The sequence below is a fragment of the Pseudomonas sp. GW821-FHT09E04 genome, from assembly GCF_059416185.1.
In genome coordinates this window covers 221,977-337,319 of the sequence record NZ_JBWKOR010000001.1, presented here as the reverse complement: position 1 = coordinate 337,319, position 115,343 = coordinate 221,977, and the positions used below count along the sequence as shown (strand labels likewise).

At 61.3% G+C, this 115,343-nt stretch carries 91 protein-coding genes (2 of these 91 only partly in view); 57 read left to right on the top strand and 34 right to left on the bottom strand.

Features of this window, described 5'->3' with window-relative positions:
* Nucleotides 1–68, top strand: the 3' portion of a protein-coding gene (fapF, locus tag AC07N4_RS01620) for a fibril amyloid transporter FapF (protein ID WP_096820317.1). Its footprint begins 1,240 nt before the window's first position; 68 of the gene's 1,308 nt are visible here — the last part of the coding sequence; its start codon lies off the left edge, out of view; its stop codon occupies nucleotides 66–68.
* 81 nt (nucleotides 69–149) lie between these two features.
* Here the strand turns inward: fapF and AC07N4_RS01615 are convergent, their stop codons facing one another.
* Complete coding sequence (locus tag AC07N4_RS01615; RefSeq protein ID WP_096820316.1) at nucleotides 150–1,475, bottom strand: sigma-54 dependent transcriptional regulator; 1,326 nt, start codon at nucleotides 1,473–1,475, stop codon at nucleotides 150–152.
* 344 nt (nucleotides 1,476–1,819) lie between these two features.
* Here AC07N4_RS01615 and AC07N4_RS01610 point away from each other — a divergent pair, with 344 nt between their 5' ends.
* From AC07N4_RS01610 to nhaB, 3 genes are all read left to right on the top strand, one after another.
* Complete coding sequence (locus AC07N4_RS01610; RefSeq protein WP_096820315.1) at nucleotides 1,820–2,086, top strand: hypothetical protein; 267 nt, start codon at nucleotides 1,820–1,822, stop codon at nucleotides 2,084–2,086.
* A gap of 282 nt (nucleotides 2,087–2,368) precedes the next feature.
* Nucleotides 2,369–3,658: a hypothetical protein gene (locus AC07N4_RS01605; protein ID WP_493064785.1), complete on the top strand. Its 1,290-nt coding sequence runs from the start codon at nucleotides 2,369–2,371 to the stop codon at nucleotides 3,656–3,658.
* A 90-nt stretch (nucleotides 3,659–3,748) separates the two neighbouring features.
* Nucleotides 3,749–5,251, top strand: a complete 1,503-nt coding sequence (nhaB, locus tag AC07N4_RS01600; protein WP_493064784.1) for a sodium/proton antiporter NhaB — start codon at nucleotides 3,749–3,751, stop codon at nucleotides 5,249–5,251.
* Between the two features lie 46 nt (nucleotides 5,252–5,297).
* Here nhaB and AC07N4_RS01595 read toward each other — a convergent pair whose 3' ends face one another.
* Genes AC07N4_RS01595 through gnd form a run of 3 tightly spaced genes read right to left on the bottom strand, consistent with a single transcriptional unit; the run spans nucleotide 5,298 to nucleotide 8,604 of the window.
* Complete coding sequence (locus AC07N4_RS01595; protein ID WP_493064783.1) at nucleotides 5,298–6,107, bottom strand: HAD family hydrolase; 810 nt, start codon at nucleotides 6,105–6,107, stop codon at nucleotides 5,298–5,300.
* A complete protein-coding gene (zwf, locus tag AC07N4_RS01590; RefSeq protein ID WP_493064782.1) occupies nucleotides 6,104–7,627 on the bottom strand; it encodes a glucose-6-phosphate dehydrogenase in 1,524 nt (507 codons plus the stop codon). The genes AC07N4_RS01595 and zwf overlap by 4 nt, the downstream gene beginning before the upstream one ends.
* Nucleotides 7,624–8,604 (bottom strand): phosphogluconate dehydrogenase (NAD(+)-dependent, decarboxylating), encoded by a 981-nt coding sequence (gene gnd / locus AC07N4_RS01585; protein ID WP_096820310.1) that lies wholly within the window; start codon nucleotides 8,602–8,604, stop codon nucleotides 7,624–7,626. The genes zwf and gnd overlap by 4 nt, the downstream gene beginning before the upstream one ends.
* Nucleotides 8,605–8,876: 272 nt before the next feature.
* Between gnd and AC07N4_RS01580 the strand changes: the two genes are divergently transcribed.
* From AC07N4_RS01580 to AC07N4_RS01565, 4 genes are all read left to right on the top strand, one after another.
* The gene (locus AC07N4_RS01580) at nucleotides 8,877–9,059 is read left to right on the top strand and encodes a DUF6026 family protein (protein WP_096820309.1); all 183 of its coding nucleotides are present in this window, start codon (nucleotides 8,877–8,879) and stop codon (nucleotides 9,057–9,059) included.
* A gap of 213 nt (nucleotides 9,060–9,272) precedes the next feature.
* Nucleotides 9,273–11,021: a phosphoethanolamine transferase CptA gene (locus tag AC07N4_RS01575; RefSeq protein ID WP_096820308.1), complete on the top strand. Its 1,749-nt coding sequence runs from the start codon at nucleotides 9,273–9,275 to the stop codon at nucleotides 11,019–11,021.
* A 146-nt stretch (nucleotides 11,022–11,167) separates the two neighbouring features.
* On the top strand, nucleotides 11,168–13,414 hold the full coding sequence (locus tag AC07N4_RS01570; protein WP_493064781.1) for a TonB-dependent siderophore receptor: 2,247 nt from the start codon (nucleotides 11,168–11,170) through the stop codon (nucleotides 13,412–13,414).
* 183 nt (nucleotides 13,415–13,597) lie between these two features.
* Complete coding sequence (locus AC07N4_RS01565) at nucleotides 13,598–13,804, top strand: DUF2790 domain-containing protein (protein WP_096820306.1); 207 nt, start codon at nucleotides 13,598–13,600, stop codon at nucleotides 13,802–13,804.
* A gap of 85 nt (nucleotides 13,805–13,889) precedes the next feature.
* On the opposite strand, the gene AC07N4_RS01560 is transcribed toward AC07N4_RS01565, so the two are convergent.
* The 7 genes from AC07N4_RS01560 to AC07N4_RS01530 form a co-directional block, all read right to left on the bottom strand.
* A complete protein-coding gene (locus AC07N4_RS01560) occupies nucleotides 13,890–14,387 on the bottom strand; it encodes a GNAT family N-acetyltransferase (RefSeq protein WP_096820305.1) in 498 nt (165 codons plus the stop codon).
* Between the two features lie 98 nt (nucleotides 14,388–14,485).
* Entirely contained in the window at nucleotides 14,486–15,067 is a 582-nt protein-coding gene (locus AC07N4_RS01555) for a DinB family protein (protein WP_096820304.1), read from the bottom strand.
* A 17-nt stretch (nucleotides 15,068–15,084) separates the two neighbouring features.
* Nucleotides 15,085–16,203, bottom strand: a complete 1,119-nt coding sequence (gene zapE / locus AC07N4_RS01550) for a cell division protein ZapE (protein WP_493064780.1) — start codon at nucleotides 16,201–16,203, stop codon at nucleotides 15,085–15,087.
* A gap of 22 nt (nucleotides 16,204–16,225) precedes the next feature.
* Nucleotides 16,226–16,567, bottom strand: a complete 342-nt coding sequence (locus AC07N4_RS01545; RefSeq protein WP_273536359.1) for a nuclear transport factor 2 family protein — start codon at nucleotides 16,565–16,567, stop codon at nucleotides 16,226–16,228.
* A 51-nt stretch (nucleotides 16,568–16,618) separates the two neighbouring features.
* Complete coding sequence (locus tag AC07N4_RS01540) at nucleotides 16,619–17,335, bottom strand: helix-turn-helix transcriptional regulator (RefSeq protein ID WP_096820301.1); 717 nt, start codon at nucleotides 17,333–17,335, stop codon at nucleotides 16,619–16,621.
* A gap of 88 nt (nucleotides 17,336–17,423) precedes the next feature.
* A complete protein-coding gene (gene speB / locus AC07N4_RS01535; RefSeq protein WP_064381781.1) occupies nucleotides 17,424–18,383 on the bottom strand; it encodes an agmatinase in 960 nt (319 codons plus the stop codon).
* 29 nt (nucleotides 18,384–18,412) lie between these two features.
* Nucleotides 18,413–19,504, bottom strand: coding sequence for a polyamine ABC transporter substrate-binding protein (locus AC07N4_RS01530; protein ID WP_273536360.1), 1,092 nt, complete (start codon nucleotides 19,502–19,504; stop codon nucleotides 18,413–18,415).
* A gap of 100 nt (nucleotides 19,505–19,604) precedes the next feature.
* Between AC07N4_RS01530 and AC07N4_RS01525 the strand changes: the two genes are divergently transcribed.
* The 4 genes from AC07N4_RS01525 to AC07N4_RS01510 all read left to right on the top strand — a co-directional run bounded on the left by AC07N4_RS01525 (nucleotide 19,605) and on the right by AC07N4_RS01510 (nucleotide 23,224).
* Entirely contained in the window at nucleotides 19,605–20,504 is a 900-nt protein-coding gene (locus AC07N4_RS01525; protein WP_096820299.1) for a LysR family transcriptional regulator, read from the top strand.
* Between the two features lie 99 nt (nucleotides 20,505–20,603).
* Nucleotides 20,604–22,070 (top strand): nucleobase:cation symporter-2 family protein, encoded by a 1,467-nt coding sequence (locus AC07N4_RS01520; RefSeq protein ID WP_192560819.1) that lies wholly within the window; start codon nucleotides 20,604–20,606, stop codon nucleotides 22,068–22,070.
* A 70-nt stretch (nucleotides 22,071–22,140) separates the two neighbouring features.
* Nucleotides 22,141–22,614, top strand: coding sequence for an LEA/WHy family protein (locus AC07N4_RS01515; RefSeq protein WP_493064779.1), 474 nt, complete (start codon nucleotides 22,141–22,143; stop codon nucleotides 22,612–22,614).
* Nucleotides 22,615–22,666: 52 nt separating this feature from the next.
* A complete protein-coding gene (locus AC07N4_RS01510; protein ID WP_493064778.1) occupies nucleotides 22,667–23,224 on the top strand; it encodes a GNAT family N-acetyltransferase in 558 nt (185 codons plus the stop codon).
* Here the strand turns inward: AC07N4_RS01510 and AC07N4_RS01505 are convergent.
* Nucleotides 23,214–24,137, bottom strand: a complete 924-nt coding sequence (locus tag AC07N4_RS01505) for a carbon-nitrogen hydrolase family protein (protein WP_493064777.1) — start codon at nucleotides 24,135–24,137, stop codon at nucleotides 23,214–23,216. The two genes, AC07N4_RS01510 and AC07N4_RS01505, sit on opposite strands and share 11 nt — an antisense overlap.
* A gap of 84 nt (nucleotides 24,138–24,221) precedes the next feature.
* Here AC07N4_RS01505 and AC07N4_RS01500 point away from each other — a divergent pair, with 84 nt between their 5' ends.
* Nucleotides 24,222–25,136 (top strand): LysR family transcriptional regulator, encoded by a 915-nt coding sequence (locus tag AC07N4_RS01500; protein WP_493064776.1) that lies wholly within the window; start codon nucleotides 24,222–24,224, stop codon nucleotides 25,134–25,136.
* Here AC07N4_RS01500 and AC07N4_RS01495 read toward each other — a convergent pair whose 3' ends face one another.
* Nucleotides 25,137–25,391 carry a hypothetical protein gene (locus AC07N4_RS01495; RefSeq protein WP_007957535.1) on the bottom strand — a complete coding sequence of 85 codons (255 nt, stop codon included), beginning with the start codon at nucleotides 25,389–25,391 and terminating at the stop codon, nucleotides 25,137–25,139.
* A 153-nt stretch (nucleotides 25,392–25,544) separates the two neighbouring features.
* On the opposite strand from AC07N4_RS01495, the gene AC07N4_RS01490 reads away from it, so the two are divergent.
* Nucleotides 25,545–25,862: an ElaB/YgaM/YqjD family protein gene (locus tag AC07N4_RS01490; protein ID WP_096820293.1), complete on the top strand. Its 318-nt coding sequence runs from the start codon at nucleotides 25,545–25,547 to the stop codon at nucleotides 25,860–25,862.
* Between the two features lie 56 nt (nucleotides 25,863–25,918).
* Here the strand turns inward: AC07N4_RS01490 and AC07N4_RS01485 are convergent, their stop codons facing one another.
* Nucleotides 25,919–26,950 (bottom strand): Ldh family oxidoreductase, encoded by a 1,032-nt coding sequence (locus AC07N4_RS01485; protein WP_493064775.1) that lies wholly within the window; start codon nucleotides 26,948–26,950, stop codon nucleotides 25,919–25,921.
* Between the two features lie 188 nt (nucleotides 26,951–27,138).
* Between AC07N4_RS01485 and AC07N4_RS01480 the strand changes: the two genes are divergently transcribed.
* Entirely contained in the window at nucleotides 27,139–31,953 is a 4,815-nt protein-coding gene (locus AC07N4_RS01480) for a dermonecrotic toxin domain-containing protein (RefSeq protein WP_493064774.1), read from the top strand.
* A 64-nt stretch (nucleotides 31,954–32,017) separates the two neighbouring features.
* Here the strand turns inward: AC07N4_RS01480 and AC07N4_RS01475 are convergent, their stop codons facing one another.
* Complete coding sequence (locus AC07N4_RS01475) at nucleotides 32,018–32,287, bottom strand: PepSY domain-containing protein (protein ID WP_102621347.1); 270 nt, start codon at nucleotides 32,285–32,287, stop codon at nucleotides 32,018–32,020.
* A 153-nt stretch (nucleotides 32,288–32,440) separates the two neighbouring features.
* Between AC07N4_RS01475 and AC07N4_RS01470 the strand changes: the two genes are divergently transcribed.
* On the top strand, nucleotides 32,441–33,442 hold the full coding sequence (locus tag AC07N4_RS01470) for a FecR family protein (RefSeq protein ID WP_102621348.1): 1,002 nt from the start codon (nucleotides 32,441–32,443) through the stop codon (nucleotides 33,440–33,442).
* Nucleotides 33,443–33,499: 57 nt separating this feature from the next.
* Here the strand turns inward: AC07N4_RS01470 and pvdQ are convergent, their stop codons facing one another.
* Nucleotides 33,500–35,842, bottom strand: a complete 2,343-nt coding sequence (gene pvdQ, locus AC07N4_RS01465; protein WP_493064773.1) for a bifunctional acylase PvdQ — start codon at nucleotides 35,840–35,842, stop codon at nucleotides 33,500–33,502.
* Nucleotides 35,843–36,140: 298 nt separating this feature from the next.
* Between pvdQ and AC07N4_RS01460 the strand changes: the two genes are divergently transcribed.
* A complete protein-coding gene (locus AC07N4_RS01460) occupies nucleotides 36,141–36,518 on the top strand; it encodes a fe2+ zn2+ uptake regulation protein (RefSeq protein ID WP_085731113.1) in 378 nt (125 codons plus the stop codon).
* Between the two features lie 18 nt (nucleotides 36,519–36,536).
* Here AC07N4_RS01460 and AC07N4_RS01455 read toward each other — a convergent pair whose 3' ends face one another.
* Nucleotides 36,537–36,725 carry a hypothetical protein gene (locus AC07N4_RS01455; protein ID WP_096820288.1) on the bottom strand — a complete coding sequence of 63 codons (189 nt, stop codon included), beginning with the start codon at nucleotides 36,723–36,725 and terminating at the stop codon, nucleotides 36,537–36,539.
* Nucleotides 36,726–36,882: 157 nt separating this feature from the next.
* Here AC07N4_RS01455 and AC07N4_RS01450 point away from each other — a divergent pair, with 157 nt between their 5' ends.
* The 6 genes from AC07N4_RS01450 (at nucleotide 36,883) to AC07N4_RS01425 (ending at nucleotide 44,331) form a co-directional block, all read left to right on the top strand.
* The gene (locus AC07N4_RS01450; protein WP_170929569.1) at nucleotides 36,883–37,023 is read left to right on the top strand and encodes a hypothetical protein; all 141 of its coding nucleotides are present in this window, start codon (nucleotides 36,883–36,885) and stop codon (nucleotides 37,021–37,023) included.
* 263 nt (nucleotides 37,024–37,286) lie between these two features.
* Nucleotides 37,287–38,540, top strand: coding sequence for an MFS transporter (locus AC07N4_RS01445; RefSeq protein ID WP_493064772.1), 1,254 nt, complete (start codon nucleotides 37,287–37,289; stop codon nucleotides 38,538–38,540).
* A gap of 9 nt (nucleotides 38,541–38,549) precedes the next feature.
* On the top strand, nucleotides 38,550–39,680 hold the full coding sequence (locus AC07N4_RS01440; RefSeq protein WP_493064771.1) for a LuxE/PaaK family acyltransferase: 1,131 nt from the start codon (nucleotides 38,550–38,552) through the stop codon (nucleotides 39,678–39,680).
* Nucleotide 39,681: 1 nt separating this feature from the next.
* Nucleotides 39,682–42,132: an aldehyde dehydrogenase family protein gene (locus tag AC07N4_RS01435; protein WP_493064770.1), complete on the top strand. Its 2,451-nt coding sequence runs from the start codon at nucleotides 39,682–39,684 to the stop codon at nucleotides 42,130–42,132.
* The gene (locus tag AC07N4_RS01430) at nucleotides 42,116–43,405 is read left to right on the top strand and encodes a phenylacetate--CoA ligase family protein (protein WP_493064769.1); all 1,290 of its coding nucleotides are present in this window, start codon (nucleotides 42,116–42,118) and stop codon (nucleotides 43,403–43,405) included. The genes AC07N4_RS01435 and AC07N4_RS01430 overlap by 17 nt, the downstream gene beginning before the upstream one ends.
* Nucleotides 43,405–44,331 carry a GNAT family N-acetyltransferase gene (locus AC07N4_RS01425; protein WP_493064768.1) on the top strand — a complete coding sequence of 309 codons (927 nt, stop codon included), beginning with the start codon at nucleotides 43,405–43,407 and terminating at the stop codon, nucleotides 44,329–44,331. The genes AC07N4_RS01430 and AC07N4_RS01425 overlap by 1 nt, the downstream gene beginning before the upstream one ends.
* A gap of 48 nt (nucleotides 44,332–44,379) precedes the next feature.
* Here AC07N4_RS01425 and AC07N4_RS01420 read toward each other — a convergent pair whose 3' ends face one another.
* Entirely contained in the window at nucleotides 44,380–44,913 is a 534-nt protein-coding gene (locus AC07N4_RS01420) for a hypothetical protein (RefSeq protein WP_096820282.1), read from the bottom strand.
* Between the two features lie 381 nt (nucleotides 44,914–45,294).
* Here AC07N4_RS01420 and AC07N4_RS01415 point away from each other — a divergent pair, with 381 nt between their 5' ends.
* The 14 genes from AC07N4_RS01415 to AC07N4_RS01350 all read left to right on the top strand — a co-directional run bounded on the left by AC07N4_RS01415 (nucleotide 45,295) and on the right by AC07N4_RS01350 (nucleotide 65,180).
* Entirely contained in the window at nucleotides 45,295–47,286 is a 1,992-nt protein-coding gene (locus AC07N4_RS01415) for a methyl-accepting chemotaxis protein (RefSeq protein ID WP_493064767.1), read from the top strand.
* Between the two features lie 155 nt (nucleotides 47,287–47,441).
* Nucleotides 47,442–47,888: a DUF411 domain-containing protein gene (locus tag AC07N4_RS01410; protein WP_096820280.1), complete on the top strand. Its 447-nt coding sequence runs from the start codon at nucleotides 47,442–47,444 to the stop codon at nucleotides 47,886–47,888.
* On the top strand, nucleotides 47,888–48,322 hold the full coding sequence (locus AC07N4_RS01405; RefSeq protein WP_493064766.1) for a YqaA family protein: 435 nt from the start codon (nucleotides 47,888–47,890) through the stop codon (nucleotides 48,320–48,322). The genes AC07N4_RS01410 and AC07N4_RS01405 overlap by 1 nt, the downstream gene beginning before the upstream one ends.
* Nucleotides 48,323–48,407: 85 nt before the next feature.
* A complete protein-coding gene (locus tag AC07N4_RS01400; RefSeq protein ID WP_493064765.1) occupies nucleotides 48,408–49,433 on the top strand; it encodes an alpha/beta fold hydrolase in 1,026 nt (341 codons plus the stop codon).
* Nucleotides 49,434–49,446: 13 nt separating this feature from the next.
* Entirely contained in the window at nucleotides 49,447–50,400 is a 954-nt protein-coding gene (locus tag AC07N4_RS01395) for a D-2-hydroxyacid dehydrogenase family protein (RefSeq protein WP_493064764.1), read from the top strand.
* A gap of 528 nt (nucleotides 50,401–50,928) precedes the next feature.
* Nucleotides 50,929–52,515 carry a glycogen synthase GlgA gene (glgA, locus tag AC07N4_RS01390; RefSeq protein WP_096820276.1) on the top strand — a complete coding sequence of 529 codons (1,587 nt, stop codon included), beginning with the start codon at nucleotides 50,929–50,931 and terminating at the stop codon, nucleotides 52,513–52,515.
* Between the two features lie 18 nt (nucleotides 52,516–52,533).
* Nucleotides 52,534–54,336, top strand: a complete 1,803-nt coding sequence (treZ, locus tag AC07N4_RS01385; protein WP_493064763.1) for a malto-oligosyltrehalose trehalohydrolase — start codon at nucleotides 52,534–52,536, stop codon at nucleotides 54,334–54,336.
* Nucleotides 54,333–56,411, top strand: a complete 2,079-nt coding sequence (gene malQ / locus AC07N4_RS01380; RefSeq protein ID WP_493064762.1) for a 4-alpha-glucanotransferase — start codon at nucleotides 54,333–54,335, stop codon at nucleotides 56,409–56,411. Before treZ ends, malQ begins: the two co-directional genes overlap by 4 nt.
* The gene (locus tag AC07N4_RS01375) at nucleotides 56,408–59,182 is read left to right on the top strand and encodes a malto-oligosyltrehalose synthase (RefSeq protein ID WP_493064761.1); all 2,775 of its coding nucleotides are present in this window, start codon (nucleotides 56,408–56,410) and stop codon (nucleotides 59,180–59,182) included. Before malQ ends, AC07N4_RS01375 begins: the two co-directional genes overlap by 4 nt.
* 29 nt (nucleotides 59,183–59,211) lie before the next feature.
* On the top strand, nucleotides 59,212–59,517 hold the full coding sequence (locus AC07N4_RS01370; protein ID WP_493064760.1) for a DUF2934 domain-containing protein: 306 nt from the start codon (nucleotides 59,212–59,214) through the stop codon (nucleotides 59,515–59,517).
* 103 nt (nucleotides 59,518–59,620) lie between these two features.
* On the top strand, nucleotides 59,621–61,780 hold the full coding sequence (gene glgX / locus AC07N4_RS01365; RefSeq protein ID WP_096820271.1) for a glycogen debranching protein GlgX: 2,160 nt from the start codon (nucleotides 59,621–59,623) through the stop codon (nucleotides 61,778–61,780).
* Nucleotides 61,781–62,031: 251 nt separating this feature from the next.
* A complete protein-coding gene (locus AC07N4_RS01360) occupies nucleotides 62,032–62,793 on the top strand; it encodes a PIG-L deacetylase family protein (RefSeq protein WP_096820270.1) in 762 nt (253 codons plus the stop codon).
* A gap of 87 nt (nucleotides 62,794–62,880) precedes the next feature.
* Nucleotides 62,881–63,678, top strand: coding sequence for an endonuclease/exonuclease/phosphatase family protein (locus AC07N4_RS01355; RefSeq protein WP_096820269.1), 798 nt, complete (start codon nucleotides 62,881–62,883; stop codon nucleotides 63,676–63,678).
* A gap of 431 nt (nucleotides 63,679–64,109) precedes the next feature.
* Nucleotides 64,110–65,180, top strand: coding sequence for an autotransporter domain-containing protein (locus tag AC07N4_RS01350; protein WP_102621364.1), 1,071 nt, complete (start codon nucleotides 64,110–64,112; stop codon nucleotides 65,178–65,180).
* 54 nt (nucleotides 65,181–65,234) lie between these two features.
* On the opposite strand, the gene glgB is transcribed toward AC07N4_RS01350, so the two are convergent.
* The 3 genes from glgB to AC07N4_RS01335 all read right to left on the bottom strand — a co-directional run bounded on the left by glgB (nucleotide 65,235) and on the right by AC07N4_RS01335 (nucleotide 72,973).
* Nucleotides 65,235–67,466, bottom strand: a complete 2,232-nt coding sequence (gene glgB, locus AC07N4_RS01345; protein ID WP_102621365.1) for a 1,4-alpha-glucan branching protein GlgB — start codon at nucleotides 67,464–67,466, stop codon at nucleotides 65,235–65,237.
* A gap of 2 nt (nucleotides 67,467–67,468) precedes the next feature.
* On the bottom strand, nucleotides 67,469–70,810 hold the full coding sequence (gene treS / locus AC07N4_RS01340; RefSeq protein ID WP_493064759.1) for a maltose alpha-D-glucosyltransferase: 3,342 nt from the start codon (nucleotides 70,808–70,810) through the stop codon (nucleotides 67,469–67,471).
* 165 nt (nucleotides 70,811–70,975) lie between these two features.
* Nucleotides 70,976–72,973, bottom strand: a complete 1,998-nt coding sequence (locus tag AC07N4_RS01335) for an alpha-1,4-glucan--maltose-1-phosphate maltosyltransferase (RefSeq protein WP_493064758.1) — start codon at nucleotides 72,971–72,973, stop codon at nucleotides 70,976–70,978.
* 218 nt (nucleotides 72,974–73,191) lie between these two features.
* Here AC07N4_RS01335 and AC07N4_RS01330 point away from each other — a divergent pair, with 218 nt between their 5' ends.
* The 4 genes from AC07N4_RS01330 (at nucleotide 73,192) to mapR (ending at nucleotide 76,785) form a co-directional block, all read left to right on the top strand.
* Nucleotides 73,192–73,350 (top strand): hypothetical protein, encoded by a 159-nt coding sequence (locus AC07N4_RS01330; protein ID WP_173861372.1) that lies wholly within the window; start codon nucleotides 73,192–73,194, stop codon nucleotides 73,348–73,350.
* Nucleotides 73,351–73,430: 80 nt separating this feature from the next.
* Complete coding sequence (locus AC07N4_RS01325; RefSeq protein ID WP_096820264.1) at nucleotides 73,431–73,664, top strand: DUF3203 family protein; 234 nt, start codon at nucleotides 73,431–73,433, stop codon at nucleotides 73,662–73,664.
* 195 nt (nucleotides 73,665–73,859) lie between these two features.
* Nucleotides 73,860–75,290 carry a cytochrome c oxidase accessory protein CcoG gene (gene ccoG / locus AC07N4_RS01320; RefSeq protein WP_493064757.1) on the top strand — a complete coding sequence of 477 codons (1,431 nt, stop codon included), beginning with the start codon at nucleotides 73,860–73,862 and terminating at the stop codon, nucleotides 75,288–75,290.
* Nucleotides 75,291–75,375: 85 nt separating this feature from the next.
* Entirely contained in the window at nucleotides 75,376–76,785 is a 1,410-nt protein-coding gene (gene mapR, locus AC07N4_RS01315) for a GntR family transcriptional regulator MpaR (protein WP_096820262.1), read from the top strand.
* A gap of 61 nt (nucleotides 76,786–76,846) precedes the next feature.
* On the opposite strand, the gene AC07N4_RS01310 is transcribed toward mapR, so the two are convergent.
* From AC07N4_RS01310 to AC07N4_RS01275, 8 genes are all read right to left on the bottom strand, one after another.
* On the bottom strand, nucleotides 76,847–77,593 hold the full coding sequence (locus AC07N4_RS01310; RefSeq protein WP_096820260.1) for an SDR family oxidoreductase: 747 nt from the start codon (nucleotides 77,591–77,593) through the stop codon (nucleotides 76,847–76,849).
* An 84-nt stretch (nucleotides 77,594–77,677) separates the two neighbouring features.
* On the bottom strand, nucleotides 77,678–79,759 hold the full coding sequence (locus AC07N4_RS01305; protein WP_102621370.1) for a putative bifunctional diguanylate cyclase/phosphodiesterase: 2,082 nt from the start codon (nucleotides 79,757–79,759) through the stop codon (nucleotides 77,678–77,680).
* Between the two features lie 205 nt (nucleotides 79,760–79,964).
* Entirely contained in the window at nucleotides 79,965–81,434 is a 1,470-nt protein-coding gene (locus AC07N4_RS01300; RefSeq protein ID WP_096820258.1) for an efflux transporter outer membrane subunit, read from the bottom strand.
* On the bottom strand, nucleotides 81,431–84,538 hold the full coding sequence (locus tag AC07N4_RS01295) for an efflux RND transporter permease subunit (protein WP_096820257.1): 3,108 nt from the start codon (nucleotides 84,536–84,538) through the stop codon (nucleotides 81,431–81,433). Before AC07N4_RS01295 ends, AC07N4_RS01300 begins: the two co-directional genes overlap by 4 nt.
* Nucleotides 84,535–87,639 (bottom strand): MdtB/MuxB family multidrug efflux RND transporter permease subunit, encoded by a 3,105-nt coding sequence (locus AC07N4_RS01290; RefSeq protein ID WP_102621371.1) that lies wholly within the window; start codon nucleotides 87,637–87,639, stop codon nucleotides 84,535–84,537. The genes AC07N4_RS01295 and AC07N4_RS01290 overlap by 4 nt, the downstream gene beginning before the upstream one ends.
* On the bottom strand, nucleotides 87,636–88,943 hold the full coding sequence (locus tag AC07N4_RS01285; protein ID WP_493064756.1) for an MdtA/MuxA family multidrug efflux RND transporter periplasmic adaptor subunit: 1,308 nt from the start codon (nucleotides 88,941–88,943) through the stop codon (nucleotides 87,636–87,638). The genes AC07N4_RS01290 and AC07N4_RS01285 overlap by 4 nt, the downstream gene beginning before the upstream one ends.
* A 188-nt stretch (nucleotides 88,944–89,131) precedes the next feature.
* The gene (tpx, locus tag AC07N4_RS01280; protein ID WP_102621372.1) at nucleotides 89,132–89,632 is read right to left on the bottom strand and encodes a thiol peroxidase; all 501 of its coding nucleotides are present in this window, start codon (nucleotides 89,630–89,632) and stop codon (nucleotides 89,132–89,134) included.
* Nucleotides 89,633–89,764: 132 nt separating this feature from the next.
* The gene (locus tag AC07N4_RS01275; RefSeq protein ID WP_493064755.1) at nucleotides 89,765–90,208 is read right to left on the bottom strand and encodes an SRPBCC family protein; all 444 of its coding nucleotides are present in this window, start codon (nucleotides 90,206–90,208) and stop codon (nucleotides 89,765–89,767) included.
* A gap of 132 nt (nucleotides 90,209–90,340) precedes the next feature.
* Between AC07N4_RS01275 and AC07N4_RS01270 the strand changes: the two genes are divergently transcribed.
* The 13 genes from AC07N4_RS01270 (at nucleotide 90,341) to AC07N4_RS01210 (ending at nucleotide 106,034) form a co-directional block, all read left to right on the top strand.
* Nucleotides 90,341–90,766, top strand: a complete 426-nt coding sequence (locus AC07N4_RS01270; RefSeq protein ID WP_096820252.1) for a YciI family protein — start codon at nucleotides 90,341–90,343, stop codon at nucleotides 90,764–90,766.
* 306 nt (nucleotides 90,767–91,072) lie between these two features.
* Complete coding sequence (locus AC07N4_RS01265) at nucleotides 91,073–92,449, top strand: DUF1254 domain-containing protein (protein ID WP_493065194.1); 1,377 nt, start codon at nucleotides 91,073–91,075, stop codon at nucleotides 92,447–92,449.
* Between the two features lie 12 nt (nucleotides 92,450–92,461).
* Nucleotides 92,462–93,412 (top strand): SphA family protein, encoded by a 951-nt coding sequence (locus AC07N4_RS01260; RefSeq protein ID WP_096820251.1) that lies wholly within the window; start codon nucleotides 92,462–92,464, stop codon nucleotides 93,410–93,412.
* 13 nt (nucleotides 93,413–93,425) lie between these two features.
* Complete coding sequence (locus AC07N4_RS01255) at nucleotides 93,426–94,469, top strand: hypothetical protein (RefSeq protein WP_493064754.1); 1,044 nt, start codon at nucleotides 93,426–93,428, stop codon at nucleotides 94,467–94,469.
* A 15-nt stretch (nucleotides 94,470–94,484) separates the two neighbouring features.
* Complete coding sequence (locus tag AC07N4_RS01250) at nucleotides 94,485–95,465, top strand: AAA family ATPase (protein WP_096820249.1); 981 nt, start codon at nucleotides 94,485–94,487, stop codon at nucleotides 95,463–95,465.
* Nucleotides 95,466–95,473: 8 nt separating this feature from the next.
* Entirely contained in the window at nucleotides 95,474–96,412 is a 939-nt protein-coding gene (locus AC07N4_RS01245) for a DUF58 domain-containing protein (protein ID WP_493064753.1), read from the top strand.
* On the top strand, nucleotides 96,409–96,897 hold the full coding sequence (locus AC07N4_RS01240) for a DUF4381 domain-containing protein (protein WP_493064752.1): 489 nt from the start codon (nucleotides 96,409–96,411) through the stop codon (nucleotides 96,895–96,897). The genes AC07N4_RS01245 and AC07N4_RS01240 overlap by 4 nt, the downstream gene beginning before the upstream one ends.
* The gene (locus AC07N4_RS01235; RefSeq protein WP_493064751.1) at nucleotides 96,884–97,876 is read left to right on the top strand and encodes a vWA domain-containing protein; all 993 of its coding nucleotides are present in this window, start codon (nucleotides 96,884–96,886) and stop codon (nucleotides 97,874–97,876) included. Before AC07N4_RS01240 ends, AC07N4_RS01235 begins: the two co-directional genes overlap by 14 nt.
* Nucleotide 97,877: 1 nt before the next feature.
* Nucleotides 97,878–99,443, top strand: a complete 1,566-nt coding sequence (locus tag AC07N4_RS01230) for a VWA domain-containing protein (protein ID WP_493064750.1) — start codon at nucleotides 97,878–97,880, stop codon at nucleotides 99,441–99,443.
* Nucleotides 99,440–100,744 (top strand): BatD family protein, encoded by a 1,305-nt coding sequence (locus tag AC07N4_RS01225; RefSeq protein ID WP_493064749.1) that lies wholly within the window; start codon nucleotides 99,440–99,442, stop codon nucleotides 100,742–100,744. Before AC07N4_RS01230 ends, AC07N4_RS01225 begins: the two co-directional genes overlap by 4 nt.
* Entirely contained in the window at nucleotides 100,741–101,763 is a 1,023-nt protein-coding gene (locus tag AC07N4_RS01220; RefSeq protein WP_493064748.1) for an HAD family hydrolase, read from the top strand. The genes AC07N4_RS01225 and AC07N4_RS01220 overlap by 4 nt, the downstream gene beginning before the upstream one ends.
* Nucleotides 101,764–101,835: 72 nt before the next feature.
* Nucleotides 101,836–103,422 (top strand): arylsulfatase, encoded by a 1,587-nt coding sequence (locus tag AC07N4_RS01215; protein WP_493064747.1) that lies wholly within the window; start codon nucleotides 101,836–101,838, stop codon nucleotides 103,420–103,422.
* 107 nt (nucleotides 103,423–103,529) lie between these two features.
* Nucleotides 103,530–106,034, top strand: a complete 2,505-nt coding sequence (locus AC07N4_RS01210; RefSeq protein WP_493064746.1) for a spermidine synthase — start codon at nucleotides 103,530–103,532, stop codon at nucleotides 106,032–106,034.
* A 50-nt stretch (nucleotides 106,035–106,084) separates the two neighbouring features.
* Here the strand turns inward: AC07N4_RS01210 and AC07N4_RS01205 are convergent, their stop codons facing one another.
* Entirely contained in the window at nucleotides 106,085–106,756 is a 672-nt protein-coding gene (locus AC07N4_RS01205; protein ID WP_096820241.1) for a DUF3313 domain-containing protein, read from the bottom strand.
* Nucleotides 106,757–106,968: 212 nt separating this feature from the next.
* Between AC07N4_RS01205 and AC07N4_RS01200 the strand changes: the two genes are divergently transcribed.
* On the top strand, nucleotides 106,969–109,317 hold the full coding sequence (locus AC07N4_RS01200; RefSeq protein WP_493064745.1) for a tetratricopeptide repeat protein: 2,349 nt from the start codon (nucleotides 106,969–106,971) through the stop codon (nucleotides 109,315–109,317).
* A gap of 221 nt (nucleotides 109,318–109,538) precedes the next feature.
* On the opposite strand, the gene AC07N4_RS01195 is transcribed toward AC07N4_RS01200, so the two are convergent.
* The 3 genes from AC07N4_RS01195 to AC07N4_RS01185 form a co-directional block, all read right to left on the bottom strand.
* Entirely contained in the window at nucleotides 109,539–110,513 is a 975-nt protein-coding gene (locus tag AC07N4_RS01195) for a hypothetical protein (protein WP_493064744.1), read from the bottom strand.
* Nucleotides 110,514–110,652: 139 nt separating this feature from the next.
* Nucleotides 110,653–111,132 carry a DUF934 domain-containing protein gene (locus AC07N4_RS01190; protein WP_102621385.1) on the bottom strand — a complete coding sequence of 160 codons (480 nt, stop codon included), beginning with the start codon at nucleotides 111,130–111,132 and terminating at the stop codon, nucleotides 110,653–110,655.
* The gene (locus AC07N4_RS01185) at nucleotides 111,129–112,802 is read right to left on the bottom strand and encodes a nitrite/sulfite reductase (protein ID WP_493064743.1); all 1,674 of its coding nucleotides are present in this window, start codon (nucleotides 112,800–112,802) and stop codon (nucleotides 111,129–111,131) included. Before AC07N4_RS01185 ends, AC07N4_RS01190 begins: the two co-directional genes overlap by 4 nt.
* 324 nt (nucleotides 112,803–113,126) lie before the next feature.
* Between AC07N4_RS01185 and ccoN the strand changes: the two genes are divergently transcribed.
* Nucleotides 113,127–114,554, top strand: a complete 1,428-nt coding sequence (gene ccoN / locus AC07N4_RS01180) for a cytochrome-c oxidase, cbb3-type subunit I (RefSeq protein ID WP_493064742.1) — start codon at nucleotides 113,127–113,129, stop codon at nucleotides 114,552–114,554.
* 15 nt (nucleotides 114,555–114,569) lie between these two features.
* On the top strand, nucleotides 114,570–114,791 hold the full coding sequence (locus AC07N4_RS01175; protein ID WP_493064741.1) for a cbb3-type cytochrome c oxidase subunit 3: 222 nt from the start codon (nucleotides 114,570–114,572) through the stop codon (nucleotides 114,789–114,791).
* A gap of 234 nt (nucleotides 114,792–115,025) precedes the next feature.
* Here AC07N4_RS01175 and AC07N4_RS01170 read toward each other — a convergent pair whose 3' ends face one another.
* Nucleotides 115,026–115,343, bottom strand: partial view of a hypothetical protein gene (locus tag AC07N4_RS01170; protein ID WP_493064740.1) — the 3' portion only. Its footprint extends 174 nt past the window's final position; 318 of the gene's 492 nt are visible here — the last part of the coding sequence; its start codon lies off the right edge, out of view; its stop codon occupies nucleotides 115,026–115,028.

The following is a 115,343-nucleotide window of genomic DNA, read 5'->3' as shown; positions in this document are numbered from 1 at the left end:
TGTCCATCGGCATGACCGACGATGCCCCGGACTTTTCCTTCAGCCTGAAATTCCCGTACTACTTCTAAACCGCGACACTATGAAAAGGCCCACTGCGACTTGCATCGCAGCGGGCCTTTTCAGCTTCTTGCCGGAAGAAGCACCGCGCCCTAGCGGATCTGGTGTTTATGCAGCAAGCGGTAGAACGTCGGCCGTGAAACCCCCAGCACTTTGGCGGCCACGCTGAGGTTGTCGCTGTGCCGGTTCAACACATCGCACAACGCCTGGCGTTCGGCCCGGGTCTTGTAGTCTTCGAGGGTGCCCATCGGTGTGGCAATCGACTGTTGGCTGATCAGCCCCAGGTCACGGGCCTCGATCTGCCGCCCTTCGGCCAGCACCAAGCCCCGGCGTACACGGTTGGCCAGCTCACGGACATTGCCCGGCCAGTCGTGTTTACCCATGGCGATCAAGGCGTCTTCGCTGAAACTGCGCGGACGACGGCCGGTTTCATGGCTGTAGAAATGGGAAAAGTGGTTGGCCAGCATCGACAGGTCGCCATGGCGCTCACGTAATGGCGCGGTCACGACTTGCAGCACATTCAGCCGGTAGTACAAGTCCTCACGGAAGCGCTTCTTCTCGATCGCGGCTTCCAGGTCGACGTGGGTGGCCGCCAATACCCGGACATCCACCGGGATCGGCTGGCTGCCGCCGACTCGCTCGATGTGTTTTTCCTGGAGGAAGCGCAGCAGATTGGCTTGCAGTTCCAGCGGCAGATCACCGATTTCGTCCAGAAACAGGGTGCCGCCGTTGGCGGCCTCGATGCGTCCGACCTTGCGCTGATGGGCGCCGGTGAACGCGCCTTTTTCGTGGCCGAACAGCTCGGACTGGATCAGATGCTCGGGAATCGCCCCGCAGTTGATGGCCACGAACGGTTTGCTGTGCCGTTGCGATTGCCGATGCAAGGTGCGGGCGACCAGTTCCTTACCGGTGCCGCTTTCGCCACGTATCAGCACCGGCGACTCGGTAGGAGCGAGTTTGCTCAGCAGTTTGCGCAGCTCGCGAATCGGTTTGCTGTCCCCCAGCAACTCGTGTTCCGGCTGATCGACGTGAATCGTGCCCTGGCCACGCAGGCGTGCCATGCCGAACGCCCGGCCGAGGGTGACCTGCACCCGCGACACGTCGAACGGCAAGGTATGAAAGTCGAAAAACCATTCGCAGACAAAATCCCCGACATTCTGCAGGCGCAGCACTTCCTGATTCAGTACGGCGATCCATTCGGTGCCGCTGCGGCTGATCAGTTCCTTGACCGCCTCGGGACGTTCCAGGTGAAAAGGTTGCAAGCGCAACAGGCCGACATCGCAACTGCGGTCAGCGGCATTTTCCAGGCTGCAACTGTCTACGTCCCAGCCGACAGCGCGTAAACCGGGCAGTAATCGGTGACAGTCGTCACAAGGGTCGACGACCAATAAACGTCGTAATGCAGGCGCTTCGCTCATGACTGTTCCTTGGCGCCAAATTATAGGAAATGATTGTAAAAACAGTCATTTGGCAGACCTGGCTGTAACATTAGCAAGAATTTGACGGCGCCTTGTATCGATTGCTTATAGATGTACAAGGGAAGCAGTTATAAGAAGCTGCTTTATTAGTTAGCTATCGACTTGAATCTTTCACCAGGCTTTCAAAAACTGTCGGATGACTGATTGTATGTAAGAAAGTCGAAATTTCTTCAAATTCGGTGTGACCCGCCAGCGGGTTGCGTGCATCAGTACAAGTAACTCGCCGAACGGTAAGCCCAACCGACGGCACATCACTTGATTGGGCACTATAGAGAGAAGACCCCATGACCGCCCCGCTCCGTATCAACGAAGCTCTTTTGATTGCCAACCACGCATTTAAACCTTTCCAATGCGTGGCCTGGGCTCCACAAGACGGCAATGGCGAACTGAGCCTGACCGTTATCGACCGCACCAACTCGCAGATTGGTCGCACCCGCATTCCAAGCAGTGCCTATTCCGATCCAGCTCAACTTGAATACCTGTTGCAACAGGCTCGCGCTGAACTGAGCGACGAGGGTTACGCACTGCAATCCTGGTCGATGCCGCACTGATTCGAGGGCGATGCGGATGGTTTTCGAGCCATCCGCCCTTTTCTGTTAGTTGCCGAATCTTTTTAAACTTCAGCCTGCTTGTACAACTTCCCCAAATACTTTCGCACCTGAATGCTTGGCAGGCTTGCGACTGGTTCCAAAAGACACTGTTCTGGCACAGTACGACCCTCCACCTGTTAGTTCTGTCAGTTGTACTTGTGCGTCTACAGGGATTGAATGTTTCGCTCATGCAGTTGCCAACCTGGCTCCCGGGTATCGGTCAACTCGCAAGGAGAAGCATGCATGTCAACCCAGACCGCTATTGCGCTCCCGGCGCTAGCGAATAACGCCGGACAACTCGACAAGACATTTGCCAATAACGGCGTGGCTCAGGTTTATTTTGCCGGCAGCACTTCCAGCCTGACTCAACACGTAGCGCTCGACCCGCAAGGTCGCATCCTGGTCGCCGCCAAGGTCGTCACCCCTCAAGGCAGCCGTTTCGGCCTGGCGCGTCTACTGGATGATGGCTCTGCGGATCTTGGCTTCGGCTTTCAGGGCAGCGTGATCGGCCAGTTCACTTCCGGCTTCGAAGCCACGGGCAGCAAGCTCCAGGTCTTGCCTGACGGGCGAATCCTGCTGGCAGGTCTGCATTACGAATCCGAACATCGCACGTTGCCCGCCCTGGCGCTGTTCGATGCGCACGGCCGACCCGCCCTGGACTTCGGCGACAACGGCCGGAAAATCATTCGCCTGCCCGGCGATCTGTCCATGGGCACCCGCGACACCTGGCTGCCGCCTGGCGTTCCGGGGGCAGAAGCCTGCGATTTCGCCGTCCAGAATGATGGACATATTCTGTTGATTGCCAACCACCACTGCTCATTGGCCGACCACGTCGGCATGCTGATCCGCGTCACGCCCAGCGGTAATCTTGACGAAACCTTCAATGGTCGAGGTTTTGTGATGGTCCGGCACCTGCTGCTCAACACCTGGCTGGGGGGCTTGTTGCTGCAGGAAGACGGGCGAATCGTGGTGGCTGGTGCGATCGACTTCCCCCAGGAAGGCCTGCTCGCACGTTACCTGCCGGACGGGCAGCTCGACGAACGCTTTGCGCTGGACGGATTCCTGGCCTTCAAGGCCCAGGGGCACAGTGCGCTGGTCAATCAGGTCATCCAGTCCATGGACCATTTGCATTGCTTTGGCAGCAGCCGCGACCCGATCCGGTGCATGGCGCTGTCAATTCACAGCAATGGTCGCCCAGACCTGCACTGCAACAACGGTCAGCCCAACCTGCTGGACATCGGCCCCAGCGGCTGCCAGTGGAGTGCTGCGCAACGTATGTCGGACGGTCGACTCATCGCGGCAGGCGCGACGATTGGCGGGGTCGAGGCTGATTTCATCGTCGCCCGCTATCTGGCCGACGGTCGTCTCGACCAAAGTTTCGGCACCGGTCACGGCTGGCTGCGTACGCGACTGGGCCGCAGTCTCGACACCGCCACATCGCTGGCACTGCAACCGCAAGGTGGAATTCTGGTCGGCGGTTATTCACTGGATGGCAACTACCGCGCCGTGGTGGTGCGTTATCTGAACCCATAAAACGGCAAATCCGGAAATCGAAACCTCCTGCGCTTGATCTTGCTCAACGCTTACGGCAACTTGCGCGCTTCTTAAAGCAAGGAGCAACCGATGTCCGGTTCGATGGCCCAGGCGTTCGCGCACAACTTTCTCGGGCATTCGCCCCGCTGGTACAAGGCGTGCATCGTCGGGTTCCTGATTCTCAACGCCGTGGTGCTGTGGTCGGCAGGTCCTGTCGCCGCAGGCTGGCTGTTGGTGATCGAATTCATTTTCACCCTGGCCATGGCGCTCAAGTGCTATCCGCTGATGCCTGGCGGCTTGCTGCTGATCGAAGCGCTGCTGTTGAAGATGACCACGCCCCAGGCGCTGTACGAAGAGTTGCAGCACAATTTTCCGGTGATTCTGCTGCTGATGTTCATGGTCGCCGGCATCTACTTCATGAAGGATCTGCTGCTGTTTCTGTTCTCGCGCCTGCTGCTCGGCGTGCGTTCGAAGATGCTGCTGGCGCTGATGTTCTGCTTCTTGTCGGCGTTTCTTTCGGCCTTTCTCGACGCACTGACCGTGACCGCCGTGATCATCAGCGCCGCCGTCGGTTTCTATTCGGTCTACCACCGGGTCGCCTCCGGCAACGATCCGCGTCAGGACAGCGAATTCAGCGACGATCAACACCTTCCCAAGCTGCATCATGAGGATCTGGAACAGTTCCGCGCTTTCCTGCGCAGTCTGCTGATGCATGGCGCCGTCGGCACTGCGCTGGGCGGCGTCTGCACGCTGGTTGGCGAGCCGCAGAACCTGCTTATCGGCCATGAGATGGGTTGGCACTTCGCCGAGTTTTTCCTCAAGGTCGCACCGGTTTCCCTGCCAGTGCTGGCGGCCGGTCTGTTGACCTGTATGTTGCTGGAGAAGCTGCGCTGGTTCGGCTACGGCACCTTGCTGCCGGACAACGTCCGCGCCGTTCTCGCCAATTACGCCAGCGAAGACGATGCCGAACGCACCCCGCGTCAACGTGCCGCGCTGCTGGTACAGGGCGTAGCCGCATTGATCCTGATTGCCGGGCTGGCGTTCCACATCGCCGAAGTGGGCCTGATCGGTTTGATGGTCATTGTGCTGATCACCGCTTTCACCGGCATCACTGACGAGCATCGACTGGGCAGCGCGTTCAAGGACGCCATGCCGTTTACAGCCTTGCTGGTGGTTTTTTTTGCCGTGGTGGCGGTGATCCATGATCAGCAACTGTTCGCGCCGCTGATTCAGTGGGTGCTGGCCTTGCCCGCCGAGCAGCAACCGGGGATGCTGTTCATCGCCAACGGTCTGTTGTCGGCGATCAGTGACAACGTGTTCGTGGCGACGATCTACATCACCGAGGTCAAACAGGCATTCCTGTCAGGCCATATGAGCCGTGAACATTTCGAGACGCTGGCCATCGCGATCAACACCGGCACCAATCTGCCGAGCGTGGCGACGCCCAATGGTCAGGCTGCGTTTCTGTTTCTGCTGACGTCGGCGATTGCACCGCTGGTGCGGTTGTCCTACGGGCGAATGGTGTGGATGGCGTTGCCCTACACCGTGGTGATGGGGTTGCTGGGCTGGTATGCCGTGAGTTACTGGCTGTAGAAACAACAACGGGAGCCCTTGGGCTCCCGTTTTTTTTATGCGTCGATCAGAGCGGCAACATGTATTTCTCGATGGCCTGCGCCACACCGTCCTCGGTATTCGGCCCGGTCACCACGTCCGCCTGACGCTTCACGGCGTCTTCTGCCTGACCCATGGCGATCGACAGGCCGGCGACATGGAACATCGCCGGATCGTTGCCGCCATCGCCAATCGCTGCAGTCTGCGCCAGCGGAACGCCCAGATGGGCAGCAATAGTTGCCAGAGCCGCGCCCTTGTTGGCGTCGAGTGCCGTCACGTCCAGATACACCGGTTGCGAACGCGACACCTGCGCCATGCCCTCGACCTTCGCCAGCAAACGTGCCTCCAGCTCGATCAACAGTCCGGTGTTGTTGCTGGTCGCCACGATCTTGTCGATGCGCTCCAGGTACGGCTCGAAACTGTCGACCACCACCGGCGGATAACCGAGGCCATGCTGCTCACGCGGGACCATCGGTCCGTGGGGATCCTTGAGCAGCCAGTCACCACCGCTGAACACCCAGATCTCGACCGCCGGCTGATCGGCAAACAACGCCAGTGCCGTAAGTGCCGCTGTGGCTGGCAGGTAATGTGCGACCAGAATGCTGCCGTCCGGGTTGACGATCGTGCCGCCGTTGAAGGCGGCGGTCGGCAGATCGACGCCCAAGGCTTCGATCTGTTGCAACATGGCTTTGGGCGGGCGCCCGGTGGCGAGGCTGAACAACACGCCCGCCTCACGCAGCGCACGAACGGCATCAATGGTGCGCTGGCTCAGACTGTGATCGGGCAGCAACAGCGTGCCGTCCATGTCGCTCAACAGAAAACGGATCGGCTCACTCATCCGAGACCATGCCAGACGCGACCATCGCGAGTCAGCAGATCATCGGCAGCCTGAGGCCCGTCTTCGCCCGCGGCATAACTCTGCACGCTCGCGTCCTGTTGCCAGGCATCGAGGAACGGTTGCACCGCACGCCAGCCGTTCTCGATGTTGTCGGCGCGCTGAAACAGCGTCTGGTCACCGGTCAGGCAGTCGTAGATCAGCGTTTCGTAGCCGGTGGACGGCTGCATTTCGAAGAAATCCTTGTAGGCGAAGCCCAGTTCGATGTTGGCCATGTTCAGCGCCGGCCCCGGCCGTTTCGCCAGCAGGTCGAACCACATGCCTTCGTTGGGCTGGATCTGGATGCGCAGGTAGGTCGGCTGCAACTCATCGACCTCGGTGTCACGGAACTGCGCATACGGCGCCGGTTTGAAGCAGATGACGATCTCGGTGTCGCGCACGCTCATGCGCTTGCCGGTGCGCAGGTAGAACGGCACGCCAACCCAGCGCCAGTTGTCGATCATCACCTTGAGCGCCACGTAGGTTTCGGTGGTGCTTTCGGGCGAGACGTTGGCTTCTTCGCGATAACCGGCCAGTGGTTTGCCGTCGATTTCGCCAGCGCCGTACTGACCGCGCACCGAGTTGGCCCGCGCCTCTTCAGTGGTCCACGGGCGGATCGCCCCGACCACCTTGGCCTTCTCGCCCCGCACCGCATCGGCGCCGAACGCGGCCGGTGGCTCCATTGCCACCATCGCCAGCAACTGGAACAGGTGATTGGGCACCATGTCCCGCAAGGCGCCGGTGTGTTCGTAAAAACTGCCGCGGGTCTCGACGCCGACGGTTTCGGCGGCGGTGATCTGCACGTGATCGATGTAGTGATTGTTCCAGAACGCTTCGAACAGGCTGTTGGAGAACCGGCTGACCAGAATGTTCTGCACAGTTTCCTTGCCCAGATAGTGATCGATCCGGTAGATCTGCTTTTCCGACATGACCTTGAGCAGGCAGGCGTTCAACGCCTCGGCGGTCTGCAGGTCGGAGCCGAACGGTTTTTCGATCACCACCCTTCTGAATGCTTCGGGGTTTTCTTCCAGCAAACCGGCGCTGCCGAGACGGCGCACCACTTCGCTGAAGAAACGCGGCGCGGTGGCCAGATAGAACACCGCGTTGCCGGTGCCGCTGTCGGCGATTTTCGCCGCCAGCGCGGAATAAGTGCTGTCGTCCAGGAAGTCGCCCTGGACGTAGCTGATACCTTTGGCGAGCTTGGCCCACAAGGCCGGATCAAGTATCTGATCGCCCTTGCCGACCTTCGCCGCCACTTCGGTGCGGATGAAGTCTTCGAGCTTTTTGGCGAAGGCTTCATCCGTGATGGCGTTGTGGTCAACGCCGACGATCCGCAGGCCATCATCCAGCAGGCCGTCGCGACTCAGGTTGTACAGCGCCGGCATGAGCAGGCGCTTGACCAGATCACCGTGGGCGCCGAACAGAAACAGCGTGGTCGGTGGCGCGGGGTCTGCCTTGGATTTCCTGCGGATCGTATGGGTCATTTCTTAGGCGTCTCCACGTGGCCACCGAAGCCGAAACGCTGGGCCGAGAGGATCTTGTCGCCGAAGGTGCCCTGGCCGCGGGAGCGGTAGCGCGAGAACAGCGAGTTGGACAGCACCGGGACCGGCACCGCTTGTTCCATTGCAGCTTCGATGGTCCATTGGCCTTCGCCGCTGTCAGCCACGGAGCCCGAGAAACCGTCGAGTTTCGGATCGCTGGCCAGGGCGTCGGCGGTCAGGTCGAGCAACCAGGACGACACCACGCTGCCACGACGCCAGACTTCGGCGATGTCGGCTACGTTCAGGTCGAAACGCTGATCTTCCGGCAGGCGCTCGCTGGACTTGGTCTTGAGGATGTCGAAGCCTTCGGCGAAGGCCGCCATCATGCCGTACTCGATACCGTTGTGGATCATCTTCACGAAGTGACCGGCGCCGGCAGGACCGGCATGGATGTAGCCGTGCTCGGCACGCGAGTCATCGGACTTGCGGTCCTTGGTGCGCGGGATGTCGCCCATGCCCGGCGCCAGAGCGGCGAACAGCGGGTCCAGACGTTTAACGGTCTCGGCATCGCCACCGATCATCATGCAGTAGCCACGCTCCAGGCCCCAGACGCCGCCGGAGGTGCCGACGTCGATGTAGTGCAGGCCTTTCTCGGCCAGGGTCTTGGCCCGGCGGATGTCGTCCTTATAGTTGGTGTTGCCACCATCGATGATGGTGTCGCCCGCCTCGAGCAGAGTGCTCAGGGTTTCGATGGTGTCTTCGGTCGGCGCGCCGGCCGGCAGCATGACCCACACGGCACGCGGCTTGGCCAGGCCTGCGACCAGTGCAGGAAGATCGGCGACTCCGGTAGAGCCCTCGGCGGCCAGGGTGTCGACAAAGGCGGTATTGCGGTCGTAAACAACGGTGGTGTGACCGTTGAGCATCAGACGCCGTGCAATATTGCCGCCCATGCGGCCCAGTCCAATAATCCCGAGTTGCATGTGCTGATGCTCCTTACTACAAATAAAAGTGTGTCAAAGGTTATAGCCCAACGCTCTCATGGAGGTTAGTCCAGAGCGTCGGTGTGAAGTTTCCGGGCATTGTGCCCGATCCAGACTGATAACGTCGGGAAACGTGCCGAAGACACAACGACCATGAAAAATAAAAAAGTTCCATTCGCGGGCAAAAGAAACCAAAATCGGCGCCGATAGCAGGTCAAGGCTCGAAACCGGGGCTGACCTGCAGTTGAGACACGCCATTTGCGAGGTGAGCAATGGGCACAGTACACACAGCAATGCCGCCACAAACCCTGTATGTCACGATCCGTCGCGATGAACTGCGTCAGTTGAAAGACGAACGCGACCAGCTTAAACAAGAGTTGGCGCAATTGCGCCTGATGACCCAGGGCCTTGAGCCGCAGCCTCTGCCCCGCGTACAGCGCTTACCCCACGCCTGACCGCCCGCCTGATCCGGGAGCCGCTGCCCTGCTGTTCCCGACATGATCCGCTCTCTGCCATTTGCGGCAACTAACGAAGTTTTCACATTCGCTTGTTGATACTCCGGCCCATTCTGTCGTGCGTGTCTGCGCGCGGCTTCCGTTCGTCGGTTTTCATGCTCTGGTTCATGAAACGTCCCGGCGGTGGTAATGGTGATCGAGTTGGAGTGCTGAATGGCATTGTTCAAACGCAGCAAAACTGCTGCGGCAGGTTTTGACTGGGCCGGGTTCCTCTGGCTGTTTGTTTTCTTCTGGTACTTCTCCGGTATCACTCAACTGCTGATCCAGCTGACCGGCACCTCCGGATTCTCCGGCTTCCGCCAGGCGTTCGTGATGAGCGCGGTGTGGCTGGCACCGATGCTGCTGTTCCCCAAACGCACCCGTCTGCTCGCCGCCCTGATCGGCGTGGTGTTGTGGGCCTGCTCGATGGCCAGTCTGGGTTACTTCTTCATTTATCAGCAGGAATTCTCCCAGAGCGTCATCTTCATCATGTTCGAGTCGAACGTGTCGGAAGCCGGCGAGTACATGACCCAGTACTTTGCCTGGTGGATGATCCCCGCGTTCCTCGCTCACACGGCGTTCGCCTACTTCCTGTGGACCCGCCTGCGTCCGGTCTACATGCCGCGTGGCCGGGCCTTCGTGGCAGCCATGGCGATTCTGATCGCGGTGGTCGGTTATCCGCTGATCAAGCAGACCCAGCGCACCGGCAGTTTCGCCGGCGGTTTCGAGAAATTCGAAACCCGCATCGAACCGGCCGTGCCTTGGCAGATGGCCGTGGCCTATCACCGTTACCTCGAGACCCTGGGCGAAATGCAGGGCATGCTCGACAGCGCGAGCAAGATCCCGCCGCTGCACAACCTCAAGGACGCTGGCGCCAATCAGCCTGCGACCCTGGTGCTGGTGATCGGCGAGTCGACCAACCGTCAGCGCATGAGCCTCTATGGCTATCAGCGCAAGACCACACCGGAACTGGACAAGCTCAAGGATCAACTCTCGGTCTTCGATAACGTCGTCACCCCGCGCCCGTACACCATCGAGGCGTTGCAGCAGGTGTTGACCTTCGCCGACGAAGAGAACCCGGATCTGTACCTGTCTACGCCGTCGCTGGTCAGCATGATGAAACAGGCCGGCTACAAGACGTTCTGGATCACCAACCAGCAGACCATGACCAAGCGCAACACCATGCTCACGACCTTCTCCGAACAGGCCGACGAGCAGGTGTACCTGAACAACAACCGCAACCAGAACGCCGCGCAATACGATGGCGATGTGATCGAGCCGTTCAACAAGGCTCTGACCGATCCGGCACCGCGCAAGCTGATCGTTGTGCACCTGCTCGGCACGCACATGAGCTACCAGTACCGTTATCCGCCGACCTTCGACAAGTTCCAGGACCGCAACGGCGTGCCGGCCGGTGTGCGTGACGATCAGGTGCCGACCTACAACAGCTATGACAACGCAGTGCTGTACAACGACTTCGTGGTCTCGAGCCTGATCAAGGACTACGCCAAGTCCGATCCGAACGGCTTCCTGCTGTACCTCTCCGACCACGGTGAAGACGTGTTCGACTCGGCGGGCCACAACACCCTGGGCCGTAACGAAAACAAACCGACCGCACCGATGTACACCATTCCGTTCATGGCGTGGGCATCGCCGAAGTGGCGTGAAAACCACGACTGGAGTTTCGCCGCAGACTTGAGCCGGCCTTACAGCAGCGCGCACCTGATCCACACCTGGGCAGACCTGGCGGGTTTGAGCTTCGATGAACTGGACCGCAGCAAAAGCGTGGTCAGCGACAGCTTCAAACAGCGTCCGCTGCTGATCGGCAACCCTTACGAACGTGAGCAGCGAGCCTTGATCGACTTCAGCCTGATGAAGCCGAAAAAGCCCGACGAAGCGCCGAAGGAAGTCGTCAAGCAATAACCTGAAAAGGGCCGGAAACGGCCCTTTTTTCATGCTGTCGCAATACCTCGAAATGACAATATTTCTCGTTTGTTACTAAATCGCACTCCCCCTCTTCGTCTTTGAACCAAAGGAAACTTTCTCTCGAAGACAAGGAGTCGGCTGCGATGTTCGCGCCCATCACCCGTTCCATGACCCTCACCCTGGGCCTGTGCAGTGCTGCATTGAGCCCGGATCTGCTGGCTGAAACCGACGCCGAAAAACAGCCCGAGGCCGCCGCTCCGGCACTCGAGCTGGCCTCCACCAACGTCACCGCCCAAGGCTTGGGCAGTACGACTGAAGACACCGCTTCCTACACCACCGGCGCCATGAGCACGGCCACGCGGTTGAACCTGTCGATCAAGGAAACCCCGCAATCGGTGTCCGTGGTGACCCGCCAGCAGATGGATGATTTCAAGCTCGGTACATTGTCCGAAGCCATGAGCCAGACCACGGGCGTTGTGGTTCAGCATTACGACTCGGACCGGGTCAACTATTCGTCTCGCGGCTACTCGATCAACAACTTCCAGATCGACGGGATGCTCAACACCTTCAGCCGGATGAAGTCCGATTCCGACACGATCATTTACGACCGTATCGAAGTGGTACGGGGCGCCACCGGCCTGACCACCGGCGCAGGTGATCCTTCGGCCACCATCAACATGGTACGCAAGCGCCCTACCGCGCAATTGCAGGCGCTGGCCGGGGTCAGCGGCGGCAGCTACGACGATTACTACAGCTACGTGGACGTGGGCGGCCCGCTTGCTTTCGACGGCCGTTTGCGCGGACGCAGCGTGCTGGCGTATCGCGACAGCCAGTCAATTCGCGACCATTACGCGCTGCAACGGGAAGTCGGCTACGGCATTCTCGAAGGCGACCTGACGGAATCGACCGTGCTCGCGGTCGGCTATGACTATCAGAACAAGCACGTACAAGGCAGCTCATGGGGCACGGTGCCCTACTGGAATGCCGACGGCGGCAAGGCCGGTCTGGGCCGCTCGACCAACATGGCAACGTCATGGAGTTCATGGCCGATCGAGGACAAGACCGCTTTCGCCACCCTCGATCAGGCACTGGCGGGCGGCTGGCACTTAAAAGCGGCGTACACCCATCGCCAGAGCGATACCGACGGCAAGGTCTACTACGGCGGCACCGGTTTTCCCGCAGACGACCGCAGCGGGATGGCAGCCTACATATCACACATGATCGGCACGCAAAAAATGAAGACCTATGACTTCAACGTGTCGGGCCCCTATGCGCTGTTCGGTCGCGAACACGAGATGATGTTCGGTTATGGCGAGGCCGAGCGCAGCGAGCGCTCCCCTTATACGATCGACGGCACGTTTCCACCGGGTTACGGGCGGATTCGCGACTGGAAATACATGGGCGATATCGCCAAATTCCCCGACACCGTCACAGGTTTGACCGGCTCCACCTCCAGCACCCGCCAGAAAGCCGGCTATCTGGCCACTCGCCTGAGTTTCACCGATGACTTGCATGCGGTACTCGGCAGCCGCTACGGCAGCTGGAAAGCGTCAAAAGCCGACAATACGTATGACGACAATCGGCAAGTGAGCGCGGTCGACGCCAGCCGCCAGCAACACAACGATATGTGGACGCCATACGCGGGGCTGCTCTACGACTTGACGCCCGAATACACCGTGTATGCCAGCTACACCGACATCTTCAACCCTCAGGAATACCGCGACGCCAATCGCAAATTCCTTGAGCCGGTGGTCGGCAGCAACTATGAAATAGGCCTCAAGGGCAGCCTGCTGGACGAGCGCCTGAACCTGGCCACGGCCGTGTTCTGGAGCAAGCAGGACAACGTCGCCGAGCTCGACGACTCGGTACCACCGGATCCGGTCACCGGTGAGGAGTTCTACAAGAGCGGCGGCAAAGGCAACAAGGTCAACGGTTTTGAGGCCGAGCTCTCGGGCGAAATCCATGACGGCTGGAACATGACCGCCGGGTACACCTACACCCACGCGCTCAACGGCGAGAAAAACCGCACCAACACCAACCAGCCGCTGAACATGCTTCGCGTCTCCACCGCGTATCGCTTGCCGGGCGACTGGAGCGCCCTGACCGTGGGTGGCGCGGTGAACTGGCAGAGTGACGTCTACGGCAATTCCAACCGCCCGGTCGGACGCGGTGCCAATGGCCGGGTCATCACCGAACGGACACGAATCAGTCAGGGCGCCTATTCGGTGGTCAAGCTGATGTCGCGTTACGAGTTCGACAAACACCTGTCGGCATCGCTGAACGTCGACAACCTGTTTGACAAGAAGTATTACGACAACGTCGGCTTCTACAACGGCGTGTTCTGGGGCGATCCGCGCACGGTGACGCTGAGCCTCGACTGGAAACTCTGACGCCCTTCCCCGCGAGCTGCACGCATCAGCGGCGCGTGCAGCCTTCGTCCGCCACCCTTGGAAACATTCGGTAAAACCTGCACGGAACGCGCGTTAACCCTTGGTTAATGCCCTCGACGGACACTGCGCCCCGAGGTTCTGATTCATGGATGAACGGCTCCGACTTTTTTCGTAGGAGGCACCATGAAAACCACGACTGCAATCCTTGCCGGTCTACTCGCTATTGCATCCGCCGGCGCTTTCGCCGAGGGCGGTGCCGAGCGGATGCGATATCACTGGGAAAACTTCCCGGTCCACACCGAACAAAGCCAGCAGACAGACACGAAAGCCAACGAGCTTCGCGTCCCGGACGACCAGACCGCGCAGGTCACCGAACATTACCGTCCTTGATGTAGACAGGTTTACCGATGGACCTGCGATGGCTCCGCTCTGGCTTCGCAGATGACAGTTGGGCGCCCTTTTCGGGCGCCTTTTTTTATGCCTGCAATTCCTTGATCCAGAACAGCATGCGCCCGTGACTCGGGTCGAACATGCCCGGTGCAAAACCGAACTTGGCGTAAGAGCCCTGCGCCACAGCGTTGCCTTCAAGCACTTCCAGGGTGATCTTGCAGCAACCGCGCTGACGGGCGATGTCCTCGACCTTGCGCAGCATTTTCTGGCTCAGCCCCAGGCCTCGAAATTTCGTCACCACCGACACGTCATGGACGTTGACCAGCGGCTTGCAGGCAAAGGTCGAAAACCCTTCAAAGCAGTTCACCAGCCCTGCCGGTTCGCCGCCGACAAAGGCCAGGACACTGAACGCGTGAGGCCGCTTGGCCAGTTCTGCGGGCAGTTGCTGCAGCAGTTCAGGGGCAATCGGATGGCCGCCGCCCATCGGGTCTTCGGCGTAATGATTGAGCACCACACCGATGGCCTCGGCATGCACCGGATTGGTATAGCTGGCTTGAAGCACAAGAATCTCTGCGGAATCCATTTCCTTCCTCGATCGCACGGGGCCCCGGCACGTTTGATACGCACTGATAGGCTGTCCGACCTTAGCGCGAGGCGGCCCCCGGCCACAACCCAGCCGTTTCAGTGGCCCCAGATCAGTTCTTCCGTCCAGCCCAGTTCGGCGAAATCCTCGGCCCGCAAACCGGACTCGCCGACACAGAAGAACTCATCCAGTTGCGGCGGTTTCACCGGTGTGCCGCTGAGCATGGCGTGGACCTGACCACGATGGTGGATCTGGTGTTCGAACAGGTGCGAAATCATACGCAGACGGCTGTCGTGCTGCGGCGTGTCGCGGGCGATGGTGACGATGCGCCCCAGATCGGCATCGCGCAGTTGCTCGCAATAAGCGATCAAGCGGCGATCGACATGGGCCTGCTCACGGCGCAAGGCCTGCGCCTCGGTGAAGGGTTCATCCACGTTGAAAAACACGTAACAGTCGGGATGCGGCTCATCACCGCGCAACTCGCGCTCCAGCGCATCGACGTAGAACCAGTCGCAGGTGAGGATGTGATTGAGGGTCAGGCGAATGCTCGGGAAGAAACTCACTCTCGGTGCCGCCAGTTGTGCATCGTCGAGTTGCCGCCAGGCCTTGGCCAGTCGATGGTTGGCCCAGGCGTTCTGATAAGCCTGGGTCAGCAAGTGATGGGACAGTGGCTGAGTCATGTCGCACCCTCCGTGCATCAAGTGTCGGCAAAGCGTTGCAGCTGCATCTCCTGCAAGCGGCTGAGGGTCCGGCGGAACGGGAATTCCAGATAACCCTCGGTGTACAGCGCGTCCATCGGCACCTGCGCCTCGATGTACAGCGGCACCTTGCGGTCGTAGCACTCGTCGACCAGCGCGATAAAGCGCCGTACACCGTCATCGTGCACTGACAGTTGCGGCAACTCGCGATCGCCGGCCACCACCCGCTCCGCACCGTCTTCGGTGCCACGGGCGATTCGCCCTTCACGCTTTTGCGCGCTCAGGTTCGGCACCTCGCTCAACAGAATAGCCCGGTAGGTGTCGCACAGCGCGATGAAGTCCATGGCCGCGAACGGTTGCTCGCACAAATCCGCGTAACGGCACCACAACACGGACTCGCTGGCCTTCACGACATTCAAGGCGCGGTAGCCGACCGGCACCGCCTCGGAGCTGGCGCCCTGCCCGGCCGCCAACGCATCGAACACCCCGGCCAGCGCGCAATCCTGCTCCGGCGCCGCCACCCAGTAGCGCTGCTCGAGGGCGCCCGGATGCAACCGATGGTCCTCGGCGCCGTTCACCGCGACCACCTGCATATGCTGCTTGATCGCCGTGATCGCCGGCAGGAAGCGGTCACGGTTGAATCCGTCGGCATACAACTGATCCGGCGGCAGGTTGGAGGTGCAGACCACCACCACGCCTTCGTCGAACATCACCTGGAACAACCGGCCGAGGATGATCGCATCGCCAATGTCATTGACGAACAACTCATCGAAGCACAGCACCCGCACTTCGGCCGCCAGTTCCCGGGCCAATGCCCGCAGCGGATCGGCGATGCCGGTCAGTTGAAACGAGCGCTGATGGACCCAGCCCATGAAGTGATGAAAGTGCTGACGCCGGGCCGGCACCCGCAGGCTTTGATGGAACTGGTCCATCAGCCAGGTCTTGCCGCGCCCGACCGGCCCCCACAAGTAAACGCCGGTGACCGAACGGGCACCGGCGTGCAGGGCTTCATGGCATTTTTGCAACGCCCAGACCGCGTGCTCCTGGGCTTCATCCTGGATGAAGCCCTTGTGCTCGACGGCATGTTGCCAGGCGCTTAGGGGAGAGTCGAAAGTCATGCGCGGCAGTATGCCACGATGGCTACACGGAAATATCCAGCCGTGCGATTTTGCCCTGCTCGTTGAGGCGAAAGGTGTAACGCAATTCCAGCGGGCTGCCGGGAAACGTCCCCGATATCAGCCCTTGCACCAGCACTTTGCCGGTGCGCTGCTGGACGCCCAGCACTTCGACTCGTGGCTGATAGCGTCGGGCGGTGTCTTGCATCCAGTGGGCGATGGCCTGCGGACCGACCTGATGATTGCCTTCATCGAACACGTGGGCATCCTCGGCAAAAAAACTGCCGACCCGGGACGTATCGCGAGCATTGGCGGCGTTGATGTACTCAACGATGGCCGGGGCGAGTATCGAGGTGGGATGGAACATGAGTGCAGCTCCTGTTTTCGGGTTCTGTCGCCATCCTAGAACAGCCCTGCGTCAGTTTTTGTCAGGAGTGAAACGTCCGTTTTCGTCCAGTTGCATCTGCCGCTGCCAGGTGCGCAGCAGGTCGCTGCGACGTCCCGGATAACGCTCGCCCTGCAGGCTGGCCGCTGAGATCCGGTCGGTTCGGAACGTGCGATACGCGCTGCGCAACTCGCACCACGCGACAATGATCCGCACCTCGTTGAGAAACCCCAGCGCCAAGGGCCAGATCAATCGCTGGCTCGGCACCTGTTGTGCGTCGGCGTAATCGATGTGCAGCTTGGCCTGATCGCGGATCGCCTGACGAAACACATTCAACGGCACTGCGTTCTGCGGAAACCCGTAACCGGGCGGCCCGGGCATGACCGTCGGATTGCGCATCGCCTCCTGGGCCTGGGGATCCAGCACCGCCGCAATTTTTGCCAGAGCATCCGCTGCGGCTTTGCTCAGGACCTCGTCGCCACGCTGATCGACATAGCGCAGGCCCAGGACGATGGCTTCGGTTTCGTCGGCGTTGAGCATCAGCGGCGGCAGAAACAGGCCGCTGCGCAAGACATAACCAATGCCCGCCTCGCCGTGGATCGGCGCGCCGAGCGCCGTCAATTCGGCGATGTCGCGATAGAGGGTGCGCTCGGAGATTTCCAGCTCGGACGCCAGCGTCGCCGCAGTGACCGGGCGTTTCTTGCCGCGAAGCACTTGCAGCAAAGTCAGTAGACGAGTGGTTCGTGACACGGCGTGAGGCTCTGTGCGGAATTTTGCCGGAGCTTAGCAGAGCCTGGTGTCAGAAATTGTCAGGAGCTTTCACCAGGCTCAGAGCCGATCACGCGTCGACTTTGTGCCTTGCCGCGTACAGACACAGCATCTCCATGGCCAGCGTCGCCGCCGCCAGCGACGTCACGTCCGCATGGTCGTAGGCCGGGGCCACTTCCACCACGTCCATGCCCACCAGATTGATCCCACGCAGACCGCCAAGGATTTCCAGTGCCTGCACCGTGCTCAATCCGCCGCAGACCGGTGTCCCGGTGCCCGGAGCAAACGCCGGATCCAGGCAGTCGATGTCGAATGTCAGGTACACCGGGTTGTCCCCGACCCGCGCACGAATCGCCTCGACAATCGCCTCGCAGCCACGGCGATGCACCTGCCGCGCGTCCAGCACCTGGAAGCCCTGATGATCATCATTGGTGGTGCGCAAACCGATCTGCACCGAGCGCGCCGGATCCACCAGCCCTTCCCGCGCCGCGTGCCAGAACATGGTGCCGTGATCGACCCGTTTGCCGCCCTCGTCCGGCCAGGTGTCGCTGTGGGCGTCGAAGTGAATCAGCGACAGCGTGCCGTGCTTGCGCGCATGGGCCTTGAGCAGCGGGTAGCTGATGAAGTGATCGCCACCGAACGTGAGCATGGCGCTGCCGGAACTCAGGATGTGCTCGGCGTGGGCCTCGATGCTTTCCGGAATCGTGTGCGGCGAGCCGTAATCGAAGTCGCAATCGCCGTAATCGATGACCGCCAGATGATCGAACGGGTCGAACGCCCAGGGCCAGTGCCGTTCCCAGGCAATCCCGGTGGACGCGGCACGAATTCCGCGAGGCCCGAAACGTGCGCCCGGACGGTTGCTGGTGGCGGTGTCGAACGGCACGCCGCTGACGGCCACGTCCACTCCGCGCAAGTCGCGGCTGTAGCGCCGGCGCATGAAACTGGTGATCCCGGCGTAGGTGCTTTCGGCAGCGGTGCCGTAGAGGCTGTCACGGGTCAGGGCCTGATCGTTCTGCATTGGCACGTCCATCGGTGTGCTCCTTTGGTTTTTATCCAGCGTTATTGATGGCTACGGAAAGTGGTCCACAAGCGCGTGCGCTGACGCATGTCCTTGAGGCTCATGCTGCGGTCGGCGTACAGCCGTTCGCGCACTTCGGGTTTCGGGTAAATGTCCGGATCGTTGCGCACCGCTTCGTCCACCAGCGGCGTGGCGGCCTGGTTGGCGGTGGCGAAGAACAGCGTATTGGTCAGCGCCGCCACGGATTCGGGGCGCAACATGAACTCGATGAAGGCCCGAGCGGCCTCCGGGTGCGGCGCGTCTTTGGGGATGGCCAGATTGTCCTGCCACACCAGCGTGCCTTCTTTCGGAATCCGGTAAGCGACTTCAAACGGCTTGTTGGCCTTGCGCGCCTGATCGGCGGCCATGCTTGCGTCACCGTTGTAGGTCAGCGCCAGGCACACGCTGCCGTTGGCCAGATCACTGATCTGCCGGCCAGTGGCGACGTACAGCACCGAGGGCTGCAACTTCTGCAACAAGGCTTCGGCGGCGGCCAGATCGTTCTTGTCGGTGCTGTAGGGATCTTTACCGAGGTAGTGCAGCGCCAGGCCGATCACTTCCTGCGGGGAATCGAGAATGGCGATCCCGCAGTCCTTGAGCTTGCTGGCGTATTCGGGCTTGAACAGCAGATCGAGGCTGTTGAGCGGCACATCCGGCAGCCGTTGCTTGACCGCTTCAACGTTCATGCCCAGACCGAGCGTGCCCCAGGTGTACGGCACGCCATAGCGATTGCCCGGGTCGACGGCCGCGAGTTTTTCCAGCAGGTCCGGATCGAGATTGGCGTAACCCTTAAGCCCGTCGTGAGGGATTTCCTTCAACGCGCCGGCAGCGAGCCCCCGTGCCAGCACGCTGGATGACGGCACCACCACGTCGTAGCCGCTGCCGCCGGTAAGCAGCTTGGTCTCCAGTACTTCGGAGGTATCGAAGGTGTCGTAGCGCACGTGAATGCCGGTTTCCTTTTCGAAGCGCTGCAGGGTTTCCGGCGCCACGTAATCGGCCCAGCTGTAGAGGTTGAGCGTCTTGTCCTCGGCCTGGGCGGCGATGGAGACAGAGAGCAACAGCGCGGGTAAACACAGCTTGAACAAGGGAGCCATGACGAAACACCTGACCGGAGGAAGTGGTCTCAGGATGCGCCGTCGGATACATTCCAGAAATATCAAGTTTGTTAACCTGACTTTATCCAAGGCTAATGTGATGCTCGGTCAACTCCACGATGTCGATTTGCAGCTGCTGCGCCTGTTTCTCGGGGTGGTCGAGTCCAATGGTTTCAGCGCTGCCCAAGGCGAACTGGGGCTGAGCCAGTCAAGCATCAGCCAGCAAATGGCCAAGCTTGAGACCCGACTCGGCTATCGGGTGTGCAACCGTGGCAAGGGTGGTTTCAGCCTGACGCCCAAAGGCGAACAACTGCTGATTGCCGCGCGCAGCCTCTTTGATTCGATCGAAACCTTCCGTCATCAATCCAACGGCGTCGCCGGGCGCCTGATCGGTGAAGTGCGCCTGGGCCTGTCGGAAGCGGTCGATCAATCGGTGCTGCAACGGGTGGCCGAGGCGATCCGGCGCTTTCGCGAACGGGACGAGTCCGTGCGCATCGAGCTGATCAGCGCCATGCCCGGCGAAATGGAGCGCCTGCTGCTGCAACAGCGGCTGGACCTGGCCATCGGTTATTTCTCCCAGGTGCAGAGCGCCTTTGATTACCGCGAGCTGTTCAGCGAAACCCAGCATTTGTACTGCGCGCCCGGCCATCCGCTGTTCACCGACGATGCACCCGATGACGCAGCTTTGCTGGCCTGTGACCGGGTCGATCACCCGTATCGGTTCCTGCGCAGTGATGAGCCGTTTCAGGGCAAGCTGTGTTCAGCGCGCTCCGAGCAGGTCGAAGGCACCCTCGCCTTCATTCTGTCCGGCAAACACGTCGGTTATCTGCCGAACCATTACGCACGCCAATGGCAGGACAAAGGTCTGTTGCGAGCGGTGCGCGAGGGTGAGTTGAGCTTTGAAGTGGCGTTCCATCTGGCCCGCCATCGAGCGCAGGTGCCGGGGGATGCGCAGAAGGCATTTGAAGAAGATCTGCTGTCAGCCTTTGGTCGAACCTGACCTTTTGGGCAGTTTTAATGCGTTGCCCTCGCTCCCCGCTTGCGGCATCCTGCGCACCCATTTTCCGACCCGGCCCCGCATTGCGGCACGCAAACCACCATGACCGTCTCTGAAAAAGCCCCGCGCAACAACGATTTGATCTACGGTCTCAACGACCGACCGCACTTCACCGCCACGGTGTTTGCCGCGCTGCAACACGTGCTGGCCAGCTTCGTCGGCATCATCACCCCGACCCTGATCATGGGCGGCGCCCTCGGTCTGCAAAGCGAAATCCCGTACCTCATCAGCATGGCGCTGTTCGTGTCCGGCCTCGGCACGTTCGTTCAGGCCAAGCGTTTCGGCCCGGTCGGTTCGGGACTGCTGTGCCTGCAAGGCACGAGTTTTTCCTTTATCAGCGTGATTCTCAGCGCCGGCTTCATGGTCAAGGCCCGGGGCGGTGGCACCGATGAGATCCTGTCGACGATCTTCGGTGTGTGCTTCTTTGCCGCCTTCATCGAAGTGGTACTGAGCCAGTTCATCGGCAAATTGCGCATGCTGATCACCCCGGTGGTGACCGGCACCATCATCACCCTGATGGGCCTGTCGCTGATCAAGGTGGCGATGACCGACATTGCCGGCGGCTTCGGCGCAGCGGATCTGGGCGCGGCCAGCCATGTGTTCCTGGCGGCGCTGGTGCTCGGCACCATCGTGGTGCTGAACCGGGTCGACGTGCCGTTCCTGCGCTTGGGCGCGATCGTCATCGGCCTGACCCTCGGCTACGTGGTGGCGTGGCTGATGGGCACCGTGGATTTCGCCAATCTGCCGGAAGTGCCAGTGGTGAGCGTGCCGGTGCCGTTCAAGTACGGTTTCAACTTCGACTGGGTGGCGTTTGTGCCGGTGGCGGTGATTTTCCTGGTGTCGCCGCTCGAAGCTGCCGGAGACCTGACCGCCAACTCGATGATTTCCCGGCAGCCAGTCAAAGGCCCGCTGTACATCCGCCGAATCAAGTCCGGGCTGCTCGCCGACGGCCTCAACTCGGCCATGGCGGCCGTGTTCAACAGCATGCCGATGGTGACCTTCGCCCAGAACAACGGGGTGATTCAGCTCACCGGTGTGGCCAGCCGTTACGTCGCGTTTTTCATTGCCGGTCTGCTGGTGTTGCTGGGCCTGTTCCCGATGATCGGCGCGGTGCTGCAACTGATGCCGAAACCGGTGCTCGGCGGCGCGGAACTGGTGATGTTCGGCACCGTGGCCGTGGCCGGGATCAAGATCCTCGCCGAGGCCGGCCTGCATCGTCGCAACATGCTGATCGTGGCCATTTCCCTCGGTATGGGCCTGGGCATTGCCGCCGTGCCGGAAGTGCTGCGTGAGTTGCCGCAGGCGCTGCGCAATATTTTCGAGTCGCCGATCACCGTTGGCGCGCTGTGTGCGATCGTACTGAATATCTTCCTGCCGGAAGAGTTCATCGAACTGGAAGAAGATGACTTCGACCCGGAAGCCTCTATCCTTCAGGTCATGGAAAACCCGGACGTACCGGCCAAAGGTGAACCCGCATCAAAGGCCGCTGTCGCACAGTTGAACCGTTGATCCTGTCCGCTCGATGAAAAAAGGGCTGATACCGGCAACGGTTCAGCCCTTTTTCAATGAGAGAGCATCAATGCGCCGCATCCAAGCCGTCATCCTGTCCCTGCTTCTGCTCTCCCTCAGCGCCTGTGCGCTGTTTCCCAATCGTGATCCGGTGAACATCAACGTGGTCGGCGTCGAACCGCTGCCGAGCCAGGATCTGGAAGTGCGCTTCGCCATCAAGCTGCGGGTGCAGAACCCCAACGAAACCGCCATCGACTACAACGGCATTGCGCTGGACCTTGACGTGAACGGTCATTCGTTCGCTTCCGGTGTCAGCAATCAAAGCGGTTCCATTCCACGGTTCTCCGAAGCCATCGTCAGCGTCCCGGTGAGCATTTCGGCGTTCTCGGTGCTGCGCCAGACTTTGGGTCTGAGCCAGACCCAAACCCTCGACAATCTGCCTTACGTATTGCGCGGCAAACTGGCGGGCGGTGTGTTTGGCACCATGCGCTTCGTCGATTCCGGCAAGCTCAGTCTGCCCAAGGCCAGTGCCGCAACCTGGTAAAGATGCGGTAGCCTGCACGGCTCACTGACAGAAACAGGGAAGCCGCAGGTTTATGGAAGACACCCCCACGCTGTACACCGAACGGCTGATCTTGCGTCCGCTTGAACTGGCGGACGCCGAGGCCATCCAGCAGCAGTTTGCGCACTGGGAAGTGGTGCGTTATCTGAACGCCTTCGTGCCCTGGCCTTATCCGGACGACGGCGCCCTCACCTACCTGCGTGACATTGCGCTGCCGGCTGTTGCGGCGGGCAAAGAGTGGCACTGGACGATTCGCCTCAAATCGGCACCGGAGCATTTGATCGGCAACATCAGCCTGATGGTCGGGCCGGACGACAACCGTGGCTTCTGGCTTGCCCCGGCCTGGCAGGGCCAGGGCTTGATGACCGAAGCCAGCGAAGTCGTCACCCGGTACTGGTTCGAAACCCTCGATCAACCGGTGCTGCGCGCGCCGAAAGCCGCACCGAACCTTGGCTCGCGAAAGCTCTCGGAGCGCACCGGCATGCGCTTGATCCGCTCCGATGAGGACAACTTCGTCGGCGGACGTTTCCCACGGGAAGTCTGGGAAATCACCCGTGAAGAATGGCGGCGCCGACAGTCCGTCAAACCGTGAAGCGCACGCCCGGTTTCGCCCGCTCGTCGACGCCCAACTCGAACACATCGGGCCGTGCATAGTGGCCGACCACGTCGTAGTCGTAGCGGGCTCGCACCAGCTCTTCGGTGTCGATCTCGGCGGTGAGCAATCCGGCTTCGCCGCGCAGAGGCCCGGCGAGCACATCACCCATCGGCCCGACGATCACGCTGCCGCCGGCAATCAGCGGCCGGTCCGCCGGCCAGTTGGCGATCTGAACGCCCAGTTCGTTTGGTGAAGCCTGGACCTGACAGGCGCTGACCACAAAGCAGCGCCCTTCATGGGCGATATGGCGCATGCTGACCTGCCACATCTCGCGTTCATCCACGGTCGGCGCACACCAGACCTCAATCCCCTTGGCGTACATCGCCGTGCGCAGCAGCGGCATCATGTTTTCCCAGCAGATCACTGCGCCGAGTTTACCGACCTGAGTGTCGAGCACCGGCAGCGTCGAACCGTCGCCCTTGCCCCAGATCAACCGCTCGGTGCCGGTGGGCATCAGTTTGCGGTGCTTGGCCACCAGACCGGCCTGTGGGTCGAAATACAGCGCGGTGCAATGCAAGGTGCTGCCGGCCCGTTCGATCACGCCGATCACCAGGTTGGCGCCAGTGCGCGCCGACAGCCCGGCCAGCGCTTCGGTTTCTGCGCCTGGCACATCGATGGCGTTGGCAAAATAACGGGCGTAAGCCTCACGCCCCTCGGGCAGGCGATAACCCAGTTGCGTACCAAAGCCCTCGCCTTTCGGATAACCGCCGAGCAACGCTTCGGGCATCACCACCAGCGCTGCGCCGGATTCGATGATCGCGGCTTCCCAGCTCAGGATCTGTTCCAGGGTGTCAGCCTTGCCGCCGGGCAAGGCGCCGATCTGCAGGGCGGCAACGATTGATTTGGGCATGGTGGTCACTCCGTGAAGTTCAGGTGTTGCTCATTCTCCGGCGCCACGGGATCATGAATAAAGCCCGACTCACTGCTGAATGATATGAACACAATGAATATCGCCACTGTCGATCTCAACCTGCTGAAAGTCTTCGAAGCGCTGCATGAAGAGTCCAGCGCCAGCCGCGCAGCGTTGCGTCTGGGCGTGACGCAATCGGCCGTCAGCGCGGCTTTGCGTCGGTTGCGCGAGGTCTATGGCGATCAATTGTTCGTGCGCACTGGTCGAGGGTTGGCGCCCACGCTCAAGGCGAATCAGTTGAAACCGGTGGTCAGTGATGCGCTGAACAAGTGTCGGCAGAGCCTGGCGATGGTCGACCCGACCGCCGATCATTACGACGGCCGCTCGGTCACCGTGGGGCTGTCGGATGATTTCGAGATTGCTTACGGCCGACGCCTGATCGAAGAGATCGCCCGCCGAGCGCCGAAGCTGCGTCTGATCTTCCGCCAGACCCACAGCCAGATCGTCGCCCGGGCCTTGATGGAGCGCAGCATCGACCTGGCGATCACCGCCGGCGGGTTTGCCGAACGGCTGCTCAGCCGTCAGGTGTTGGGTGAAGGGGGTTACGCGTGTCTGGTGGACCCGGCGAGCCTTGCGCCCGGCCAGCAGGAGATCAGTCTGGAAGCGTTTGTCGCCCGGGAGCACATTCTGGTGTCCTCGGGTGGTTTTATCGGGATCACCGATGAAGGGCTGGCCGCGTTGGGGCTGACTCGCCGGGTCTGCGCCTCGACCACGCATTTTGCGGCGTTGCCGCACCTGCTCAAGGGCAGCGCCAGTGTGGCGACCATCCCGACCCATGCGGCACAGGCGATTGCTTCAATGAGCGGGCTGGCACTGCTGCCCTGCCCGCTGGCGCTGCCACGCTATCCGATCGAGCTGGGCTGGCGCACCAACACCCAGATCGATCCGGTGGTGCTGAAGGTTCGTGAAGCGATTGTCGCCAGTTTCAAGACCGAATGATTACTTGTTGGCCGCCATCAGCCGGTTGACTTCACTGCGCACCATGTTGGCGAACTCCGGCGGCGACATGCCGTCCAGTTCGGCGCGCACGAATTCGGCCCATTTGCCCTTGCGCTTGGAGCGCTCGCCGAACAATCGCGCGGCTTCGCCCTTGGCTTTGCCCAGATTGTTCTGCCAGAGTTCGAACAGTCGGGATTTCTCGTCTTCCAGCGCGGCGCGCTCTGCGAGGGATTTGTCGGCCAGATTGAAACTCATGGGGAATTACCTGCTGCATGAAATGGCGACATCTTACACGCTGGACGGAAATCTCCGGCGCTGGTTTTTCTTCCTGAGAGAAATTCGCTGCAACTTTTCAAGCCGCGCCACACTCCATTGTTCACTGTCCATTCACCTGCAAGGAGTCACCCAATGGCCCGCAAAAGCGCCGTTCAAGCCGCTGAAGACCAAATCAAGGATCAAGCGTTCAGCGAACTCCAGGCTCTGATCGAAGAGTCGGACAAACTGCTCAAAAGCAGTGCCTCACTGGTCGGTGAAGAAGCGGAGACCCTGCGCGGACAAATCGCCCTGAAATTGCAGCAGGCGCTGGATTCAGTATCCAGCGTACGTGATCGCACCAAACCGGCGGTGGACGCCACCGAAAACTACATTGGTGGCCACCCGTGGCAGACCGTGGCGATTTCCGCCGGTTTCGGTCTGGTGGTCGGTCTGTTGCTCGGCCGCCGCTGAACGCAGAAAAAAAAAGGCGAGCCCTGCGGCTCGCCTTTTTCATGTTTGGTAAAACGTCACTCGCCTGCCAGCTCACGCAACTGCGCCAGGGTCTGCCCATCCAGCACGATGCCTTCGGCCAGTGACCTGGCCCGCTGCAAATGCCGCCGATCACCCGGCAAACGCTTGAGCCCTACCCCATGCATCTGCCTGACCAGTTCCTGGCTGCGTTCGGCGAAGCTCTGCCCGGCGGTCTTGCTCGGGTCGATCACGATCAGCAGCTGGCCGGTCCATGGGGTCTTGGCCCCGGGATGGTTCTTCCAGTCGAATTCAAACGAGAAATTGCCACCGGTCAGCGCGGCGGCGAGCAGCTCCACCATCATCGACAGCGCCGACCCCTTGTGTCCGCCAAACGGCAGCAACGCGCCGCCTTCAAGAATCGCCTTCGGATCACAGGTCGGCTGACCGAGGCTGTCCACGCCCATGCCTGCCGGCAACTTCTCGCCTTTGCGTGCTGCAATCTGCACGTCGCCATGGGCAATGGCGCTGGTGGCCAGGTCAAATACGATCGGCGCACCGTCGGCCCTTGGAGCGGCAAAAGCGATCGGGTTGGTGCCGAACAACGGCCGGTCGGCGCCGTGGGGCACCACGCAGGTCATGCTGTTGACCACGCTCAGCGCCACCAGGCCTTCGTCGGCGAAAGGCTCCACGTCCGGCCATAGCGCGGCGAAGTGATGGGAATTGCGGATCGCCAATATCGCGATCCCGGCGCTGCGGGCCTTCTCCACCAACAGTGGACGCGCCGCCGCCAGCGCAGGTTGGGCAAAACCGTTGCCGGCATCGACACTGACAAACCCTGAGGCCACGTCCTCGACTTTCGGCACGGCCTGGCCGTTGACCCAGCCGCTGTTGAGGGTCGAGACATAACCGGGAATCCGGAAAACGCCATGGCTGTGAGCACCGTCCCGCTCGGCATTGGCGCAATTGGCGGCCAGTGTTCTGGCGACTTCGGTCGAGGTGCCGTGACGGATGAAAATCGTTTCCAGCAAGTGAGTCAGCTCATCCAGGGACACCGTGGACGAAACCGCATGATCGTGTGGCGCAGACATCTGAAGCTCCAGAGTAATTATTGGAGGGAACAACAGCGAACGAACAACCCGCCAGAGGATTAACCACGGCTGGCCGGTTGCCTGTCAACCCCGCGTTATTTATCTACCACCCGCGCGTCGATTGTCAGTTTTAGCCTTGAGCCTCGACCCACGGTGCGTGCACACGCCCACCCCTGCGAGACTCAACCATGGCGACACCGACCAAACCGTTGTTATTCCCCGAAACCTTCAACTCACCCGGACTCTGGACAGAACTGGGCAAGACCCACGGTCTGGTGGAGAAGGATTTCAATTGGCTCGCTCACGTAAAACTGTCCACCGACGCCTTGCGCAACCGGCAATCCATGCGCGCCGAACGCATTCTGCTCAACGTTACAGACCAGACCCCGCTGATTTTGCCGGGGGCTTTTGTGCTGAGCGAGACACCCGATGACAAAGACGAAAAGGGTCTTTTCCTCTACACCCCTTACGGCGGCATCAAGAAACATCTCAACCGGGCCCTTCTCAAGCAGCAGTTGGAATACCGCCTGAACAACCCCGACGACCAGGATCAATTGTTCGCGTTTCTGGCATTGGTGCAGCGCAAGCGACTGCTGGATGCAGAACGCATTTCGGTGACATTCAGCCTGATCGACGGCGATGTCTTCGACGAACAGCGTCACTCGTTTAAACAAGGTCAAGTGCTCAATGCGCACGCGATGCGTGACGAGCTCAAACAGTTGCCGACGCTCACCCCCATGCTCGACAGCGCACTGGATGAACTGCTCGAGGCGCATTTCGGATCCCTGCAGCAAAGCCGTACGCGCGTCAGTTTTTACGTGGCCGGCGACAAAACCGACGGCACGCTAAAACACTGGCTCGACTCCATGAGCCTGAGCGACGCGGTCCTGTTGCATTACCGCCACCAACGCTGGCCGGACGACGCCTTGCGCGAGTATGCAAACCCCGGCAGAGAGGTGAATACAGATGACCAGAAGCAATGGGAAGACGCCGTCACCAGTGCCTCGAGCAAATTGCCGGTGTTGCTGTTTCGGCAACTGGAAACGTACTGGGACGCGCCGTCCGCTGACGGCTCGCCGCGTCGCACGTTTTTTGCCGACGTTCTGGAGGACCAGGCCCGGGCCGAATGGATGGTCAAACGTGAAACGGGCATCATCGATGCACCGCAGTTCAATGCACTGCATCAGTTGATCAGCCCCAGCGCAGACGGCCCGCACCGTCCATTCACAGAAACCGTGCGTCTGTGGGAACACGAAGCCAACTACGTCGAACTGGCCGGCTCGCTGATGATCAGCGGCCCCGACGCATTCCTCTACACGCCAGTGCAAGGCCTGCAAGTGCTCACCGATTACAACGATCTGAAACAGACGTTGCAGAGCAAGTTCATGGCCAAAGGGCATGAAGACGAACTCTACGGTCTGCTCAGTCTGGACGAACGCAATCGTTTTCTGGGCCTCGATCAGCCGCAGGTTTCAGGCGACCGGATCGTCGGTGACGTCTTCAAAATCCTTTTCGAACGGATCATCACCAAGCTGCGACAAAACGTCGAGTATGCCTTGCAGGTGTATCGCCACAGCGATGGCGTCGTAAATCTGCATGCCCTGTTCGACAAGAGCCTGGACATCCGCTCCATGGTCCATGAGCGTTTGCAGGAACTGGACAGCGCGGGCCGCTGGAGCACGTACCCGGTGGTCTCCGGCAGCCAGCAGCCCTCCCTGGTGCTGGCAGACAAGGCGCGCGCGGCGATCAAGACGTTCACCAGCATTGAAACCCCGCTTGCCGCAATGCTCAAAACACAACCTATGGCGACCGCAGACGTCCAGCGACCGTATCTTGAAAAACACAAGGCCAGCCTTGCCCACGCCTGGTTTGCCGGAGTGACCGGCGAAGCCCGGCTCCGCACGCTGGACGGCACGTTGCCCGCTTCAGTCCAGGCGATCGTCAATACGGTGATCAATCCCGACCAGCCGACACGTGCGTCAAGACATGCGATCGAGGGTTTTCGCCCGGACGCCTATTCGCTCACCCTCGAAGTTGCCGGCACCCAGGATTTGGTGCCGCTCGCCCATTGTCTGCTGATGACTGAACGCGGCGGCCGCGATCCCCAACACTCCGGGCGGGCCGTGTTATGGACGCCCGCGCTCGGACTGGAAGTGTTCGACACCGTCGCGGTCGCGCGGCACCGACTCAGCCAACGTTTGCAACACCGCACGCAGCGGTTGTCATTGCTGGAAAACATCCTGCCTGCGCAGTCGCAAGCTCACCGGTACTACACGCTCGGCGTGTTCCAGTTCATAGAAGACAACATACTGCACAATCGCATGCAATCGACCATCGAGCACTTTCTGGGTCGTTGTGAGCAGGTGAGAACACGCGTCAAAGATACGGCCAGCCGTAACAAGGCACTGACGCAACTGAGCGATTCGGTCTTGCACACCAACCTGAAACTGGCTGGCGCGCATGCGCAGGCGATCGCTGCACGGCAGACCTACCCGGCCTGGCTGGGCATGGCGCCGGCCGCAGAGCAGAAACTGCACATCGAACTCATGGAGCAGTGGCACCAGAGTGTCGTCGATGACAAGGATTACCTGGCGGGCATTCCGACGCTGGTCAGCCATGTCGAACAGACCTTGAAATCAATGCTCGACAGCCGCTTCCCGAAAAGTTCGCTCAATCCCCGTGACATCCAGATTACCCCCAACCTGGCCCTGGCCGGCCCGGCTCGCAACCTGGTCGAGTTTGCCCTGAATCACATTAACGTTGCCCAAGGCACCGGATTCAAAGTGACTTCGAGAACCACCGGTGCATTGCCCAAGGGGCTCGATCAAAGTGCTGTCACGCAACTGCTGCAGTCGCTGGCGATTCCCACCACCTACAGCAAGACAGTCAGTGATGCACTGGCGACAACCACCGTCGCAGGTCTGGCCCGGCAGCAGATTTTCTTTCGTCAGTTGCCCTGGCAGTTACTGCAACATGCCCACGCACTGAAACTGCAGCAGCATTTGTCCGAGACCGCATTCAGCTACATCCGTCAGGTCCTGGACATGCCTGACACCCTCGCGCGCGCAGCCGTCGAAGGCGCACACGCCATCGCGTGTGCGCTGTCCCTGATCAAGACAGCCAACGCCAGCGCAGTCAAGGCCTGCGGGCTGTACGTCTTCGCACCTGGCACCGGCCACAAGGGACCGCTGGTGCTCTATGCGCCGTATGCCGAACAGGCCTTTCACGAATTCGTCGATGAAAAGGCGTTGATTGCGGCGCTGAATATCCCGGGATTTCTGCAGAATCTGCTGCTGCGCCGCTTGCCTGAGGCGCATCGCGCGACATTCCGCAGCCTGCTGGCCTCCACGGTGGGGCAAATCAGCGAAATCACCCTCGATAATGTGCCGATTGCAGACAACCTGCTCAAGCACCTGTACCAGGACAACCTTGAGTTGTTGACGCAGATGCTCGGCTCACAGAAAGACAGCGACGGCCAGCCCGACTGGGAAAACGCCAGGATCCTGTTCAGTGACGGGATCAAACAGGCCTCGGACATGCTGCAGGGCAAACTCGCCTATGTGCGCTTCCTCTGGCAAGCCTATGAGGACTTCAAGGACTCGGCCGAGGCATTGCAGAATCATCACTGGAAAAAAGCACTGAGGTCTTTCATCGATGGCGCGGAGCAGATGGTGCTTGTCGGCATGATGCCCGAGATGGCTGCCGAGCGCGCGCTGGGTGCCGACACCAGCGAGCAGACAGTCGCCACCGGTACTCAAACAGTCGAAAAGATCACGGCCCCGAGCCTGGCCGAGATTGAATCGACCTCGCCACAACGCACGCTGCTGCAGCCTTTCGAAGCAACGGATGTCGCACTCAAGGATCTCGCCTACAGCGCGACTCAAGGCGTCTACCAGAAAGTGTCGAACAACCGTAGCTATGCGGCGGTGGACGGCAAGGTTTACCAGGTTGTCAAAAGCGGTCCGCACTGGCAATTGGTAAAAGATGCAGTGCGCGGCCCGACGCTGCTCAAGACTGATTCACGAATGGTGAAGATCACAAAAGGCCAGACCGTTCACTTCGGCAAAGCCTTTTCCAAAATGATCGAACACGACAAGTACTCACGCATGCGTCGCACGATGCTCAATATCGAAGCGCACGGTATGGGAGAAATCACTCGGCGATACCCCGAAAAAGCCCGGATTCTCGGGCGTGCAGTCGCGATGGCCCGGGACTATGCGTTCAACTGCCTGCATAACCTGGCCATTCTGGACATCAATGTCGTGCCCGGAGGAAGGGTCAACCGGTTTCTCATGGAGTTTTTTGATGTACCGCGCGTCACGACACAGATCCTGTCCAGGATAAAAACGGCGATCGTGCCCATCTGCAATGCATTGGTGGATCCGACTGATGATTTGCTCAATACCGATCGTTTCATTGTCGGCTCGACCCGATGGTTCCACGACGTGATCGCGTTTGTTCTTGATGGCGATCAGAAGAACAAAGTCCATTTCACCCAGCATTTTTTTGATCAGGAACTGGACGACTACCTGCCCGTCGTGGCACAGGGATTTGATATCGACGGCCACGCACAAGCCGAAACCCTCATACACGAGATGGCCCATCAACTGAGCAATGCATGGGACATTGCAACGGTCAGGGGGCGCGAGCCGTTTACTGACCTGATTTCACCGGCCACACCTGAGGGTGCCAACCTGTTCCAGGACCTGCAAGACGAACGAAGAATGGCGCTGTCACTGGCCACGCCGCGAGCGCAATTGTTCGCGGAATGGGACGCTGGCAGCAAGGCCTGGATCGACTTCGACAGAATTGCGGAGAAGGCGACCACCACGGCGGAAATCTTCAAACAGACGCAAAGCACTACCATGAACGCAGCACGCAATGCGTTCATGGATCAGAACTCATCGGACGCCCGTGTTGGTGTCATCTTGCATAACGCCGACTCGATCGCCCTGTTGATCTGCGAAGTCGGCCGGCAACTGGATTCCGTTCCCGCGCCGTGATTCGCACAAAAAATGCGCAGGCTCGACACCTGCGCATTTTTATAATGGATCACCCTGTCCGAAATCAGTCCTTCTGGTCACGCAAGACGTTGCCCGATGCACCGTCAATGCGGAATTCATACACCACACCGTCAGCCTTGCGCCCTTCCCCTTTCCAGTAGCCGTTGTTGTCGGCTTCGATCTCGTAGACCTCGACATACCCGGCCTTGGTCTTGACGATTTCAATGGCTTTTTCAATGGTGATCCATCCGGCGCCCGGCCGGTCGGCCAGCGCCACACCGGCACTCAGAAGACTGGCTGTCGCAACGAAAGCGGCCAAGGTTCTTTTGATCATTTTTTCACTCCATTTGTGGATAGTGCTCATCGGATGTCCTGCTTTTTGGGCGCCCGAGTGAAAAATAAGTTCCACTTTGATGGGCAATTGCCATGACGGATGTTCTCGGCACCTTGCCCTCAAGGTTAGAATGCCGGAAATCAGGACGAGTCAATGACCCAGAACACCCTCTCCGAAGCCGAATACGATGCGATCACCGATGCCGCTGCGCATTGGTGCATGCGCCTGCACGCCGTCGACTGCACCGCCGAGGAACGGCTGGCGTTCGAGCAATGGCGCGATGCGCATCCGCTGCACGCGTTCGAATACGAGGCCATGCTGGAAATCTGGGATGTCGCCGAACACCTTCCGCGCCCGGAGCCAGCGGTGATCGTACCGATCAGCCCACCGGCCCGGACCTGGCGTCAATATGCGGTAGCAGCGTCCGTTTGCGCGCTGGCGTTGCCACTGGCAGCCTGGACGGGATGGAATCTGGGCTGGTTGCCCAACAGCTATCAGCATTTCGCTGCCACCGACAATGTCCGCCACGTCACCCTGGGCGATGGCAGTCAGGTCGAGCTGAACCTCAATACCGATCTGACCTTCAGCAATTACAAGGACGAGCGTCGTGTCACCCTGAAAAAGGGCGAAGCCTTTTTCGAAGTCAGCCATGACCTGAACCATCCGTTTATCGTCAGGGCTGGCGAAGGCAAGATTCGCGTCACCGGCACTCGCTTCAATGTCTGGATGTATGAGGACCAGGTGAAAGTGAACCTGGTTGAAGGTTCGGTGCTGGTCACCAGCAACACTCAGTTATCCGGCGATGGCCTGCGCCTCGGCCCTTCGATGCAGGCTCGCTACAAACACGGCGATTACATGCCGCAAATCAGCCAGACCTACGCCAACGACACCTCGCTGGCCTGGCGCAGCGGCAAGTTGATTCTCGACAACCTGGCGTTGAACGAAGCCCTGCCGCTGATCAACCGTTACCTGGACAAACCGCTGATGCTGGCCGACAGCGCCACGGGGTCGATCCGGGTCGGTGGTATCTACAACATCAAGGAGCTCAACAGCTTCGCCGGCTCGATGCCCAAAGTCCTGCCGGTGTTCATCACCCGCAACAAGGACGGCAATCCAGTGATCAACCCGATGCCGCAACAACCCCCAAAAAGCTGAAGGCCGCCCCTTTTCGGGGGCGGCCTTCAACGGCTGTCGCAACGTTCTGACGACTGATTACTGCGCCGCCACTTTCCCCGTTTTATCCAGTTCTTCACGCACACTTTGCACCTGATACTGCGGGTCAGCCTTGATCTGCTGTTCGGTGAAAGGCAGTGCACTCCACTGTTTCTTCGAGAAGGCTTCTGTCTGATCCCGCGAGTATTTCGACGCGGGATCGCTGGACAGCGAGAACGCGAGCAGGCCCTGAGCGTGCGGCCCCTTGTCGTCGAACGTCACCACTTGCAGGTAACTGGTGCCGCTGACCACTTCCAGCTTGCCGTCTTCACGCGGCACGCTCTGGATTGCGTTGTAGATGCCCAATGTCCCTGGCCCGCCATGGATCGGCGTCTGCTGACCGCCACTGCTGACCACCTGGACATCACCCCAGCGGGTTTGTGCGGTCAGGCCCATTTTGCTGGCCGATTCGGCGGACGCCAGCATCGCTTCGCGCAACGCCTTGGCCACTTCGGGCTTTTCAGTCGCCAGTCCGCGCGGCGTGTGCTGCGCGTCCTTCGGATCGAACGCCACGCGCCAGACATCCGGCGATTCCTGCAAGGCTTGCATGATGGTCTGGAAATGCACCTGGCCCATTCCCGAATCCAGGTTCGCGCGACCGTCCCAGGCCTTGAGACCGCTGCACACCGATTTCAACGCGGCATCGGCACCCGTTTGTGATGCGCAGAACTTCAGCAGATCAGGCAGCACCTGGTCGGCCAGAAACACCTGATCATCCATCACCATGTGTTGCAGGTCCTGCACCGACACCGAACCTTTTTTGCTCAGGGTCGCCAGACGATCCAGTGCAAAACGCGAGCGCAGCCCCAGTGGCTGGCCCTCCTGGCTGATCAGCGGCGAGAAACCAGTCAGCGGTTGCGCCGGGTTGGCCAGCCACGCCGAATCGTTGGAGTGCTGGACGAAATCCTTGCGCAACAATTGCGGCAATTGACTGGACGCGTAAATGCCTTTTTGCGCGGCTTGCGGATCGATGTCCCAGGCGCAGGCGCTGTTGGCGCCGTCGAGCACGATCATTTTCAGGCCGATACGCGGATCGCTGCACTTGGCCAGTTTGGCGGCACTGACGTTCGGCACCACCGACAGGTTCATGTACAGCGTCTGACCCTTGTCATCCACGGCCAGGGTGTTGACCCACGGGATACCCTGAATCTTGTGCACCGAGTCCTGCAGATCCTTGAGGTTGCCTGCACGGTTCATCGCGTACCACTGCGTCAACACCCGGTCGTTGTCGAGGTTGGCATCGCGCAGGCTGTAGGCGTACTGATGGTCCCAGTCGAGCTTGCCCGGCCACTGCACGATCGGGCCGAATTGCGAGCTGTAGATATCACGCGATACCGGCGTCACCTGCCCGTCCGCCTGTTTGACCTGCACCGTCACCGTTTGCTTGTTCAGCGGCAACGATTGCCCATCGAGCACATAGCGGGTTGGATCTTTCGGATCGAGTTGCAGGCGATACAAAGTGAAGTGCTTGGACGAGTCGACCGTGTGGGTCCAGGCCAGGTGCTGGTTGAAACCGATGTTGATCATCGGCAGGCCCGGCAGCGCCGCACCCATCACATCCAGTTTGCCGGGAATGGTCAGGTGCATCTGATAGAACCGCATGCCGCCGACCCACGGGAAATGCGGGTTCGCCAGCAGCATTCCACGGCCGTTGAAGGAACGCTCGCTGCCCACCGCCACCGCGTTGCTGCCACGGTCCAGGGCGAAGCGTTGCAGGCGTGCGGCGGCGAGGTCATAAGCGCGGGCGTGGCTGTCGTTTTGCGCAGTGGCTTGTGGCGGCGTGGCGCCTGCCAGTGCTTCGGCGAACTGACCGACGCCACCCTCGACGAGCAACCGACGCGTCAGCTTCACCAGGTCTTCGGCTGCAATATCGCGCACCCATTCGCCCTGGCACTGTTGCGGCAGCCCTTGCTGGCGGCGCTCGGCCAGATACCGGTTGTAGCCGGCGGCATAACCTTGCACCAGATCTCGGACTTCGACCGGCTGCGCCTGCCAGAAGGCATTCACCGCTTGCGGGGTATTGAGCCACTGAAAGAACACGTCACTGACGCGGTTTTCGCGCTCTTCGACGGTGAGCTGATCCGGCCCGAAGTACCTCGAGCGTTCGCCGTTGACGGTCACGATTTCGTTGGCCAGCAGGCACAGATTGTCCTGCGCATAGGCATAACCGATGCCGAATCCGAGGCCACGCTCGTTTTCCGCGCGGATATGCGGCACACCAAAACTCGTGCGACGGATATCGGCCCCGGCCTGGGTGGAAGGACTGAACGCATGCGCCGACAGACTCAGCCCGAGAAACATGCCGGCTAGGGTCAGTCCGGTTAACTGCCTGGAAATAATCACGCTCGCTCCTGATCGAAATACCCAAGAGCGCAGCCGCGCACCCTGTTCGAATACGTGCGCAGCGGCTACGCCCTGAAATCACCCACGCGTCCACGCGCAATGAGCCTTTCCAGAAAACGAAGCCGGGGGGAAAAATTTAGTCAGTCACAAGCCCGTTTCGAGCCCGGATCACGGAGAAAGGACGAATCAACGACAAATTTTCTACATTTTTCGCTTCATGATTTGTCGGGCTGATACGTCTTGTTTAGAGAGAGCACCCGTAACCCTTCCTGATCAGGCTCTGAAAAGGAGTAATCGCATGTACAACCCGCAACTACCATCGGACGGTAGCCAGGCACCACAAGGAGCTTCCATGGGTTCGCACGCCAGCGTATTCGGACAACGAGCCGAGCGCCACGGCAATGAACGTATTCGACTGCTGCTCAAGAGCTTCGGCCTGCGCACCAGCCTGATTCGCCTGAAAGTCATCGATGCCTTGCTGGTCGCCGCTCAGAGCGAGCGCAGTCTGGGTGTGCGCGGTGTCCACAGCCAATTGCTGGAACTGGGCATTCCGCTGTCTTTTCTCAGCGTGCGCGAAGTGTTGAAGCGCCTGTGCGCCGAAGGCGTGATCACCTTCAACGCCGACAAGAGCTACAGCCTGCATCCACAGGCTGCCGCCGTCCTCAATAGCGATTGAGCCCCTTCTGGAGCGCCGTCAGGGTTTGACCTTGCGGCGCATCACCCCGTTGATCACCACCACGACCACCGCCACGCCAATGGCGATGTACTGGAACACTTTTTCGCTGATCATCCCGGCGTTCTGCATCCAGGACAGGCCGAACATGATCGCCAGTACGGTGAGGGCGATCAGAATCGAGTATTTCAAACGTTGCGACTGAGTCATTGCGAATTCCTGAAACTTTGAAATGTATCGGGTTTGTATCGACTTTCATGCCATGGGCATACCGTGTCACGGGGATGCGCCGCTGCAAACGGGGTCTCATGTTACAGCCGATGAAGAGCTTTGGCTCCATGCGGCGTTAACCATGAGGACTTTTGAAATGCTGCGTCGAATCACCTGGCTGATTCCTGTATTGGCGCTGCTCACGCTGAGCGGCTGTATCATTTTCCCCCACGGCGGCTGGCATGGCGACCATCGCTATTATGGCGCGCCCGGACCAGGCTACTACCAACATCGATAAATCCGACATTCGAACAACTCTCATATCCGCTTCTTCAAATGCAACATTTGATTGAGCACCCGTAAAAAATGCCCACGATGATGTGGGCATTTTCCGTATATATCCCCTATCAAAATGTCGGACATTTCACCCGCAGCAGTAAGCAATCCGCCTTCGGCAATACCCTGCAAACCTGCGACATACCACGTCGCAGCGGCGGCGTAGGAACATCCACCTCTCGCCCCTACCCTTTGCGCTCTCCCCTTTGAAGGCCATGGAAGCGCATGCAAAGAACACTCATCGATATCCCGCCACTAAAAACGCTTGGCTTCTGTCTGGCCATCACGCTGTTCGAGTGGCTGACCTACATGGCCAGCGACATGATCATGCCGGCCATGCTCACCGTCACCGAAGACTTCGGCGCCGATCCACGGCATATCCCCACTGCGTTTAATCTGTACCTGATCGGAGGCGTCTGCCTGCAATGGCTGATCGGGCCATTGTCCGACCGGTTTGGCCGACGCCCCTTGTTGCTCATCGGTTGTGCGCTCTTTGCGATGACCTGTCTGGCTGCAATCGCCACGCCCGGCATTGAAGCCTTCAATGCATTACGGCTTCTGCAAGGCATGGGACTGGGATTCGTGGTGGCTGTCAGCTATCCCGCGCTCCAGGAAGTGTTCTGTGAGGCGGATGCCGTGCGGCTCATGGCGCTGCTGGGCAACGTTGCGCTGCTGTCGCCGCTGCTTGGCCCGTTGTTGGGCAGCCTGTTGCTGGAATGGCTGAGCTGGCGCGAACTGTTCCTGGCCCTGGGCCTGGTCGCTGCCATCGCGTGGGCCGGGCTCTACGTCTGCATGCCGGAAACCATCGGGGTCGTTCGCCGAGACGGCGGCCAGCAGGCGCCAATTCCGTTGTCCTGGCGACAGACATTTCGTCGATACCTGGCCCTGCTGCGCAACCCGAGGTTCCTCGGCGCGAGCCTCGCGCTCGGGTTGATGAGCCTGCCGTTGATAGCGTGGATCGGGCTCTCGCCCCTGCTGTTGATCCAGCGGCTTGCCTTGTCCACACGTGAATACGCCTTGTGGCAGATACCGATCTTTTCGGCGGTCATCGTCGGCAATCTGATTCTCGACCGTTTGCTGACCTCGCGCGAATTGGTGCAGTTGATTCGCCTGGCGCTCTGGCCGTTTTGCCTCGGGCTCTTGACCCTGCTGGCGGGTGCTCTGACAGACCTGCCCCTTGGTTTGTTGATTTCAGGCCTCGCGCTGTACGCCGTGGGGCTGGGCATGAGCAATGCCGCACTGTATCGACTGGCGCTGTTTTCCAGCGATGACAGCAAAGGCCTGGTCTCTGCCGCAGTGGGCATGATCTCGATTGCAGTGATGGGCACCGGCGGTTCGCTCATCGCGGTAATCGTCGGCGGTGCCCGCCTCGATTCCTTCGCCCTTTGGGCTGCACTGGGCGGGCTGCTGAGCCTGCCTCTCTTGTACCGGTTTCTGCGTGAACCTCCGGCAGAAACCGCTTCCTCGACACATCAATAAGGACGCCTGATGTTCCATTTCCCCCATAGCGACGCGCTCTGTGCGTTGACACAACCCTATTGCCCGGATTCCTTGCCGGCGGGGCTTTTCGATCAGGCCATGGCCGAAATCAGCCGCTTTCACAGTGAACACACCCCCGGGTATGAACACTGGTTGAACGCCAATGGACTGACCGTGACGGATCTGGACAGCCTCGACGACTGGTCGCGACTGCCACCGATCTTCGCCAGTTTCTTCAAACAGCAACAACTGCTCAGCCCGACCGGTGCAGACGCACTGGAACTGACATCGTCAGGCACCAGCGGCGAGAAAAGCCGCATGCGTTATGACGAACGCAGTCTGGCCGCCGCCCAATACATGGTCGAACGGATCTTCCACCACTATGGCTGGGACAGTCCGCAAACGCCGTGCAACTACTTGCTCCTGAGCTACGAGCCTGAAGCCAGCATTACCCTGGGAACGTCGTTCACCGACCAGTTCCTGTGCCGGTTTGCTCCGGTCAACCGCGTGGTGTATGCCTTGCGTCGGACCGGTGGCGGTCACGAGTTCGATGGCTTTGGCGTCATTTCGGCGTTGCAGTCCTTTGCCGAAGAAGGCCTGCCGGTGCGGATCTTCGGGTTTCCTGCATTTCTCTGGCAGACCCTGCAACGCATGCAGACCACTGGCGTGGCCGATCTGCAACTGGCAGCTGACTCCCTGGCGCTGTTTGGCGGCGGCTGGAAAACCAACGCCGCGCAGGAGATCCCCCGCCGGAAGCTTTACGAGCGTACCCACCAGCAATTGGGAATCGACATCGCCCGCTGCCGCGACGGTTACGGTGCGGTCGAGCATCCGGTGCCTTACCTCGAATGCGCTCACCATCATTTTCATGTCCCGGTCTATTCAAAGGTATTCATACGCAATCCATCCGACTTCTCAGTTCTGCCTTATGGCCGGCCCGGCTTGCTGAGTGCGGTCTCGCCCTACATTTCTTCGAGCCCCGCCCATGCGGTGGTCATGAGCGACCTCGCCACCCTGCACCCCGGCGCAAGCTGCGGCTGCGGTCTGGACAGTGACTGGTTCGAACTGCATGGCCGCGCCGCCACCACCGCCGGCAGAAGCTGCGCGATGGCGGCGTCCGAACTCTTGGGGAGGCACTGATATGTACCTGATCAATGGACAACTTCACGCGGACATCGGATTCGATACCGCTCTGGATCAGTTGCGTCAGGCCCTGCCCCAACGCCTGAACTCGCCTCTGCACAGCGAGACGGTCATCCATGCGGCGGCCACGCTCGCCCTTCGGTTGGGCGACATCAGCCTGACCCTGCCGCTCGACGCCGAACAACGCGAGTCACTGATCGAGTTCTGCCAGCCTCAAGGTCTGCGGCGCAAACTCGAACGGGAGCTTGGCGCTCAACCCGCTACACTGCGGCGCTTCGACTATCGCCAACCACGTTTCGAATGCTGGAGCCCGTTGGGCCTGGTGGTCCACATCACTCCCGGAAACGCGGCACTTCTGGCGTTCTGCGCTGTGATCGAAAGTCTGCTGGCCGGCAACGTCACCTGGCTGCGCCCCAGCAGCAGCGATCAGGGGCTGACCGCGCAATTGCTCCACGCGCTGACGCAATGCGACCCCAGCGGCCAACTCGCAGGGCATGTCGCTGTCGTTCCGGCGACCACCGCGCAAATCGGCCAGCTGTGCCAATGGGCCAACGGTGTCTCGGCCTGGGGCGGCGAATCGGCACTCCAAGCGATTCGCCAGCAAATCCCCGCCGGATGCCGCTGGATCGATTGGGGACATCGCATCAGCTTCGTTTATCTGACACCGGACGCCGCCTCGCCTCAGGCGCTCGACGCCGTGGTGGACGAAGTCTGCCGACTCGATCAGCAAGCGTGCTCGAGCCCGCAATGGTTGTTGGTGGACAGCGACGATGAGGCCGTATTGCGCGGTGTCGGTGAGGGTCTGGCCAAAGCATTCGAACGCCGCGCCGGACAATGGCCGGCATTGCTGCCAACGATTCAGGAAGCCTCGCAAATCACCACCGACACCGCCATGGCCAGGCTCGCACACAGTTTCGCCGAAGTGGCTGGCGAGGTCTGGACAGCACCGGGCTGGCGGGTGATCTGGACCCATGACCGACCATTGAAGCCTTCGCCACTGTTTCGCAGCCTGCTGCTCAAGCCACTGCCGCACACACGGGTGATCGAGACCCTGTTGCCATGGCGAAACGTGCTGCAAAGCTGCGCCCTGATCTGCCCGGAACAGCAGATTGCAGAGCTTTCACAGCTGCTGATCACCGCCGGCGTCACCCGCGTTGCTCCGACGGAAGCGATTCACGATGGCTACGACGGCGAACCTCACGACGGCGTCTATGCCCTGCAACGCCTGAGCCGGCGAGTCTCGGCCAGTCTGTCGCCGACAAAACTGCCCTCCCACGCCACGCTCAATGGCTCAGGCATTGCGCCCTGTGTGATGAACCTGCCGATCATGAGCAAGGAAGCGTTCATCGCCCGCCCGATCAACGCTTCGGCCCAACTGTATTTCCGTTCCGGCGGCAGCAGCGGCGTGCCGGCCTTGTCTGGTTTCAGTTATCGGGACTTTCGCCAACAGATGCGCGCTACAGCCGATGGTCTGTTTGCAGCGGGTCTCGATCCACGTCGGGACCGGGTGATGAACCTGTTTTTCAGTGGCGGTCTGTATGGCGGTTTTTTCAGTTTCTCCAAAGTACTGGAGCAACTGGACGTCACTCACCTGCCGATGGGTGCCCCGGCCGATGATGACTACCGGGAGATTGCGCAATTGATCGTCGATCAGCAGGTGAACACGCTGATCGGCATGCCAAGCACCCTGCACCGTTTGTTCCTCAACGAACAAACGCGTCTGCGCACCTATGGCGGGGTCGAAAAAGTATTTCTCGGCGGCGAACACCTCGGCGAGCAGAGCCGGCAGTTGCTGCAAGACTGCGGCGTCAGCCTGATCCGCTCGGCGATCTACGGCAGTGTCGACGCCGGCCCGCTCGGTCACGCCTGTTCAGCCGCCGGCGACGGTGTGTTTCATCTTTTGAGCGATATCCAGCACCTGGAAATTGTCGCGTTCGAAACCGACCAGCCAGTGCGTGACAACGAGACCGGTCGCCTGGTGTTCACCTCCCTCGCTCGAGAAGGTCAGGACGTTCAGCGTTATGACGTCGGCGACAGCGGCCGCTGGGTGCCCGGACGGTGTGGCTGTGGTCTGCAGACGCCGCGCTTCGAACTGCTTCAGCGCCACGGCAGGCTGGTGCGCATCGGCACCGATTTCATCTGCCTCTCGGAACTGGCGCAGCACCTGCAGACCGAGTTTCAGGTGATCCTCGAACATGCCCCCGACGGACTGGAATGCATGAAATTTCTAAGTGTGCTCGAACCCCAGGACGTGCATCGTCGACTGCTGGGTTACCCGACGCTGGCAACCCTTGTGCAGACCGGGCTGCTGACAGTGGACGCGCAGGTCTGCGCCATCGACCGGTTCACCCGAAACAAGCACAGCGGCAAGACGCCGCTGCTGATCGATAACCGAGGAGCCCGCGCCTCCTCCGTTCTGCAAGGAGCACACCATGATCCCAAGGATTGAATTGCAGGAGCTGGTCGCTTTTGCGCGTCAGCATTCAAGCTTTTACGCCAGCCACTTTGCCAGCGTCCCCGAGCAGGTAACGGCACTGACCGATTTACCCGTGATTGACCCCGCGCACTACTGGAAAGGCAGCCAGGACCTTGACCGCTGGCCGGTATTGACCGCAAGCCTGGGCAACGCACTGGTGTTCAAAACCGGAGGGACCACCAGCGATGGCAAACTGTCGGTCTTCGAGCGGCGGGAATGGCAAACGCTGGTGGAGGATTTCGGTCGCAACCTCACCGGGCAACTGAACAAGGGCGATCAGGTCGCCAACCTGTTTTTTGTCGGCGACCTGTATGCCAGTTTCATCTTCACTCACGATGCGCTGGCCCACGTTCAGCCGGGCGTCGTGGAGTTCCCTTTCACCGGTCATGTCGACTCGACCGTGCTGGCCGATTCGATTTCCCGGCATCGGATCAATGTACTGGCCGGTGTACCGGCGCATTTGTTGACCTTCGCCGCGTGGCTGGAACATCAGGGACGCCGGCTGGAGTGCATCGAATGCCTGCTCTACGGCGGTGAAAGCCTGTTCCCGGCACAGTTGCAACTGCTCGGCCGGGTGTTCCCCAATGTACGCGTCGCCTCCATGGGGTATGCCAGCGTCGATGCCGGCTTTATCGGCGCCAGTGATCGCGACTGCGCCCTGGGTGAACACCGGATGGCGCAGGGCCACAGCGTGCTGGAGATCCTCGACGAACAAACCGGTGAGGTAATCGAAGAATGCGATCGCACAGGCCGCCTGGTGATGACCAATCTCACCCGGCGGTTGATGCCGCTGATTCGTTACCCGGTCGGCGACCGCGCCTGTTGGCGAGAGCTCGACCGAACGCCCACGCGCAAATTCGCGCTGATGGGCCGCAGCGCCGACAGCCAGCGAGTCAGGGTGGGAATCCTGACACTGCTGCCCGATGAAATCGGCGATACGGTGCAACGCCTCACCGGCAGTGACGATTGGCAACTGGTGATCGAACAGGCCGGAACGAAAGATATCCTGCGCCTGAAATGGGCTCCGGACGCTGTGCAACCTGCTTCGGCAGACACCGACCGGAGGCTGCACCACGCGTTGATTGAACACTACCCGTTGATCGAACAACTCAATGCCGATCACTTGCTGGACGTGGAGATTCACTGCTGCACGGTTCAGGACCTGTCACGCCATCCGCGCTCCGGCAAACGCCAGCGCGTACTGGATCTGCGCGTCTACGACAGCCCGCCCATGGAACACCGCTGATGGAAACAGTTACCCTGCGCAGTTACCGCAACAGCGACGCTGTGGCCGTGAGCAACCTGTTCCGAAAAACCTACGGCGATCTTTACGCCCAGCCTCACGTCTATCTGCCCTGCATGATTGATCGCAACCATGCGCTGGGGCGCTGGCACTCTCTGGTCGCCGTCGCCGAAGATCAAATGCTGGGACACGCGACCTTGATTCGTGCCAAGGGATCGCACATCGCCGAGCTGGCATTGAGCGTGGTTGCCCCCGAAACCCGAGGTCAGAACATTGCTACTCGCCTGGGACGGCAGCTGTTGATTCATGCGCAAGCGTTGGGATACCGGGGCGTGACGATCAAACAGGTCACCGGCCATCCTTACACACAGCGCATGGCAGCCAGTCTCGGCTTTCAGAGTGTCGGATGGCTGCCCGACCATGTCCCGTCTCCGTTCAATGCCTCGGCGCGGGAATCGCTGGTCATCGGTTACACGCCTGTCGACGATAACCGACGCCCGCTCCCGACCCAGGCGTGGCCCGAAAGCTGCCGGGATTTCATGAGGCAGATGTGCAGCGTGTTCGGAACACAGGACAAGGCCGCGCCCTGGGTGGGCGAACCGGTGCAGCTGGAACAACAATTGAACCGGTATGAAGGCATTTTCAAAGAGATCGATGGCGGCTTGCTCAAGCAGTTGCAGGAACTGCCGGCGCATTGGCTCATTTCAGTCAGGCTCAGGCTGGCAAAGGAATTCGCAAGCGCTTTTCACTTGCTCACGACGGCGGGATTCGTGTTCACCGGGCTGGTGCCGGATGAGAGAGGAGCTGGCTGGCTGGCGTTGTTTCATCGTGGCGCCAGGCCACCGGCGTTGACGCTGATTTGCCCGCAGATGCAGCGGCTGCATGACGACCTGCAATCGCTCATTGCCAAGCCATCATCGTCCGTGTAACGCAAGAATGCCCAGGCCCTGCGCATCGGAGGGCCTGGTTTTACGCGATCAAGCCTTGGCGCTGACGCCTTTGTCGGTCGGAGGCGGACGTTCACCGCCCTGTCCGTAGGTTTTCAGGCTCTGCAGCACGTAAATGGCTTTCTTGTACTCCGGGATCAACGTATTGGCGTACTTGTTGCCCTTGAGGCTGTTGTTGTTGATGGTGTCCAGTTGCGTGGCGAAATATTCCAGCGCATTGAACTTGGCATCCGGGTCTTTCTGAATGCCAAAGCGATCGAACTTGTCACCGGCATTGAGCAGCGTCATCGAGGTCACTTCGGAAATGAGGCCCCGGCTGCGCAGGAAGTCAGTCAGTTTGCCCAATTGCTTGGGAGTGACGTTTTCCGGATCGAACCCCTTGATGTTCTTGTGCAAACGCTGCTTGTCCATTTCCGCCGTGTTGAGAACGGTGGGGTCGTTGCCGACCAGGGCCAGCATCTGCTTGACCTTCACGCTTTGAGAAACCGGTTTGCCCGAGCTCCCTGCATCTCGAACCAGCAAACCTGCCTTGGGCTGCCACGCGCCGGTATAACCAACGGTCATGAGCGTGCTCCTTGCGAAAAGAACATGAAAATATCCTTGTGGAACGTCTTGAGTTGCCCGGAGTATCGGCCGGCAAACTGATGTCACCAATCTGTTTTTCACTTTTTTACAAATTTTGTACATTCTCGATACAAAGCACTGCAAGCCCCGCAGATATTGAGCCAGAGCCGCTTGGCCAGTCCGGCGAAAATCGGCTTTTTACTCTAACGAACGGGCTGGTTAGTTTGCATGTGTCGGATCTGTTACTTGTCGGTCAGCGTTTCAAAACTTTTTAGCACGTGAGTACCTAAAGCTTCCTCGCGCCGCGACGATACGTAAGGGATACCCCTACTGTTTTACTCCTCGCCCCTAATAAGAAACGCTGCTCAAGGACCGGTCTCCATGCCCGCATTCCGTACCATTCAGGCTCGCTACACGCTGTTTCTGGTTCTATTTATCCTGTTGCTGTCGGTCCTGACCGTGGTAGGCATCAGCCAGTTGGTCGCGCCGAAACTGCGTCATACCGAAGAACAGGTCGTGCTCAACCGCATTGCCGAGGTCGCCGAGCAGATCCAGGGCGAACTGAACAAGGTTCAATCGCAGCAACGCAGCATCACCCAGACCATCCCGCTGCTCGACAGTGCCGCCATCGATACGGTGCTGCCGGGGCTGGTGGACCAGTACGGTGAATTGAAAGTATTTGGCGGTGGTATCTGGCCACTGCCCGGTCAGCGTGAGGCGGGACGCAACAAGTTCAGCACCTTCTGGCATCGCGACAGCTCCGGCAAACTCGGCGTGAACACCTTCTGGAACAGCGACGCAGCGCCCAACTATTACGACCAGAGCTGGTACAAGGGCGGCCTGCAGACCCCGCGCGGCCAATGCGCCTGGGCCGCCGCCTATAAAGACGATGCCAGCGCCGAGCCACGCACCAACTGCGCCATGGCCATCCAGAAGAACGGCACGACCTGGGGTGTATCGACCATCGACGTGACGCTGGGCTTCTTCAACGACCTGGTGGCGCGCAAGGAAAAAGACCTCAGTGCCGAAATGCTGATCGTCGAGGCCGACGGCAAAATCATCAGCAACAGTTCGCGCATCAATGGCCCGATCGTGCTGAAAAACATCAGCGAGCTGGCTGGCAGTTCACCTTTCGCGAGTCAGGTAAAGGCTGGCTTGCAGCACCGTGATCAGGCCCAGCGCGTCGAGTTCGACAACAACGGTGAAGCCAGCACTTTCTTCATGCGCCCGATCGAAGGCACGCCTTGGTTCCTCGCCACCGCCCTGCCGACCAAGTTGATCACCGCCCAGCGCGATGACGTGCTCAGCACCCTGAGCCTGTTGCAGATCCCGCTGGTGATCCTGCTGGTGCTGTGGCAGGTCTATGCGATCCGCCAATTGATCCAGCGCATGAAGGCCCTGAAAGCCAACATCGATCTGCTGTCCAGCGGCGATGCCGACCTGACACGCCGCATCACCATCCGCGCCGAAGACGAACTCGGCGCGATCGGTCACTCGGTCAACACCTTCATTGCCTACCTGCAAAACATGATCGGCGAAGTCACCCAGGCTACCGGCGCCATGGCTTCGAGCCTCGACAACCTGCAACGTACGTCGGCGCACACCAGTCAGATTCTGCTGCGCCACGCCTCGGAAACCGACCAGACCGTCACCGCGATCAACGAGATGAGTTCGACCGCTGAAAGCGTCGCGCAGAATGCCGCCGAAACCGCCGCCTTCACCCAGCGCGCCAACGAAAACGCCGACCGTTCGCGGGTGGTGGTCGGCGAAGCGTCGAGCAGCGTGGTCGCGCTGATCGACGAAGTGGCCAGCGCCACGCACAAGGTCGAAAGCATGCAACAGGACGCGCAGCGCATCACCGAGATTCTCGGGGTGATTGGCGCCATTGCCGGCCAGACCAACCTGCTGGCGCTGAACGCCGCCATCGAAGCCGCCCGCGCCGGTGAGCAGGGACGCGGCTTCGCGGTGGTGGCCGACGAAGTGCGCGCCCTCGCCGCCCGCACCCAGGCCAGCACTTCGGAAATCAACGAAATGTTGACCCGCCTGACCCAGGGCGTGAGTTCGTCGGTCAGCGCCATGGAAAACACCCAGGCCAGTTGCCAGTCGGCCGCCGACGCCACGGCGCGAGTAAACAGCGGCCTCGACGAGATGGCCGGCTCGGTCAGCCACATCAACAGCCTCAGCACGCAGATTGCCACCGCCGCCGAACAGCAAAGCGCCGTCACCGAAGAGATCAACCGCAGCATGGTGCAGATCCGTCACATGGTCGATGAACTGGTGCAAAGTGGTCAGGCCAGCGAGCTCAACACCCGACAGTTGCTGGAAGCCAACAGCCGGGTCGGCGCGATCATGGGCCGGTTCAAGGTGCGCTGATCCTGACAGATCTGTCATCTCTCGCTCAGCGGGCTGTCAGCCTTGATCTACGATCATGCTGACAACCCGCCTTGTATTACTTGGAAACACTCCGTTGATGCCGGGCGGGAAATTCCGGTCAAAATGCGTTTTTTTACCCGAGCCGAGAGCCCTCCATGCGAAACCACCTGCGTCTGGCCGCCCTGAGCGCGCTATTCATCTCCTCCCTGGCGCAAGCCGCCGACCTCATCCCGATCGAAGTCCACCGCGACGCCAACTGCGGCTGCTGCAAAAAGTGGATCAGCCACCTGGAAGCCAACGGTTTCAAGGTCGAGGATCACGTTGAAGCCGACATGAGCAGCTTCAAGCAACAACACGGCGTACCACCTCGTCTGGCGTCCTGCCACACCGCAATCATCAACGGCAAATTCGTCGAAGGTCACGTCCCCGCCGAACAAGTGCTGGCGCTGAGCAAGCGTGACGATCTGCTTGGCGTGGCGGCACCGGGGATGCCGATGGGCTCGCCGGGCATGGAAATGGACGGTATGAGCGATGCCTATCAAGTCATCGGCCTGAAAAAGGATGGGGCTGATGTGGTGGTGGCGGATTACCCGGCCCATTGATGACGGCGGGTTACATCGGGCTGTTCTTCGCCGCGTTTGGCGCGGCCACACTGCTGCCGCTGCAATCGGAAGCGGTGCTGGTCGGGCTGCTGGTCAGCGATCGCTATTGGCTGTGGGGGCTGCTGGTGGTGGCGACGCTGGGCAATGTCCTCGGTTCGCTGGTCAACTGGTGGCTGGGGCGAGGACTGGAGCGGTTTCAGGGTCGGCGCTGGTTTCCGGTCAGCCCGAAGCACATGGACCGCGCCCGCGTTCACTATCAACGTTATGGGCACTGGTCACTGCTACTCAGCTGGTTGCCGGTCATCGGTGATCCCCTGACGCTGATCGCCGGGGTCATGCGTGAACCGCTCGGGCGATTCCTGTTGATCGTCACCCTGGCCAAAGGCGCCCGTTATGCGGTGCTGGCGATGCTCACGCTGGGTTGGCTCGGTTGAACGATCAGGCGCGGGCATTGCCTGTGTTTAACGTCGCCCTAATCCGGCCGTTCCAGCATCGGCCGATTTCCTGTGGAGTTGTCTCATGTCTGTGTCGCTGACCCGCTGGCTGCCCGGCCTGTTGCTGACCGCTGCCCTGCCCCTGTTTGCTCACGCCGAAGGCCCGCAATACGGCCCGGAACTGCAAGGTTTCGACTATCCCTACACCCTCAAGCATTTTGCCTTTCAGTCCCAGGGCAAATCATTGCAGATGGGTTACATGGACGTCGCCGCCCACGGCAAGGCCAACGGGCGCACCGTGGTGCTGATGCACGGCAAGAATTTTTGCGGCGCCACCTGGGACAGTTCGATCAAGGCCCTGAGCGAGGCCGGTTACCGGGTGGTTGCGCCAGATCAGATCGGCTTCTGCACCTCCAGCAAACCCGATCACTACCAGTACACCTTCCAGCAACTGGCGGCCAACACCCAGCAATTGCTCAAGGCGCTGGGCATTCAGAAAGCCACCCTGCTCGGCCACTCCACCGGCGGCATGCTGGCCACCCGCTACGCCCTGCAATACCCGGATCAGGTCGAGCAATTGGCGCTGGTCAACCCGATCGGTCTCGAAGACTGGAAAGCCCTTGGCGTACCGTATCGCAGCGTTGACCAGTGGTATCAGCGCGAACTGAAAGTCACCGCCCAAGGCATCCGCGACTACGAGCGCAGCACCTATTACGGCGGTCGCTGGAAACCCGAATTCGACCGCTGGGTCGACATGCTCGCTGGCCTGAGCAATGGCCCGGGCAAGACTCAGGTCGCATGGAACTCGGCGCTGATCTACGACATGATCTTCACCCAGCCGGTGTACTACGAGTTCAAGGACCTGAAGATGCCGACCCTGTTGCTGATCGGCACCTCCGACACCACAGCCATCGGCAAGGACATTGCGCCACCCGAGGTGAAAGCGAAAATCGGCCACTACGACGTGTTGGGCAAACAGGTCGCCAAGCTGATTCCGCAGTCCACATTGGTGGAATTCCCCGGCATGGGCCATGCCCCGCAGATGGAAGAACCGGCGCAGTTCCATCAGGCACTGCTCGGCTGGCTGAACAAAACCAATCCCGTTCGTTGAGGAGTCAAGGCTGATGGCGGTGCAGATTGCGGTGATCGATGACTGGCAGGACGTCGCGCGGGGTGTAGTCGACTGGTCGGTGCTCGACAGTCTCGGCGAAGTGACCTTCGTCCATGATTACCCGGCGGACAACGCCACGCTGGCCGAACGCCTCGGGCGGTTCCAGGTGATTTGCGTGATGCGCGAACGCACGCGCTTCGATGAAGACCTGCTCAAGCGTTTGCCGAACCTCAAGCTGCTGGTCACCGGCGGCATGCGCAATGCAGCGCTGGACATGCCGGCCGCAGCCCGGCTCGGGATCAAGGTCTGCGGCACCGACAGCTATAAGCATGCTGCGCCGGAACTGACCTGGGCGCTGATCATGGCCGCCACCCGCAACCTGGTGAACGAGGCCAACGCCCTGCGTGCCGGCCAGTGGCAACAGGGTCTGGGCGGCGATCTGCACGGCAAGACCCTGGGCATTCTCGGGCTCGGCAGTATCGGCCAACGGGTGGCGCAGTTCGGTCAGGTGTTCGGCATGCGGGTGATCGCCTGGAGCGAAAACCTGACCGCCGAGCGCGCCGAACAGGCCGGTGTCACCTATGTCAGCAAGCAGCAATTGTTCGAACAGGCCGACGTTTTGTCGGTGCACCTGGTGCTCAGCGACCGCAGTCGTGGTCTGGTCGATGCTCAGGCACTGGACTGGATGAAGCCAACCGCCCTGCTGGTCAACACGGCGCGCGGGCCGATTGTCGACGAAGCCGCGCTGATCAAGGCCTTGCAGAAACAGCGCATCGCTGGCGCAGCGCTGGATGTATTCGATGAAGAACCGTTGCCGGCGCTGCATCCGTTTCGCACGCTGGACAATGTGCTGGCCACGCCTCATGTCGGATACGTCAGCCGACAGAACTATCAGCAGTTCTTTTCGCAGATGATCGAGGACATTCAGGCCTGGTCAGCGGGAGAACCGATTCGTCTGCTGAACTGACCTTCCTCCGATTCGCGGGCAACCCCTGCCCGCGAATCAGCACCCACTGACCGCACGCCAACACAACTGTCCGCACCGCAACAGTGCACACGCACTTTCCTCGCGCCCAAAAACGTGACCGACTGGTCACCGTTTTGCACCGTCCACCCCTTCAAACATGCACTTCGTCGGTGCGATCCCCCGCTCAAAGCCACGGTTTCCGTGAGCCTGCAACAGATTGTCGAACAATTCGTCCGATTGCCCTGGCCCGCTCTAGGATCTGGCCTAGACTGGTTTTCGCGGGGCGAAACCGGTCGGTCACAATGTGGAAATTTTGTCGAAACTTTTGCTGATCGCGACGGGTCATCTGAAAGACAAGGCCAAGGCGACTGGTTCATTCCTTGCAATGGCCTCTTCACCCATTCTGCTTGCGCGTGTTGGGTAGCGTTTGCTCACCGATGCGTGGCGCGTTTGCGCCCGGCCACAGGATTTGGCCATGGACATCGCTTGTTCAAGACAAGAATCAGATCAACAAAACGGGAGATTCATATGATCAGTGCGGCATTGGATATTCAGGGAGAGCGTGCTCATCAGCCGGTCGGCGAATCGAGCACCGTGAGCGTTCCCGGCAGCCGGTCGATCAACGTCCCGGGCACCAAGACGCTGACACCGGTAGCCAGTCAGAATCCCAACAAGAAGAAAGTGTTGTTCGTGACCTCGGAAATCGCCGATCTGGTGAAGACCGGCGGTCTTGGTGACGTTTCTGCCGCCCTGCCCCGCGCGATGGCGCATCTGCATGATGTCCGGGTGCTGATCCCCGGTTACCCGCAAGTGATGAACAGTGAAAATCCGATCCACATCATCGGCGAACTGGGCGGCCACGCCGCGCTGCCACCGTGCAAGATCGGGCGCATGGACATGCCTGACGGCCTGGTCATTTATGTGTTGATCTGCCCTGAGCTCTACGCACGCGACGGCGGCCCTTATGGCGCCAACAACGGCCGTGACTGGCCGGACAACCACATCCGCTTCGCCCGTCTGGGCCTGGCCGCCGCCGATATCGCCGCCAACCTCGCACAAATCCACTGGTGCCCGGATCTGGTGCACGCCCATGACTGGCCGGCCGGTCTGGCGCCTGCCTACATGCACTGGCGCGGGCAACGCACGCCGACCCTGTTCACCATTCACAACCTCGCCTATCAAGGCGTGACCAGCCTCGGCTCGTGCCCGGAACTCGGGATTCCCGCCCATGCCCTGCAGCAGGAAGGCATGGAGTTCTACGGCAAGATGTCGTTCCTCAAGGCCGGCATGGCCTATTCGAGCCACATCACCACGGTCAGCGCCACTTACGCGCAGGAAATCACCACCCCTGATTTCGGCTGCGGCCTCGACGGCTTTCTCGCCGCCAAGACCCAGCAAGGTTTGCTCAGCGGCATCCCCAACGGTATCGACGAGAGCTGGGACGCCGCCACCGACCCGCACCTGTTCGCGCCGTTTGCCATCGGCGACTGGGAAGGAAAAGCCGTCAACGCCGCCCATGTACGCGAACTGTTCGGCCTGAAAGACTCGGAAGGCCCGCTGTTTGCCGTGGTGTCGCGGCTGGTTTATCAAAAAGGCCTCGACCTGACCGAAGCGGTGTCGGAGTACATCGTGCAGAACGGTGGCCAGATCGCCATCATCGGACGCGGCGAGCCGGAAGAGGAACAGGCCATGCGCGAACTGGCCCTGCGTTTTCCCGGCCAGATCGGCGTGCGCATCGGCTTCAATGAAACCGACGCCCGGCGGATGTTCGCCGGCAGCGATTTCCTGCTGATGCCGTCGCGTTACGAACCTTGCGGCTTGAGCCAGATGTACGCCCAGCGTTTCGGCTCGCTGCCGGTGGCGCGCAACACCGGCGGGCTGGCCGACACCATTGAAAACGGCGTCACCGGGTTCCTGTTCAACGAGTCCACGGCTGACAGCTACCGCGAAGCCCTGAGCCGCGCGTTCAAGGTGTTTGCCTTCCCGGATCTGCTGCACGCCATGCGCTGCCGGGCGATGGCTGCCCCGTTCAACTGGTGCAAGGCCGTCGAACCCTACGCCGAACTTTACGAACAACTGGTGGCCAAGGCCTTGGGTAAAACGCACCACAAATAACCAGGGAGGTTTTCAACGATGCCGTTACGGTCCCTTGAAACCTGGCCCCACGGCGCGATCATGCTGGATGCCGACCACACGCAATTCGCGTTGTGGGCGCCGGATGCGTTTTACGTCAGCGTCGAGCTGGGCAACGGTCGGTCTCTGCCCATGCTGCCGCAGGCTGACGGCTGGTTCGTGATCAAGAGCCGCTGCCCCGCCGGCAGTCGCTACCGCTACAACATTGACGGCGAACTGGAGGTGCCCGATCCGGCCTCCAGGGCGCAGGACGGCGACCTCGACCGCCAAAGCGTGGTCGTCGATCCGCACGCCTATGCCTGGCGGAATACAACGTGGCAGGGTCGGCCCTGGAACGAAGCAGTGATTTACGAGCTGCATGTCGGCGCCCTCGGCGGTTTTGCCGAAGTCGAGCAGCATCTGGCGCGCCTCGCCGGGTTGGGCATCACCGCCATCGAACTGATGCCGATCGCGCAGTTTCCCGGCGAGCGCAACTGGGGCTACGACGGCGTGCTGCACTACGCGCCGCAAGCTTCCTATGGCACGCCGGAACAACTCAAACACCTGATCGACAGCGCCCACGGTTATGGCCTGGCGGTGATTCTCGACGTGGTCTACAACCACTTCGGCCCCGACGGCAATTACCTGCATCGCTACGCCAAGGGTTTCTTTCGCGAAGACAAACACACCCCGTGGGGCGCGGCCATTGATTTCCGCCACCGCGAAGTACGGGACTTCTTCGTCGAAAACGCCTTGATGTGGCTGCTCGAATACCGTTTCGACGGACTGCGCCTGGATGCAGTGCATGCCATAGAAAGCCCCGACTTCCTGCCTGAACTGGCGCAGCGCATACGGCAGCAGATCGATCCGTCGCGGCATGTCTGGCTGACCGTGGAGAACGAGCACAATCAGGCCAGCCTGCTGGAAGACGCCTACGATGCCCAGTGGAACGACGACGGCCACAATGCCCTGCACGTGCTGCTGACCGGCGAAACCGATGCCTATTACGCCGACTACGCCGAACACCCCACTGAACAATTGGCCCGCTGCCTGAGCCAGGGTTTTGTATTTCAGGGTCATCTGACCCGCCACGGCACGCCCCGTGGCGAGCCGAGCGAACATCTGCCGTCCACCGCGTTCGTGCTGTTCTTGCAGAATCATGACCAGATCGGTAACCGCGCCTTCGGCGAGCGCCTGCATCAACTGGCCGATCCGCGCGCGCTCCAGGCCGCTACGGTGCTGTTGCTGCTGTCACCGATGATTCCGCTGATGTTCATGGGCGACGAATACGCTGCCGAGCAACCGTTCCTGTTCTTCACCAGCCACCACGGTGAGCTCGCGAAGCTTGTGCGCGAAGGCCGGCGTAACGAGTTCGCCGCGTTCAGCGCCTTCGCCGATCCGCAACGCCGCGAGCAGATTCCCGATCCCAACGCCGAGCAGACGTTCCACGCCTCGCAACCGAGGCTGATTGGCAGCGGCACGCCGAAACAGCAGACAACGCTTGCGCTGTATCGACACCTGTTACAGCTGCGCCACCAACACATCACCCCGCATTTACCCGGCACCCAGGCACTCGGCGCGCAGGTGCTGGGGTTTGGCGCCGTCAGTGCACGCTGGCGTCTGGGCGATGGCAGCGAGCTGCGAATCGACCTGAACCTCAGCAACACGCCAGTGGTCAACCCACCACAGGCCGACGCGGTGTGGCTCTTGCAGCAACCGCCCGCCGCCGACCTGCCGGACGCGGGCCGACTGCCCCCGCATTGCGCGCTCGTCAGCCTCACGGCCGCAACCCCTTTGCCACCCCTGGATGGAGAGCGCCTATGAGCGATGCGCAACTGGAAATTCTCGCCAGCCGAGCCGGCCTTGCGGTCGACTGGATCGATGCCAATGGCCGCCCGCAAAAAGTCGCGCCGGCCGTGCTGCGCAATGTCCTTACCGGGCTCGGTCACCCGGCCGGTTCAGCCCAGGAAATCGACGCCAGCCTGCTGGAACTGCAACAAGCGCAACAGAACCGCCAACTGCCGCCCTTGCTGACCGCCGATGTCGGCGCGGATCTGGATCTGGCGCGCTATTTCGAACCTGAAAGTCCCTGTGAGATTCATCTGGAGGACGGCACGCGGCTGTCGCTCAAGCTGGATGCCGATGCGGTGTTGCCTGGCGAGATCCCGGTCGGCTATCAGCAAGTTCACATCGCCGGTCAACAATTCACCCTGGCCGTGGCCCCCGAGCGCTGCTACAGCGTGGGCGATGCCGTGGACAGCCCGATCCCCCGCGCCTGGGGCCTGAGCGTTCAGCTTTACAGCCTGCGCCGCCCCGGCGACGGTGGCTTCGGCGACACCCAGGCGTTGGAAGAACTGGCCCGCAGCGCCGGCGAACGCGGTGCCGACGCTTTGGCGATCAGCCCGCTGCATGCGATGTTCAGCGCCGACACCGGGCGCTACAGCCCGTATTCGCCGTCCAGCCGCCTGTTTCTCAATTCGCTGTATGCCGCGCCGAGGACGATTCTCGGCGAGCGCGCCCTGCGTGATGCCATCGACACCGCCGGCGTGGCGGATCAATTCGAGCAACTGGAAAACCTGAAACTGATCGACTGGCCCAGCGCCGCCGACGCCAAGCAAAAGCTGTTGCAAGCGTTGTACGAAGGCTTCACCCGTGGCGAGCATCCGTTGCAGGCGGACTTCTCCAGTTACCGCGATGCGGGTGGCGAAGCGCTGGAAAACCACTGCCGCTTCGAAGCCATTCAGGAAATGCGCGCCGCCCGGGGCGAAAATCTCGACTGGCGTGAATGGCCGGAGCACTGGCACGACCCGCGAGGTGCCGCCCTCGGTGCGTTTGCCGAGGAATACGCCGAGCGCATCGGCTACTTCGCGTTTTGCCAATGGTTGATCCACCGCTGCCTGGAGCGTGCACAAAACGCCGCTCGCAGCGCCGGCATGGGCATCGGCCTGATCGCTGATCTGGCGGTGGGGGCCGACGGCGCCGGCAGTCAGGCCTGGAGTTTTCAGGACGAATTGCTGGCGTCGCTGACCGTCGGTGCGCCACCGGACATCCTCAATCGCTCCGGCCAGGGCTGGGGCATCTCTGCATTCTCCCCGGAAGGCCTGATACGCAATGGTTTTCGTGCCTTCATCGACATGCTGCGCGCCAATTTTGCCCACGCCGGTGGCCTGCGCATCGACCATGTGATGGGCCTGCAACGGCTGTGGGTGATCCCGAATGGCGCGGCACCGGCGGACGGTGCTTACCTGTATTACCCGGTGGACGACTTGCTGCGTCTGCTGACCCTCGAATCACACCGCCATCAAGCCATCGTGCTGGGCGAAGACCTCGGTACCGTGCCCGATGGCCTGCGGGAAAAACTGATCACCCGCGCCATGCTCGGCATGCGCGTGCTGTTGTTCGAGCAGGACAACACCCATTTCAAACCGATCCTCGACTGGCCGGACAACGCGCTGGCCACCACCAGCACCCACGACCTCCCGACGCTCAATGGCTGGTGGCATGGCCGGGACATCGACTGGAATGCGCGACTCGGGCTGATCGACGCCAACGGTGAAATCGACTGGCGCCGTTATCGCGAACGCGAGCGCGAAGGCCTCCGGGGTGCTTTGAGCCAGGATCCACAGAACTTTCGCGAGGAATCCCACGAGGCCGATCAAGTGGTCGACGCCAGTGTCCGTTTCCTCGGCCACACCCGCGCGCCGCTGGTGCTTCTACCGCTGGAAGACGCGTTGGGCCTGGACGAACAGGCCAATCTGCCCGGCACCATCGACACCCACCCCAACTGGTCACGGCGCCTGCCGGGCACCAGCGAAACGTTGCTCGATGGGGTCGATGCCGCGCGGCGTCTGGAACTGCTCGCCTGCGCCCGCCTTCAGGCGGCCGAGCGTGACCAATGAGTGCACCGCCAGGCCAGTCGTTGCGGGCCACGGTGCGCCTGCAATTCCATAAAGGTTTCACCCTCGATCAGGCAGTGCCGCTGGTGGCGTACTTTGCCCGGCTCGGCATCAGCCATGTTTACGCCTCGCCGCTGCTCGCCGCCCGCGCCGGTTCCATGCACGGTTACGATGTGGTCGACCCGACCCGGGTCAACCCTGAACTCGGCGGCGAACCAGCCTTGCGCCGGTTGGTCGCGGCCCTGCGTGAACACGGCATGGGGCTGATCCTCGACATCGTCTCCAACCACATGGCGGTCGGTGGCGGTGACAATCCGTGGTGGCTCGATTTACTGGAATGGGGCCGGCTCAGCCCCTATGGCGAGTTCTTCGATATCCAGTGGCACTCGCCCGATCCGTTGATGGAAGGCCAGTTGCTGCTGCCCTTTCTTGGCAGCGATTACGGCGTCGCGTTGCAGGACGGCACGCTGCCGCTGGTGTTCAACGCCGAGTCCGGCACTTTCCACGTCGAGCATTACGAGCATCACTTCCCGATCTGCCCCGGCGATTACGGCGAGCTGCTCAAACCCGACGAGCCGACAAACGAAGCACTCAAGTCGCTGGCCGATCGCTTCAGCACCCTCAGCTACCAGACCGACGCCCGCTCGCTGGCCATCCCGCTCAAGGAAGAACTCCAGCAACTGGCCAGCGACCCGCACATCCTGCAAACCCTTCAGCGCAACCTCACGCGCTACGACTCAAAGACCGACGACGGTTTCCAGCGGCTGCATCAATTGCTGGAGCGGCAAAGCTACCGCCTGGCCAGTTGGCGCACGGCGGCGGACGACATCAACTGGCGACGCTTCTTCGATATCAACGAACTCGGCGGTTTGCGCGTCGAACGGCCTGCCGTGTTCGAAGCTACCCACGGCAAGATCTTCCAGTTGATCGGAGAAGGCTTGATCGACGGTCTGCGCATCGACCACATCGACGGCCTCGCCGATCCTCGGGGTTATTGCCGCAAGCTACGTCGACGCCTCGACTTTCTGGCACCGGGGCGACACTTGCCGATCTACGTCGAGAAGATTCTCGGCGACGGTGAAACCCTTCGCGCCGACTGGGCGGTGGATGGCAGCACCGGTTACGAGTTCATGAATCAGCTGTCGCTGCTGCAACACGACCCGGCCGGTGAACACGTGCTCGGCGACTTGTGGCAACGCCGTACCGAGCGCCCCGCGGCGTTTATCGAAGAAGCACGGCTGGCGCGTCAGCAGATTCTCAACGGCTCGCTGGCCAGTGATTGCGAAAGCGTTGCCCAGGCGCTGTTGCAAGTGGCGCGGGACGACCTGATGACCCGCGACCTCACGCTCGGCTCGATCCGCCGGGTGTTGCAGGCGTTGATCGTGCATTTCCCGGTGTATCGCACCTACATCAGTGCGCTGGGCCGTTCGGCGCAGGACGAAGTGTTTTTCCAGCAGGCCATGGAAGGTGCGCGCCAGACATTAAGCGAAAGCGACTGGCCGGTGCTTGAGTCCGTGGCCGCTTGGCTCGGCGGCCAGCCGTGGCGACGCAAACCCCGCGGGCGGTCGCGCAAGATCCTGCGCCACGCCTGCGTACGCTTTCAGCAACTGACCTCGCCAGCCGCCGCCAAAGCCGTGGAAGACACCGCGCTGTACCGCTCGGCGGTGCTGCTTTCGCGCAATGACGTGGGCTACAACACCGAACAGTTCAGCGCCCCGGTCAGTGATTTTCACGCAACAAACCTGCAACGTCTGGCGACATTCCCCGACAACCTGCTGGCCACCGCCACCCACGACCACAAACGCGGCGAAGACACCCGCGCGCGCCTGGCTGTGCTCAGCGAGCGCAGCCACTGGTACGCCGAACAGGTCGAGTTGTGGCGCGCCCTCGCCCGGCCGCTGCGCAATGACGATCAGATGCCGTCGGCTGCTGACGAGTTGATCCTTTATCAGGCATTGCTCGGCAGTTGGCCGCTGGAGCTGCACAACGACGATCAAGGTGGTTTCACCGACTACGCCAAACGCATCCGGCAATGGCAGCAGAAAGCCCTGCGCGAAGCCAAGTTGCAAAGCAGCTGGAGTGCGCCGAACGAAGCCTACGAAAACGCCGCGCAATCCTTCACCGAGCAGCTGTTGCTGGCACCGGAAGGTGAACTGCTGCGCGGGGCATTGGCAAAATCCATCAACAGCATCGCCGCGGCCGGCGCCCTCAACAGTCTGGCGCAAACCTTGCTGCACATGACCGTACCGGGCGTACCGGATCTGTATCAGGGCAACGAGTGCTGGGATTTCAGCCTGGTGGATCCGGACAACCGCCGGCCGGTGGACTACAGCTTGCGTGAACAATCACTGAAACCTGTTCCCGTATCGGAACTGCTGTCGAACTGGCGCAACGGGCGCATCAAGCAAGCGCTGATCGCTCAGGTACTGAACCTGCGCACCGAACACACCGAGTTGTTTCGCCGCGGCTCGTATCAGGCCCTCGAGGTGCTGGGCAGCCAGGCGCACAACGTGCTCGCGTTTGCCCGCGAGCACGGGGGCCAACGGGCAATCGTCATCGTGCCGATCCGTTGCGCAACACTGCTGGAAAACGGTGCCGTCCCGCAGGTCGATGCGCTGCGCTGGGGCGATACGCGGGTCGAATTACCGTTCGCCACCTCCAACGAAAATCTGAAGGGACTTTTTTCGAGCACCGCAGTCACAAAAAACAGGGAGCTGGAGGTCAGCGCTGCGCTGGGGGATGTCCCGGTCAATCTGTTTATCCAACACTTCTAGAAGCATGAGTTCAGTTCAGGAGCATTGCGATGAGTACCGACGATAAACGCATCCGCGAATTCGCCTATCAGATCTGGGAATCGGAAGGTAAGCCCGAAGGCCATGAAGCCCGCCACTGGGAGATGGCGCGCAAACTGGCCGAAGCCGAAGCTTTGGCACCGAAGAAATCGCCGAAGGCGGCGACTGGCAAAACGGCAGCCACCAAAGCCTCTGCGGCCAAGCCCAAGGCCACGACGGCCAAAGCCAAACCGGCGAGTGCCGCGAAAGTGATTCCGCCAGGCGAAAAAGCCACCGAGAAAAAGCCCCGCGCACCCCGCAAGCCCCCGGCAGCCTGAGGCTTTTCGAACCGTTGAACTGAATGGCCGTGTGGCGGGTTCGCTCGCCACCGAGGGTTCACTCGCCCTTTAAAAATGCCCACCCCGATTTGCAGGAGCAATCATGACCCGTCCAAAGAAAGCCGAGCCCGCCGCACACGCCGAGCCCTCGCGAATCCGTGAAGGCCTGCCCTTCCCGCTCGGCGCGACCTGGGATGGTCTGGGGGTGAACTTTGCGCTGTTTTCCGCCAACGCCACCCGCGTTGAACTGTGCATTTTCGACGATGCCGGCGAAGTCGAACTCGAACGCATCGAACTGCCGGAATATACCGACGAAATCTTCCACGGCTACCTGCCAGACGCGCACCCAGGCCTGATTTACGGCTACCGGGTCTACGGCCCCTACGACCCGGCCAACGGCCACCGCTTCAACCACAACAAATTGCTGATCGATCCCTACGCCAAGCAACTGGTCGGCCAGTTGAAATGGTCCGAAGCGCTGTTCGGCTACACCATCGGCCACCCGGATGCCGACCTCAGTTTCGACGAGCGTGACAGCGCGCCCTTCGTGCCCAAATGCAAGGTCATCGACCCGGCGCACACCTGGGGCAACGACCATCGCGTCAGCGTGCCGTGGGACAAGACCATCATTTACGAAACCCATGTGCGCGGCATCAGCATGCGCCACCCCGCCGTGCCGGATAACGTGCGCGGCACGTTTGCCGGGCTGATGGTCGACGATGTGCTGGAACACATCCGCAAACTCGGCGTGTCCACTGTCGAGCTGCTGCCGATCCACGCCTTCGTCAACGATCAGCACCTGCTGCACAAAGGCATGACCAATTACTGGGGCTACAACAGCATCGCCTTCTTCGCCCCGGACCCGCGTTATCTGGCCAGTGGCAAGATCGCCGAGTTCAAGGAGATGGTCGCGCACCTGCATGAAGCCAATCTCGAAGTGATTCTCGACGTGGTCTACAACCACACCGCCGAGGGCAACGAGCAAGGCCCCACCCTGTCGATGCGCGGGATCGACAACGCTTCGTACTATCGGCTGATGCCGGACGACAAGCGCTTCTACATCAACGATTCCGGCACCGGCAACACCCTCGACCTGAGCCACCCGTGCGTGCTGCAAATGGTCACTGATTCGCTGCGCTACTGGGCCAGTGAAATGCACGTCGATGGTTTCCGCTTTGACCTGGCAACCATTCTTGGCCGCTACCACGACGGTTTCGACGAACGTCACAGCTTCCTCGTCGCCTGCCGCCAGGACCCGGTGCTGCGCCAGGTGAAACTGATCGCCGAGCCGTGGGACTGTGGCCCCGGTGGCTATCAGGTCGGCAACTTCCCGCCGGGTTGGGTCGAATGGAACGACAAGTTCCGCGACACCGTGCGTGCATTCTGGAAAGGTGACGACGGTCAGCTCGCCGACTTCGCCAGCCGCATGACCGCTTCCGGCGAGATGTTCAATCAGCGCGGCCGACGCCCTTACTCGTCAGTGAACTTCGTCACCGCCCACGACGGTTTCACCCTCAACGATCTGGTGTCCTACAACGACAAGCACAACGAGGCCAACGACGAAAACAACCAGGACGGCAGCAACAACAACCTGTCCTGGAACCACGGCGTCGAGGGGCCCACCGACGATCCGGAAATCAATGCGCTGCGTCACCGGCAAATGCGCAACTTCTTCGCCACCCTGCTGCTGGCCCAGGGCACGCCGATGCTGGTGGCCGGCGACGAGTTCGCCCGCACCCAGGACGGCAACAACAACGCCTACTGCCAGGACAGCGAAATCGGTTGGGTCAACTGGGACCTGAGCGAGGACGGCAAGGCGCTGCTCAAATTCGTCAAACGCCTGATCAAACTGCGCCTGACCTACCCGATCCTGCGGCGCGGGCGTTTTCTGGTGGGTGAATACAACGAAGACATCGGGGTCAAGGACGTGACCTGGCTGGCCCCGGACGCCACGGAAATGACCACCGAACACTGGCACGATGCACACAACCGCTGCCTGGGCATGTTGCTCGATGGCCGCGCCCAGGAAACCGGCATCCGCCGTAAAGGCGCCGACGCGACGTTGCTGCTGGTGGTCAACGCCCATCACGACATCGTCAACTTCACGCTGCCGGAAGTGCCTGAAGGCAGTTTCTGGACCTGCATGGTCGACACCAACCAACCGTCGATCCGCGGTCAGGAGCGCTTCGATTTCGGGCATCAATATTCGGTTACAGGGCGCTCGCTGCTGTTGTTTGAACTGCAACGCGACGAAGAAGACTGAGCGCAAGACACCGACACATCGGCCTCCACCGCTGGGTCTGCGATCACGACTTGAGAGTTACGGCACAGCTTGAATAAAAAAAACCGGAGCAGATTGATCTGCAACGCGACGAACCGTGCGTCTTGAGCAATACTCAGCATCGCGGCAATCCAGGGTTCGGAGCGCTGCAGGGTTATCAACCAGCCTTCACGGGTCAGACACGCGTTGCCGTGGGTGACTGAAGGCCAGACTCAACAAGGACGTCCTTCCCCATGAAACCGTTATCTCTCAGCGAAAGCGGCCTGCCGGCGCAAATCTGGAACAGCGCCGCGCAACTCGACAACATCCCCGTCATCAACACCCATAGCCTCGTGCCGCCCGGCGCGCGTGCGGTGGTCATTGCGCCACACCCCGGTGACGAAGTGGTGACCTGCGGCGGCTTGCTGCAACTGTTGTCTTCCCTTGGTCATCCCCTGCAATTGCTCTCGATCACCGACGGCAGCGCCAGCCATCCCGGCTCGCGCCAGTGGTCGGAAAAACGCCTGAGCGTGTTCCGCCCCCAGGAAAGCGTCGAAGCCTTGCGCCGCCTGGGCCTGCCGATGCACAGCCTGAAATGGGTGCGCGGCGGTTTCACCGACAATGCCCTGTTTGAACAGGAAGCCCAATTGACCGAGTTCATCTCGCGTTACCTGCGACCCGGTGACGTGGTGTTCAGCACCTGGTGCGAAGACGGCACCGAAGATCATGAAGTGGTCGGTCGGGCCAGCGCCAAAGCCGCACGACTGGCCGGTGCCAGCTACCACGATGTGCCGGTCTGGGCCTGGCACTGGCCCGAGCGCGATCAGGCACAGATTCCGTGGCACCGCGCGCGCAAGCTGCGCCTCGATACCTGGACCGTCGCGCGCAAAAGCCACGCTACCCACGCCTACGCCAGCCAGTTGAACGGCGAACCGGCCATCGGCATTGCACCGTTGTTGCCCAGGGCTATTCTGGAGCGCATGCGCCTGCCTTATGAAATTGTCTTCGTGGATTGAAGGTCGGGCGCGGGCAGTCACTCAATGTGAACTGCCCGCGCCCGGATCAGTCGCATGAAAAGGCAGTCATGATTCAGAGGAGCGACCGTGTCCAGCGACCCCAAGCGTCACGTCATCGACGCACAGCCCTTGAACCCGTCGACCATCCATCGCCTGCGGGTGTTGACGGTCAACACGCACAAGGGTTTTACCGCACTCAACCGCCGTTTCATTCTTCCGGAGCTGCGTGAAGCGGTGCGCAGTACCCGCGCCGACCTGGTGTTTCTTCAGGAAGTGGTGGGCGAACACGAACGGCATTCGAATCGCTACAACGAGTGGCCGCAAACCTCGCAGTACGAGTTTCTCGCCGACAGCATGTGGAGCGATTTCGCCTACGGCCGCAACGCCGTCTACCCCGACGGCCACCACGGCAATGCCCTGCTGTCGAAGTACCCGATCCGCGAATACCGCAACCTCGATGTCTCGATCACCGGTCCGGAACGCCGCGGTCTGCTGCACTGCGTACTGGATGTACCGGGGCACGATGAGGTTCATGCGATCTGCGTGCACCTGAGCCTGCTCGAAAGCCACCGTCAATTGCAGCTGCAACTGCTCTGTCAGTTGCTCGAGTCCCTGCCGGAGGACGCGCCGGTGATCATCGCCGGCGACTTCAATGACTGGCAGATGCAGGGCAACCTCACCCTCTCCCGCCGCGACTACCTGCACGAAGCCTTCGAGCGTCATCACGGCCGACCGGCCAAGACCTACCCGGCGCGCTTCCCGCTGCTGCGGCTGGACCGGGTCTACCTGCGCAACGCCAGCAGCCATGATCCGCAGATACTCGGCAACAAGCCCTGGACGCATTTGTCGGATCACCTGCCGCTGGCGGTCGAGGTGCATCTGTAGTTCGACCGCGCCGCGAGTGTCTACGCCAGCACCGACTACAGTCGCAATATTGACAGCAATGACCTGCGTGGCCTGGCAGGAAATCCGGGCGTTCGCATCAGTTGGCAAGCCGATAGCAGGCTAAGCAAACGCTCTGTTTCGCGGTTTCAGGTGTGTTTTTCCCTGCAAACAACAACTTAGATATGTGCAGAAAAACAAACGCTTGCAACCTCTGATTTAGCCATACCGCTCATCGTCCAATTTCTTGACGCAGGGACATCGGTCTTCTTAGCTCTACCTTACTACCCCCGGAAACACTACCCGGGGCGGGCCTTCGGACACTTGTGAAAACGGGTGGCTGCGGGTTCGCCTCGCTCCATTCGGTCGCCCCTCGTTCGGGGTAGGAGAGACGCCAAGGCGAGATACCACATGCGCTAGCAAGGTAGATCTTCATGAAAACCTCACTCACCCCACACGAGATCAAAATCACCTTTTGCACCGTTTCAAGTTCTATCTTGCTGTGCTCATCCATGGAGGCGCAGGCGGGTCCTGTGGCGGATGAGACCACGCCCTGGTATCGCCAGGACGTGCCGATCCTGACGCTGCCCGCGACCGTCATCACACCCGACCCGCAACGCTTGAGCCCGCGCCCCGACCTGCGCGGCAACTACCTGATCACCGAAGACCTTGCCCCCTCGGCCTGGGATCAACTCTACGGACAAGCCTCTCGCCAGGCGCAGACCGACATCCTCAACCCCGGGTTCGCGACACCCGGCGGTGGAGCACTCAAAGGACCGCCAGTGCTGACTCTGCAAGGCAGCAGCGGCCAGACCCAACGGATCGGATTGATCGGCGGCACGTACCAGATCCAGGGCAACGGCAACGGCCTGATCGTCAATCGCGCCCTCGTCGATCCGACCACCGACACCCTCAACCTCCAAGGCCAGAGCCTCGGCGCCTACTACAGCCTGACCGGGTCTGAAGGCTGGCACGTCGACCTGTCGGCCAGCGGTGGCCGGGTCAGTGGCTTCAGCCGTAATGAACAGGGCGCGCGCCTGGCCACCGAAGGCAGCGCGATGACGTTCTCGGTGGAGGGCGGTTTCCCGATCGGCTTGAGCGAAAACTGGGTTGTCGAGCCACAGGCGCAGTTGATCAATCAGCGGATCACCCTCGACACGCCCTACGCGGGTTCGGGCAACGCTTCATCGAGTGATATTTCGTCCTGGAGCGGCCGGGTCGGCGCTCGGCTGAAAGGCAGTTACGACCTGAGCGGTCTGCCGGTCGAACCCTACGTTCGCACCAACTTGTGGCACACGGTGTACACCGGCAACACGGTGACCCTCGATCAGGTGGACAAGATCAGCAGCAGCCGCAAGTCATCGACGGTGGAGTTGGGTCTGGGTCTGGTGGCGAAGGTCACGCCGTCGGTGAGCCTGTACGTCAGCGCCGACTACAGCAGTGACGTGGATGACAATGATCTGAACGGGTTGATCGGCAGTCTGGGAATCCGGATGCGCTGGTAAGGACACTTCCAGTCGCCCTGCGGGAGCGAGCCGCTCGCTCCCGCAGGTGCTTCATCAACGTTCGGGCTTGAGGATCAACACCGCCAGTGGCGGCAGATTCAGCTCCAGCGACAACGCCTGGCCATGGCTCGGCACATCATCGGTGAACGCCCCGCCACCATTGCCATAGTTGGAGCCGGCATAGGTGTCGGCATCACTGTTGAGCAACTCGCTCCAGCGCCCGGCAAACGGCACACCCACCCGATACGACTGACGCGGCACTGGCGTGAAGTTGGCCACCACCAGCACCGGCGAACCGTCCTTGCTCCAGCGCAGCCAGGCGTAGACGCTATTGATCGCATCGTCACCGATCAGCCACTGAAACCCTTGCGGCGCATCGTCCTGTTCGTGCAGAGCCGGCTCTTCGCGGTACAAACGGTTGAGGTCGCCAACCAGTTTCTGCACGCCTTTGTGCTCGGAATACTGGAGCAGATACCAGTCCAGTTGTTGATCGTGATTCCACTCGCGCCACTGGCCGAACTCGCAACCCATGAACAGCAGTTTCTTGCCCGGATGGGTCCACATGAAGCTCAGGTAAGCGCGCAGGTTGGCGAATTTCTGCCAGCGGTCGCCGGGCATCTTGTCGATCAGCGAGTGCTTGCCGTGCACCACTTCGTCGTGGGAAATCGGCAGGATGAAACGCTCGGACCAGGCGTAGACCAGACCGAAACTCAGCTCGTTGTGATGATGGGCGCGGTACACCGGATCCTGTTGGATGTAATGCAGCGAATCGTGCATCCAGCCCATGTTCCACTTGTAGGCAAAACCGAGGCCGCCCTGCTGGGTACTTTGACTGACGCCGGGCCACGCCGTGGATTCCTCGGCAATCACTAAAGCTCCCGGTGCTTCCAGCGCCACCACATCATTCAAATGGCGAAGGAAGTCGATGGCTTCCAGATTCTCCCGACCGCCGTGGCGATTGGGCACCCACTCCCCGGCCTTGCGCGAATAGTCGCGGTACAGCATCGATGCCACCGCATCGACCCGCAATCCATCGACGTGGAAATGCTTCAGCCAATGCAACGCCGACGCCAGCATGTAGCCATGCACTTCAGTGCGGCCCAGGTTGTAGATCAGCGTGTCCCAGTCCTGATGAAAGCCTTCCAGCGGGTTGCCGTATTCGTACAGCGCGGTGCCGTCGAACTGCGCCAGGCCATGGGTATCGGTCGGGAAATGCGCCGGCACCCAGTCGAGAATCACGCCGATTTCCGCCTGATGGCAGGCATTGATGAACGCCGCGAACTCGTCCGGCGTGCCGTAACGAGCGCTCGGCGCGAACTGTGACAGCAACTGGTAACCCCAGGAACCGCCAAACGGATGCTCCATGATCGGCATCAGCTCGATGTGGGTGAAGCCCAGTTCCTTGACGTAGGGAATCAGCCGTTCGGCCAGCTCCGGCCAGGTGTACTGGCGCGCCACTTCACCCAGATCGTCGAGCTCGCACTGCCAGGAACCGGCGTGCAGCTCATAGATCGACAGCGGCGCATTGTGTTGCTGGCGCTCGCTGCGTCCGTTCATCCAGTCCTGATCCTGCCAGTCGACTTGCAGCGGCGAGGCGACTTTGGAAGCGGTGTCCGGCGGCAGGCTGGTGGCCAGCGCCATCGGGTCAGCCTTGAGCGGCAGGATGCCGTGAGCGCCGAGGATTTCGTACTTGTACAGATCGCCCGCCTGCAGGCGCGGAATGAACAACTCCCAGACCCCGGACGGATGCCGCAGACGCATCGGATGCCGACGCCCGTCCCAGACGTTGAAGTCGCCGACCACCGACACCCGCCTGGCATTCGGCGCCCACACGGCAAACCGCACGCCGTCGACGCCATCGACGGTTTTCAGCTGCGCACCGAGGCAACCGCTGAGGTCGCGATGATTGCCCTCGGCGAACAGGTACAAATCCATTTCACCGAGCAACGGCCCGAAGCTGTAGGGGTCTTCCGCGACCTGTTCGCCACCGGCCCAGCGGGTGCGCAACTGATACGGCCGCGAAGGCTCGAAATGCCCGACGAACAGCCCCGGCGTTTCGGTCGCCTCCAGCGGACCGCGCTCCTCGCCGGTGTCCTTGTCCAGCACCGTGACACTCAATGCACCGGGCAGATATGCCCGGATGAACTGCCCGCCGGCACCATCGCCGTGGGGTCCGAGAATGGAAAACGGGTCCTGATGTTCTGCGCGCACCAAGGCATCGATGTCCTTCGCCCTAGGCAGCAAGCGTTCTTTAACGTGACCCTGTTCCTTGTTCGAGAAACTCATGACTACTCTCCACCAAGATCGGAAAAGGGTTCAAGCCCCGTCAATAACCCATACAAACCGTGCAACGGCACGGGCAGCCAGGTGGGGCGATTTTCGGCTTCATAGGCCACCTCGTAGGCCGCTTTCTCCAGGCCGAACAACGCCAGTGCGGCGTCGGCACCTTCAGGATCTTGCCAGGCATGATCAAGACTAGCTGCCGCCCGGCGATATGCCTCGACAAATGCTTCGCGGGCCTCACGCAAATAGCGTTCGGCGACCCGGCGACGCGCCGCCTCTGCTTCGGGACTGTTGTCGACGTTGTGCACATTGATGGTCATCGCGGCGGCGTAATCGAATGAGCGCAGCACCCCGCTGACATCCTTGTACGGGCTGTGCTTGCCACGGCGCTCGGCCAGTGGCCGCGCCGGTTCGCCTTCGAAGTCGATCAGGTACGCATCGCCCTTGATCACCAGTACCTGGCCCAGATGCAGGTCGCCATGGACGCGGATGCGCAAGCCGCCGGCGGATTTTTTCGCCAGCTCCTGCACATGGGCGAGGATGGTTTTCTTGTGGTCGAGCAGACGACCGACCAGCTTCTGATCCGCCGCATCAAGTTCGCCCTGATGCTGCTTGAGCAGCTTCAGCGCATGCTCGACCTGAGCGCCCACGTCCTTGCCGGTCGCCTGCGCATCCTTGGCCGAGCTGACCTGCGGTGCGAAGTCCTTGTTGTCGCTCGGCGCCGCCAGCACCTGATGCATTTCCCCCAGACGCTGACCCAGCATGCCGGCGAAATCCTTCAGCTCGCCGAGCGCGTTGTAGTGTTGCGACTGTTCGGAAACGGCATCCGCCAGTTCGTCGCGCAACGCCCGTTCGAGGTTGTTCTGCGTCCATTCCCAGGCGTCGCCCTGATTGCTCAAGTAGCCTTGGGCGATCATCAGCAAGTTGTCTTCGCCCTTCCCGTCGCGACGAATCACCGAGCCGAGCAGCGGGGAGATATTGGCAAACCCGGCGGCGGTCAGATAAGCGCTCATCTCCAGTTCCGGGTGTACGCCGGACGCGACTTTGCGGATCAGCTTGAGCACCAGACTGTTGCCGATCACCACCGAACTGTTGGACTGCTCGGCGGACAGGTAGCGCACTTCGGATTCCGCACCGAGGCCGAGCTTGTCCAGTTGCGGCGTGGACTCGAAACGGATTTCTCCGTCACTCGATTCCAGCACCGTGCCACTCTGCATACCTTGCAGCACCGCGCGAATGAACGCTTCAAGGCTGAAGGCATCGGTGATCAGCCCGACCTGACGCACCCGACGCACCCGCGCCAGGGCCAATTGCTGCGGCAAGGCCGGTCCGACCTGATCTTCCGAAATGAAGCCGAACGGCAATTGGTAACGGCTGGTCTGCCCGCCGCTGCTGACTTCGATTTCGCTGAGCAACACCGGATGCTGCGCGTCGCCGAAACGCACGCCATAGGCCAGCCGGACTTGCTCGATGACCGCATCCTTGCCGGCGAACCAGCGGCGATTCTGCAACCAGTTCGGCAGGATGCCCTGTTCGAGGGTGACCCGGGACGGCGCCTCGAGCAGTTCCTCCATGCGTTTTTTCAGCACCAGCGTGGTGAAGTCCGGCAGGCTCTGCGCCGGTTCGACGTGCCAGCTCGGCATCTGGTTTTCCGCCGCCAGACCGAACCAGTAGAAGCCGTACGGCGCCAGGGTCAGCAGGAAGTTCAACTGACCGATAGGCGGAAACGCATTACCGCCGAGCATCTCCACCGGCACCATGCCCACATAGGCCGAAAGGTCCAGCTCCACGGCCTGAGCGCTGCGCGAGACGTTGGCCACGCACAGGATGATTTCGTGTTTGCCGTCCGGCCCGGTGTATTCGCGGGTGTAGGCCAGAACGCGACGGTTGGCCGGCGACAGCATCTTCAAGGTGCCGCGACCGAAGGCCTTGGACTGCTTGCGCACGGTCAGCAGGCGACGAGTCCAGTTCAGCAGCGAATGCGGGTCACCGGCCTGGGTTTCGACGTTGACCGACTGATAACCGTACTGCGGGTCCATGATCGGCGGCAGCACCAGGCTGGCCGGGTCGGCCCTGGAGAATCCGCCGTTGCGGTCGATCGACCATTGCATCGGCGTGCGCACGCCATCGCGGTCGCCGAGGTAGATATTGTCGCCCATGCCGATCTCATCGCCGTAATACAGGGTCGGCGTGCCGGGCATCGACAGCAGCAGACTGTTGAGCAATTCGATACGCCGACGGTCGCGCTCCATCAATGGCGCCAGACGCCGGCGAATGCCAAGATTGATCCGCGCACGGCGGTCGGCGGCGTAGTAGTTCCACAGGTAGTCGCGCTCCTTGTCGGTGACCATTTCCAGCGTCAGTTCATCGTGGTTGCGCAGGAAAATCGCCCATTGGCAGTTGGCCGGGATCTCCGGGGTCTGGCGCAGGATGTCGGTGATCGGGAAGCGATCTTCCTGGGCCAGCGCCATGTACATGCGCGGCATCAGCGGGAAGTGAAACGCCATGTGGCATTCGTCGCCGTTGACGCCCTCGGCGTCGGTGTCACCGAAGTACAGCTGGGTGTCTTCCGGCCATTGGTTGGCCTCGGCCAGCAGCATGCGGTCCGGGTAGTTGGCGTCGATCTCGGCGCGGATCTGCTTGAGGACGTCGTGGGTCTCCGGCAGGTTTTCATTGTTGGTGCCGTCGCGCTCGATCAGGTACGGAATGGCATCCAGCCGCAAGCCGTCAATGCCCATGTCCAGCCAATAGCGCATCACCGACAGCACGGCTTTCATGACTTGCGGGTTGTCGAAATTCAGATCCGGCTGGTGCGAATAGAAACGGTGCCAGAAGTATTGGCCGGCCACCGGGTCCCAGGTCCAGTTGGACTTTTCGGTGTCGAGGAAAATGATCCGGGTGCCGTCGTACTTCTGGTCGTCATCGGACCACACATAGAAGTCGCGGGCCGCTGAACCGGGCTTGGCCTTGCGTGCTCTTTGGAACCACGGGTGCTGATCCGAGGTGTGGTTGATGACCAGTTCGGTGATCACCCGCAAACCACGCTTGTGCGCCTCGGCGATGAAGCGTTTGGCGTCGGCCATCGTCCCGTAATCGCTGTGTACGCCACGGTATTCGGCGATGTCGTAACCGTCATCGCGCCGTGGCGAGGGGTAGAACGGCAACAGCCAGATGGTGTTGACGCCAAGATCGGCGATGTAATCGAGTTTGGCGATCAGGCCGGGAAAATCGCCGATCCCGTCGTTGTTGGAGTCGAAAAAGGATTTGACGTGGACTTGATAGATAACCGCGTCCTTGTACCAGAGCGGGTCCTTGATGAAGGTGGCTGACTTGGGTTTCTTCGCCATGTGAAACTCCTGATCAATGCAATAAGGGCGACCCGCGCAGATCGACAGATCGTTCCCACGCTCTGCGTGGGAATGCCGCCATGGACGCTCTGCGTCCGCCGTTGGGACGCGGAGCGTCCCGAGATGCGTTCCCACGCAGAGCGTGGGAACGATCTGTGAGTCAGTTCAAAAGGCGGTGATCCGCCAGATCCCGAACGGCTGATAAGCCGGGTCGATCCGCATGAACTGGTACTTGCCGTGCCAGTCCCAGCGATGGCCGTTCATCAGGTCTTCGCCGTGGGTGGTGGCGTCGTCCGGCAGGCCCATCTCCCACAGTGGCAATTCAAAATTGGCCTCCTGCACGTGGTGCGGATCGAGACTGACGGCCACCAGAATGAAATTGCTGCCATCGGCGCTGCGCTTGCCGAAGTAAAGAATGTTGTCGTTCCAGGCGTTGTAGATCTTCAGGCCCAGATGGCTGTGCAGCGCCGGGTTCTGCCGGCGGATGCGATTGAGCTGGGCGATCTCGGCGATGATGTTGTCGGGCGCATTGAAGTCGCGGACGCGGATCTCGTACTTCTCGGAATCGAGGTATTCCTCCTTGCCCGGCACCGGCGCCGATTCGCACAGTTCGAACCCCGAGTACATGCCCCACAGGCCCGAGCCCATGGTCGCCAGCGCCGCACGAATGAGAAACCCCGGACGCCCCGACTCATGCAGGAACGCCGGGTTGATATCCGGTGTGTTGACGAAGAAATTCGGCCGGTAGCACTCGCGCCACGGCGATTCGTTGAGTTCGCTGAAATAGCTCGCCATTTCGGCCTTGGTGTTGCGCCAGGTGAAATAGGTGTAGCTCTGGGTGTAACCGACCTTGCCCAGCCGCGCCATCATCGCCGGGGTGGTGAACGCTTCGGCGAGGAAGATCACTTCCGGGTACAGCGTGCGCACATCGGCGATCAGCCATTGCCAGAACGGCAGCGGTTTGGTGTGCGGGTTGTCGACGCGAAAGATCTTTACGCCCTCCTCGACCCAGCCGACGACGATGTCGCGCAGCTCGACCCACAGGCTCGGAATCGCTTCCGGCGCATAGAAGTCGACGTTAACGATGTCCTGGTATTTCTTCGGCGGGTTCTCCGCGTATTTGATCGTGCCGTCCGGCCGCCAGTTGAACCAGCCCGGATGCTGCTTGAGCCACGGGTGATCCTGGGAACACTGGATGGCGAAATCGAGGGCGATTTCCAGACCATGATCAGCGGCAGCCGTCACCAGTCGACGAAAGTCCTCGCGAGTGCCGAGCTGCGAATGAATCGCTTCGTGCCCACCCTCTTCACTGCCGATCGCATACGGGCTGCCCGGATCGTCCGGCCCAGCAGTCAGGGAGTTGTTGCGGCCCTTGCGGTGGCTACGACCGATCGGGTGGATTGGCGTGAAATACAGCACGTCGAAGCCCATGTCCTGAATCATCGGCAACCGCGCGTGCACATCATTGAAGGTACCGTGACGGGCGGGATCGTCGGTGATCGAGCGGGGAAACAGCTCGTACCAACTGGCGAACTCGGCCAGTTCGCGCTCGACGTCCAGCGGAAATTCATTGCTGATGCTCAGATACGGGCGGTGATCGGCCTCGGTCATCAGTTGTGCACTCTGCGGGTGCAGAAACAGCGCCACCTGCTCGGTTTCGAGCAGCCCGGACAATTCGTGGTGCAGCGCCGCCAGCCGCTCACTGAGCGGGCCTTCGCTGCGTTCGGCCGCCTGTTGCACCATCGTGCGGCCCTCTTGCAACTCCAGGCTGACCGGGACGGCGGCGGTGTGCTTTTTCTCCAGTTCGTACTGAAAACTGGCGAACAGGTCGATCCAGGCTTCGATCAGGTACAGATAGCGACCCATGCGTTGAGGACGGAACCGGCCCTCCCAGCCATTGTTGCCCTGATCGGCCATGACTTCGCTTTGCCAGACTTCCTCGCCTTCTTCGCGCCAGCGGATGCGCACCGCCAGTTTGTCGTGACCATCGGCGAAGATCTTGCTGGTGACCACGATTTCGCGCCCGACCACAGCCTTGACGGCAAACTGCCCGCCCTCCAGCGAAGGCTGAGTGTTTTCGATGACGATGCGTGGCAGCAGCAACGCCTGCGACAACGGAATGTGCGGGTTGTAGCTCTGTTCGGAGGGTTTTTCAGCAGTCATTGAGCATCTCTCCTTAACGCCCCAAGGACGCTCGCTTGCCTGTTTGGCGATCACGGCCGGGCCTGCGCCCGACGATGAACTCTCTCAGGTTCCGAGCGACCCTCGCCGGCAAAAGTTCACAGGGATTTGCCCCGCCACAAAATCGGATCGAATTCGCGGTGAAGTGGTCAACCCACTTAAGCACTTCTCACGCCATGTGCCACACGGAGGTTCATCTGATGAGTATTCCGATCCCCGCTGAAACGCCCGATCCGAACATCGACAAACCCGTCCTGCCCGAAACCGAGCCGCAGCCGATCCCCGAACAGGAGCCACCGGGCACCACGCCGCCGCCCAAGGAAGAGCCACCGACGACCATGCCGCCAGTGATCGTCTAGCGACCATTAATCGGTTGCGCAGAACGATCACTCGGGGCTGCGCCCTAACCTTTCAACACCCTTGGAAAAAGGACAGCCCCATGACCGTGCGCATCGAAAACCAGACCTGTTTTTTCGCCACCGAAAACGGTGAGCAGATTCGCCTGTGCGGTGACCTGACAATAATCACCGACAGTGAAAAATCGATGTCAGCCGTGGAAATCGAAGGCCGGCGCATTTACATCACAGAAGCTGAAGCCGATGCGCTGACCGTCGCAGGCGCCCGAGACGGACGCAAACATCTCAAGGCCACCGACAGTGATTCGGTGATTTGACTGACCCCGATCAAGATCCTGCGCAGACGTCTGGGATAGGCATCTGCGCCCCGCCCTGCCAGCTGCTTCAAGTTGTCGCAGGGCTGGGCACAAAAGCCATCTGATACGCTTTTTATTGAAATACCTGAGTCTGTTATGCAAACAGATCGGCGCTCATAGTTCACTGGCCTGATGGAGGCTGATGAGCGAACGACCATGAGCGAACGAATCCCCGTCCGAACCGTAGAAGCAACGCCTCACATAAAAAAAGTACCGGCGCGCCCAATGAAGGCGAAGAACGCCACCAGCGACAACCAGATCTTCACCCGCAGCTTCACCGGCCTGTTCCGCACCTTGCGCATGAGCGGCGCGGGGTTTCTGTTCCTGTTGTTTTTCGGCACCGTGTGGCTGAACTGGGGCGGACGTCAGGCGGTGCTCTGGGACCTTTCCGAAAGCAAGTTCCACATCTTTGGCGCGACCTTCTGGCCGCAGGACTTCATTCTGCTGTCGGCGCTGCTGATCATCGCCGCGTTCGGCCTGTTCGCCATCACCGTGTTCGCAGGCCGGGTCTGGTGTGGTTACACCTGTCCGCAGAGTTCGTGGACGTGGATCTTCATGTGGTGCGAGAAGATCACCGAAGGCGAGCGTAACCAGCGGATCAAGCTGCAAGCTGCACCGTGGAGCCTGAACAAACTGGCACGGCGTGCGGCCAAGCACACACTGTGGCTGGCGATCAGCGTGCTGACCGGCCTGACCTTTGTCGGCTACTTCACCCCCATCCGCCCGCTGGCCGAAGAACTGCTGACCCTGCAGATCGGCGGTGTCAGTCTGTTCTGGGTGCTGTTTTTCACCGGCGCCACCTACATCAATGCCGGCTGGCTGCGCGAAGCGGTGTGCATGCACATGTGCCCGTATGCGCGGTTCCAGAGCGTGATGTTCGACAAGGACACCCTGGCAATTTCCTACGACGTGGCCCGTGGCGAAAACCGTGGACCGCGCAAACGTGACGTGAAGCCGGCCGAAGCCGGCCTCGGTGATTGCATCGACTGCCAGTTGTGCGTGCAGGTCTGCCCGACCGGCATCGACATCCGCGACGGCCTGCAAATGGAATGCATCGGCTGCGCAGCGTGCATCGACGCCTGCGATTCGATCATGGACAAGATGAATTACGCCCGTGGTTTGATCCGCTACACCTCGGAGCGTGAATTGCAGGGTGGCAAGACGCACTTGCTGCGTCCAAGGCTGATCGGTTACGTCGCGGTGCTGGTGCTGATGATCGGTGCCCTCGCCCTGGCCCTGGTCGAACGGCCGATGGTGTCGCTGGACGTGACCAAGGACCGTGGTCTGTTCCGCGAGAACGGCCAGGGCCAGATCGAAAACATCTACACCCTCAAAGTCATCAACAAGACCCAACAGCGCCAGGACTACAACCTGAGCCTGGTGGATGGCGACGGCTTCCAGCTGCAAGGCAAGACCGAGCTGAGCCTGGCGGCGGGCGAGATCGTCGATGTGCCGGTGTCGGTGGCGATGACCACGGATCGCCCGGCCAGCAGCTCGCAGACCTTGAGCTTCAAGATTGCCGACAGCGATGAGCCCGAGGTTTATAGCGTGGCGAAGAGCCGGTTTGTTGCGCCGATGAATCGTTGAACCTTTAAGATGCAACCCTTTGTGCCAATGGCGCTGCGCCCATTGGCACAACCGTTTTCCAAATCCCATCCATTGCAGGACACCGATGAAACGCTACGAAAAATTCGCCGACGACATCGCTGAACTGATCCGCTCCGGCGTCCTCGGCCCCGGTCAGCGGGTGCCGTCGGTGCGCTACGCGAGCCAGACCTATGGCGTCAGCCCGTCCACGGTGTTCCAGGCCTATTACCTGCTGGAACGTCGCGGCCTGATCCGCGCCCGGCCGCGCTCCGGCTACTTCGTCAACACCCACGCCCCGAGCCCGTTCTCGGAGCCGGTGATCAGCAGCCAGGTCAACGAATCCACCAAGGTCGACGTCAGCGAGCTGGTGTTCTCGGTACTGGAATCGATCAAGGACCCGAGCACCGTACCGTTCGGCTCGGCATTCCCCAGCCCCGAGCTGTTCCCGCTACAACGCCTGTCACGTTCGCTGGCCAGCGCCGCCCGGGAAATGGACCCGCGCATGGTGGTCACCGACATGTCGCCGGGCAACCCGCAACTGCGCCGGCAGATCGCCCTGCGCTACATGGTCGGCGGGCTGATGCTGCCGATGGAGGAACTGCTGATCACCAATGGCGCCCTCGAAGCGCTGAACCTGTGCCTGCAAGCGGTGACCGAACCCGGCGACCTGGTCGCCATCGAAGCCCCGGCGTTCTACGCCAGCCTGCAAGTACTGGAGCGGCTGAAACTCAAAGCCGTGGAAATCCCCGTGCACCCGCGCGACGGTATCGACCTCGGTGTGCTCGCCCAGACCCTGGAGCGGCATCCGATCAAGGCCTGCTGGTGCATGACCAGTTTCCAGAACCCGATGGGCGCGACCATGCCCGAGGCCAAGAAACAGGAACTGGTGGAACTGCTGAAACGCCATCAAGTGCCGCTGATCGAAGACGACGTCTACGCCGAACTCTATTACGGCCAGCAGGCGCCGAAACCGGCCAAAGCCTTCGACACCGAAGGCCTGGTGATGCATTGCGGCTCGTTTGCCAAAAGCCTGGCTCCCGGCTACCGCATCGGCTGGGTCGCCGCCGGACGCTACGCGCAGAAGATCGAACGCCTGAAACTGATGACCTCACTCTGCGCCTCGATGCCGGCCCAGGCGGCCATCGCCGATTACCTGCAACACGGCGGCTACGACCGTCACCTGCGCAAATTGCGCTATGCCCTCGAAGAACAGCAAAGCGCCATGCTCGCGGCCATCGCCCGCTACTTCCCGGCCCAGACCCGCGTGAGCCAACCGGCCGGCGGCTATTTCCTGTGGCTGGAACTGCCACCGCAGATGGATTCGTTGAAGTTGTTTCAGATGGCGTTGGCGCAGGGCATCAGCATTGCGCCGGGGCCGATTTTTTCGCCGACGCAAAGATTCAGGAATTGCATCCGGTTGAACTACGGCAGCCCGTGGACCGAGAGTTCGGAGAAGGCGATGGAGACGTTGGGGCGGATTGTGCGGTCGTTCTGAGGATCACTGCCGTGTTGATCGTTCCCACGCAGACGGTTCGACGTGGGAACGATCATTAAGCTTAACGCCCGCCGCCGAGATCAACGAAGGTCCCCGTCGCATACGAAGCCTTGTCCGACAGCAACCACACAATCGCCTCCGCCACTTCATCCGGCCGCCCGCCTCGGGCCATCGGAATCGCCGACTCCAGCTTGCTGACCCGATCCGGATCGCCGCTCAAGGCGTGGAAATCGGTGTAGATGTAGCCCGGGCGCACCGCGTTGACCCGAATCCCCTCGCCCGCCACTTCCTTGGACAGACCGATGGTGAACGTGTCGAGCGCGCCCTTGGACGCGGCGTAGTCGACGTACTCATTCGGAGAGCCCAGGCGCGCAGCGACCGAGGAGACGTTGACGATGCTGCCGCCCTGCCCGCCGTGTTTGGGCGACATGCGCAGGATCGCATGCTTGGCGCAGAGAATCGGCGCCAGAACGTTGGTTTTCATGATTTTGAGGATGCGGAATTCGGACATTTCGTCGACCCGCGATTTGTGCCCGACGGTGCCGGCGTTGTTCACCAGGGCGGTGACCCGGCCCAGCTCCGTGTCGACCCGATGAAACAGGCCGATCACTTCGTCTTCGATACTGACATCGGCGCGCACGGCAATGGCAGTGGCGCCGCGTTCACGCACCTGGTCGAGTACGTGGTGGGCTGCCTGTTCGTCCGTCTGGTAATTGATGCAGATCCGATAGCCTTGCTCGGCAGCCAACAGCGCAGTGGCGGCCCCGATTCCGCGACCGCCGCCAGTGATCACAATGACTTTATCCATGCAGGCTTTCCCCCCAATGCACACGTAACAGTCGCAGGAAGAATAACCGTCATTGCGGGGTTTTGCATGGCCTGTGTCAGTCGTTCAGTTCACCGCCAATGGCTTGCCACGCACGATGTCCTGCAGGAAGCGATCCGCCGGCATCGGGTGGCCGAGCAGATAACCCTGCAGCGAATCGCAGCCCAGTTGCGTCAAAAAGTCCTGCTGCACGCCGGTCTCCACGCCTTCGGCCACGATGCGCAGGCCCAGCGCCTGACCGAGCGCGACAATCGCCGAGACGATGGCGGCGTCGTCGCTGTCATGCTCCAGGTCGCGGACAAAACCGCGATCGATCTTCAACTCGTTGGCCGGCAGGCGCTTGAGGTACATCAGGCTCGAATAACCGGTGCCGAAGTCATCGATGGAAAGATCGACGCCCATGTCGGACAGTTCCTGCAACACCGTCATGCTCGCGTCGGCATCGCTCATGGCCGTGGTTTCGGTGATTTCCAGGGTCAGACTGTTGGCCGGCAAGTGGTGAGTGGCCAAGGCCTTGGCGACGCTTTGCACCAGCCCGGTGTGGCAGAACTGCAACGCCGACAGGTTCACCGCGATTCGCCAGTCGGTGTAGCCCAGCACGTACCACTCGCGCATCTGTCGGCAGGCTTCGTTGAGTACCCATTCGCCGATCGGAATGATGAGCCCGGTCTTTTCGGCCAGGTCGATGAACTTGTCCGGCATCAGCATGCCGTGGAGCGGGTGCTCCCAGCGCAGCAACGCTTCGGCACCGACCGGACGACCGTCGGCCGCGTGGAACTTGGGTTGGTAATGCAGGCTGAACTGACTGTGTTCCAGCGCCGCACGCAGGTCCTGCAACAGTTGCAGTTGCTTGCGGGCGTTGCTGTTCATCGAGGCGTCGAAGAAGCTGTAGCCGTTTTTACCGCCGCCCTTGGCGTGGTACATCGCGGCGTCGGCGTTCATCAGCAGTTCCTGAGCGTTCTGGCCGTTGCCCGGATACAGGGCAATACCGACGCTGGCGGAAATCTGCAGGTCATGCTCGGCCACGCGGAACGACTGCGCGATCAAGCCGACCTGACGTGCCGCCAGGCCCAGCGCATCGTTGGGCTCGGTCAGGCGCACCAGCAGGACAAATTCATCGCCGCCGATCCGTGCCAGCGTGTCGAGACTGCGCAAATCTTCACGCAGACGCACCGCCACTTCGCGCAGCAACTGGTCGCCCATGTGGTGACCGAAAGCGTCGTTGACCGGTTTGAAGCCGTCCAGATCGATGAACATCAGCGCAAAACAACCGCCCTGCTCGTTGACCTTTTTCATCGCCTGATTGATCCGGTCGTCCAGCAGCATGCGGTTCGGCAGGCCGGTCAGGGTGTCGTGCAGGGCCAGTTGGGTCAGTTCGCGGTTGGCCACGGTCAACGAATGGGCCAGATCGGCGGTGCGCGCTTCGAGGCGGGCATCGAGAATCGAGGTCAGCAGTGCGATGCTCAGCACCGCGAGCGTGGTGATCAGCACCAGATTATCGAGGCCATTGCCATTCAGACCGCTGAGCGCTGCGCCGCAGAAACTGCCTTCGGGAAACCGCGCTGCCGCCATGCCGGTGTAGTGCATGCCGACAATCGCGATGCCCATGACGATGGCTGCGCCGGCACGAAACAGGCGCACATAAGGCGAATGCTGACGAAGACGAAAGGCAATCCACAATGCGGCGGCCGAAGCGCCGACGGCGATCAGCAGCGAAGCGCCGAACAGCGCCGGATCGTAATCGATGCCCGGTTGCATGCGCATCGCGGCCATGCCGGTGTAGTGCATGGCGCTGATGCCGGCGCCCATGATCAAGGCGCCGAAGGCCAGTTGCCAGGCCGGCAGTTTCGGCTGGCTGACCAGCCACAGCGCAAAACCGCAGGACAGCACGGCGATCAGCAATGAAAGCGCCGTGATCGGAATGTCATAACCCAGGCTGATCGGCAGTTTGAAGGCCAGCATGCCGATGAAGTGCATCGACCAGACGCCGATGCCCATGGCGAACGCCCCGCCGGCCGTCCACAAATGCACGGCGCGACCCTTGGCGGTGGCGATGCGCCCTGTAAGGTCGAGCGCGGTATAGGACGCGAGGATCGCCACACACAGCGAAATGAAAACCAGCGTGAAGGAATAACTACCGATGAGCATGAGAATTCTCGTGACCACCCCACCGTACTGCTTCCGTTCTCAGCGGGGCCAAATGCGCCGATTGTACTGATTGCACAGAAGAACGCACTGACAAAGTAATCAAATGGCCATCAAGCCGATGAAACGCTTGTTTGATCGTTCGACAAGGCTCTAGCCCGGCAGTCGCAGTACTGATCGATCCCACGCGTTGCGTGGGAATTCAGGGTTACGGATTCTGGCTGGTTTCCAGCTGCCCGTCCCAGCCACCGCCCAACGCCGCGATCAATTGCACACTGGCAATCAGTCGACTCTGCAGGATATTGAGCACCGTCCGCTCGTTGCTCAACGCCGTGGCTTGCACCACCACCACGTCGATGTAGGCAATCAGCCCGGCCTTGTACTGGTTCTGGGTCAGACGCAAGGAATCGCGCGCAGCATCAAGGGCTTCCTGGCGTACTGCCGCCTCGTCCTCGTACACCTTCAACTGCACCAGATAGTTTTCCACTTCGCGGAAGCCGTCGAGCACGGTCTGCCGGTATTTGGCCACGGTCTCGTCGTACTTCGCTTCGGTGCGATCAACTTCCGCCGAGCGTCGGCCGCCGTCGAACAGCGGCAGACTCATTTTCGGCCCTACCGACCAGAATCGGTTCGGCAGGCTGATGAGATCTCGCGAAGTACTGCTGCTGTAGCCGCCACTGAGGCTCAGGCTGAAGTCCGGGTAATACGCGGCCTTGGCCACGCCGATGTTGGCGTTGGCCGCGATCACCGAGCGTTCCGCCGAAGCGATGTCCGGGCGACGCTCCAGCAATTGCGACGGCAAGCTCAGCGGAATCTGCGGCAGCTTCGGGATGTCCTGGGTTTCGGCTAGCTTGAATTGCGCCGGAGGCTGGCCGGTCAGTACCGCGATGGCGTTTTCGAACTGCGCCCGCTGCCAGATCAGGTCCACCAGATCGCCCTGGGTGGATTTGAGTTGTGTCTGCGCCTGGGCTACCGCGTCACGCCCGGAGACCCCGGCGTTGTACTGATTCTGGGTCATTTTCAGCGAGCGCTCATAGGCCGCCACTGTCGACTCCAGCAGGCGCTTCTGCTGATCGATCACGCGCAATTGCAGGTAGTTCTGCACCAGTTCCGACTGCTGGCTCAGGCGCATCGCCGCCAGATCGGCGAAACTGGCCTGGGCGCTGGCTTCGTTGGCCTCCAGGCCACGACGCAGCTTGCCCCAGACATCGGCCTCCCAACTGACGCCCAACTGGGCGTTGTAGGTGTCACGAATCCCGCTGGAAGAACTGCTCAGGCTTGAACTGCTGCTGCCGGTGCCCTGGCTGGAACGGGTCTTGCCCGCGCTCAAGTCGATGCTCGGGTAAAACGCCCCGCGTGCATCACGCACCAGGGCCTGAGCCTGACGGTATTGCGCCTCGGACTGGGCGACAGTCTGGTTGGCGCTGTTGAGCTTCTCGATCAACTCGTTGAGCTGGCGATCACCGTACAGTTCCCACCAGGCGCCACGGGCCAGAGAGTCGGCAGGACTGGCCTGACGCCAGCCTTCGGCCTCTTTGTACTGGGCAATTTCGGCGGTCTGCGGGCGCTGGTAGTCCGGGCCGACGGCGCACGCACTGAGCATCGCCACGCACAGTGACAGGCTCAGCAAACGCGAGCCGCGGACACTGGCCAGTTGGATAAGCGAACGGTCATTCATAGCGGAGTTTCCAGAGCGGCATCGGTACGTACGCCACGCCACTTGTTGAAGCGGTGGCGGGCCTTGTCGAGATAGAGGTAAACCACAGGCGTGGTGTAAAGGGTCAGCACCTGGCTGAAAATCAGCCCGCCGATGATCGTCAGGCCCAGCGGCTGGCGCATTTCCGCACCTTCGGCACGGCTGAGCAGCAACGGCAAGGCACCGAGAATCGCCGCCAGCGTGGTCATCAGGATCGGTCGCAGACGTTGCAGGCAGGCGCTGCGGATCGACTCCAGCGGCGCCATGCCCTGATGACGTTCCAGTTGCAGTGCCAGGTCAATCATCAGGATCGCGTTCTTCTTCACCACGCCGATCAACAGGAACAACCCGAGCAGCGAGATCAGGCTGAACTCGCCGCCCAGCGCATAGATCGACAGCAACGCACCAACCCCGGCCGACGGCAGCGTCGACAGAATCGTCAACGGGTGAATGTAGCTTTCATACAGCACGCCCAGCACCAGATACACCGCCAGCAGCGCGCCGAGGATCATGAACGGCTGACTCTTCTGAGTGGCCGCGAAGGCGTCGGCGGTGCCGGCCATTTTCGCGATCACGTCTTCCGGAAGACCGACCTTGGCAATCGCCCGTTCGATGGCGGCACTGCCCTGCTCCACCGTCACGCCTTCGGCCATGTCGAACGAAATGCTTTCGGAGGCGAACTGGCCTTCGTGGCTGACCCGGTCGTCTTCCAGGCTGTTTTCGTAGTGCGCGATGGTCGACAGCGGGATCCGCGCGCCATCAGCGGTAATCACCTGCACCTGATTAAGCGTGACCGGGTCCTGGGCGTATTTCGGATTGACCTCCATCACCACCTGATACTGGTTGAGGCTGTCGTAGATCGTGGAAATCTGCCGCTGGCTGTAGGCGTTGTTCAGGACGGCGGTGACCATGTTCATGTCCACGCCCAGGCGTTTGGCCTGATCACGGTCGACGATCAGTGTCACTTGCTGCGCACCGCGTCCTTCACGGGCGTCGATGGCGGTCAGTTCCGGCAAGGCTCGCAGCGCGGTGACCACTTTCGGGTACCACTCGCGCAAAGCGCCGAGATCACCGCTCTGCAGAATGTAGGTGTACTGCGACGTGGTCTGCTCACGACCACCGCCAAATTGCAGGTCCTGGTCGGCCATCAACATCAACTGTGCGCCGGGCACCTTGGGCATTTCCTTGCGCAGACGCTCGATGACTTTCTGCGCCGAGATATTGCGCTCCTTGATCGGCTTCAGACGCACCAGCATGAAGGCGTTGTTGGTGCCGTTGTTGCCACCGATGAACCCGGCGACACTCTCGACCGCTTCGTCCTTGAGCACGGCGCGGCGGAAAGTCTCCATTTTCGGCTGCATCACGCTGAACGACAGACCGTCGTCACCGCGCACGAAACCGATCAACTGGCCGGTGTCCTGTTGCGGCAGGAACGTCTTCGGCACCACCACGTACAGCGCGACGTTGACGCCGACCGTGATGATCAGGCTCAACAGCGTCAGGCGCCGATGACGCAGCACCCAGTCGAGGCTGGTGGCGTACTTGCCGACCATCCAGTCGTTGGTGCGCCGGCTCCAGCGTTGCAGACGGTTTTCCTGGCCCGGCGTGTGCGGCTTCAGCCAACGGGCACAGAGCATCGGGGTCAGGGTCAGGGAAACCACCAGCGACACCACGATGGCCGCGGCCAGGGTGATGGAGAATTCGCGGAACAGACTCTCGATGATCCCGCCCATGAACAGGATCGACAGGAACACCGCTACCAGCGACACGTTCATCGACAGCAAGGTGAAGCCGACTTCCTTGGCCCCGAGGTACGCGGCCTTCATCGGTTTGACGCCTTCGTCGATGTGCCGGGAAATGTTCTCCAGCACCACGATGGCGTCGTCCACCACCAGCCCGGTGGCGAGAATCAGCGCCATCAGCGACAGGTTGTTCAGCGAGAAGCCGTAGAGGTACATCACCGCAAAAGTGCCGACCAGCGACACCGGCACCGCCAGGGTCGGAATCAAGGACGCGCGGAAATTGCCGAGGAACAGGAACACCACCAGGATCACCAGCGCCACGGCGATCAGCAGGGTCATCTCCGCTTCGTGCAGGGTGGCCTTGATCACCGGCGAACGATCCATCGCCAGGTTCAGCTTGACGCTGGCCGGCAACACGGCCTGCAACGCCGGCAACTGCGCCTTGATCTCGTTGACCGTCTCGATGATGTTGGCGCCGGCCTGCCGGTTGATCACCAGCAACACCGCCGCGTCGTCATTGAAGAAACCACTGTTGTAGCGGTCTTCCACGCCGTCGGTGACCTTGGCCACGTCCTTCAGACGCAGGGCCGCACCGCCGTTGTAGTGGATGATCAGCGACTCGTAGTCCTTGGCTTTCTCCAGTTGGTCATTGGCCTGGATCTGCCACAAACGCTGGTCATCCTCGACCGAGCCTTTCGGCCGACGCACGTTGGCGCCAGCGATGGTCTTGCGCACATCGTCCAGCGCCACGCCGTACTGGTTCAGCGCCTGGGGTTCGAGCTCGATGCGCACCGCCGGCAATGAGCTGCCGCCGATCTGCACTTCGCCCACGCCCTGCACCTGGGACAGGCTCTGGGACAGGATGGTCGAGGCCAAATCGTAGAGCTGGCCTTTTTCCAGCACATCCGACGTCAGCGACAACACCATGATCGGCGCCTGCGACGGGTTGACCTTCTTGTAGGTCGGCATGCTGCGCATCCCGCTCGGCAGCAGATTGCGTGAGGCGTTGATCGCCGCCTGCACTTCCCGCGCCGCGCCGTTGATGTCGCGGTCGAGGTCGAATTGCAGAATGACCCGGGTCGAGCCCTGGCTGGAGCGGCTGCTCATGGTGTTGACACCGGCGATGGCGCCGAACGAGCGTTCCAGCGGCGTCGCCACGGTCGAGGCCATGACTTCCGGACTCGCGCCGGGCAGGCTCGCCTGCACCACGATCACCGGGAAGTCCATTTGCGGCAGTGGCGACACCGGCAGCAGGCCGAAGCTCACGCCGCCCAGCAGCATGATCGCCAGGCTCAGGAGCATGGTCGCCACCGGGCGCTTGATGAAAGGACCGGACAGGTTCATGGCTGTTCTACCGGCTCCACGGCCGAAGGCGCACGGCCCCAGCGCCGACCGAGGCGGTCGAAGTACAGGTAGATCACCGGGGTGGTGAACAGTGTCAGCACCTGACTCACCAGCAGGCCGCCGACCATCACCAGACCCAACGGCTGACGCAATTCAGCGCCTGAACCGGTGGCCAGCATCAGCGGTACCGCGCCGAACAACGCCGCCAGCGTGGTCATCAGAATCGGCCGGAAGCGCAACAGCGCCGCCTGATAGATCGCCTGTTCCGGGGCCATGCCCTGGGTGCGTTCAGCGTCGAGAGCGAAGTCGATCATCATGATCGCGTTCTTCTTCACGATACCGATCAGCAGGATGATGCCGATGATCGCGATCATGCCCAGGTCGTTGCCGCTGAGCAGTAGCGCCAGCAAGGCGCCGACCGCCGCCGACGGCAAGGTCGAAAGAATCGTGATCGGGTGAATGTAACTCTCGTAGAGCACGCCCAGCACGATGTACATGGTCACCACCGCCGCCAGAATCAGCAGCAAGGTGCTCGACAGCGAGGCCTGGAACGCTTCGGCCGCACCCTGGAACTGAGTCTGCACACCGATCGGCATGCCGATGTCCTTCTGCACCTGCTCGATGATGTCCACCGCATGCCCCAGCGCCACGCCATGAGCAAGGTTGAACGACATCATCACCGCCGGGAACTGACCAATGTGAGTGATCGCCAGTTGCGCCTGACGCTCTTCGACATGGGCCAGGCTCGACAACCGCACCTGTCCGCCATCGGTGGTCTTGACGTGAATCTGATCCAGCGCCTGCGGGCCGATCTTCTCCCCGGCCTGAGCCTGCAGCACCACGCGGTACTGGCTGGCCTGGGTGTAAATGGTCGAGATCTGCCGCTGGCCAAAGGCGTCGTACAGTGCATCGGTGATGTTCGCCACCGACACGCCGAGGCGCGAGGCCGCGTCACGGTCGATCACCAGGAACACCTGCAAACCCTTGTCCTGCAAATCGCTGGCGACGTCGGTCAGTTCAGGGCGCTGGGCCAGTGCTTCCACCAGGCGCCCGCTCCACAGGCTGAGCAGTTCGGCGTCCGGCGAGGACATGCTGAACTGGTACTGGGTGCGGCTGACACGGTCTTCGATGGTCAGGTCCTGCACCGGCTGCATGAACAGGCGGATGCCTACCAGTTTGTCCAGTTGCGGTTGCAGGCGGGTAATCACTTCGGCGGCCGTCAGGTCGCGCTGACCGTGAGGTTTGAGGTTGATCAGCAGACGACCGCTGTTGAGCGTGGCGTTATCACCGTCGACGCCAATGTAGGACGACAGGCTTTCCACCGCCGGATCTTCCAGAATCACCTTGGCCAGCGCTTGCTGACGCTCGCCCATGGCGGCAAAGGAAATCGACTGCGGCGCTTCGGAAATCCCCTGAATCACCCCGGTGTCCTGCACCGGGAAGAAGCCCTTGGGCACCACCATATAAAGGAACACGGTCAACGCCAGCGTGCCGATGGCCACCAGCAACGTCAGCGGCTGGTGCTTGAGCACCCACTGCAACTTGCGCCCGTACGCGGCGATCATCCAGTCGATGAACGCGCCACTGGCACGGTAGAAACGGCCCTGTTCATGCTCTTCCGGCTCGCGTTTGAGCAAACGGGCGCACATCATCGGCGTCAGGGTCAGCGAGACCACCAGGGAAATCAGAATCGCCACCGCCAGGGTAATGGCGAACTCGCGGAACAGCCGCCCCACCACATCGGCCATGAACAGCAGCGGAATCAGTACCGCAATCAGCGACAGGGTCAGGGAAATCAGGGTGAAGCCGATCTGCTTCGCGCCCTTGAGCGCGGCCTGCATCGGGCTGTCGCCTTCCTCGATGAAGCGGGCGATGTTCTCCAGCATCACGATCGCATCGTCGACCACGAAACCGGTGGCGATGGTCAGTGCCATCAGTGTCAGGTTGTTGACCGAGAACCCGGCCAGGTACATCACACCGAACGTACCGATCAGCGACAGCGGCACGGCCACGGACGGAATGATGGTCGCACTGGCGCGACGCAGGAACAGGAACGTCACCATCACCACCAGCGCGATGGCGATCAGCAGTTCGTGCTGCACGTCGGTGACCGAGGCGCGGATGGTCTGGGTGCGGTCGGTCAGCACGGTCACTTCGAGGCCGGCCGGCAGGTTATCGGTGATGCTCGGCAGCAGTGCCTTGATCCGGTCGACCACCTCGATCACGTTGGCGCCCGGCTGACGCTGGATGTTCAGCAGCACCGCCTGATTCTGGTTGGCCCACGCCGCCAGACGCTCGTTCTCGGCGCCGTCGACGATCTGCGCGACATCCTTGAGCCGCAACGGCGCACCGTTCTTGTAGGCCAGGATGAGATTGGCGTAATCCTTGGGCGAAGTCAGCTGGTCATTGGCATCGAGCATCGACACTCGGGTCGGACCGTCGAAGTTACCTTTTGGCTGATTGACGTTGGACGCGCTGATCAGCGTGCGCACGTCCGACAGGTTCAGGCCGTTGGCGGCAAGCGCTTCCGGGTTGACCTTGATCCGCACTGCCTGACGCTGACCGCCGGCGATGCTGACCATGCCGACACCACTGATCTGGGCGATCTTCTGCGCCATGCGCGTATCGACCAGATCGTTGAGTTTGGGCAGCAACATGGTTTTCGAAGTGATGGCCAGGGTCAGCACCGGGGTGTCCGCCGGGTTGACCTTGTTGTACACCGGTGGCGCTGGCAAGTCGGTCGGCAGCAGATTGGTCGCGGCGTTGATCGCGGCCTGTACCTGTTGTTCGGCGACATCCATGTTGATGTCGAGGCTGAAACGCAGGGTCAGCACCGAGGCACCGCCGGAACTGGTCGAGGCCATTTGCGTCAGGCCCGGCATCTGCCCGAACTGGCGTTCGAGCGGCGCGGTGACGGCGCTGGTCATCACGTCCGGACTGGCGCCCGGGTACAACGTCATGACCCGGATGGTCGGGTAATCGACCTGCGGCAGAGCCGAAACCGGCAGCAGGCGATAGGCGATCAGGCCGGCCAGCACGATGGCCAGCATGCTCAGCGTGGTGGCGACCGGGCGGAGGATGAACAGACGCGAAATGTTCATGCGCCCTTCTTGGCCTTGTCAGTGACAGCGGCGTCAGGCGCGGTGACGGCTGACTTGCCTTGCAGGTGTTCGGTCGGCGTGGCCGGCACGTCCTGGCTGTCGTTGACCACTTCGACTTCGCTGCCTTCTTTCAAACGGTCGGTACCTTCCAGCACCACGCGGTCGCCGGCGGCCAGGCCTTCGGTGATCACGGTGTTCTGACCATCGCTGGCACCGATCTTCAACTGGCGGATGGTGACTTTCTTGTCGCCGTCCAGCGCGTAGACGAAGGTGCCGTTGGTGCCGAACTGGATCGCGGCCGACGGAGCCAGCACGACGCCTTTGAGGGTGTCGGCCAGCAGGTGGACGTTGACGAACTGGTTGGGGAACAGCGACTGATCGCGGTTTTCGTAGCGTGCCTTGAACTTCAGGGTGCCGGTGGTCACGTCGATCTGGTTGTCGAGGCTTTGCAGCACGCCGCTGGCTTGCAGTTTGGTGTCGCCACGGTCCCAGGCTTCGGCGGGCAGCTTGGCGCCGCTGTGGTAGCGGGCGAGTACGGTTTCGAGGGTGTTTTCCGGCAGCGTGAAGACCACGCTGATCGGTTGGGTCTGGGTGATCACGGCGAGGAACGTGGTGTCATTCGCCGCCACCAGGTTGCCGACGTCGAGTTGACGCAGGCCGACGCGACCGGCAATCGGTGCGCGGATCTTGGTGAATTCGAGGTTGAGCTTGGCGTCGTTGACCGCCGCCTGATTGGTCTTCACGGTGCCGAGGTATTGGCCGACCAGCGCTTCGGCGGTGTCCAGGGTCTGCTTGGCGATGCTGTCTTCCTTGAACAGGCCGCGATAGCGCTCGACGTCGACCTGGGCATTCTTCAGCTGAGCCTGGTTCTGCAGCAAGGTGCCCTCAGCCTGAAGCAAGGCGTTCTGGTACGGGCGCGGGTCGATCTCCGCCAGCAGATCGCCGGCCTTGACCATCTGCCCTTCTTCGAAATAGATCTTCACCAGTTCGCCGCCGACCCGGCTGCGCACGTTGATGGTGTTGAGCGCGGTCACGGTGCCCAGCGCCTTGTAATACAGCGGGAAGTCACCGGTGACGGCCGGCGCCACGCGCACCGGGATCGGACCTGCCGCGCCGCCGAAGCCCGGACGCATCATCCCCGAACGACCGGTATGACCGGCCGCGGCTTTCTCGCCGCCCTCTTTGTGGGTCGATCCGGCGGGCCAGAATTTCCAGCACAGACCGGCGATGACCAGCAGGACAAGCAGGCTGAGCAGCCAGCGACGAGAGTTTCGGGAAGACGATTGCATGGAGTGATTAACCATTGGGCGCGTGGGCTTCTTTTACGGGAGGCTGAACGATAAGCACTGGTGGGGGTAAAGCAAAGCAGCTTTACCGGCAATTTACCTTCAACTTACGTTTCAAGGTGTGAGCCAAAACACTGATACACAAATGAAAACGGCCTGGACAGGGCCAGGCCGTTAACAATTGTAAAGCGCTTGTTTCAGAACACTTATTTCAAAACCGAGAGAGCTGCCTCGTAGTTCGGCTCTTCAGCGATTTCCTTGACCAGCTCGCTGTGCAACACGTTGTCGTTTTCGTCCAGCACGACTACCGCACGGGCGGTCAGGCCTTTCAGCGGGCCGTCAGCGATGGCCACGCCGTAGTTCTGGATGAACTCGGCGCCACGCAGGGTCGACAGGTTCTGTACGTTTTCCAGGCCTTCGGCGCCGCAGAAACGGGCCTGGGCGAATGGCAGGTCAGCCGAGATGCACAGCACCACGGTGTTGGCCAGTTCGTTGGCCTGAGCGTTGAACTTGCGCACGGAGGTAGCGCAGGTCGGGGTGTCGACGCTTGGGAAAATGTTCAGCACTTTGCGCTTGCCGGCGAAGTCTTTCAGGGTGACGTCGGACAGATTGCCGGCTACCAGGGAAAAGGCTGGTGCCTTGGAACCGGCTTGTGGCAATTGGCCGTTGACTTGAACCGGGTTGCCTTTGAGCGTGACTTGAGCCATGAACGGAGTCCTTCTTAACGTTGTTGGGAAAGCATGCAAGAGGCGGAAGTTAACCACGAAATTGTCCGACGACCTATGCCTGAACCGAAATTGTCATGTGCCACCACACAAGATTGGATACAACCTTGAGCGCTACCCAAGCAATTGCAGCATGTTGCGATGGCGGGCCTCGAATATCCGCCGCATGTAGCCGTTCACCAGCAATCGCTCGCTGAACGCCCCGCCAATCGCCGAATACGTCACGCGGTCGGTGTACAGCGTACCGCCCTCACCCGCCGCCACCCGATGTTCATGACGAAAGGCACGCAGCGGTCCCTTGAGCATTTCATCGACAAAATGCGTATCGCCGACTTCGCGGATCGTCACCGTCCAGTTCGACGGGATCAGATTGAACATCCAGTGCCGGAAACGGAATTGCCGCCCGGCTTCGATACGCAGGTTGCTCAGGTCGATATCCCCCAGCGGCGTGACGCGTTCGGGAAAGATCTTCGGGAAATTGACGCCTTCCAGGCAGAAGTCGAGTACCTCGCTCGGGGTGCGATCGGGGATCAGGGTCGTGAGTTCCAGTGTGGGCATGGCGGACACATTCCGTATGGAGGCGATGCTTGTTAAAACGCGAGTCTGCATCTTTTATTTAACGACCTGTCGATTCAAGCCCCCGCCATTCGACAAAGCAGTGAATCCCTCACTTTCCAGCGGAGAAACACCATGCGCTTCATGATCATTGTCAAAGCCAGCCAGGATTCCGAAGCCGGCGTGATGCCCAGCGAACAACTGCTGACCGACATGGGCAACTACAACGAGGAACTGGCCAAGGCCGGCATTCTGGTGTCCGCCGACGGCCTGCACCCCAGCAGCAAAGGCGCTCGCGTGCGTTTCAGCGGTGAAAAACGCAGCGTGATCGATGGCCCCTTCGCCGAGACCAAGGAGCTGATCGCCGGTTACTGGATCTGGGACGTGAAGTCGAAGGAAGAAGCCATCGAGTGGGTCAAGCGCTGCCCTAATCCCATGCCGGGCACCGAAGCCGAGATCGAGATTCGCCAGGTGTTCAGCCCGGAAGATTTCGGCGCCGAGTTCACCCCGGAACTGCGCGAACAGGAAGAACGGGTACGCGAGCAGGCAAAAAAACACTGACTTTGCACAGGGCTCGCGCCAGTACACAAACTGGCGTGATCCTGCGCACAAAACCAAAGAATTAATCCCTCTGACTGGCTAACCCCCGATTAACTGCTAGCTTCAACAGACATGTCCTACAGGCTTGATAAGAAAAGGATTACGCCTTAACGGCCGCGAAGTGCCGAGTCGTCCACTGAGCCACCAGGGAATCGGGGAATCATGTCGAATAAAACGGAAGTTCACGCCTTTTCGTCGGCGCGCTCGCTGACGTCCGTCCTCTGTAACCGGTCGAAACCAGCCCTCAAGGTGGCGGCATACAGCGTCATGGCCACGTTTGTCAGCTGTGGCGTCGGCGCTCAGGATTTCACCGCCAGCCCCGATGAAGCCCGGGGCATCGCCAAGGAAGCCTACCTGTACGGTTTCCCGGTCGTGGAGATGTACAAGACCCTCTACACCCAGGCTATCGACACCAAGAGTCCGAACTACAAGGCGCCACTGAACAGGATCGGCAACACTGCCAAAGCCTTCACCGCAAAAGACACCGCATTCGTCACGCCCAACGCCGACACGCCTTACTCGTTCGTCTGGATGGACCTGCGTGCCGAGCCGCAGATTCTCACCCTGCCGCCCATCGAGGAGCACCGTTATTACTCGGTGCAACTGATCGACGCCTACACGCAGAATTTCGCTTACCTGGGCACCCGCAGCACCGGCAACAACGGCGGTCATTTCATGATTGCCGGGCCGAACTGGCAGGGCCAGCAGCCGCTGAACATCGACCGGTTGCTGCGCAGTGAAAGCAACATCACCTACGCGCTGTACCGCACGCAACTGTTCGACGACAAGGACCTGGCCAAGGTCAAGCAGATCCAGAAAGGCTACAAGGTCGAACCTCTCAGCCATTACGTGAAACAGAAGGCCCCGGCGCCAGCGCCGAAAGTCAGCTGGCCGAAACCGACGCCAACCATGAGCGAAACCCCGGACCTGTTCCGCTACCTGAACTTCATGCTGGCCTTCACGCCGCCGCAGGATGTCGAGAAAGACCTGCTGGCCCGCTTCGCCAAAATCGGTATCGGTGCCGGCCAACCCTTCGATCTGAAGGCCCTCAGCGCCGAGCAACGCAAGGCACTGGAAGACGGCATTGCCGATGCAAAAGCCGAGTTCGCCGCGTTCCAGAAAGACAAGGTCGACACCCACCAGGTCTCCAGCGGAGATCTGTTCGGCACTCGCGATCACCTCAAGGGCAATTACCTGTACCGCTACGCTGGCGCCAACATGGGAATCTTCGGCAACTCCGCCGAAGAGGCCAACTACATCGGCTATTTCGTCGACAAGGACGGGCAGCACGCCGATGCCTCGAAACACGACTACACCCTGCATTTCGACAAGGGCGCCCTGCCCCCCGCCGATGCGTTCTGGTCACTGACGATGTACGACGGCAAGACCAAACTGCTGGTGGCCAACCCGCTCAACCGCTACCTGATCAACTCGCGGATGCTGCCGGACCTGAAGCTCGATGCCGATGGCGGTCTGACCCTGTACGTGCAGCACAAGAATCCGGGGAAAGACAAACAAGCCAATTGGCTGCCTGCGCCGGACGGCCCGTTCTACGGGGTCTTGCGCCTGTATCTGCCAAGACCGGAAGTCGCCAGCGGTGAATGGAAAATGCCGTTGCTCAACCCGGTCGACACAAAACAATAAGCGGAGTCAGTGATGGTCAAGCCTTCCGTTGTGCGCCCGTTGCTGGCGCTGTGCATGCTCGGCAGCCCGGCGCTGTACGCCGCCGAGGGCGGTGTCGGGCGACCGATTACCGGCCAGCAGGTGTTTTCCAATGCCGGGGTCGTCCCGCCGGCACCGGGCTGGGTGACGTCGTTTACCAGCATCTGGTACGACGGCGAGCTCAAGGGCAGTCGTGGCGCGCCGATTTCCGGAGCGGTCAGCGCCGGGATCAAGATGAAAGTTTCCTACACCATGGCCAACGTCACTCACGTCTGGGACACCGGCAAAGGCCGTTGGAACTATGCCTCGGCCATCGGCATACCGGTTCAATACACCGACATCGATGCGGCCATCACCGGCCCCCGTGGACGCACCCTCGGCACCAGCGATTCCGGCACCCAGTTTGCCGACGCGCTGATCACGCCGATCGCCGCCGGCTACCACTTCGACGAGCTCAACCACATCTCGTTTTCGCTGCCGATCTACGTACCGACCGGTGCCTATAACGACAATCGCCTGGCCAACCCCGGCCAGAACAACTACACGTTCATGCCCACCGTGGCGTTCTCGCATCTGGATGGCAAGGGTGGCGAGTTCACGCTGTCCGGCAACCTGCAGTTCTACACCGAGAACAAGGCCACCGATTACCGCACGGGCGACATTTTTTCCCTCGAAGCCCTGTGGACCCACGGTTTTGGCAACGGCTGGAATGCCGGGCTGGTCGCCGGCTACATCCAGCAAGTCAGCGACGACAAGGGCGACACCGCCGACACCCTCAACGGCTTTCGCGGTCGCTCGGTCGGTGCCGGCCCGACCGTTGGCTGGAGCGGCAAGTTCGCCGACGCCCAGGCCAGCGTCAGTGCCCGTTGGGTGCCGGAGTTCGACACCAAGAACCGTCCTGAAGGCAATGGCGTTTCCGTCAACCTGACCCTGGCGTTTTTTTAAGGAGGCGCCAGGGATGGCCATCGCTCGCCGCTTGACCTTATGCAGCGCATTGTTCAGCAGCCTGGCCTGCGCGGGCGGTGATTTACCGGGGCTCGGTAGCGCCCCCGCCAACCCGGTCAGCAAAGGCGATCCGGAAACCTGCCATCGCCTGCAACAGAACTTCGACATCGACCTGAAGGACGTCGTGAAGGCCGGTTGCGACCCGTCCACCGAGCAGATCTCCAAACTGATGGATAACCCGGTGGGCAACCTGGTGCTGCTGGTCAACCAGTTCGACTACACCGCGCTCAAGGGCCCGAACAGCAACGGCACACGGATGCTCGGCAAGTACAGTTTCATGCCGACCTTCCCGATCTCCCTCGGCGAAGACTGGAATCTGATCAACCGCGTGCCGATCAGCTACGTCAGCGCTCCGGTCAACCACAGGGCCGGCAACCTGATCGGCATGGGGCCGAATGAAATCCTCAGTGATCGCGACGATTTCGCCTCGGTGGTCGAAGATCCGTTTGACCGTACCAGCGGCTTCGGCGACCTGACCTACGTTGGCGTGTTCTCGCCCAAGCAACCGGTGCGCTTTGCCGGCGGCGGCAAGATGGTCTGGGGCTTCGGCCCGACGGCGATGTTCCCTACCGCTGAAAAGGACGTGCTCGGCACCGGCAAATACTCACTGGGCCCGGCGTTTGTCGCTGCCTATCTGGGCGAAGACTGGACACTGGGGGTTTTCCCGCAGCACTGGTGGTCGGTCGGCGGCGACAGTCATCGCAAGGACGTCAGCCTGACCAACGTGCAGTACTTCATCCAGCGCGTGATTCCCGGCCCGGCCCAATGGCGGGTCGGCATGACGCCCAACGTCACGGTCAACTGGAAGGCTGACGGCGGCAACAAGGTCACCTTCCCCGTCGGCATCGGCGCCGGGCGGATCTTCAATTTCGGCAAGTTGCCGGTGCGGATTTCCGGCGAGATCCAGTACTCGGCGATCCACCCCGAAGACCAGATCAGCAGCCGCTGGAATTTCCGGCTGTCGTTCGTTCCGGTCATCCCGACTTTCATGTTTTGAGCAAGGACTCGCGCCATGACCGCACTCACCGACCTCAACGCCCTGCAGGCCAGCATCGCTGAAACGGTGCTCGGCCAGGATCAGGTGATCCGGCAGATCCTGCTCGGCCTGCTGGCCAACGGGCACTTGCTGCTGGAAAGCCTGCCGGGGCTGGCCAAGACCCGCACGGTCAAGGCGCTGGCCAGGCATCTGGACGCGAAGATGAGCCGCATCCAGTTCACCCCGGACCTGCTGCCCTCGGACATCACCGGCGCCGAGGTGCTGCATCAGGTCGAAGGCAAAAACGAGATCCGTTTCCAGCCCGGCCCGCTGTTCGGCAATCTGATTCTGGCCGACGAAATCAACCGTGCGCCGGCCAAGGTGCAAGCGGCATTGCTCGAAGCCATGGAAGAACGGCAGATCACCGTGGCCGGTAACAGCCACGTGCTGCCGGAGTTGTTCATTGTCGTCGCGACGCAAAACCCGATCGAACAGGAAGGCACCTATCCGCTGCCGGAAGCGCAGATGGACCGGTTCCTGATGAAAGTCCTGCTCGATTATCCCAGCGCCGACAACGAGAGCCAGGTGCTGCGACTGCTGCGTGCCGAAGAGTTTGCCCAGGGCGCCAACACCGCGCCGGCCAAGGGTTTCGAACTGGCGCAGGAAGTGATCTTCGCCGCACGCAAGGAAGTCAGCGCGGTGCACGTCTCCCCCGCCATCGACCGCTACCTGATCGACCTGATCAACGCCACCCGCCATCCGGCCGATTACGACGAAGACCTCGGCCGCTGGATCGCCATCGGCGCCAGTCCGCGCGGCGGCATCGGGCTGGACCGTTGCGCCCGCGCCGATGCGTGGTTGCAGGGCCAGGACTTCGTTTCGCCGGACAACGTGCGCGCCGTGGTGCACCCGGTACTGCGCCATCGCCTGCAACTGAGCTATGACGCGGTGGCCGATGGCGTCAGCGCCGATCAGGTGCTGGACCGGATTCTCGACAAGGTGGCGATTCCCGCCTGAGGCCTGATATGGAAAGCACCGACGGGCTGGTCTATGTCTCTCTCGCACAGTTGATGGCGCTGGAGTTCAAGGCCCGTGATCTGAGTTTCCTGGCCCGCCAGCCACAGGGCAGCATCCTCGCCGGCAACCACGCCTCGCGTCTGCGTGGCCGGGGTTTGAACTTCGATGAGTTGCGCCGTTATCAGCCCGGTGACGACTTGCGCCACCTCGACTGGCGCGCCTCGCTGCGCACCGGCAAACCGGTGGTGCGCACTTTCACCGAAGAACGCGATCGCCCGGCGCTGATCGTGGTCGACCAGCGCATGTCGATGTTTTTCGGATCGCAGCGCAGCTTCAAATCCGCTGTCGCCGCCGAACTCGGCGCACTGGCGGCGTGGATGGTATTCCATGCCGGGGACCGGGTCGGCGGGCTGGTCTTCAACGATCGGCGCATCGACTGCATCGCGCCGCTGCGCAGCCGCAAACGGGTCGAGGTCTTGCTCAGTCGCATCGCCGAACAGAACCAGGCGCTGAACGCCGGCAACCCCGACGCCGAAGACGAGGATCAACTGGACAAGGCCTTGCAGCGGTGCCTGGCGCTGGCCGGGCATGACCATCTGATTTGCATCGTCAGCGATTTTGCCGGGGCCGGCGAACGCACCTTGCAGTTGATGCGGCAACTGTCAGCACACAACGATGTGATCGCTCTGCAAGTCTACGACCCGTTGGCGATGAAGCTGCCGAGCGATGGTCGACTGCTGGTCACTCAGGGCCAGTTGCAAGTGGAACTGGCGGTCGAGAAACGCAACGTGCATCAGCCGCTGGGGGATTTTCTCGGTGGCCGGCTCAAGGACGTCGCCACCCTGCTGCGCCGCAGTCAGGTGCCGCTGATGATGTTCAGCACCGCCGAAGAAGCCCATCAGCAATTGCGCGCCGAGCTTGGCAAAAGCGCCGGACCCCGGCGGTGAACCCGAACATTCCGAGCATCGAACAACTCAAGGAGTTGGGCCTGCCCGCGCCGATCAGTTACACGCCACAGACCTGGGGCTGGTGGGTGTTGCTCGCCGTTCTGCTACTGACAGCGCTGGCGATCGGGGCGCGGCGGTACCGGCAATGGCGGCGCGATCAGTATCGGCGGGAAGCGCTGGTGCGACTGGCGCAGTTACGTGATCGCAGTGATGACCTGAATGCCTTGCGCGAATTGCCGGAGTTGCTCAAGCGTGTGGCTATTTCCATGCCGCAATCGCAATCGGTCGCAGCCGCTGAACAAGAGGACTGGCAACACTTCTTGCAGCAACACAGCAAAAAAACGCTGCCCGCCGATTTCAGCCAGCAACTGGCCCGACTGGCCTACGCCCCCGACGACGTCCTGCGTGACCTGCCTGCACCGCAGCGTCAGGCGCTGTTCGACACCTGCCAACACTGGGTGGAGCACCATCATGTGGCAGCTTGATTACCCGTGGCTGTTACTCCTGCTGCCGCTGCCCTGGCTGGCCTACCGCTACCTGCCCGCGTATCAGGAAGCCCGCAGCGCCGTGCGTGTGCCATTCTTCAACGCCATGAGCCGCGCCGTGGGTGAAACACCGGGCACCGCCGGCAACCGGCGCAATCACTGGCAACTGCTGCTCAATTTCCTGGTGTGGGCCTTGTTGCTACTGGCCGTCGCCCGTCCGGTGTTCGTCGAAAAACCCATCGAGCGCCAGCAACCGGTGCGCGACCTGATGCTTGCGATCGACATTTCGCAGTCGATGGAAACCGAAGATTTCACCAACGCCAGTGGCCAGAAAATCAATCGCCTGGCAGCGGTCAAAGACGTCGTCCAGACCTTCATCGACAAGCGCAAGGACGACCGCCTCGGCCTGATCGTGTTCGGCAGCGGCGCCTATCCGCAGGCGCCGCTGACCCTTGATCACGCCAGCCTGTCGCTGCTGCTGGCCGACACCGGCATCGGCATGGCCGGCCCGAACACCGCGATTGGCGATGCCATCGGTCTCAGCCTCAAGTTGCTGGACAAGGCCCATGAACAGGAAAAAGTCCTGATCCTGCTCACCGACGGCAACGACACCAGCAGTGCGATCACGCCGGATCATGCTGCCGAAATGGCCGCTGCCAAAGGCGTGGTGATTCACACCATCGGCATCGGCGACCCGAGCGCCTCCGGCGAGGCCAAGGTCAATCTGCCGGGGCTGGAGCAAATCGCCAAAACCACCGGCGGCCAGTTCTTCCGCGCCGAAGATCGCAACGCGCTGGATCAGGTCTACAGCACCCTCGACCGTCTCACGCCGCATCAAGTGAAAACCCTCAGTCATCAGCCGCAACGCGAGTTGTTCTACTGGCCATTGGGTGCGGCGCTGGTGGTGCTGACGCTGTATCACCTCGGCGCCCTGCTGCGCCCACGGCTGGCGGTTGCACGCCAGCGGCAGGAGGCCTGAGATGGAGATCAATCTCGGCGACTTCCACTTCCTGCGTCCTCTGTGGCTGCTGTTGGCCTTGTTCGGCGCCCTGCTGCCATGGTTCTGGCGCCGTGGCCGTGACCTGCAACGCAGGCTGCGCGGCAACATCGCCGGGCATCTGCTGCCGCACTTGCTGGTCACCCCGCAGGATCACCAGCGCCTGCGCCCGGTGCACTGGCTGTGTGCGCTGCTGATGCTCGGCGCGGTGGCAGCGGCCGGGCCGACCTGGGAGCAGGATCGCCCGGACTTTCTGGAGAATCGCGCGCCGCTGATTGTGGCTGTCGATCTGTCGCCGTCGATGGATGCCAACGACGTGCAGCCCACTCGCCTTGAGGCCGTCAAACACAAGCTGCACGACCTGATCCAGCGCCGGGCCGGTGCCCGCACCGCGCTGATCGCCTATGCCGGCAGCGCGCATCTGGTACTGCCGCCAACCGATGATCCGGCGTTGCTCGACACGTTCATTCAAGCCTTGGGCACCGGACTGATCGACAAACCGGGCAAGAACGTCAGCGCAGTGATCGATCAGGCCAGGCGCTTGCTCAACGCTGAAAAGATCCCCGGCAGCCTGCTGCTGATCACCGACGGCGCCGACACCGCGCCGATCGTAAATACGGATGAACAGTTGCAAGTGCTGATACTCGCGGTGGGCAATCAGGACGCCGGCATCATTCAGGACGCCAACGGCCAGCCGCGCATCGATGCCAACGGTCGCCCGACGCTGGGCAGTTTCGATCCGGCCGCCATCAAGCAACTGGCCTCGGCGCTCGATGCGCCGCTCGGCAGCCTGACGCTGAATGACGACGATCTGGACTGGGTCGAACTGCACGCGCAGCAGCACTTCCAGAGCGCCAGTGCCGAGCAGCGGGAATTGCACTGGAAAGACGCCGGTTACTGGCTGTGCTGGCCGCTGGTATTGCTGGCGCTGTTCAACGTGCGCAAAGGCTGGAGCGTGAACTGGATGCCGGCGCTGGCAGTGGCCGTGGGCCTTGGCTGGCCAGCAGCGCCGGCTCAGGCAAACGCGCTGACCGACGCTTTCTTTACCCGCGACCAGCAAGGGCGCTGGGCCTTCGAGCATGAACATTTCCCGCAGGCGGCGGCGCTGTTTGTCGATCCGTACTGGAAAGGCGTGGCGGCCTATCACGCGGCTGACTACGACCTGGCGCTGGCGACCTTCGCGCGGCTGGACACGCCGCAGGCGTATTTCTATCTGGGCAACATCTACGTGCGCCGCTTCAAGTTCGACGAAGCCATCGCGGCGTACACCCAGGCCCTGAAGCTGCAAGCGCAATTCCCCGAAGCCACGGCCAATCTGGCGTTGGCGATTGCCTTGCAGAAAGACACCGCGAGCGCCGAACAGAACGCGCCGCAAACCAAACCGGACGAGGTCAAGTTCGACAAGGCACCGGGCAAGGGCCAGAGCAAAACGGTCGAGACCGAACAAGCGGCGTCGGATGCGCTGTGGTTGCAGAACCTCACGACCTCCCCGGCGAAATTCCTCAAGCAGAAATTCAGCTTGCAGGATCAGGCGGGGGCCAAGCCATGAACCGGTTGATAGGGCTTGTGTGCCTTTTGAGCGCCCAGATAGCAGCCGCTGAACCGCAGCTGCGTGTGCAGGCTCACCTGCAACCCGCCGAAGGCGCCATGGTCGGCGGCCTGCTGGCGCTGCAACTCGATGTTCTCACCGACACCTGGTTCACCAGCGCCCCCACCCTGCCCGACCTGAAGCTCGACGGCGCGCTGGTCATGCCGCCGGACGGTCAGGCCCAGCACCTGAACCAGACCTTCGACGGCCAGAATTTCACGGGCCTGCGCTACAGCTATCTGATCACGCCGAACGCTGCCCGGAGTTTCAACATTCCAGCCCTGACCGTGCGTGCCAGCCCGGGCCAGGCCACCAGTGAAATCAGCGCCCAGAGCCAGCCGCTACAGTTCAGCGCCGCCCAGCCGCCCGGTTTCAAACCCGGTGAAACGCCGCTGGTGGCCACCGGGCTGCGCTTCAATCAAACCCTCATCAACTCGGCGACGCCGCTGAAAGTCGGCGACAGCATCACCCGCCAACTGACACTGCAGGCCGACGGCGCACTCGCCATGGCGCTGCCCGCTCCAACGCTGGTGGAGGTCAACGGACTGAGTCGTTATGTGAAGACCCCACAGATCAGCAATCTGGATGACGGTCGCGGCGATATCCTCGGCGGTCAGCGCATCGACAGCGTCAGCTATCGCATCGACACGGCCGGCGCCCACACCCTGCCGGCCATCGAGGTGAAATGGTGGGATTCGCGCGCGCAGCAAAGTCGCACCGCGCAGGTTCCTGCGATCACTTTAGAGGCCGTCGCCAACAGTGCGTACAAGCCGGTGTTCTCGATCACCGAGGACCTCAAGCGACTCGGCCAGAACAATCGCCTGCACCTTTCCACCCAGTGGCTGACATGGCTGGCCTTGCTCGTCGCACTGATCGTTGGCGGCTATCTGGGCTGGCCAGCGCTCAGCCGTGCCCGCCAGCAGTGGCAAACCCGCAAGCACAAACGAGCGCTGGCCTGGCAGCAATCAGCCGAAAGCGCGTGGCAACAAATCACCCCGCAACTCACCAGCAAGCCTGCGCAATTGAGCGCTGTTTATCTGTGGCTGCGCCGCCGTGGGCTGGGCTTGAAACTGGTCGACTCAGGGCAACGCCTGCAAGGACTGTTGCGTGGCCTTTACGGCCGCGAGCCGGCCACCGAACAAACACTGGGCCAACTGCGCCAATCGTTGTCTACGCTTCACAGTCAGGCCGAACAGCAGCAGGCCCGTTCGGCCCCGGCCTTGCGCCCGCTCAACCCCGTCCACGAGAAGGATTTCCCATGACGAACCCGATGCTGCACCGCCAACGTTTTGGTCTGGCCCTGTTGTTCAGCCTCGCACTGCCATTGCTGGCCCAGGCCAGCGAGCCGCTGCCGTCATGGAACGACGGGCCGGCGAAAAAGCACATCATCGAATTCGTCCAGGCGATCACCGACCAGTCCGGCAAGGATTTCGTCAAACCCGCCGAACGCATTGCCGTGTTCGACAATGACGGCACGCTGTGGAGCGAGCAACCCGCGTATTTCGAGTTGCTGTTCGCCTTCGACGAGGTCAAGCGCACCGCGCCGCAGCACCCGGAATGGAAGACCACGCAACCGTTCAAGGCCGTGATCGAGAATGACCACAAGGCGCTCGCCGCCGCCGGCATGGACGGCATCCTGAAGATCTTCGCCGCCACCCACACCGGCATGACCACCGACGCCTTCGATGACTACGCCAAAACCTGGCTGACCCAGGCCCGGCATCCGAAAACCGGCAAACCGTACACCGAGATGATCTTCCAGCCGATGCTGGAAATGCTCGACTACCTGCGCAGCCAGGACTTCAAGACCTACATCGTTTCCGGCGGCGACACGGCGTTCATGCGTGCCTTCGCCGAGAAGGTCTACGGCATCCCGCCGGAGCAAGTGATCGGCACCACCTTCGTGACGGCGTTCAGCTACAAGGACGGCAAGGCCTCGATCATGCGCACCGCCAAACTGGCGCACAACGACGACGGCCCCGGCAAACCGGAAAGCATCGATGCGGTGATCGGTCGCCGGCCGATCCTGGCGTTCGGCAACTCCGACGGCGACTTGCAAATGCTCCAGTGGACGGCGGCAGGCCCCGGCAAACGCTTCATGGGCCTGGTGCACCACACCGACGCCAAACGCGAATGGGCCTATGACCGAAAATCCGAGATCGGGCGCCTGGACAAGGCCCTCGACGAAGCGAATTCCCGTGGCTGGACCGTTGTGGACATGGCGAGCGACTGGCGCCGGATCTACCCGTTCGATCCGCCCGCCCCTGAGCAAGTGAAATAACAAAAGCGTGACGCAGGACTGCAAGAAACGTTTGACGCACCACACCACCCCCGCGCAAAAGGAGCAAGTCTGATGACTCGCATACGCAAGTGGCTACCGAAACTCGCCCTCGTGGCAACGTCGGTGATGGCGCTGTCGGCAACTGCCACAGCCGCTGAAAAACCCAACATTCTGGTGATCTTCGGCGATGACATCGGCCAGACCAACATCAGCGCCTATTCGATGGGCGTGGTCGGCTACAAGACGCCGAACATCGACCGGATCGCCAAGGAAGGCATGATGTTCACCGACTACTATGCGGAGAACAGCTGCACCGCAGGACGATCCTCCTTCATCACCGGTCAGACGCCACTGCGTACCGGCCTGTCGAAAGTCGGCGCACCGGGCGCCACGGTCGGGCTGCAAAAGCGCGATATCACGATTGCCCAGGCACTCAAGTCCCAGGGCTACGCGACCGGCCAGTTCGGCAAGAACCACCTCGGTGACAAGGACGAATACCTGCCGACCAACCACGGCTTCGACGAGTTCTTCGGCAACCTCTATCACCTCAACGCCGAAGAAGAACCGGAACGTCCTTACTGGCCGAAAGACGATGCAGAGTTCGTCAAGGCCAACTCCCCGCGTGGCGTGATCCACAGCTTCGCCGACGGCAAGATCGAAGACACCGGCGCGCTGACCACCAAACGCATGGAAACCATCGACGACGAAACCACCGCTGCCGCCCAGGCGTTCATCGAAAAACAAGCCAAGGCCGACAAGCCATTCTTCGTCTGGATGAACACCACCCGCATGCACTTGTTCACCCACGTGCGTGATTCGATGAAGGGCCAGAGCGGCATGCCCGGCAACGAGTACGCGGACGGCATGGTCGAGCACGACGGCGACGTCGGCAAACTGCTCAAGACCCTCGACGACCTGAAAATCGCCGACAACACCATCGTCGTCTACACCACCGACAACGGGCCGAACCAGTTCTCCTGGCCGGACGCGGCGACCACGCCGTTCCGCAACGAGAAGAACTCCAACTGGGAAGGCGCCTACCGTGTACCGGCGATGATCCGCTGGCCGGGCAAGGTCAAACCGGGTGAGGTCTCGAACGAGATGTTCTCCGGGCTCGACTGGTTCCCGACCTTGCTCGCGGCGGCCGGTGATACCGATGTCGCCAGCAAGCTGCTCAAGGGTTGGGCACCCACCAGCGGCGGCAGCAGCTTCAAGGTGCATCTGGACGGTTACAACCAACTGCCTTACCTGACCGGCCAACAACCGAACGGTGCACGCAACGAGTTCTTCTACTTCAACGACGACGGCATGCTGGTGTCGATGCGTTTCGGCAACTGGAAAGCCGTGTTCGCCGAGCAGCGTGCGCCCGGTGGCTTCGCGGTGTGGAGCAACCCGTTCACACCGTTGCGCGTACCGAAAATCTTCAACCTGAGGATGGACCCGTATGAGCGGGCCGACGTGGTGTCCGATCAGTATTACGACTGGTCGACCAAGAACGTGTATCTGGTCGCCGTCGCCACCACCAAGGCAGCGCGCTTCCTCCAGACCTTCATCGAGTACCCACCGAGCCAGAAACCGGCGAGCTTCAGCATCGACCAGATCCGTGCGGCGGTGGACGCGAAGATCGAAGAGAAAATGAAGAACCAGCCTGCACAGTAAGACCGCTGGACCGCCGCTCGCCGTCAATGGCGAGCGGCCCTTTTTAGTGGTCGTTCCCACGCTATGCATGGGAACAATCATTCATGAACTGGAACAAGGCAGTCGCAATGTCCTCACGTGTCGCCAGCAAGTCGTCGGCCCATCCCCTCCCGCACACCGCCGCCCCGGCGTTGCTGATCCCCGCCCTGCTGCTGTGCATTTCCGGCGCGGCGGCGCTGGTGTATCAGGTGCTGTGGATCAAGCAGCTGTCGCTGGTGGTCGGGGTCGAGGTCTACGCGATCACCACCGGCATCAGCGCCTTCTTCGCCGGTTTGGCCATCGGTGGCTGGCTGTTCGGGCGTTGGGCGGATCGCCTGGCGCAACCGGTTCTGCTGTATGCCGGGCTGGAAGTACTGGTGGCCGTGCTGGGCGTCGGTGCGACGTTTGCCATGAGCGTGGCGGCCAGCCCGTTTGCCTGGTTGCAGGATCATGTCGGTCTGCTGGCCTGGGTGTTGCCGTTCATGCTGGTGGGCGTTCCCGCCGTGTTGATGGGCGGCACGCTGCCGGTGCTGGTGCGCTCGCTGGGCAGTGCGCCGGGCAAGGGCGGCGGCCAGTTGTACGCGGCGAATACCCTGGGGGCGATTGTCGGCACCCTGCTCGCGGCGTTCGTGCTGATCGCCACCCTCGGCGTGCGCGGCAGTGCGTTGGCCGCAGCGATGCTCAATCTGCTGGCCGCCGCCGGCGCATTGGGTTGGCAGCGCCAGCATCCGATGCCGGTCGAAGCCCCGCTCAAGCATCACACTGAAAAAGCTCCGGATCGCACCGCCCTCTGGCTGTATTCCATCGCCGGCGGCGTGGCCCTCGGCTACGAAGTGGTGTGGTCGCAGTCGATCGTGCAATTCATGAGTACCCGCACCTACGCGTTCGCCGTGGTGTTGGCGACCTACCTGACCGGGCTGTTTATCGGCAGCGCCCTGCTCGCCCGTCGCGTCGAACGGATTCGCGATCCGTGGGGCGTGTTCGGCTTGCTGATCGCTGGCGCGGGACTGATCGCCCTGCTGGAAATCGCCCTGCTCGGTCGCTGGCTGGTGATCGCCCAGAGCCAGGCGGAAATCTGGCTCGTGACTCAAGGCGCCAGTGAACTGGCCGGCATGAGCGCACGTTTCGCTGTTGCGGCGTTGTGCATTGTGTTCCTGCCGACCTTGCTGCTGGGCGCGGCGTTTCCGTTGGCCCTGCGTTTGAGTGTCGGCCACGAGCATGTCGGCCGCGATGTCGGCGCGGTGGTGGCGTTCAACACGTTGGGCGGGATCATCGGCGTGATGCTCTGCGGTTTCCTGCTGATTCCGTTGCTGGGGTTGGTACGCACGCTGGGCCTGCTGGCGATCATTGCCGCCGGCATCGGCTGGTTCGCCGTGCGCAAGGGCCATGGCGTGAAGAAAGGCCGGCGTCAGGCAGTGGCCGCGCTGGGCTTGCTGTCCGTTGCACTGGCCGTGCTGACGCCGGTCGACAAACTCGCCAGCCTGCTCCCCGGTGCGCGCAACGGCACGCTGGCCTTTTATGAAGAGGGACGCGGCGGCACGGTCGCGGTGGTCACTCAAGGCCGGGGCCAGAACGCTTTCCAGCGCCTGTACATCCAGGGTGTGTCGAATACCGGCGATGCAATGCCGTCGCTGCGTTACATGCGGATTCAGGCGCTGCTGCCACTGCTGATCCACAACGGCGAGCCGCGCTCGGCGCTGGTCATCGGTTTCGGTACCGGCATCACTGCCGGCGCGTTGCTGCGCTATCCGGGGCTTGAACATCGGGTCGTGGCCGAGCTGCTGCCGTCGGTGATCAAGGCTGCGCCGTTGTTCAAGGGCAACTTCAACGCCGCCAGCGATCCCGGCGTCGATATGCGGCTGCGCGACGGTCGTCAGGAACTGCTGCGCAGCCCGCAGACCTACGACCTGATCACCCTCGAGCCGCCACCGCCCTCCGCGGCCGGCGTGGTCAATCTGTATTCCCGGGACTTCTATCAACTGGCCGCCAGCCGTCTGGAGAAACAGGGTCTGGTCGCACAGTGGCTGCCGCTGCCGACCCAGAACATCGACGACTCGCGTTCACTGGTGCGCAGCTTCCTCGACGTCTTCCCGTACGCGACGCTGTGGACCAGCGAGTTCCACGAGATGCTGCTGGTAGGCTCGCAGACACCCATCGAACTGGATGCCGAAAAAATCACCCGACGCCTGCAACAGGACAGCGTACGCAGCACCTTGCAGGACGTCGGCATCGGTTCGGCGCCGGCGCTGCTGTCGACCTGGGTCACCGATCGCGCCGGTCTGGAACGTTTTGCCGCCGACGCACCGGCGGTGACTGACGATCAGCCGCGCATCGAATACGCGCCGTGGGTTCGGTCCAAAGAAATTACGCGGGTGCTGCCTGCGCTGCTGGATCAGTATGTCGCACCGCCGCTGGTGAATGCCGATGCCGGGTTCGCTGAACGGATGCAGGGGCACAGACAGCGCCTGATGCAGTTCTACCGCGCAAGCCTGCACGCCTATGACGGTGATCGGGATGCCTGGGGCCGGGATATTCGCGAGGTGATGCAGGGAGATGGAGGGAATCCGTATTTCCGCTGGTTTGTCGGGCAGTGACTCTCGTCATCCGATCATTCCCACGCGGTGCGTGGGAATGATTTCCGGGACTATTTGGCTTTCATCTTCAGATACGACTGATGCATGTCCGACGCCCAGCCATCGATCACGGCTTTCACGTCATCGGCCTTCATCACCTGGGAGTCGTTCTGCAACGGTTTGCCGGTGCCTTTGCGCACGACCTGGGCCACGACCTTGTTATTGCCGCCATCGAGGAACACCGCTTCGGTGGCCAGGGTGGTTTCCTGATCGCGGATGCCGCTGGCGGTACTGACCGCTGCCGCCACCAGGGCAATCGGGATTACTTCATAGGCATGCAGTCCTTCGGTCTTGCTGCTCACGGCGGTGATCGCCGCACGCACCACAATCACGCCCGGGCCGGGGCCGCTGGCCAATGGCAAGGATTTGCCCACCTCACGCTTGAGCGCCTGATCGTAGTAAGCGGTGATGCCATTGAGGGTCTGTTGCGGAATCTTCACGGTCGGTTGAGGTTTTGGGTAGAGCTGCGTCGGTTCGATATAGACGCTGGTGAACTTGTTGATATCGAGCTTGGGATCGACCCAGCGCATCACCTCGGCCCCGGACGGTGACTTGGCCTCCTTGAGTTGGCTGTAGTCCTTGAGAAACCCGGAGTACTCATCTGGAGCGACGGTTTTGCTGGAGCAACCCACCACGCCAAGAGTGGCAATGCACAGGGTGCTCATCATCACGGCTAGCTTCATGCTGTAACTCCTGTCAGAAGGCCTGATTTGTTGCATTGGGGAGTTACAGGTATAGCTAAAAACCCGCGAATTGCGATCAGAACACACAATATTGGCGCGGTGCCGTGTGCCGGTTCACAACGGTCATTTGACAGATGCCGGGCATCCGGCAAAGCTGCATCGAGCTTGAACGCACGCCAGAAGGCCAATGCACCTGGACTACGGAAGTCGCAATGCCCAAGCATAAAAATAACGATGCACCGCGCCAGCCTGATGCTTCACCGACCTCGATTTCACGCTACCTGTTTCCTGTCACCATTGGCCTGCTGCTCGCGGCCGTGGCGGGGATCGGCTGGTTTCTGTTCAGCCCCGCTCCGGCACCGGTCAAAGCCGTGCCGGTCAGCACGCCTGTTGCGGTAGCGGCCAAACCTGCAGCAACACTGCCCGCGTCCATGGTTGATGAACAGCAATGTCAGGGCTGTCACCAGGAACAGGTCAAGGACTGGCAAGGCTCCCATCATCAGTTGGCGATGCAACCGGCGAATGCCGAAACCATGCTCGGTGACTTCAACAATGTCACCTTCAACGCTGAAAACGAATCCACCCGTTTCGCGCGCAAGGGCGACGAGTTCTGGGTCAATACACCTGGCGTCGACGGCAAGAACGCCGACTTCAAAGTCGCCTACACCTTCGGCATCGCGCCGCTTCAGCAATACCTGATCGAAGTCGGTGAAGGCCGCTTGCAGGCCCTTGGCGTCGCCTGGGATACCGAGAAAAACCGCTGGTTTCACCTTTACCCCGGCCAGGGCGTGAACTTCAAGAATCCGCTGCACTGGAGCAAGCCGAGCCAGAACGCCAACTTCATGTGCGTCGAGTGCCACACCACCGGGTTCAAGCGCAATTTCGACGCGGCCAGCAACACCTTCGCCAGCCACTGGAACAGCCTCGGCGTCGGTTGCCAGGCCTGTCATGGGCCGGCATCGAATCATCTGCAATGGACGGCGAAGAAAACCGACCTGATTCACGCCGGCTTCGACGTCGATCTCAAGGACAAGAACGCCACCGTCGAGATCGAAACCTGCGCCCGCTGCCACGCTCGCCGCGCGCCGCTGGGCGATGGCTACACCGTCGGCAAACGGCTGATGGACGATTACCTGCCCAGCACCCTGACCCGCGAGCTGTATGCGCTGGACGGCAAGATCAAGGACGAAGTGTTCGAACACGGCTCCTTCGCCCAGAGCAAAATGTTCGACAAGGGCGTGCGCTGCAGCAACTGCCACAACCCCCACAGCACCGAGCTGAAAGCACCGGGCAACGCGGTGTGCCTGCAATGCCACAACAGCGCCGGCAAGACCTCGGTCGAAGGCGTCGATGGCCAGGGCCTGCAAGCGAAGAACTACGACTCCATCGAACACACCCGCCACACCATGGGCCAGCCCGGCTCGCAATGCGTGGATTGCCACATGCCCGGCAAGTTCTACATGGGCAACGACTTCCGGCATGACCACAGCTTCAGCATCCCCAACCCGGAGCGTGCGCAAAAGCTCGGCACGCCAGACGCCTGCCTGACCTGTCATCAGGGCAAGGCCGGCGACAAGGTCACCGCGCAATTCAAACTGTGGACTGCCTCGACCGAACCTCAAGCGCCGCGTTACGACGAGAGCCTGTGGCTGATTCGCAACGGCCAGCCCGGCGCCGCACAAGCCTTGTACGAGCAATTGCAGCGCAGCAACCTGCCGGCGATCCAGCGAGCGACATTGCTCGCGGAATTGCCACTCTATCCAAGTGAACAGGCGCTGAAACTGGCGACCACGGACCTGAAGCACCCGGCGCCACAGGTACGCGAAAGCGCGGTGCGGGCAATCAGCGCGTTCCTGCCACCGCCAGAGCGCTTGCCGCTGTTGACGCCGTTGCTCGGTGATCCGGTGAAAGCAGTACGAATCGTCGCGGCGCGGGATTTGCTGAGCGTGGCCCGCAATGGCCTGGGCCCGGCTCAGGCCAATTGGGACGCGGCGATTGCCGAGTACGAAGCCGTGCAGAAGAGCCTGGCCGAACGCGCCGAAGCCAACCTGAACCTGGCGATGCTCTATCAGGCCAGCGGTCGCGGCTCGGAAGTTGAAGGTCTGTTGCGAACAGCGCTGAAGCGCGACCCGGACTTCTACCCGGCGCTGGTCACGCTGGTGCAATGGCTGGAGGCCAACGGTCGTGGCTCGCAGGCGCAGCAACTGCTCGATGCCAGCCTCAAGGAACACCCTGACTCGGCCCTGCTGCAGCACACCCGAGGCCTGTCACTGATTCGCGCGGGCAAAACCATTGAAGCCATGTCGGCGCTTGGCAAAGCCGCACAACTGGAACCGCAGAACGCGCAATACGGTTACGTGCTGGCGGTGGCGTTGCATGACAGCGGCAAGGTGGATCAGGCGAACGAGCAACTGGAGAAACTGCTCAAGGTGCAGCCTGCGAACCGCAATGCGCGGTTGTCGCTGATTCAGTGGTATCTGGACAGCGGGCAGGAGCCGAAGGCGCAGGTTTTGTTGCAGGGGTGGAAGAGGATGAATATGGGGGATCCGGCGTTGAAGTGATCGGCTGGAGATCGTAGCCCTCACCCTAGCCCTCTCCCGAAGGGAGAGGGAACCGAACCGGGGATATTTGAGAGATACACCGACTTGAACGATCTGCCTTGAATCCATAATCGACACACTTTTTCAGGTCGATGTATTCAGCAGCACAACTCGATCGGCCCCCTCTCCCTCCGGGAGAGGGCTGGGGTGAGGGAGCTTTTGACTTTCGCGCAGCCCAAGGACTACCAAGTAGAGGTTTCCCCGCTCCTCAACGCCATCTCCCGCCGACTATTCAACCGCATCGCCTTGATCAGCGAAACCGTGCCCACCAGCAACAACGCCGCGCCAAACAGGAAGTCGATGTTGTACAGCTGGAAATCCTGCACCGGCCCCACCAGCACCGTGCGCACCACGCCGATCCCCACCAGCGTGGCGAGGAAGTCGATCCCCGGCTCATCACGGTAGAACACCAGCAGCAACGGCAGGCACAACACCAGCAGCATCAACAGCACCACAACCTTGAACGCGCCTTTGCGCTCGACGCTGAAGGCGCATTCGTGGTGGCCGTAGGCTTTGTAGTCCTCGTCGCGGACCATCACGTTTTTCTCGTTGATGTAGTCGGCGCGGTTGTATTTCTGGATCGGCGTGAAGGTGTTGGACATCTCCATCAGCGTGGTGATGTTCTTGAAGCGCAGGTCGACACGCTCGTTGCCCTTGAGGTAGTACAGGACTGGTTTGTAGCCGTAGCGATAAGTATCGAAAGGAAACTCGGTGACCCGCCCCTGAACACTGATCGGGCGCGACTCGAGCTGGGCGAAGGCACTCTTGTCAGTCGAGGCGAGGTTGCGACTCAGCGGCAGGACCTTCACTTGCTCAAGGAAGATCGGCGTGGCGCCGTAAGTCCACTGCAACGGTTCCAGGCGAAGACGCAGTTCGTTGCGGCCCAGGTCATAGCGGTTGAAGGTGCGTTCGGACACCACCACCGCACCGCTGAGCATGAACTCGCCGCGCAGGTTGTTGGTGATGCGCAAGGTCAACTGATCCTTGCCCAGCAGCGCCGCATCCGAGGACGGCGGCGTGCCGCACCACGCGGTGCTTTCGCCGACACCGCCGAGCTGACCGCCACGGCTTTCGTTGAATACGTAGATGTAACCGGCCCACAACGTCAGCATCAACAGCAACGCCGTCAGGCCCAAGATCTTCTTGCCCGCACTCACAAACAGACTCCCTTCTTCGTTCCGTCGTCCAGCCGAAAACCCGCTGGCGACGGGGACTCTACCAAAAGGCCACCATCGACCCAAGGAAAAATCCCCGATTTGTAAGGGTTCTAAGGGTTTCCCCTGTGCGGGCCTCGCTTCAACGCCGCCTGAACAACGGTCGCGGCTCGATGACGGAGCGCCCGTACAACACGCTCATCCCCGCCAACCCCTTGAGCGCATCCTCGGCGGATTTGTCCTCGCGCACGGCGAAGCTGTCGAACCCGCACTGGCGCATGTGGCTCAGTTGATCGCGCAGCACATCGCCAATCGCCCGCAATTCGCCTTTCCAGCCAAAACGGCTGCGCAGCAGATAAGCCTGACTGTAGGCGCGCCCGTCGCGAAAACTCGGGAAATCGAGGGCAATCAGCGGCAGCGATGCCAACCACGGCAGCAGGCTTTCGACGCCGTCGTCCGGGCCCAGCCAGACTGCATGGGTCGAGGGTGATTCGAGCCAGTGGGTCAGCGGCAGAATCGACATGTCAGCGGCGCCATCCGTATCCGGTGAACGGATCAGCGTCCATGGATCGTCGAGCACAATCCGCGCCCCGCTCGCCTCCATCCGCAGCAGGTTGTTCATGCCGACACCTCCAGCGTTTTCGGGTAGACCCGTTCCTTGAACGGCTCCAGCCCGATGCGCGCCACGGTATCGACAAACAGCTCTTCACTCTCGCGGTAGCGCACGAAGGTGCCGATGATCCGTTCGATCACTTGCGGCACTTCAGCAGCGCTGAACGACGGGCCAATGACTTTACCCAGCGCGCTGTTCTTGCCCTGCGACCCGCCGAGGGTGATCTGGTACCACTCGCTGCCGTTCTTGTCGACGCCGAGAATCCCGATGTTGCCGATGTGGTGATGGCCGCAGGCGTTCATGCAGCCGGAAATGTTCAGGCTGATATCACCGAGGTCGTGCAGGTAATCGAGGTTGTCGAAACGCGCCTGAATCGCCTGGGCAATCGGGATCGACTTGGCGTTGGCCAGCGCACAGAAATCGCCACCGGGGCAAGCAATGATGTCGGTCAGCAGGCCGACGTTGGCGGCGCCCAGCCCTTGCTCTTTCGCCAGTTGCCACAGCGCATACAGCTCGGATTTGGGCACATCCGGCAGGACGATGTTCTGCTCGTGGGCGATACGGATTTCGCCGAAACCGAAACGCTCGGACCAGTCGGCCACCGCCAGCATCTGCAAACCGGTTACATCCCCCGGCGGCGAGGCCAGGCCCGGTTTGGTCGACAGCACCACGCTGGTGTAGCCCGGCACCTTGTGCGGTTGCACATTGCGCGCAACCCAACGGGCGAACGCCGGGTTGTCGGCCAGGTGCGTGCCGAAATCCAGATCGGTGCCCGCCAGAGTCCGGTAGCTCGGTGGGACAAAGGCGTTGGCAACCCGCAGGTATTCGTCCTCGGTCAGTTGCGCCGGGCCATCCTTGAGGTGTTGCCATTCTTCTTCGACTTCCTTGGCGAACGCCTCGATACCCAGCGCCTTGACCAGAATCTTGATCCGCGCCTTGTACTTGTTGTCCCGTCGACCGTGACGGTTGTAGACCCGCAGCACCGCCTCGACGTAAGACAGCAAGTGCTGCCACGGCAAACCGTCGCGGATCTGCAGACCGAGAATCGGCGTGCGCCCCAGACCACCGCCAACGATCACTCGCAGCAGCATCTGCCCGTCGCGGCCGGGGTAAAGGTAGAGGCCGATGTCATGCATCATGATCGCCGCGCGATCCTGCTTCGCCGAGCAGATGGCGATTTTGAACTTGCGCGGCAGGAACAGGAATTCCGGGTTGATCGTCGACCATTGCCGCAGGATCTCCGCCAGCGGACGCGGGTCGATCAACTCGTCCGCCGCGACCCCGGCGAAGGCTTCGGTGGTGATGTTGCGCACGCAGTTGCCCGAGGTCTGGATCGCGTGCATGTTGACCTGCGCCAGACGTTCGAGAATGTCCGGCACCTCGTGCAGTTCGATCCAGTTGAACTGCATGTTCTGCCGCGTGGTGAAGTGGCCGTAGCCACGATCGTAGTCACTGGCAATGCTCGCCAATGTGCGCATCTGTTCGGCGCTCAGCGTGCCGTAAGGAATGGCCACCCGCAGCATGTAAGCGTGCTTTTGCATATACAGGCCGTTTTGCAGACGCAGCGGCAGGAACTCTTCTTCGCTCAACTCCCCGGCCATGAAGCGCTCGACCTGATCGCGAAACTGCGCAACGCGCTCGAACACCAGTGCCCGGTCGTAATCATCGTATTGATACATCGGCTACCTCATCAGGAATGCACAGATTCCTGTGGGAACGGGCGAACCCGAGATAGCGCCAGTTCGCGTCTGGCGCTATCTCGGGTTCGCCCGTTCCCACAGTATTTTCCCTGACTATGGACGAACGGCGCAGTGCACAACAGATTCACCTGAACACATAAAAACCGTATCAGGGCGCGGCAGATGGCCGCAGGCAGCGCTTCGATCTGATCCGCATAAATGAACAATTCCTGAGCCTGTTTTGTTTCCGGTGGGGTTTCTACAGTGCAGCTCGTGCCAGACCGGGTGGCCTGGCAAGACTTTGCAACCGTGGAAGAATTGACCATGAGCACAGCAACAATCGGACAGGCTTATAACTACAAGGTCGTCCGCCAATTCGTCATCGCGACTGTTTTCTGGGGTGTCGTGGGCATGGCGATGGGGGTATGGATCGCCTCGCAACTGGTATGGCCGGACATGAATCTGGACCTGCCGTGGACCACCTTCGGCCGCTTGCGACCGTTGCACACCAGTCTGGTGATTTTCGGCTTCGCCGGCAGCGCACAATTCGCCGCCAGTTACTACGCCGTGCAGCGGACCTGCCAGGTGCGGCTGTACTCGGACAAACTCGCAGCCTTCACTTTCTGGGGCTGGCAATCGGTGATCGTGATCATGCTGGTCACCCTGCCGATGGGCTACACCACCACCAAGGAATACGCCGAGATCGAATTCTCCGGCGCGGTGTGGATGGCGGTGGTCTGGGTCGCGTATGCCGTGGTGTTCTTCACCACCGTGGTACAGCGCAAGACCAAACACATCTACGTCGGCAACTGGTTCTTCGGCGCGTTCATCCTGGTGATCGCCATGCTGCACGTGGTCAATCACTTGTCGATTCCAGTGGACTGGTTCAAGTCCTATCCGGTGTATTCCGGCGCCACCGACGCCATGGTGCAGTGGTGGTACGGGCACAACGCAGTGGGGTTCTTCCTGACCACCGGGTTCCTCGGGATGATGTATTACTTCGTGCCGAAACAGGTCAATCGGCCGGTGTATTCGTACCGGTTGTCGATCGTGCACTTCTGGGCGCTGATCACCCTGTACATCTGGGCCGGCCCGCACCATTTGCACTACACCGCGTTGCCAGACTGGGCGCAGTCGCTGGGGATGGCGATGTCGCTGATCCTGCTGGCGCCGAGCTGGGGTGGGATGATCAACGGGATGATGACCCTGTCGGGCGCCTGGCATCAGTTGCGCACCGACCCGATCCTGCGCTTCCTCGTCCTGTCGCTGGCGTTCTACGGCATGTCGACGTTCGAAGGCCCGATGATGGCGATCAAGACTGTCAACGCCCTCTCCCACTACACCGACTGGACCATCGGCCACGTACACGCCGGCGCCCTCGGCTGGGTGGCGATGATCACCTTCGGCGCGACCTATCACATGGTGCCCAAGGTCTTCGGCCGCGAACGGATGCACAGCACACCGCTGATCAACCTGCACTTCTGGCTGGCGACCATCGGCACGGTGTTGTACATCGCTTCGATGTGGGTCAACGGCATCACCCAGGGCCTGATGTGGCGGGCGATCAACGAGGACGGCACGCTGACCTACTCGTTCGTCGAAGCGCTGCAGGCCAGCCATCCGGGGTTTGTCGTACGGTTTGCCGGTGGGGTGTTCTTCCTGACGGGCATGTTGCTGATGGCCTACAACGTATGGCGCACCGTGCGGGTGGCAGATGTCGCGATTGCCCACCGTGATGCGCAGATCGCCTGATCAAGGGAGCCGGTCATGTTCGATGTTTTTTTGAATGTGTTGGGCGTGCTGTTTTTGTGGCTGTCGGTGGAGTATTGCTTGCGTCACGAAACGGCTGAAAGCCTGGATGATGCGAGTCTGACGCCGTTTGCCGATGATCCGGAGGTGGCTCGGCGGGTTGAGTTGGCCACCGGTAAAACCGTGAAAGCGGTGGCGCCGGAGGTGGCGAAGCCGGGGTGGGTCAATCTCGAAATGTGAGGTGTGTCAGTCGAACTGCCCCTCACCCTAACCCTCTCCCGGAGGGAGAGGGAACTGACCGAGTTGTTTACTCGAAATACACCGACCTGAAATATCGAGCCAAACTCAAAAACTGAAAAGCCCCCGATCTGCTCCCTTTCCGTCGAACTCAATATTGAAAACAACAAAAATCTGCTCCCTTTCCCCCTCGCCCCCTTGGGGGAGAGGGCTGGGGTGAGGGGGTGGCTCTTGATCTTAGGTGCGGTCTCGGGGAATCAGGCTCTGCAGCTGCTGCGCCAGAAAATTCGCATCAAACAAAAACGTATCCGGATCCTTCAACCCATTGGTCTTACGCCACTGCCAATCACCATTGGGCAACCCCACCAGCGAAACACTCCCGTACCGCGCCGCCGTCAGCCCCATCACCGCCAACGAAATCTGCCCGCCACTGCCCATCACATCCGGCACGAACTCCACCGGTTTGCCGGCGATCACGATGCTCAGCTTCTCAGTCTTGAAGGTTGACGTCTCAACCGGAATGCTCGGCCCGAACGCCACGTACGCCTCCCGACT

Coding starts and splice junctions, on each gene's coding strand:
- AC07N4_RS01615 (WP_096820316.1), bottom strand. CDS start 1,475: ATGAGCGAAGCGCCTGCATTACGACGTTTATTGGTCGTCGACCCTTGT.
- AC07N4_RS01610 (WP_096820315.1), top strand. CDS start 1,820: ATGACCGCCCCGCTCCGTATCAACGAAGCTCTTTTGATTGCCAACCAC.
- AC07N4_RS01605 (WP_493064785.1), top strand. CDS start 2,369: ATGTCAACCCAGACCGCTATTGCGCTCCCGGCGCTAGCGAATAACGCC.
- nhaB (WP_493064784.1), top strand. CDS start 3,749: ATGTCCGGTTCGATGGCCCAGGCGTTCGCGCACAACTTTCTCGGGCAT.
- AC07N4_RS01595 (WP_493064783.1), bottom strand. CDS start 6,107: ATGAGTGAGCCGATCCGTTTTCTGTTGAGCGACATGGACGGCACGCTG.
- zwf (WP_493064782.1), bottom strand. CDS start 7,627: ATGACCCATACGATCCGCAGGAAATCCAAGGCAGACCCCGCGCCACCG.
- gnd (WP_096820310.1), bottom strand. CDS start 8,604: ATGCAACTCGGGATTATTGGACTGGGCCGCATGGGCGGCAATATTGCA.
- AC07N4_RS01580 (WP_096820309.1), top strand. CDS start 8,877: ATGGGCACAGTACACACAGCAATGCCGCCACAAACCCTGTATGTCACG.
- AC07N4_RS01575 (WP_096820308.1), top strand. CDS start 9,273: ATGGCATTGTTCAAACGCAGCAAAACTGCTGCGGCAGGTTTTGACTGG.
- AC07N4_RS01570 (WP_493064781.1), top strand. CDS start 11,168: ATGTTCGCGCCCATCACCCGTTCCATGACCCTCACCCTGGGCCTGTGC.
- AC07N4_RS01565 (WP_096820306.1), top strand. CDS start 13,598: ATGAAAACCACGACTGCAATCCTTGCCGGTCTACTCGCTATTGCATCC.
- AC07N4_RS01560 (WP_096820305.1), bottom strand. CDS start 14,387: ATGGATTCCGCAGAGATTCTTGTGCTTCAAGCCAGCTATACCAATCCG.
- AC07N4_RS01555 (WP_096820304.1), bottom strand. CDS start 15,067: ATGACTCAGCCACTGTCCCATCACTTGCTGACCCAGGCTTATCAGAAC.
- zapE (WP_493064780.1), bottom strand. CDS start 16,203: ATGACTTTCGACTCTCCCCTAAGCGCCTGGCAACATGCCGTCGAGCAC.
- AC07N4_RS01545 (WP_273536359.1), bottom strand. CDS start 16,567: ATGTTCCATCCCACCTCGATACTCGCCCCGGCCATCGTTGAGTACATC.
- speB (WP_064381781.1), bottom strand. CDS start 18,383: ATGGACGTGCCAATGCAGAACGATCAGGCCCTGACCCGTGACAGCCTC.
- AC07N4_RS01530 (WP_273536360.1), bottom strand. CDS start 19,504: ATGGCTCCCTTGTTCAAGCTGTGTTTACCCGCGCTGTTGCTCTCTGTC.
- AC07N4_RS01525 (WP_096820299.1), top strand. CDS start 19,605: ATGCTCGGTCAACTCCACGATGTCGATTTGCAGCTGCTGCGCCTGTTT.
- AC07N4_RS01520 (WP_192560819.1), top strand. CDS start 20,604: ATGACCGTCTCTGAAAAAGCCCCGCGCAACAACGATTTGATCTACGGT.
- AC07N4_RS01515 (WP_493064779.1), top strand. CDS start 22,141: ATGCGCCGCATCCAAGCCGTCATCCTGTCCCTGCTTCTGCTCTCCCTC.
- AC07N4_RS01510 (WP_493064778.1), top strand. CDS start 22,667: ATGGAAGACACCCCCACGCTGTACACCGAACGGCTGATCTTGCGTCCG.
- AC07N4_RS01505 (WP_493064777.1), bottom strand. CDS start 24,137: ATGCCCAAATCAATCGTTGCCGCCCTGCAGATCGGCGCCTTGCCCGGC.
- AC07N4_RS01500 (WP_493064776.1), top strand. CDS start 24,222: ATGAACACAATGAATATCGCCACTGTCGATCTCAACCTGCTGAAAGTC.
- AC07N4_RS01495 (WP_007957535.1), bottom strand. CDS start 25,391: ATGAGTTTCAATCTGGCCGACAAATCCCTCGCAGAGCGCGCCGCGCTG.
- AC07N4_RS01490 (WP_096820293.1), top strand. CDS start 25,545: ATGGCCCGCAAAAGCGCCGTTCAAGCCGCTGAAGACCAAATCAAGGAT.
- AC07N4_RS01485 (WP_493064775.1), bottom strand. CDS start 26,950: ATGTCTGCGCCACACGATCATGCGGTTTCGTCCACGGTGTCCCTGGAT.
- AC07N4_RS01480 (WP_493064774.1), top strand. CDS start 27,139: ATGGCGACACCGACCAAACCGTTGTTATTCCCCGAAACCTTCAACTCA.
- AC07N4_RS01475 (WP_102621347.1), bottom strand. CDS start 32,287: ATGATCAAAAGAACCTTGGCCGCTTTCGTTGCGACAGCCAGTCTTCTG.
- AC07N4_RS01470 (WP_102621348.1), top strand. CDS start 32,441: ATGACCCAGAACACCCTCTCCGAAGCCGAATACGATGCGATCACCGAT.
- AC07N4_RS01460 (WP_085731113.1), top strand. CDS start 36,141: ATGTACAACCCGCAACTACCATCGGACGGTAGCCAGGCACCACAAGGA.
- AC07N4_RS01455 (WP_096820288.1), bottom strand. CDS start 36,725: ATGACTCAGTCGCAACGTTTGAAATACTCGATTCTGATCGCCCTCACC.
- AC07N4_RS01450 (WP_170929569.1), top strand. CDS start 36,883: ATGCTGCGTCGAATCACCTGGCTGATTCCTGTATTGGCGCTGCTCACG.
- AC07N4_RS01445 (WP_493064772.1), top strand. CDS start 37,287: ATGCAAAGAACACTCATCGATATCCCGCCACTAAAAACGCTTGGCTTC.
- AC07N4_RS01440 (WP_493064771.1), top strand. CDS start 38,550: ATGTTCCATTTCCCCCATAGCGACGCGCTCTGTGCGTTGACACAACCC.
- AC07N4_RS01435 (WP_493064770.1), top strand. CDS start 39,682: ATGTACCTGATCAATGGACAACTTCACGCGGACATCGGATTCGATACC.
- AC07N4_RS01430 (WP_493064769.1), top strand. CDS start 42,116: ATGATCCCAAGGATTGAATTGCAGGAGCTGGTCGCTTTTGCGCGTCAG.
- AC07N4_RS01425 (WP_493064768.1), top strand. CDS start 43,405: ATGGAAACAGTTACCCTGCGCAGTTACCGCAACAGCGACGCTGTGGCC.
- AC07N4_RS01420 (WP_096820282.1), bottom strand. CDS start 44,913: ATGACCGTTGGTTATACCGGCGCGTGGCAGCCCAAGGCAGGTTTGCTG.
- AC07N4_RS01415 (WP_493064767.1), top strand. CDS start 45,295: ATGCCCGCATTCCGTACCATTCAGGCTCGCTACACGCTGTTTCTGGTT.
- AC07N4_RS01410 (WP_096820280.1), top strand. CDS start 47,442: ATGCGAAACCACCTGCGTCTGGCCGCCCTGAGCGCGCTATTCATCTCC.
- AC07N4_RS01405 (WP_493064766.1), top strand. CDS start 47,888: ATGACGGCGGGTTACATCGGGCTGTTCTTCGCCGCGTTTGGCGCGGCC.
- AC07N4_RS01400 (WP_493064765.1), top strand. CDS start 48,408: ATGTCTGTGTCGCTGACCCGCTGGCTGCCCGGCCTGTTGCTGACCGCT.
- AC07N4_RS01395 (WP_493064764.1), top strand. CDS start 49,447: ATGGCGGTGCAGATTGCGGTGATCGATGACTGGCAGGACGTCGCGCGG.
- glgA (WP_096820276.1), top strand. CDS start 50,929: ATGATCAGTGCGGCATTGGATATTCAGGGAGAGCGTGCTCATCAGCCG.
- treZ (WP_493064763.1), top strand. CDS start 52,534: ATGCCGTTACGGTCCCTTGAAACCTGGCCCCACGGCGCGATCATGCTG.
- malQ (WP_493064762.1), top strand. CDS start 54,333: ATGAGCGATGCGCAACTGGAAATTCTCGCCAGCCGAGCCGGCCTTGCG.
- AC07N4_RS01375 (WP_493064761.1), top strand. CDS start 56,408: ATGAGTGCACCGCCAGGCCAGTCGTTGCGGGCCACGGTGCGCCTGCAA.
- AC07N4_RS01370 (WP_493064760.1), top strand. CDS start 59,212: ATGAGTACCGACGATAAACGCATCCGCGAATTCGCCTATCAGATCTGG.
- glgX (WP_096820271.1), top strand. CDS start 59,621: ATGACCCGTCCAAAGAAAGCCGAGCCCGCCGCACACGCCGAGCCCTCG.
- AC07N4_RS01360 (WP_096820270.1), top strand. CDS start 62,032: ATGAAACCGTTATCTCTCAGCGAAAGCGGCCTGCCGGCGCAAATCTGG.
- AC07N4_RS01350 (WP_102621364.1), top strand. CDS start 64,110: ATGAAAACCTCACTCACCCCACACGAGATCAAAATCACCTTTTGCACC.
- glgB (WP_102621365.1), bottom strand. CDS start 67,466: ATGAGTTTCTCGAACAAGGAACAGGGTCACGTTAAAGAACGCTTGCTG.
- treS (WP_493064759.1), bottom strand. CDS start 70,810: ATGGCGAAGAAACCCAAGTCAGCCACCTTCATCAAGGACCCGCTCTGG.
- AC07N4_RS01335 (WP_493064758.1), bottom strand. CDS start 72,973: ATGACTGCTGAAAAACCCTCCGAACAGAGCTACAACCCGCACATTCCG.
- AC07N4_RS01330 (WP_173861372.1), top strand. CDS start 73,192: ATGAGTATTCCGATCCCCGCTGAAACGCCCGATCCGAACATCGACAAA.
- AC07N4_RS01325 (WP_096820264.1), top strand. CDS start 73,431: ATGACCGTGCGCATCGAAAACCAGACCTGTTTTTTCGCCACCGAAAAC.
- ccoG (WP_493064757.1), top strand. CDS start 73,860: ATGAGCGAACGAATCCCCGTCCGAACCGTAGAAGCAACGCCTCACATA.
- mapR (WP_096820262.1), top strand. CDS start 75,376: ATGAAACGCTACGAAAAATTCGCCGACGACATCGCTGAACTGATCCGC.
- AC07N4_RS01310 (WP_096820260.1), bottom strand. CDS start 77,593: ATGGATAAAGTCATTGTGATCACTGGCGGCGGTCGCGGAATCGGGGCC.
- AC07N4_RS01305 (WP_102621370.1), bottom strand. CDS start 79,759: ATGCTCATCGGTAGTTATTCCTTCACGCTGGTTTTCATTTCGCTGTGT.
- AC07N4_RS01300 (WP_096820258.1), bottom strand. CDS start 81,434: ATGAATGACCGTTCGCTTATCCAACTGGCCAGTGTCCGCGGCTCGCGT.
- AC07N4_RS01295 (WP_096820257.1), bottom strand. CDS start 84,538: ATGAACCTGTCCGGTCCTTTCATCAAGCGCCCGGTGGCGACCATGCTC.
- AC07N4_RS01290 (WP_102621371.1), bottom strand. CDS start 87,639: ATGAACATTTCGCGTCTGTTCATCCTCCGCCCGGTCGCCACCACGCTG.
- AC07N4_RS01285 (WP_493064756.1), bottom strand. CDS start 88,943: ATGGTTAATCACTCCATGCAATCGTCTTCCCGAAACTCTCGTCGCTGG.
- tpx (WP_102621372.1), bottom strand. CDS start 89,632: ATGGCTCAAGTCACGCTCAAAGGCAACCCGGTTCAAGTCAACGGCCAA.
- AC07N4_RS01275 (WP_493064755.1), bottom strand. CDS start 90,208: ATGCCCACACTGGAACTCACGACCCTGATCCCCGATCGCACCCCGAGC.
- AC07N4_RS01270 (WP_096820252.1), top strand. CDS start 90,341: ATGCGCTTCATGATCATTGTCAAAGCCAGCCAGGATTCCGAAGCCGGC.
- AC07N4_RS01265 (WP_493065194.1), top strand. CDS start 91,073: ATGGCCACGTTTGTCAGCTGTGGCGTCGGCGCTCAGGATTTCACCGCC.
- AC07N4_RS01260 (WP_096820251.1), top strand. CDS start 92,462: ATGGTCAAGCCTTCCGTTGTGCGCCCGTTGCTGGCGCTGTGCATGCTC.
- AC07N4_RS01255 (WP_493064754.1), top strand. CDS start 93,426: ATGGCCATCGCTCGCCGCTTGACCTTATGCAGCGCATTGTTCAGCAGC.
- AC07N4_RS01250 (WP_096820249.1), top strand. CDS start 94,485: ATGACCGCACTCACCGACCTCAACGCCCTGCAGGCCAGCATCGCTGAA.
- AC07N4_RS01245 (WP_493064753.1), top strand. CDS start 95,474: ATGGAAAGCACCGACGGGCTGGTCTATGTCTCTCTCGCACAGTTGATG.
- AC07N4_RS01235 (WP_493064751.1), top strand. CDS start 96,884: ATGTGGCAGCTTGATTACCCGTGGCTGTTACTCCTGCTGCCGCTGCCC.
- AC07N4_RS01230 (WP_493064750.1), top strand. CDS start 97,878: ATGGAGATCAATCTCGGCGACTTCCACTTCCTGCGTCCTCTGTGGCTG.
- AC07N4_RS01225 (WP_493064749.1), top strand. CDS start 99,440: ATGAACCGGTTGATAGGGCTTGTGTGCCTTTTGAGCGCCCAGATAGCA.
- AC07N4_RS01220 (WP_493064748.1), top strand. CDS start 100,741: ATGACGAACCCGATGCTGCACCGCCAACGTTTTGGTCTGGCCCTGTTG.
- AC07N4_RS01215 (WP_493064747.1), top strand. CDS start 101,836: ATGACTCGCATACGCAAGTGGCTACCGAAACTCGCCCTCGTGGCAACG.
- AC07N4_RS01210 (WP_493064746.1), top strand. CDS start 103,530: ATGTCCTCACGTGTCGCCAGCAAGTCGTCGGCCCATCCCCTCCCGCAC.
- AC07N4_RS01205 (WP_096820241.1), bottom strand. CDS start 106,756: ATGAAGCTAGCCGTGATGATGAGCACCCTGTGCATTGCCACTCTTGGC.
- AC07N4_RS01200 (WP_493064745.1), top strand. CDS start 106,969: ATGCCCAAGCATAAAAATAACGATGCACCGCGCCAGCCTGATGCTTCA.
- AC07N4_RS01190 (WP_102621385.1), bottom strand. CDS start 111,132: ATGAACAACCTGCTGCGGATGGAGGCGAGCGGGGCGCGGATTGTGCTC.
- AC07N4_RS01185 (WP_493064743.1), bottom strand. CDS start 112,802: ATGTATCAATACGATGATTACGACCGGGCACTGGTGTTCGAGCGCGTT.
- ccoN (WP_493064742.1), top strand. CDS start 113,127: ATGAGCACAGCAACAATCGGACAGGCTTATAACTACAAGGTCGTCCGC.
- AC07N4_RS01175 (WP_493064741.1), top strand. CDS start 114,570: ATGTTCGATGTTTTTTTGAATGTGTTGGGCGTGCTGTTTTTGTGGCTG.